At 60.3% G+C, this 114,110-nt stretch carries 100 protein-coding genes and 16 pseudogenes (1 of these 116 only partly in view); 59 read left to right on the top strand and 57 right to left on the bottom strand.

From position 1 onward, the window contains the following. From ACFXS9_RS19975 to ACFXS9_RS20000, 6 genes and pseudogenes are all read left to right on the top strand, one after another. A pseudogene (locus ACFXS9_RS19975) lies at window positions 1-426 on the top strand (LLM class flavin-dependent oxidoreductase) (it extends 503 nt beyond the left edge of the window). A 185-nt stretch (window positions 427-611) separates the two neighbouring features. Beyond that, entirely contained in the window at window positions 612-1,037 is a 426-nt protein-coding gene (locus tag ACFXS9_RS19980) for a hypothetical protein (RefSeq protein ID WP_392691396.1), read from the top strand. Window positions 1,038-1,692: 655 nt separating this feature from the next. Continuing rightward, a pseudogene (locus ACFXS9_RS19985) lies at window positions 1,693-1,824 on the top strand (methionine gamma-lyase); the annotation flags it as partial. A 118-nt stretch (window positions 1,825-1,942) separates the two neighbouring features. Continuing rightward, window positions 1,943-2,395 (top strand): annotated as a pseudogene (locus ACFXS9_RS19990) (PLP-dependent transferase). A 777-nt stretch (window positions 2,396-3,172) separates the two neighbouring features. Further along, window positions 3,173-3,433 carry a hypothetical protein gene (locus ACFXS9_RS19995; RefSeq protein WP_392691399.1) on the top strand — a complete coding sequence of 87 codons (261 nt, stop codon included), beginning with the start codon at window positions 3,173-3,175 and terminating at the stop codon, window positions 3,431-3,433. 419 nt (window positions 3,434-3,852) lie between these two features. After that, window positions 3,853-4,020 (top strand): hypothetical protein, encoded by a 168-nt coding sequence (locus ACFXS9_RS20000; RefSeq protein ID WP_156438685.1) that lies wholly within the window; start codon window positions 3,853-3,855, stop codon window positions 4,018-4,020. Between the two features lie 316 nt (window positions 4,021-4,336). On the opposite strand, the gene ACFXS9_RS20005 is transcribed toward ACFXS9_RS20000, so the two are convergent. From ACFXS9_RS20005 to ACFXS9_RS20015, 3 genes and pseudogenes are all read right to left on the bottom strand, one after another. Then, window positions 4,337-4,504 (bottom strand): hypothetical protein, encoded by a 168-nt coding sequence (locus ACFXS9_RS20005; RefSeq protein ID WP_156434167.1) that lies wholly within the window; start codon window positions 4,502-4,504, stop codon window positions 4,337-4,339. Window positions 4,505-5,080: 576 nt separating this feature from the next. Then, window positions 5,081-5,418, bottom strand: a pseudogene (locus ACFXS9_RS20010) (DNA -binding domain-containing protein). 316 nt (window positions 5,419-5,734) lie between these two features. Continuing rightward, window positions 5,735-5,911 (bottom strand): annotated as a pseudogene (locus ACFXS9_RS20015) (hypothetical protein); the annotation flags it as partial. Window positions 5,912-5,940: 29 nt separating this feature from the next. Between ACFXS9_RS20015 and ACFXS9_RS20020 the strand changes: the two are divergent. Further along, window positions 5,941-6,429 (top strand): hypothetical protein, encoded by a 489-nt coding sequence (locus ACFXS9_RS20020; RefSeq protein WP_392691402.1) that lies wholly within the window; start codon window positions 5,941-5,943, stop codon window positions 6,427-6,429. After that, on the top strand, window positions 6,423-8,525 hold the full coding sequence (locus ACFXS9_RS20025) for a recombinase family protein (protein WP_392691404.1): 2,103 nt from the start codon (window positions 6,423-6,425) through the stop codon (window positions 8,523-8,525). Before ACFXS9_RS20020 ends, ACFXS9_RS20025 begins: the two co-directional genes overlap by 7 nt. Here ACFXS9_RS20025 and ACFXS9_RS20030 read toward each other — a convergent pair. Together ACFXS9_RS20030 and ACFXS9_RS20035 are read right to left on the bottom strand one after the other, a co-directional pair. Next, window positions 8,520-8,624: a hypothetical protein gene (locus ACFXS9_RS20030; RefSeq protein WP_392691407.1), complete on the bottom strand. Its 105-nt coding sequence runs from the start codon at window positions 8,622-8,624 to the stop codon at window positions 8,520-8,522. The genes ACFXS9_RS20025 and ACFXS9_RS20030 overlap by 6 nt on opposite strands. A gap of 647 nt (window positions 8,625-9,271) precedes the next feature. Next, window positions 9,272-10,501: pseudogene (locus ACFXS9_RS20035) on the bottom strand (TM0106 family RecB-like putative nuclease); the annotation flags it as partial. Here ACFXS9_RS20035 and ACFXS9_RS20040 point away from each other — a divergent pair. Beyond that, entirely contained in the window at window positions 10,425-10,823 is a 399-nt protein-coding gene (locus tag ACFXS9_RS20040; protein WP_392700339.1) for a hypothetical protein, read from the top strand. The pseudogene ACFXS9_RS20035 and the gene ACFXS9_RS20040 sit on opposite strands and share 77 nt — an antisense overlap. Here the strand turns inward: ACFXS9_RS20040 and ACFXS9_RS20045 are convergent. From ACFXS9_RS20045 to ACFXS9_RS20080, 8 genes are all read right to left on the bottom strand, one after another. Then, window positions 10,761-12,992 (bottom strand): DEAD/DEAH box helicase, encoded by a 2,232-nt coding sequence (locus ACFXS9_RS20045; protein WP_057853248.1) that lies wholly within the window; start codon window positions 12,990-12,992, stop codon window positions 10,761-10,763. The genes ACFXS9_RS20040 and ACFXS9_RS20045 overlap by 63 nt on opposite strands. Further along, window positions 12,964-14,280: an ATP-binding protein gene (locus tag ACFXS9_RS20050; protein ID WP_392691410.1), complete on the bottom strand. Its 1,317-nt coding sequence runs from the start codon at window positions 14,278-14,280 to the stop codon at window positions 12,964-12,966. The genes ACFXS9_RS20045 and ACFXS9_RS20050 overlap by 29 nt, the downstream gene beginning before the upstream one ends. Then, window positions 14,277-16,661, bottom strand: a complete 2,385-nt coding sequence (locus ACFXS9_RS20055; RefSeq protein WP_392691412.1) for a TerB N-terminal domain-containing protein — start codon at window positions 16,659-16,661, stop codon at window positions 14,277-14,279. Before ACFXS9_RS20055 ends, ACFXS9_RS20050 begins: the two co-directional genes overlap by 4 nt. 266 nt (window positions 16,662-16,927) lie before the next feature. Further along, window positions 16,928-17,971 (bottom strand): SAVED domain-containing protein, encoded by a 1,044-nt coding sequence (locus ACFXS9_RS20060; protein WP_392691415.1) that lies wholly within the window; start codon window positions 17,969-17,971, stop codon window positions 16,928-16,930. After that, window positions 17,892-18,458: a hypothetical protein gene (locus ACFXS9_RS20065; RefSeq protein ID WP_392691418.1), complete on the bottom strand. Its 567-nt coding sequence runs from the start codon at window positions 18,456-18,458 to the stop codon at window positions 17,892-17,894. Before ACFXS9_RS20065 ends, ACFXS9_RS20060 begins: the two co-directional genes overlap by 80 nt. A 7-nt stretch (window positions 18,459-18,465) precedes the next feature. Beyond that, window positions 18,466-19,413 carry an AAA family ATPase gene (locus ACFXS9_RS20070; RefSeq protein WP_057847966.1) on the bottom strand — a complete coding sequence of 316 codons (948 nt, stop codon included), beginning with the start codon at window positions 19,411-19,413 and terminating at the stop codon, window positions 18,466-18,468. Continuing rightward, window positions 19,413-19,928, bottom strand: a complete 516-nt coding sequence (locus ACFXS9_RS20075) for a hypothetical protein (protein WP_057847965.1) — start codon at window positions 19,926-19,928, stop codon at window positions 19,413-19,415. The genes ACFXS9_RS20070 and ACFXS9_RS20075 overlap by 1 nt, the downstream gene beginning before the upstream one ends. Window positions 19,929-19,936: 8 nt before the next feature. Beyond that, a complete protein-coding gene (locus ACFXS9_RS20080; protein ID WP_057847964.1) occupies window positions 19,937-20,902 on the bottom strand; it encodes a CBASS oligonucleotide cyclase in 966 nt (321 codons plus the stop codon). Between the two features lie 157 nt (window positions 20,903-21,059). On the opposite strand from ACFXS9_RS20080, the gene ACFXS9_RS20085 reads away from it, so the two are divergent. From ACFXS9_RS20085 to ACFXS9_RS20095, 3 genes are read left to right on the top strand one after another with little or no spacing between them, the layout of a single operon-like run. After that, window positions 21,060-21,272 carry a ribbon-helix-helix protein, CopG family gene (locus tag ACFXS9_RS20085; RefSeq protein WP_009734077.1) on the top strand — a complete coding sequence of 71 codons (213 nt, stop codon included), beginning with the start codon at window positions 21,060-21,062 and terminating at the stop codon, window positions 21,270-21,272. Next, complete coding sequence (locus tag ACFXS9_RS20090; RefSeq protein WP_057847963.1) at window positions 21,269-21,898, top strand: GNAT family N-acetyltransferase; 630 nt, start codon at window positions 21,269-21,271, stop codon at window positions 21,896-21,898. Before ACFXS9_RS20085 ends, ACFXS9_RS20090 begins: the two co-directional genes overlap by 4 nt. Then, the gene (locus ACFXS9_RS20095; RefSeq protein ID WP_392691424.1) at window positions 21,895-22,398 is read left to right on the top strand and encodes a helix-turn-helix transcriptional regulator; all 504 of its coding nucleotides are present in this window, start codon (window positions 21,895-21,897) and stop codon (window positions 22,396-22,398) included. Before ACFXS9_RS20090 ends, ACFXS9_RS20095 begins: the two co-directional genes overlap by 4 nt. A gap of 59 nt (window positions 22,399-22,457) precedes the next feature. Here the strand turns inward: ACFXS9_RS20095 and ACFXS9_RS20100 are convergent, their stop codons facing one another. Continuing rightward, the gene (locus ACFXS9_RS20100) at window positions 22,458-22,955 is read right to left on the bottom strand and encodes a hypothetical protein (protein WP_392691426.1); all 498 of its coding nucleotides are present in this window, start codon (window positions 22,953-22,955) and stop codon (window positions 22,458-22,460) included. Here ACFXS9_RS20100 and ACFXS9_RS20105 point away from each other — a divergent pair. The 4 genes from ACFXS9_RS20105 (at window position 22,954) to ACFXS9_RS20120 (ending at window position 25,117) form a co-directional block, all read left to right on the top strand. Next, window positions 22,954-23,325, top strand: a complete 372-nt coding sequence (locus tag ACFXS9_RS20105; protein ID WP_392691428.1) for a hypothetical protein — start codon at window positions 22,954-22,956, stop codon at window positions 23,323-23,325. The two genes, ACFXS9_RS20100 and ACFXS9_RS20105, sit on opposite strands and share 2 nt — an antisense overlap. A gap of 372 nt (window positions 23,326-23,697) precedes the next feature. Next, the gene (locus ACFXS9_RS20110) at window positions 23,698-24,288 is read left to right on the top strand and encodes a transposase (protein ID WP_392691430.1); all 591 of its coding nucleotides are present in this window, start codon (window positions 23,698-23,700) and stop codon (window positions 24,286-24,288) included. Window positions 24,289-24,453: 165 nt separating this feature from the next. Further along, a complete protein-coding gene (locus ACFXS9_RS20115) occupies window positions 24,454-24,705 on the top strand; it encodes a type II toxin-antitoxin system Phd/YefM family antitoxin (RefSeq protein ID WP_057847960.1) in 252 nt (83 codons plus the stop codon). Continuing rightward, window positions 24,680-25,117 (top strand): hypothetical protein, encoded by a 438-nt coding sequence (locus ACFXS9_RS20120; RefSeq protein ID WP_392691433.1) that lies wholly within the window; start codon window positions 24,680-24,682, stop codon window positions 25,115-25,117. Before ACFXS9_RS20115 ends, ACFXS9_RS20120 begins: the two co-directional genes overlap by 26 nt. 30 nt (window positions 25,118-25,147) lie before the next feature. Here ACFXS9_RS20120 and ACFXS9_RS20125 read toward each other — a convergent pair whose 3' ends face one another. Both ACFXS9_RS20125 and ACFXS9_RS20130 read right to left on the bottom strand, forming a co-directional pair. Beyond that, window positions 25,148-25,423, bottom strand: a complete 276-nt coding sequence (locus ACFXS9_RS20125; protein ID WP_392691436.1) for a hypothetical protein — start codon at window positions 25,421-25,423, stop codon at window positions 25,148-25,150. Next, window positions 25,410-25,562, bottom strand: coding sequence for a hypothetical protein (locus ACFXS9_RS20130; RefSeq protein ID WP_213256440.1), 153 nt, complete (start codon window positions 25,560-25,562; stop codon window positions 25,410-25,412). Before ACFXS9_RS20130 ends, ACFXS9_RS20125 begins: the two co-directional genes overlap by 14 nt. Here ACFXS9_RS20130 and ACFXS9_RS20135 point away from each other — a divergent pair. Beyond that, complete coding sequence (locus ACFXS9_RS20135) at window positions 25,561-25,851, top strand: hypothetical protein (protein ID WP_392691439.1); 291 nt, start codon at window positions 25,561-25,563, stop codon at window positions 25,849-25,851. The genes ACFXS9_RS20130 and ACFXS9_RS20135 overlap by 2 nt on opposite strands. After that, window positions 25,820-25,963, top strand: a pseudogene (locus ACFXS9_RS20140) (IS3 family transposase); the annotation flags it as partial. The gene ACFXS9_RS20135 and the pseudogene ACFXS9_RS20140, both read left to right, overlap by 32 nt. Before the next feature lie 215 nt (window positions 25,964-26,178). Here the strand turns inward: ACFXS9_RS20140 and ACFXS9_RS20145 are convergent. Beyond that, window positions 26,179-26,448, bottom strand: coding sequence for a hypothetical protein (locus ACFXS9_RS20145; protein WP_392691442.1), 270 nt, complete (start codon window positions 26,446-26,448; stop codon window positions 26,179-26,181). A 71-nt stretch (window positions 26,449-26,519) separates the two neighbouring features. On the opposite strand from ACFXS9_RS20145, the gene ACFXS9_RS20150 reads away from it, so the two are divergent. From ACFXS9_RS20150 to ACFXS9_RS20165, 4 genes are all read left to right on the top strand, one after another. Then, window positions 26,520-26,867, top strand: coding sequence for a hypothetical protein (locus ACFXS9_RS20150; RefSeq protein ID WP_392691444.1), 348 nt, complete (start codon window positions 26,520-26,522; stop codon window positions 26,865-26,867). Window positions 26,868-27,269: 402 nt separating this feature from the next. After that, entirely contained in the window at window positions 27,270-27,815 is a 546-nt protein-coding gene (locus ACFXS9_RS20155) for a hypothetical protein (RefSeq protein WP_392699877.1), read from the top strand. Between the two features lie 213 nt (window positions 27,816-28,028). Next, window positions 28,029-28,409: a 3-oxoacyl-[acyl-carrier-protein] synthase III C-terminal domain-containing protein gene (locus ACFXS9_RS20160; RefSeq protein WP_392699879.1), complete on the top strand. Its 381-nt coding sequence runs from the start codon at window positions 28,029-28,031 to the stop codon at window positions 28,407-28,409. A gap of 24 nt (window positions 28,410-28,433) precedes the next feature. After that, the gene (locus ACFXS9_RS20165; RefSeq protein ID WP_057853236.1) at window positions 28,434-28,637 is read left to right on the top strand and encodes a hypothetical protein; all 204 of its coding nucleotides are present in this window, start codon (window positions 28,434-28,436) and stop codon (window positions 28,635-28,637) included. A gap of 76 nt (window positions 28,638-28,713) precedes the next feature. On the opposite strand, the gene ACFXS9_RS20170 is transcribed toward ACFXS9_RS20165, so the two are convergent. Continuing rightward, window positions 28,714-29,025: a hypothetical protein gene (locus tag ACFXS9_RS20170; RefSeq protein WP_392691447.1), complete on the bottom strand. Its 312-nt coding sequence runs from the start codon at window positions 29,023-29,025 to the stop codon at window positions 28,714-28,716. Window positions 29,026-29,062: 37 nt separating this feature from the next. After that, a complete protein-coding gene (locus ACFXS9_RS20175; protein ID WP_392699881.1) occupies window positions 29,063-30,427 on the bottom strand; it encodes a trehalose-6-phosphate synthase in 1,365 nt (454 codons plus the stop codon). 604 nt (window positions 30,428-31,031) lie between these two features. Here ACFXS9_RS20175 and ACFXS9_RS20180 point away from each other — a divergent pair. Together ACFXS9_RS20180 and ACFXS9_RS20185 are read left to right on the top strand one after the other, a co-directional pair. Beyond that, window positions 31,032-31,202: a hypothetical protein gene (locus tag ACFXS9_RS20180; protein ID WP_392689527.1), complete on the top strand. Its 171-nt coding sequence runs from the start codon at window positions 31,032-31,034 to the stop codon at window positions 31,200-31,202. Continuing rightward, a complete protein-coding gene (locus ACFXS9_RS20185; RefSeq protein ID WP_392691340.1) occupies window positions 31,192-33,261 on the top strand; it encodes a recombinase family protein in 2,070 nt (689 codons plus the stop codon). Before ACFXS9_RS20180 ends, ACFXS9_RS20185 begins: the two co-directional genes overlap by 11 nt. Here ACFXS9_RS20185 and ACFXS9_RS20190 read toward each other — a convergent pair. Next, window positions 33,231-34,333, bottom strand: a protein-coding gene (locus tag ACFXS9_RS20190) for an IS3 family transposase (protein ID WP_392691450.1) whose coding sequence is annotated in 2 segments (ribosomal slippage) — window positions 33,231-34,078 and window positions 34,078-34,333 — 1,104 coding nt in all. Because the reading frame shifts where the segments join, the coding sequence is not laid out codon by codon here. The two genes, ACFXS9_RS20185 and ACFXS9_RS20190, sit on opposite strands and share 31 nt — an antisense overlap. Window positions 34,334-35,305: 972 nt before the next feature. Here ACFXS9_RS20190 and ACFXS9_RS20195 point away from each other — a divergent pair. From ACFXS9_RS20195 to ACFXS9_RS20220, 6 genes are read left to right on the top strand one after another with little or no spacing between them, the layout of a single operon-like run. Continuing rightward, the gene (locus tag ACFXS9_RS20195; RefSeq protein ID WP_392691453.1) at window positions 35,306-38,311 is read left to right on the top strand and encodes a DUF2169 domain-containing protein; all 3,006 of its coding nucleotides are present in this window, start codon (window positions 35,306-35,308) and stop codon (window positions 38,309-38,311) included. Further along, window positions 38,301-39,377, top strand: coding sequence for a pentapeptide repeat-containing protein (locus ACFXS9_RS20200; protein ID WP_392691455.1), 1,077 nt, complete (start codon window positions 38,301-38,303; stop codon window positions 39,375-39,377). The genes ACFXS9_RS20195 and ACFXS9_RS20200 overlap by 11 nt, the downstream gene beginning before the upstream one ends. 4 nt (window positions 39,378-39,381) lie before the next feature. Beyond that, complete coding sequence (locus ACFXS9_RS20205) at window positions 39,382-39,789, top strand: DUF4150 domain-containing protein (RefSeq protein ID WP_082637818.1); 408 nt, start codon at window positions 39,382-39,384, stop codon at window positions 39,787-39,789. Window positions 39,790-39,823: 34 nt separating this feature from the next. Beyond that, window positions 39,824-40,780 carry a hypothetical protein gene (locus tag ACFXS9_RS20210; RefSeq protein ID WP_057847243.1) on the top strand — a complete coding sequence of 319 codons (957 nt, stop codon included), beginning with the start codon at window positions 39,824-39,826 and terminating at the stop codon, window positions 40,778-40,780. Window positions 40,781-40,797: 17 nt separating this feature from the next. Beyond that, window positions 40,798-41,454, top strand: a complete 657-nt coding sequence (locus tag ACFXS9_RS20215) for a DUF3540 domain-containing protein (protein WP_392691459.1) — start codon at window positions 40,798-40,800, stop codon at window positions 41,452-41,454. Window positions 41,455-41,474: 20 nt separating this feature from the next. Then, a complete protein-coding gene (locus ACFXS9_RS20220) occupies window positions 41,475-43,232 on the top strand; it encodes a tetratricopeptide repeat protein (RefSeq protein WP_392691462.1) in 1,758 nt (585 codons plus the stop codon). A gap of 571 nt (window positions 43,233-43,803) precedes the next feature. Here the strand turns inward: ACFXS9_RS20220 and xopAG are convergent. From xopAG to ACFXS9_RS20240, 4 genes are all read right to left on the bottom strand, one after another. Further along, window positions 43,804-45,192: a XopAG/AvrGf1 family type III secretion system effector gene (xopAG, locus tag ACFXS9_RS20225; RefSeq protein WP_392691464.1), complete on the bottom strand. Its 1,389-nt coding sequence runs from the start codon at window positions 45,190-45,192 to the stop codon at window positions 43,804-43,806. Between the two features lie 860 nt (window positions 45,193-46,052). Beyond that, entirely contained in the window at window positions 46,053-46,616 is a 564-nt protein-coding gene (locus ACFXS9_RS20230; RefSeq protein ID WP_392691467.1) for an Hcp family type VI secretion system effector, read from the bottom strand. A 143-nt stretch (window positions 46,617-46,759) separates the two neighbouring features. Next, window positions 46,760-47,119 (bottom strand): hypothetical protein, encoded by a 360-nt coding sequence (locus tag ACFXS9_RS20235; protein WP_392691470.1) that lies wholly within the window; start codon window positions 47,117-47,119, stop codon window positions 46,760-46,762. 22 nt (window positions 47,120-47,141) lie between these two features. Continuing rightward, the gene (locus tag ACFXS9_RS20240; protein ID WP_392691473.1) at window positions 47,142-48,623 is read right to left on the bottom strand and encodes a type VI secretion system Vgr family protein; all 1,482 of its coding nucleotides are present in this window, start codon (window positions 48,621-48,623) and stop codon (window positions 47,142-47,144) included. A gap of 1,358 nt (window positions 48,624-49,981) precedes the next feature. On the opposite strand from ACFXS9_RS20240, the gene ACFXS9_RS20245 reads away from it, so the two are divergent. Together ACFXS9_RS20245 and ACFXS9_RS20250 are read left to right on the top strand one after the other, a co-directional pair. Next, window positions 49,982-50,344 carry a hypothetical protein gene (locus ACFXS9_RS20245; protein ID WP_392691475.1) on the top strand — a complete coding sequence of 121 codons (363 nt, stop codon included), beginning with the start codon at window positions 49,982-49,984 and terminating at the stop codon, window positions 50,342-50,344. Beyond that, on the top strand, window positions 50,341-51,744 hold the full coding sequence (locus ACFXS9_RS20250; protein ID WP_392691478.1) for a hypothetical protein: 1,404 nt from the start codon (window positions 50,341-50,343) through the stop codon (window positions 51,742-51,744). Before ACFXS9_RS20245 ends, ACFXS9_RS20250 begins: the two co-directional genes overlap by 4 nt. Window positions 51,745-52,055: 311 nt before the next feature. Here the strand turns inward: ACFXS9_RS20250 and ACFXS9_RS20255 are convergent. Continuing rightward, window positions 52,056-52,740: pseudogene (locus tag ACFXS9_RS20255) on the bottom strand (IS630 family transposase); the annotation flags it as partial. Between the two features lie 723 nt (window positions 52,741-53,463). Here ACFXS9_RS20255 and ACFXS9_RS20260 point away from each other — a divergent pair. Continuing rightward, complete coding sequence (locus ACFXS9_RS20260) at window positions 53,464-53,640, top strand: hypothetical protein (RefSeq protein ID WP_392691481.1); 177 nt, start codon at window positions 53,464-53,466, stop codon at window positions 53,638-53,640. A 149-nt stretch (window positions 53,641-53,789) separates the two neighbouring features. On the opposite strand, the gene ACFXS9_RS20265 is transcribed toward ACFXS9_RS20260, so the two are convergent. The 8 genes and pseudogenes from ACFXS9_RS20265 to ACFXS9_RS20300 form a co-directional block, all read right to left on the bottom strand. After that, entirely contained in the window at window positions 53,790-54,845 is a 1,056-nt protein-coding gene (locus ACFXS9_RS20265) for a hypothetical protein (protein WP_392691484.1), read from the bottom strand. Between the two features lie 1,666 nt (window positions 54,846-56,511). After that, complete coding sequence (locus tag ACFXS9_RS20270) at window positions 56,512-57,375, bottom strand: serine/threonine-protein kinase (RefSeq protein WP_392699883.1); 864 nt, start codon at window positions 57,373-57,375, stop codon at window positions 56,512-56,514. Between the two features lie 331 nt (window positions 57,376-57,706). Beyond that, window positions 57,707-61,267, bottom strand: a complete 3,561-nt coding sequence (tssM, locus tag ACFXS9_RS20275) for a type VI secretion system membrane subunit TssM (RefSeq protein ID WP_392691486.1) — start codon at window positions 61,265-61,267, stop codon at window positions 57,707-57,709. A gap of 6 nt (window positions 61,268-61,273) precedes the next feature. After that, on the bottom strand, window positions 61,274-62,170 hold the full coding sequence (icmH, locus tag ACFXS9_RS20280) for a type IVB secretion system protein IcmH/DotU (protein WP_082637739.1): 897 nt from the start codon (window positions 62,168-62,170) through the stop codon (window positions 61,274-61,276). Further along, window positions 62,170-63,510, bottom strand: coding sequence for a type VI secretion system baseplate subunit TssK (tssK, locus tag ACFXS9_RS20285; protein WP_392691488.1), 1,341 nt, complete (start codon window positions 63,508-63,510; stop codon window positions 62,170-62,172). The genes icmH and tssK overlap by 1 nt, the downstream gene beginning before the upstream one ends. A 74-nt stretch (window positions 63,511-63,584) precedes the next feature. Then, complete coding sequence (gene tssJ / locus ACFXS9_RS20290) at window positions 63,585-64,094, bottom strand: type VI secretion system lipoprotein TssJ (RefSeq protein WP_392691490.1); 510 nt, start codon at window positions 64,092-64,094, stop codon at window positions 63,585-63,587. Beyond that, window positions 64,094-65,257: a type VI secretion system-associated FHA domain protein TagH gene (gene tagH / locus ACFXS9_RS20295; RefSeq protein WP_392691492.1), complete on the bottom strand. Its 1,164-nt coding sequence runs from the start codon at window positions 65,255-65,257 to the stop codon at window positions 64,094-64,096. The genes tssJ and tagH overlap by 1 nt, the downstream gene beginning before the upstream one ends. A gap of 308 nt (window positions 65,258-65,565) precedes the next feature. Then, a pseudogene (locus tag ACFXS9_RS20300) lies at window positions 65,566-65,838 on the bottom strand (FHA domain-containing protein); the annotation flags it as partial. A gap of 924 nt (window positions 65,839-66,762) precedes the next feature. On the opposite strand from ACFXS9_RS20300, the gene ACFXS9_RS20305 reads away from it, so the two are divergent. The 3 genes from ACFXS9_RS20305 to ACFXS9_RS20315 all read left to right on the top strand — a co-directional run bounded on the left by ACFXS9_RS20305 (window position 66,763) and on the right by ACFXS9_RS20315 (window position 70,103). After that, window positions 66,763-67,203 (top strand): hypothetical protein, encoded by a 441-nt coding sequence (locus tag ACFXS9_RS20305; protein WP_392691494.1) that lies wholly within the window; start codon window positions 66,763-66,765, stop codon window positions 67,201-67,203. 670 nt (window positions 67,204-67,873) lie between these two features. Continuing rightward, window positions 67,874-68,044, top strand: coding sequence for a hypothetical protein (locus tag ACFXS9_RS20310; RefSeq protein WP_392689527.1), 171 nt, complete (start codon window positions 67,874-67,876; stop codon window positions 68,042-68,044). After that, window positions 68,034-70,103, top strand: a complete 2,070-nt coding sequence (locus ACFXS9_RS20315) for a recombinase family protein (RefSeq protein WP_392691340.1) — start codon at window positions 68,034-68,036, stop codon at window positions 70,101-70,103. Before ACFXS9_RS20310 ends, ACFXS9_RS20315 begins: the two co-directional genes overlap by 11 nt. Here ACFXS9_RS20315 and ACFXS9_RS20320 read toward each other — a convergent pair. Next, a protein-coding gene (locus tag ACFXS9_RS20320; RefSeq protein WP_392691450.1) for an IS3 family transposase occupies window positions 70,073-71,175 on the bottom strand; the annotation gives its coding sequence in 2 pieces (ribosomal slippage) (window positions 70,073-70,920 and window positions 70,920-71,175; 1,104 coding nt in all). The genes ACFXS9_RS20315 and ACFXS9_RS20320 overlap by 31 nt on opposite strands. 62 nt (window positions 71,176-71,237) lie before the next feature. Between ACFXS9_RS20320 and ACFXS9_RS20325 the strand changes: the two are divergent. Beyond that, window positions 71,238-72,287 (top strand): annotated as a pseudogene (locus ACFXS9_RS20325) (IS110 family transposase). Between the two features lie 576 nt (window positions 72,288-72,863). Here ACFXS9_RS20325 and tssG read toward each other — a convergent pair. From tssG to tssA, 6 genes are read right to left on the bottom strand one after another with little or no spacing between them, the layout of a single operon-like run. After that, window positions 72,864-73,850 carry a type VI secretion system baseplate subunit TssG gene (gene tssG, locus ACFXS9_RS20330; protein WP_392691496.1) on the bottom strand — a complete coding sequence of 329 codons (987 nt, stop codon included), beginning with the start codon at window positions 73,848-73,850 and terminating at the stop codon, window positions 72,864-72,866. Continuing rightward, window positions 73,814-75,562: a type VI secretion system baseplate subunit TssF gene (gene tssF, locus ACFXS9_RS20335; protein ID WP_392691499.1), complete on the bottom strand. Its 1,749-nt coding sequence runs from the start codon at window positions 75,560-75,562 to the stop codon at window positions 73,814-73,816. The genes tssG and tssF overlap by 37 nt, the downstream gene beginning before the upstream one ends. A 4-nt stretch (window positions 75,563-75,566) precedes the next feature. Continuing rightward, window positions 75,567-75,962 carry a type VI secretion system baseplate subunit TssE gene (gene tssE, locus ACFXS9_RS20340; RefSeq protein WP_392691502.1) on the bottom strand — a complete coding sequence of 132 codons (396 nt, stop codon included), beginning with the start codon at window positions 75,960-75,962 and terminating at the stop codon, window positions 75,567-75,569. Between the two features lie 12 nt (window positions 75,963-75,974). Continuing rightward, complete coding sequence (tssC, locus tag ACFXS9_RS20345; protein WP_392691504.1) at window positions 75,975-77,459, bottom strand: type VI secretion system contractile sheath large subunit; 1,485 nt, start codon at window positions 77,457-77,459, stop codon at window positions 75,975-75,977. A 36-nt stretch (window positions 77,460-77,495) separates the two neighbouring features. Next, the gene (gene tssB / locus ACFXS9_RS20350) at window positions 77,496-77,987 is read right to left on the bottom strand and encodes a type VI secretion system contractile sheath small subunit (RefSeq protein ID WP_057846630.1); all 492 of its coding nucleotides are present in this window, start codon (window positions 77,985-77,987) and stop codon (window positions 77,496-77,498) included. A 38-nt stretch (window positions 77,988-78,025) separates the two neighbouring features. Further along, window positions 78,026-79,630, bottom strand: a complete 1,605-nt coding sequence (gene tssA / locus ACFXS9_RS20355) for a type VI secretion system protein TssA (protein WP_392691507.1) — start codon at window positions 79,628-79,630, stop codon at window positions 78,026-78,028. A gap of 483 nt (window positions 79,631-80,113) precedes the next feature. Between tssA and ACFXS9_RS20360 the strand changes: the two genes are divergently transcribed. Both ACFXS9_RS20360 and ACFXS9_RS20365 read left to right on the top strand, forming a co-directional pair. Next, window positions 80,114-80,764 (top strand): hypothetical protein, encoded by a 651-nt coding sequence (locus ACFXS9_RS20360; protein ID WP_392691509.1) that lies wholly within the window; start codon window positions 80,114-80,116, stop codon window positions 80,762-80,764. A gap of 45 nt (window positions 80,765-80,809) precedes the next feature. Beyond that, complete coding sequence (locus ACFXS9_RS20365) at window positions 80,810-81,514, top strand: hypothetical protein (protein ID WP_392691512.1); 705 nt, start codon at window positions 80,810-80,812, stop codon at window positions 81,512-81,514. 176 nt (window positions 81,515-81,690) lie between these two features. Here the strand turns inward: ACFXS9_RS20365 and ACFXS9_RS20370 are convergent, their stop codons facing one another. The 4 genes from ACFXS9_RS20370 to ACFXS9_RS20385 all read right to left on the bottom strand — a co-directional run bounded on the left by ACFXS9_RS20370 (window position 81,691) and on the right by ACFXS9_RS20385 (window position 84,332). Further along, a complete protein-coding gene (locus ACFXS9_RS20370; RefSeq protein WP_156434005.1) occupies window positions 81,691-82,242 on the bottom strand; it encodes a hypothetical protein in 552 nt (183 codons plus the stop codon). A 323-nt stretch (window positions 82,243-82,565) separates the two neighbouring features. After that, window positions 82,566-82,751 carry a hypothetical protein gene (locus ACFXS9_RS20375; RefSeq protein WP_057846625.1) on the bottom strand — a complete coding sequence of 62 codons (186 nt, stop codon included), beginning with the start codon at window positions 82,749-82,751 and terminating at the stop codon, window positions 82,566-82,568. Window positions 82,752-82,843: 92 nt separating this feature from the next. Further along, complete coding sequence (locus tag ACFXS9_RS20380; RefSeq protein ID WP_197427500.1) at window positions 82,844-83,989, bottom strand: Ulp1 family isopeptidase; 1,146 nt, start codon at window positions 83,987-83,989, stop codon at window positions 82,844-82,846. 40 nt (window positions 83,990-84,029) lie between these two features. Next, window positions 84,030-84,332, bottom strand: a complete 303-nt coding sequence (locus tag ACFXS9_RS20385; protein WP_057846623.1) for a hypothetical protein — start codon at window positions 84,330-84,332, stop codon at window positions 84,030-84,032. A 512-nt stretch (window positions 84,333-84,844) separates the two neighbouring features. Here ACFXS9_RS20385 and aepX point away from each other — a divergent pair. The 4 genes and pseudogenes from aepX (at window position 84,845) to ACFXS9_RS20405 (ending at window position 90,856) form a co-directional block, all read left to right on the top strand. Further along, window positions 84,845-85,704 (top strand): annotated as a pseudogene (aepX, locus tag ACFXS9_RS20390) (phosphoenolpyruvate mutase). 278 nt (window positions 85,705-85,982) lie between these two features. Continuing rightward, window positions 85,983-87,542: an ISL3 family transposase gene (locus ACFXS9_RS20395; protein WP_392691516.1), complete on the top strand. Its 1,560-nt coding sequence runs from the start codon at window positions 85,983-85,985 to the stop codon at window positions 87,540-87,542. Window positions 87,543-88,257: 715 nt separating this feature from the next. Then, window positions 88,258-89,514 (top strand): type III secretion system effector XopH, encoded by a 1,257-nt coding sequence (xopH, locus tag ACFXS9_RS20400; RefSeq protein WP_392691519.1) that lies wholly within the window; start codon window positions 88,258-88,260, stop codon window positions 89,512-89,514. A 209-nt stretch (window positions 89,515-89,723) separates the two neighbouring features. Further along, a protein-coding gene (locus ACFXS9_RS20405; protein ID WP_392685372.1) for an IS3 family transposase occupies window positions 89,724-90,856 on the top strand; the annotation gives its coding sequence in 2 pieces (ribosomal slippage) (window positions 89,724-89,979 and window positions 89,979-90,856; 1,134 coding nt in all). On the opposite strand, the gene ACFXS9_RS20410 is transcribed toward ACFXS9_RS20405, so the two are convergent. Further along, window positions 90,853-91,221: a hypothetical protein gene (locus tag ACFXS9_RS20410; RefSeq protein ID WP_392691521.1), complete on the bottom strand. Its 369-nt coding sequence runs from the start codon at window positions 91,219-91,221 to the stop codon at window positions 90,853-90,855. The genes ACFXS9_RS20405 and ACFXS9_RS20410 overlap by 4 nt on opposite strands. 125 nt (window positions 91,222-91,346) lie before the next feature. Here ACFXS9_RS20410 and ACFXS9_RS20415 point away from each other — a divergent pair, with 125 nt between their 5' ends. The 4 genes from ACFXS9_RS20415 to tnpC (ACFXS9_RS20430) are packed head-to-tail and all read left to right on the top strand — an operon-like array spanning window position 91,347 to window position 94,242. Continuing rightward, window positions 91,347-91,760, top strand: a complete 414-nt coding sequence (locus ACFXS9_RS20415) for a hypothetical protein (protein WP_392691524.1) — start codon at window positions 91,347-91,349, stop codon at window positions 91,758-91,760. 11 nt (window positions 91,761-91,771) lie between these two features. Continuing rightward, window positions 91,772-92,194, top strand: coding sequence for an IS66-like element accessory protein TnpA (tnpA, locus tag ACFXS9_RS20420; protein ID WP_392691527.1), 423 nt, complete (start codon window positions 91,772-91,774; stop codon window positions 92,192-92,194). Beyond that, window positions 92,191-92,538: an IS66 family insertion sequence element accessory protein TnpB gene (gene tnpB, locus ACFXS9_RS20425; RefSeq protein ID WP_392691530.1), complete on the top strand. Its 348-nt coding sequence runs from the start codon at window positions 92,191-92,193 to the stop codon at window positions 92,536-92,538. Before tnpA (ACFXS9_RS20420) ends, tnpB (ACFXS9_RS20425) begins: the two co-directional genes overlap by 4 nt. A 45-nt stretch (window positions 92,539-92,583) precedes the next feature. Next, on the top strand, window positions 92,584-94,242 hold the full coding sequence (gene tnpC / locus ACFXS9_RS20430) for an IS66 family transposase (RefSeq protein ID WP_392691533.1): 1,659 nt from the start codon (window positions 92,584-92,586) through the stop codon (window positions 94,240-94,242). A gap of 185 nt (window positions 94,243-94,427) precedes the next feature. Here the strand turns inward: tnpC (ACFXS9_RS20430) and tnpC (ACFXS9_RS20435) are convergent, their stop codons facing one another. The 4 genes from tnpC (ACFXS9_RS20435) to ACFXS9_RS20450 all read right to left on the bottom strand — a co-directional run bounded on the left by tnpC (ACFXS9_RS20435) (window position 94,428) and on the right by ACFXS9_RS20450 (window position 97,481). After that, window positions 94,428-96,011 (bottom strand): IS66 family transposase, encoded by a 1,584-nt coding sequence (tnpC, locus tag ACFXS9_RS20435; RefSeq protein WP_392699857.1) that lies wholly within the window; start codon window positions 96,009-96,011, stop codon window positions 94,428-94,430. Between the two features lie 99 nt (window positions 96,012-96,110). Beyond that, the gene (gene tnpB, locus ACFXS9_RS20440) at window positions 96,111-96,461 is read right to left on the bottom strand and encodes an IS66 family insertion sequence element accessory protein TnpB (RefSeq protein WP_038952245.1); all 351 of its coding nucleotides are present in this window, start codon (window positions 96,459-96,461) and stop codon (window positions 96,111-96,113) included. After that, window positions 96,458-96,907 (bottom strand): IS66-like element accessory protein TnpA, encoded by a 450-nt coding sequence (gene tnpA / locus ACFXS9_RS20445; protein ID WP_057841645.1) that lies wholly within the window; start codon window positions 96,905-96,907, stop codon window positions 96,458-96,460. Before tnpA (ACFXS9_RS20445) ends, tnpB (ACFXS9_RS20440) begins: the two co-directional genes overlap by 4 nt. A gap of 247 nt (window positions 96,908-97,154) precedes the next feature. Then, entirely contained in the window at window positions 97,155-97,481 is a 327-nt protein-coding gene (locus ACFXS9_RS20450) for a transposase (RefSeq protein WP_082637736.1), read from the bottom strand. 216 nt (window positions 97,482-97,697) lie between these two features. Here ACFXS9_RS20450 and tnpA (ACFXS9_RS20455) point away from each other — a divergent pair, with 216 nt between their 5' ends. From tnpA (ACFXS9_RS20455) to ACFXS9_RS20480, 6 genes and pseudogenes are all read left to right on the top strand, one after another. Then, on the top strand, window positions 97,698-98,129 hold the full coding sequence (gene tnpA / locus ACFXS9_RS20455) for an IS200/IS605 family transposase (protein WP_392691537.1): 432 nt from the start codon (window positions 97,698-97,700) through the stop codon (window positions 98,127-98,129). Window positions 98,130-98,571: 442 nt separating this feature from the next. After that, window positions 98,572-100,096: pseudogene (gene istA / locus ACFXS9_RS20460) on the top strand (IS21 family transposase). 9 nt (window positions 100,097-100,105) lie between these two features. Beyond that, window positions 100,106-100,846, top strand: coding sequence for an IS21-like element helper ATPase IstB (istB, locus tag ACFXS9_RS20465; RefSeq protein WP_108522827.1), 741 nt, complete (start codon window positions 100,106-100,108; stop codon window positions 100,844-100,846). Between the two features lie 348 nt (window positions 100,847-101,194). Next, a pseudogene (locus ACFXS9_RS20470) lies at window positions 101,195-101,368 on the top strand (transposase); the annotation flags it as partial. A 22-nt stretch (window positions 101,369-101,390) separates the two neighbouring features. Further along, on the top strand, window positions 101,391-102,044 hold the full coding sequence (locus ACFXS9_RS20475; protein WP_392691539.1) for a transposase: 654 nt from the start codon (window positions 101,391-101,393) through the stop codon (window positions 102,042-102,044). Further along, window positions 102,041-102,277 carry a hypothetical protein gene (locus ACFXS9_RS20480; protein WP_392691542.1) on the top strand — a complete coding sequence of 79 codons (237 nt, stop codon included), beginning with the start codon at window positions 102,041-102,043 and terminating at the stop codon, window positions 102,275-102,277. Before ACFXS9_RS20475 ends, ACFXS9_RS20480 begins: the two co-directional genes overlap by 4 nt. A 35-nt stretch (window positions 102,278-102,312) precedes the next feature. Here the strand turns inward: ACFXS9_RS20480 and tnpC (ACFXS9_RS20485) are convergent. Further along, window positions 102,313-102,996, bottom strand: a pseudogene (gene tnpC / locus ACFXS9_RS20485) (IS66 family transposase); the annotation flags it as partial. Window positions 102,997-103,136: 140 nt separating this feature from the next. Here tnpC (ACFXS9_RS20485) and ACFXS9_RS20490 point away from each other — a divergent pair. The 5 genes from ACFXS9_RS20490 to ACFXS9_RS20510 are packed head-to-tail and all read left to right on the top strand — an operon-like array spanning window position 103,137 to window position 106,729. After that, complete coding sequence (locus ACFXS9_RS20490) at window positions 103,137-103,280, top strand: hypothetical protein (RefSeq protein WP_392691545.1); 144 nt, start codon at window positions 103,137-103,139, stop codon at window positions 103,278-103,280. A gap of 49 nt (window positions 103,281-103,329) precedes the next feature. Further along, on the top strand, window positions 103,330-104,367 hold the full coding sequence (locus ACFXS9_RS20495; protein WP_392691548.1) for a site-specific integrase: 1,038 nt from the start codon (window positions 103,330-103,332) through the stop codon (window positions 104,365-104,367). Next, entirely contained in the window at window positions 104,364-105,506 is a 1,143-nt protein-coding gene (locus tag ACFXS9_RS20500; protein ID WP_392691551.1) for a tyrosine-type recombinase/integrase, read from the top strand. The genes ACFXS9_RS20495 and ACFXS9_RS20500 overlap by 4 nt, the downstream gene beginning before the upstream one ends. Window positions 105,507-105,525: 19 nt before the next feature. Next, window positions 105,526-105,729, top strand: coding sequence for a hypothetical protein (locus ACFXS9_RS20505; RefSeq protein ID WP_392691554.1), 204 nt, complete (start codon window positions 105,526-105,528; stop codon window positions 105,727-105,729). Window positions 105,730-105,754: 25 nt separating this feature from the next. Continuing rightward, window positions 105,755-106,729 carry a site-specific integrase gene (locus ACFXS9_RS20510; RefSeq protein WP_392691557.1) on the top strand — a complete coding sequence of 325 codons (975 nt, stop codon included), beginning with the start codon at window positions 105,755-105,757 and terminating at the stop codon, window positions 106,727-106,729. Between the two features lie 107 nt (window positions 106,730-106,836). On the opposite strand, the gene tnpC (ACFXS9_RS20515) is transcribed toward ACFXS9_RS20510, so the two are convergent. From tnpC (ACFXS9_RS20515) to tnpA (ACFXS9_RS20525), 3 genes and pseudogenes are all read right to left on the bottom strand, one after another. Continuing rightward, window positions 106,837-107,760, bottom strand: coding sequence for an IS66 family transposase (gene tnpC / locus ACFXS9_RS20515; RefSeq protein WP_392699886.1), 924 nt, complete (start codon window positions 107,758-107,760; stop codon window positions 106,837-106,839). Window positions 107,761-107,835: 75 nt separating this feature from the next. Continuing rightward, a pseudogene (gene tnpB / locus ACFXS9_RS20520) lies at window positions 107,836-108,107 on the bottom strand (IS66 family insertion sequence element accessory protein TnpB); the annotation flags it as partial. Continuing rightward, the gene (gene tnpA / locus ACFXS9_RS20525) at window positions 108,104-108,565 is read right to left on the bottom strand and encodes an IS66-like element accessory protein TnpA (protein ID WP_392691560.1); all 462 of its coding nucleotides are present in this window, start codon (window positions 108,563-108,565) and stop codon (window positions 108,104-108,106) included. The gene tnpA (ACFXS9_RS20525) and the pseudogene tnpB (ACFXS9_RS20520), both read right to left, overlap by 4 nt. An 84-nt stretch (window positions 108,566-108,649) precedes the next feature. Between tnpA (ACFXS9_RS20525) and ACFXS9_RS20530 the strand changes: the two are divergent. Then, window positions 108,650-109,027, top strand: a pseudogene (locus ACFXS9_RS20530) (transposase); the annotation flags it as partial. 486 nt (window positions 109,028-109,513) lie between these two features. Here the strand turns inward: ACFXS9_RS20530 and ACFXS9_RS20535 are convergent. From ACFXS9_RS20535 to ACFXS9_RS20550, 4 genes are all read right to left on the bottom strand, one after another. Beyond that, window positions 109,514-110,572, bottom strand: coding sequence for a DNA/RNA non-specific endonuclease (locus ACFXS9_RS20535; protein WP_392691563.1), 1,059 nt, complete (start codon window positions 110,570-110,572; stop codon window positions 109,514-109,516). After that, on the bottom strand, window positions 110,563-111,639 hold the full coding sequence (locus tag ACFXS9_RS20540; RefSeq protein ID WP_392691565.1) for a trypsin-like serine peptidase: 1,077 nt from the start codon (window positions 111,637-111,639) through the stop codon (window positions 110,563-110,565). Before ACFXS9_RS20540 ends, ACFXS9_RS20535 begins: the two co-directional genes overlap by 10 nt. A 78-nt stretch (window positions 111,640-111,717) precedes the next feature. After that, window positions 111,718-112,806, bottom strand: a complete 1,089-nt coding sequence (locus ACFXS9_RS20545; RefSeq protein ID WP_392691567.1) for a hypothetical protein — start codon at window positions 112,804-112,806, stop codon at window positions 111,718-111,720. Between the two features lie 642 nt (window positions 112,807-113,448). Continuing rightward, window positions 113,449-113,766: a DUF6894 family protein gene (locus ACFXS9_RS20550; protein WP_057841911.1), complete on the bottom strand. Its 318-nt coding sequence runs from the start codon at window positions 113,764-113,766 to the stop codon at window positions 113,449-113,451. Window positions 113,767-114,110 lie beyond the last annotated feature (344 nt).

The following is a 114,110-nucleotide window of genomic DNA, read 5'->3' on the forward strand; positions in this document are numbered from 1 at the left end:
TCTGCTGTACGCAAAGTTACTGATGCCTTCCGCGCTCATCGAGAGCCCAACGGCGAGGCTCACGATCAAATGCCATTTCTTGGATTGCTTCGCATGGTCGTGATTGCGCGTTCGGAGATAGATGCCTATTCGCTCGCGGCATCTGCTTACGCACAATGGCTCGAGCGCTTTAAGTTCCTTTACGAGCTCAATGCCATCCCTACACCACCTCACCTTCCGCTGACCTTCGATGCGGCAATCGAGAGCGAATTGTGCGTCGTCGGAACGCCAGCTTCTGTGCGACAAGTTCTCCTAAATCAGCTGGAAGAGGCAGGTGCGAATTACCTTCTTTGTCAACTCGCATTTGGCAATCTGCCATTAGATGCTTCCCTGTGCACCGCAACCGCAATCCAATCCGAAATCATGGCTGGACTTGGCCGACAATGATTTGCCCGTCCGGCTTTAGACATCAAACGTTTGGCAGCGCTCCTAGACCCTTCCCGTATAGTCGGCGGGCAGCATGCGCTCACGATCAGCAGCTCCTGTTTGCTCACCATGACATCCATGGGTCGACGAGGTGCGCTGTTGCCGCAGCTCACGCTTTTCTAATCACACCTACGGAGGACTGACTAATGACGAAAGGCCGATTCGCCATGGGCTTTGCCCTTGCATTGATTCTGATGGCGAGCTTTCCTGGAGCCGCCGGCGCGGAGGAGCCTGCGTACGCGGGGCTGAACGGGGGCGCGCCGATCAACACCGGCGACGTGTTGTCAGGCGAGCTCTACGCGTTTCGCATACGCGATGCCAAGCACGGCAAAAAGGTCGCCTACCATATCATCTCCGCGCCGCGCCGGCTGCCCGAGCCGCACGCGCTGTGCAAGCTAGAGACCGGACCGGTAATGTTTGAGCTGCTCACAACTGGCGAAGCGCACGCCCGTCAGCTGAAGCCACTAGTCGGCAAGAGGATCTCGGTGAAGGTCGATGAAATCGCCTGTGCCGACGCTGAGCAGATGAGCGAGGCGGTGATCAAGAAGTGGAGTCTGGTGAAACAGCGTTGACTTGTTAGAGCCTGCGCTGACAATGTTCCAGCATATCGCGCAACAAGTTGCGGAATTCGCCCCACTGCCGTGGAAGGCAACTAGCTGCAGGGCAAGGATTTGGATCTATAGAACGAAGCTTAGGTAGGCCATGATGAAGCATTTTTCGTTGAATACCCATATAGGCAATCACAAGCTGCGTCCGATACGCAGATGCTGAACTACGGCTACGATCCACAATTATCGCAAGGAGCGGCTAAACCGCCGGTCTTTCTGACCTCGACCTTCGTTTTCCGGACTGCCGAGAAGACGGGATGGACTTTCGATTTCGTCTCAGATCGGCGCGAGCCTCCCGAGGGAATGGGACGCAGGCCTGGTTTATTCGCGGTTCAATCACCCCAACAGCGAAATTGTCGAGGACGGGATTTCCGTCTACGAGCGCATAGAGAATTGCGCACCATCCGGCATGGCGGTGATTGCGACGACGATCCTCGCGTTCGGCAAGCCCTGGCGACGTGATTCTGCACTCTCAACCCACTCTACGGTGCACCGGAAGCGTTGCTTGTGAAGACGCTTGCGGGCCTTTCGATTCGGTGCCGTCGGCTTTGCCGACGGCCTCGACGAGACCGGAGTCATGCTGGCGACAGGGGACGCGATACACAAAGGCAGGGTTCCAATGATATTCATCGAAACTCTGGCAAACCCAACCGATGGGCTGGTCGATATTGCGATGGTCCGCCGCGTCGCAGAGATGCCCGGCCGCGCCCAGGGGCACACGCCAATCGTCGCGTGCGATAACACATTGCTAGGGCCAGTGTTCCTGCGACCGATCGAACATGGTGCGGATTTCACTTTGTATTCACTGACCATTATGTCGCGGTCATTCAGACCTGATCGCTGGCGCTGCGCTCGGGTCAAGAGCCCTCATGAAGGACGTCAAAGCGCCGCGAGGCGCCACCCGCACCCAACTGGACCCGCATTCCTGCTGGATGATCAGCCGCTCGCTCGAAACACTGAGCCTTCGCATGGAAAAGCCGATAGAAATGCGCATCTCGTAGCGCAATACCTGCGCGACTACGAAAAAGTGGCCTCGCTCACCACGAGGCAGACGGGCCGCGGGCCGGCTATTCGCGAAGCAATGCACTGGCACAGGTTCCACATTTTCGTTCGATACTGTCGACGGAGAAGCCGCCGCATACAAATTTCGGAACGCGCTGAAACTCTTCAAGCTGGCAGTGAGCCTGGGCGGTACCGAGTCGCTTGCCAGCCTACCCGCAAGCATGACGCACTCAGGTGTTACGACTCACATTCGGGAAAAATCGGCGTCCTCGACTCCACCATCCGGCTATCGATCGGCATCGAACATGCGTCGGACCTAATTGCATATATCGCGCACGCGTTGACCGAGGCATAGCTGCAGGCGTGCGGCTGCTGGGACCGGCCCGCCAGGCGCCCATAAATGCTGTCCCGCGGGGCTTGTTGCCAACTCGACACCTCGGTCCCGTAATCACTTTGACGACGTGCTTGTGACCTCCGAGCAACCCTGAGCTGCGCTGCGCAGAATGCGTGATGGGCAAGCTGCCAGCGCGACTGCTCTTTTCATCCACAGAGGTCTGATTGCCATATCGATGCCATTAACCGGGCTATCAGGAGCATAGATGCAGCAGCATCATCGCTAAAGGAGAACCGTAAGTGCGCGTTAGTCCGTATTTTGAGGAGATCAAGGCTCGCGCGCTGCAACTGCTAACTAGCTTTCGGCCCACCGCAACCACATTCCCTCGAATCAAAGGGGAACTCCGACATGCCGTGCGCGGCGCACTCGGCCAAGCACGCGACGAGATGTACAAGCGCGAGAGACCCCGCATCATGGGGTCGCGAGCGGAACGCGCTGCTGCGTATCGGCGCACTCACTTCAACATCGGCAACTTCGCGCGAGCAGAGCGGGAAATTCGCAAGCTCATGTGGACGCGGCTGCACCACTGACAGTGGCGCCTTTATTTTACCCAGCGCTCGGTATCGGCAACTCTTACATACATTGCAGCGTTTTGGCATAAGATCAAATCGCGCGCGAGCCTCGCGCCACCGCATCGTCTGAATGTTTTAGACGCGACACTCTTCGGCTGCATTTGCATCTCAACCAGGGACTCGAAACCTAAATGGACGTTACAAATAGCTCGTTTCGTCGGGAGACTCTGCGGGCATCGCAAGAGACAGCAAATCCGGGCTTAATAAAGCTCGTCACCGACCGCTACTTCAAACGCGAGCGGAATGGACGCTACCTGCTCGGCGAATCTGTTTCCGACCTGTTAAAGCGCGTCAAGGCGCAGAAGCGCGAAGAAGAGACGAGCCCCGCCTCACAGGATCTGCTCATCGCCCGATCCGAAGAGCGCTTAATGTCGGCGCCGACAAGCCACTAGATTAAGCAACACTGCGCAATCCTCAAGGAGATCTGCGGCGTGCTCAAGTAGACATCTTGCGATCCCATCGATAATTGCAACGGGATCCGGCGTTACGTCGAAGCGCGCCGCGATGATGTTCGAGCGCTGAACAAACGTTCACACGATCCCGTTCGGCTCGCCGAAGAACTCAGGAATGCCAATCCAACCACTACTGACGACGAGAAGGAGGATCAACGTGTCTGAGCAGCGAATGATCACGGCAGGCGATTCGATCGCGAGGATCGATCGTGTATTTCAGAACTTTCGGAAATGATCGATACTGACAATTCGATTTCCCCTTGCGTTCGAGGCGCGATGCACGCATTGCTCGATGAGGATCTTCTTTTGGCGAGAGCGAGAATTCTCGACTATATCGCGAAGCATGAGGCGCACTGGCGATGAGTATCCCTGCGGCCGTTTCAGGTGCTGAGGCCCTTGCCCTCGCCGAGGAGCGCTTCGCGTACGCTTGCGCGGTAATTGACGCTAATCCCGACGTGCTGCTCGAGATTCGCGACCTGACGCTGGAGTTCAGGATGCGGATCATCCCGCAAGCGGGGACGTCATGACGCGGTCCCCGCAGCACCAGCACTCGCCCAAGATCGAGGGCATCGCGCGAAAGCTCGAGATCGTGGTGGCGGAGCTAGCTTCGCTTTCGAATGCTGCTCGCAGCGAGCGGCATTAAGGCGCCGCCACCTCTCGATGAGGATTATAGCAGTATTCAGCGGGTCGCGGAGATCCGTCACGTTAGCCCCGAGGGGGTGCTCTCTCGCATTTCGCCGGGGCAAGCTACGTGCCGAGAAGCGCGGTGGCCGCTGACACGGTTGCGCGGTATAGCCGTACATCAACCTAAAAGACGACAATAGGCAAATCATGGACAAGGTTTCATAAATCGAGGCGGAGCTTCGACAGATGGCAGCAGTGTATGCCCGCAAATGCATTGCGCTTGCCAAGCTGCAGGAGGCGTACTGTAGTAAACTCAACGAGTTGCTCGAGGCCGAGCTGGCGCGCGACCGACACAGCACCGCTGGGACCCGCGAACGAGATGATCATCACCGACGCCTGTGCTGCGATCGACCAGGGTTTCCGAAACGATTGTAGAGACCCGATGAATGGGCACATTGACCATCCCGGCGTGTCTAGCGGGACCACGGCCGAGGTGAGAGAGTTGCGTCTCGGTCTGTTGTAGGTTGTTGCCATCGTTCAGGTCTTCACAACTTATCGAGTTGTCGTTGCCCTGCCAACATCAGCGACGGTCGCCAGCCACTCTGAATTCAAGCAAAGTGCGCTTGCGACTTCACGACAGTAAGGGCTCCTCGGTTAGCGGCCTCTTTCATTTACGTTACCGAGCCCGCTCATAAGCGAAAGCAGACGCCCAATTCGGAAACTTGCCCGCCCTTCGAGCGAGCGTCCCGGTAGGCATTTCGATGGTTGGGCCTTCGGCGGACCGCCTCCCAGGCGAAATCCGCCACCTCCCCTGACTTTATGGCGTGCTGATACGCGCCCGGCACGCCAGTCGAACTCCGACATTGCTCTGATCCCCTGCCGTAAGGCGATTGCGAAATGTCTATGAAGCCTTTGGTTGTTGGGGAAGCCACCAATTGTGCATTGCGTGATGCGTACAGGCGATCACGTTGTCAGTGGGAGAAATCCATTCTCAATTGCGAATTCTAATCGACAATTCTTGCTATTTGGTCGCGCCGCCGCGCGCAGCAAATCGCGGTAACCATGATCAGCCATCCATTTTGCTCGCGCCAAGTGACTATCAAACGCATTGCGAGCGCGCGCCGGCTCGCGATCTGGATCGATAGCAAGACCATCCGAGCCACCTCTTTCCAGTCGGCGCCATCGGTCTCGGCATCGAGAAGTCGCCAATACGTCACGAGATGCTGTTCATCGTAGCCCGTGAGCACCGGATCATCCGGAGCTGAATCGGCGACATCAGGATCGAGTGGCGGGGTCTTCATGGGTGTTACCAACAACTCCGTTGCTCGAATTTCGTCCCCTGTGTGTGGGCTTCTCTGCGTATTCCGACGATCGCGACCACCCGCTACGACGGATTGTGACCACCCATTCCGATCGATCGCGACCAGTGTGATGGTGCCGTCAGGTGCATTTTCTGATCTCAGTGTTTTGGCTCGACGTCAAGCGCGGTGGAGGCCGTCCCCGTAGTCGACAGGAGGGACCCGCGCGCGCTGCGGAGTGCTCCCACGGCTGACGCAGCAGCGCGCGCGGGAGATCCCTGTTGACCCACGGGGGCGGCCGGTGGGCTGGCGATGCGCTTCATATTTTTGCTCCCGTGGGCGGCTTGCCGTTGGCTGGCGGTGTGGCCGCGGCCGGCGCCAGCCGTTCCTCGTCGGCTTTGAGCTTGCGCATAGACGGGCCGTCGAGCTCGATCCGATAAGCGTTGTGGACAATACGATCCAGCACGGCGTCGCCGACGGTGGGCTCGCCGAACACGACAGAGTACCCCTATTTTGGAACGGGTCGTGTCTCACGTCACGATCACCGACCCGCATCATTTTCTGTTCGGGCACCGGCTTGAGGTGCTGAAGGAGCGGTCGGGACGCGGTCCCGCCTACGTTGTTGTCGCGCTGCCGGACGGACGGCGGCGGGGGGTTCGGATCGCGTCGACGGACCTTACCGAGACGTCGATCGCTTTCCGCCCGAACGCGGCCGACCTGCCGCGCATCAGTGTACGGACGCTGATCCCATTGATGCAACATTTGAGCGCGAGTCTGAGCCTTCTCGACGAGAAGGTGATTCGCGATGACCCACCGACCGCTCCCAGGTCGCGTTGCGTATCGACCCCTGCCAACGTTGGCAAAGCCATCCGGCCGTCCGACGGCCGACATTCCGCGCCTCTGGCCGAATCTGTCGACCGCGACGCAAACCCAGATTGCTCAAACGATCGCCGCGTTGATGCGGCGAATGCGAGCGATCCCCGGCACGCCCGGAAGGGGACTGGGTCGTGCTGATCAGCTCGACCGTCGCTGACGAGCGGCTCACGACCGCTCACCGAGCCAAGTTGGCCTATGTCTACGTGCGGCAGTCATCCGTGAACCAGGTGCGCCAGCATCAGGAGAGCACCGAGCTGCAGTACCGCCTTGTCGATCGCGCCATCGGTCTGGGCTGGCCGCCCGAGCGCGTCCAGGTGATTGACGAGGATCTGGGCAAATCCGGTGCTGGCGGCGTGGACCGTCATGGTTTCCAGAAGCTCATTGCCGAGATCGGCCTTGGCAACGCCGGTCTCGTGGTGAGTCTCGACGCTTCGCGCTTGGCCCGCAATAACCGGGACTGGCATCAGCTTCTCGAACTGTGCTCGGTATTTGGCGTGCTGATTGCGGATGGCGAGCGGCTTTACGATCCGCGCGCCTATCACGACCGCCTGCTGTTGGGCCTGTCCGGCATCATGAGCGAGGCGGAGCTGCATCAGCTTCGGATGCGCCTTCACCAAGGGGAACGCCAGAAGGCGGCGCGGGGCGAACTGCGGCTGCCGCTGCCGGCCGGGCTCGCCTACGATCGAGCGGGCACAATTGTTCTCAATCCGGATGAGGAGGTGCGGGCCCGTCTTCATCTCGTGTTTGCCAAATTCCGGGAACTGCAAAGCGCGCGTCGTGTGATGCGTTACTTGGACAGGAATGGATTGTCCTTGCCGGTTCGGCCGCTGCTTGGACCTTCTCCACACGAGATCGTCTGGCGTGCGCCAGATAGCACACGCGTCCTTAATATCCTTCAGAATCCGGCCTATGCTGGGGCGTATGTTTATGGCCGCCGGCAAAAGGATCCGAGCCGATGCCGGCCGGGATCGCTGACGGGAACGGTCAAGGTAGCGATCGCGGATTGGGCGGTTTGCCTCCACGCCGCTCACCCAGGCTATATCAGCTGGGAGGAGTTCATGGCCAACCAGGGGCGACTGGCAGATAACGTCTGCCGCTATGAGGCAGGACACTCTGGCGTACCGCGCAAGGGGGCAGCCCTGTTACAAGGAATTGCGGTCTGCGGTCGTTGTGGACGGCGCATGAGCATGCGCTACACGGGCCCGAATGCCGACTATCCGGTCTATTGCTGCCGCTCGGATCGGGACCAGCAAGGCAGTGCAATGTGCCAGGAAGTCCGGGCCTTGGCGGTTGACGCGCTGGTCGAGCGGATGGTCCTCGATGCCCTGGTGCCGGATCAGATTGAGATCGCACTCGCAGCCGCGGGCCAACTGGAGCAGGAGAGCCGTCAGCTCGAGCGCCAGTGGGCGCTTCGCGTGGAGCGCGCCCGCTACGAGGCCGAGCGCGCTCGGCGCCAGTATGACGCCGTAGAGCCCGAGAACCGTCTTGTGGCGCGCTCACTTGAGCGGGCTTGGGAAGAGAGGCTGCGTGTCGCAGAGGCGGTCGAGCAGGAGCATGCGCGTTGGCGCGGGCAAGAGCCGCTTCTGATTGGCCCGGCGGAATGCGCAGGGCTACAAGCGCTCGGCGAGAACCTACCGCGGATTTGGAACGCGGCCACCACGTCGGCAGCCGATCGCAAGCGCATTCTGCGATTTGTGATCCGCGAAGTCGTTCTTGATCAGAAGCGGACCCGAGGTCAGGTGTGGCTCAAGATCGTCTGGCAGACCGGTGCAACCAGCGAGCATCACGTGCAACGGCGCGTTCAGACCTACCGCGATTACATCGACATTGATCGGTTGCGGCAACGGATCGTCGAGTTGAATGCTGAACACAAAATGGATGCCGAGATCGCGGCAATACTCAATCAGGAAGGCTTCGTCGCGGCCCGAGGCTGCGCCTTCAAAGGCGAGAATGTCTGGCTGTTGCGTACCCGCTGGGGCATTCCCACCGTCAAAATCAACGGCGTGGACAAGAATCCGATGCGCTGGCCCGATGGAAGCTTCTCAATTCAGGGCGCTGCAGCCGAGCTCGGCGTCACCCCGCAAACGGTGTTCGATTATCTCGCGCGGGGATTGCTGGCAGGTCGTCAGTTAGCCAAAGGCCAGCCATGGCAGATCGAGCTCTCAGACGACCAAATCCGTCAGCTTCGCAATCGGGTACGACGCACCAAGCGTTCGAAGAAGGAGGCATCATGAAGTCATCGGCTCGCCAATAACCTCGTGCCAAGTTGCCACAGGGAGTTGGCTGGTGATGAGGATGGAGCCGCGGCCATGACGGTCCTCGACGATCTCCATGAGATCGCGCCGCTGACTGGCTGAGAGGCGGTCGGGTCGGCAAGCACCTTAGTCCCGACAAAGCTGTGAGCGAAGATTGCCTCCGGATGCAGGCCAACCGCATCGCCGTGCTTCTTGATGTCGATCATGCGCTGGTCCAGCGCAATATCCTCGACGCCCCCGAATTTCTCCCCGCCCAAGCTGTGAAGCGCATCGCCCGGACGAACGTCCGTGTCCTGTAAGGCGAACCTGTAGCGATGCACTGGTCTCTTGGCGGTGCCGCCAACGTGCTTGACAAATTCGAGGCCGGATAACCCGTCGCGCTCGTATAAGAGATCTTCGGCCGACAAGTCCCGCAGCCGGAAATACTCCCACCAGACCGCTTTGCCTTCTCGGCCGTGGTAATCCAGCATTGAAGCAAGTAGCCAGCGCGCCTGCTGCTCAGGGGTGCGCTCGCCAGCGTCATCAGGCACTCCGTGGGTCAGTCGCACAGCAAGGGTAGCGACTTTCTTTTGCCACGCGTCGAGTTCCGGGCTGACTTCCGCCTCTGGGATCGCTGGCCGATCAATCGACGCGCCGCTCTGGATAAGTTCGGCGCGCAGGGTCTCCAGCCAGTCGCGCAAGCCCTGCGTTGAAGCGCAATCGTCGCGGTTGTATCCGCAAATCGCAGCCTTGTCGGGCTCGGGAATGTTGCCGGCATCGGCGAGTTCAAGCCGCGCTTGCGTTCGTGCCATTACGACACGCACGTCCTCCAGGGATACCCCGCGCTCGAACCCATACAGGGGCTCAAGCTTCTTGATCGAATAGCTCTCTACGCTCGCGCGGATCGCATGCCGCACGACCGCATAAAGATCGACGAAGCGCTCGGCACGCAGAAGATTGTCGACGTCGTTCTCGCGTGTTGCGTAACGGCCCATTAAACGCTTAATGGCGGCCGGCTCGTAGGGGGCGAAGTGATAGATGTGAAGGTCAGGATGAGTTTGGAGCCGCTCAGCCACAAAGTCCATGAAGCGCTCGAAGGCCGCCCTCTCCTCCTGGCGCGTGGATGCCCAATCCCCAGTGTAGCGCGACGCACCCTGGTCGTCCGCGTAGAGGTACCCAAACAGGAATTCCAGGCCGCCCTCGCCAACGAAGGGATCACCCTCGAAATCAAAGAAGATGTCGCCTGCCGAGGGTTCCGGCAGTCGCGACAATCCAAATCCGGCAATCTGAGGCAGGGCCTCATAAATAACCGCTTCTTGTGCCCGACCATCGACCTGAATTCGTGCCTGTTCACGTATTTTTTCGTAACTTTGCACGGCGCCGCGATCGGGCCGCCACGGCAATGGCAGAGGAACGGTGGCCAACGCAGCCATAGTGTGAACGCCGCGCCTCTCAAGCTCGCCAGCTTGCGACTTGGTGATACCGGCGACGAGCGACAAGTGATCGTCGGCCCTGCGGCGCTCGTCGCAGTGGTTTCTCCATCGGCAAATGTCGCAATGCTCGATCGGCTCGGGATAGGCACCCTCTGTAGGTGACGCAATCGCGCGCTCGAGACTGCCTCTTACATGCCGGTAGTAGGCCGCGTAATCGGCTATCCGGTATGGTTCGGGCTGATATTGCGTTCCCGGCGTCACCACAAAGGCGGATGCGGGAGCGCTCCCTTGCATGAACGATACCAAGTCGGAGTAAAGTGAGATTTGGAGGACGGTACTGCCCTTTGTCTCGCGCGCGAGCTTGGTATCAGTAACCTCATAAGACCATGCGCCGAAGCGGCTTGGCATCTCGACTCGGCGCAGGACGTCGGCGCGCCCACTCCATTGTCCAGATTGGAAGGGCACCTTGGACAATGACAGTATCGCCACGCCGCATGGCCTCCGTGGTTGCCGCGACGACCCCTGCATCAATGCCAACACCATCGATCACTGTGACAGCGGCTCCGGCAGTCTTCAGATGTTCGATGAAACCTTGCTCATGCAGCGCGCCGCGCTCCGCAAGCGTTTCGAGGACAGGGTCCCAGATCTTTGGCTTCGCGAGCTCGCCATGCGCGACCTTGAGATCAAGCTCAGTCAGGTAATGGCAATTCAGGTGGCCGACCAGGTCGCCCGCGCTGAGTTGAAGTGTTTCGCCCATTCGCTGCATGTCTTAACCTCGATGCTCGCAAGCGAAGCCGGTGAGTTACAGGCTGCGTGCGATCTCGCCTATGGCATTGATTTCCGAGGTGTTCTGCCGAACCCATAAGGACCGCGCGAGCGGTCCAGGAACCTGATCCTTGAATTTGCCGGCTGCAATGTCCTTCACAAAGCCTGATAGTCGTACTGGATCGACCTCTTCTTCGGTCGCGAGAGCTTTCAATTTGGGCAAAGCCTCGGTCGCGTTGGTCTGGGCAAGTGTGAGCCCTAAGTCGTGTACTTGGCCCGGAAGGCCGGCCATTGCGGCGGCTGCGCCGAACACTGCCGTCGTCTGCGAACCGCGCCAAAGAAATACGTGAAGGTCCCGCTCTTCCTGCACAAAGGTCGTGGTCTCAAGCTTCAAGCTCTGAAACATCTCACGTCCCTCGGCCAGCAACTCTTGCCCCCTATCGTCGAGGTAGGGCGGCACGTCGGACGCCAGGTAGACCCGACGCATTTCCTCCGCGAGACGATTATGGAGACGTTCACCGTCGGCGCGTTCGAATCGCGGCACGACGCCGCCGGGATGTGGCGCCACGAACAGCGTGCTGGTCTTTTCGTCGATGTCTTGAACGATCCAACGACGACCGGCGAAAACCACAAGGCCATCCTTGTGAACCGGGTACGAGAGAGGAAGAGTTCCGAGTGTCTTGCCGCCCATGGTGAGGCGCCACTCCTCGGCCGATTCGAATACAGCGAAGAAGCTCCGCGACTGCACGGTGTGCTCGCCTTTTTCTGCCAGCATGATCAATCCGTCGCCGGACTGTTCGACGAACTGGATCGCGCCAGATGCAAGATGGCGTAGAAGTTCGGCGAACTCAGATACAGAGACGGCCGCAAAGGGGCCAGGACCGCACAATAGATCGTAGAGCGGTCGCGCCTTTATCCCGCCGCGCTCGGCAATGACGGAAAGTATTTGATGAATGAGAGTTGAGGCGACCTCCGGCACCTGGCCTGCCGGCTCCACAAATTTTTCCAGCAAGAGCCGAATGACGGCGACGGAGCGGATTGTGTTCGGCCGTAGCCGGTCGAGGATTCCAGACTCGTTATCAATATGCGGCTCGCGCACGTAGACCCGCAGGATCGAGGGCGTGCCGCGGCGACGTCCGGTCCGGCCGAGCCTTTGCCGCAGCGATGACAGCGAGCGCGGCGATCCGATTTGAGCCACGGACTTAACCGAGCCAATGTCCACACCGAGCTCAAGGGTCGATGTGCAGATCGCGGTTGTCGGGAGGTTACCGTCCTTGAGGCGATCCTCCAGCTCTTCCCGTAGCGTCTTGGAGAGGCTGCCATGGTGCGGAAAGAATTCATCGGGCACCTTGGCTTTTTCCGATCGCCGCCGCAACCGGTCGGCCGTCGACTCGACCGTACGTCGCGAGCTACCGAAAACCAGGTTGTTCGAGCCACGCAGAGTTCCAAAAAGGTGGTCGGCAATGGAATCGAGCGCGATCCTTCGCGGCACTTCTTCGGCGCCGGATCCGCCCTCGGCATGATCGGGATCGTCCAGTTCCGGTGGCTCGACATAGCCGCGTATCTGCAGGCGCAATTCGGGGGCGTCAGTTTTGGCTTCGAGGATTTCAACTGAGTCCTGATTGCTCGGCCGAAGCCACCTAGCGGCCTGTGGCAGGTCACCGATGGTGGCCGAGAGGCCCATACGCCGAGCTGGTTTTGACGCCATTGCATCGATACGGCGCAAGAGGCTGGCCAAATGGAGGCCACGCGGTCCTTGCAGAAACGAATGCAATTCGTCGATGACGATGAAGTCGGCCGTTGATAGCAGCCGCCGCGCATCGCCGGCGCGTCTCGTCAGCATGGCTTCGATTGATTCTGGCGTGATAAGTGCAACGCCTTGAGGGTTCGAAATAGCTCGCTTCTTGGCGGACTGTGGCGCATCGCCATGCCACTTGACGACGGGGATATCCATCTTGTCGCAAAGCTCGTCGAGGCGCTTGAACTGATCGTTGATGAGCGCTTTCAGCGGGCTGATATACAAGACGGAGAATCCCGCATCACTGCGGTCGGCGACCTGCGTGAGGATGGGCAGAAACGCGGCTTCCGTCTTTCCAGCAGCGGTGGTCGCAGCAATCAGGATATCGCGATGACCATCGATAACGGAGAGGATAGTGCGCGCCTGGATCTCACGAAGCTCATCCCAGCCCTGGTCGCGGATCCAGCGGCGGATGGTCGGATGGAGCTTATGGTAGGCCCCTTCAGGAGAGTCGGAGGCTGGTGAGCTCATCGCCCTCCCCGTCCGCGCCCGCCTCGGCTACATTGTCCGGCGTATCAGGGACGATCGAGACCGTTTCAAGAAGGCCTTGCCACGTCGTGCCGGGATTTTGCTCAAGTATGGACAGCATCTGGACGAACGCCTTGACCGTCGAGCGTGGCGTGCGGAAATAGGATTCGCCTATCTTGCGGTCGCAATACATCATGAAAGCTGTCAGCGCTTCGTCGGGAACCAGGTATTTCGCGGAATCGCCGCTGGCGAAGACCGCGCGGATATTGCCGAGCAGAACCAGCAGATCTTCTGGCGTGAGATTTTGCAGGCGGACCACGGGCCCCGAGAAATCGACACGCCCTTCACCGGCGAACACGTTCTCAGCGAGACGTGACTGCAACGCCTCGTAGCTGAAGACGCCGCGGCGGGTATCGAGCAGGAATTCCGGCGTGCCACACATCACGAAACCGATCCCTGACGTCGTGCCCTGCAGCGCATCATTTACGATGTTGAGAATCTGCTCATAGTTTTGCTTGCGCGCTTGCGCATTCTGCAGCTTGTAGATGTTGGCCATCTCGTCGAACATGACCAAGAGACCCGCATAGCCAGCAATCCGGACGAGACATGCGAGCGACTTCAATGACTCATAGACGGTCTCGTCGTCGATGATAGTCCTTACGCCGAGATCCTTCCTTGCATCCGTCTTGGTGGAATACTCACCACGTAGCCAGCGGATCGCGTTTTCCTTCAGCGAACCATTCGACTCCTCGCTGCCCCGCCAATAGGCCTTCAGCACCGTGGCAAAGTCGTAACCGCCCTGAAGACCGGAAATAGGCTCCAACTTCTGGTCAATCACAGTTTCAACCGCTACGCTTTTCTCGCCCGCTTCCTTCACGGCATCGGTGACCAGCCTCTCGATGACACTCTGCAGGGCGCTGCCCTCGGGCTTGTTTCGGGTCGCCATGTTGTTGACGGCCTCGGCATACAGTGCGCGACCTTGGCCTCCGCTGCCGTGAATGCGCCGGTTCGGTGACAAGTCAGCGTGCATGGTGACGCATTTCTTTTCGTGCGCAATCAAGCGGACCATGCCTGCGAAGAATGTCTTGCCGGCACCATAGGCTCCGATAACGAAGCGGACTGCCGACCCACCGTCGGCAACACGATCGATGTCGCGAAGCAACGCCGCTGTCTCCCCCACGCGACCCACCACGATATGCGGCAATCCAAGCCGCGGCACCACGCCTGCTGACAGAGCCTGGATAATCGTATCCCTCTCCTTCGAACGGATGGTCTTGGTAGCTTTCGTCATGCCGCACTCTCTCTTATCTCGGCGATGCGGTCGCGCAGATGCGGAGCGACCGCGACTTCATCCCCCTCCTCGATCAACGCTTCGTCAAAACGATCGAAGGACCAATCATTGATACGTTCAATAGCCCCGTCGGGGAGCAAGCGCATTTCTCGCGCATGGCGATCAAATTCCGACCGGCTCATCGCCCCGCGCAGTTCAAGCAATTCGAGCAGTTCGGTGTGGGGTCCGTCTAGCCCCTTCAGAGTGGCGGGCTGATCGGCCATGGCGGGCGGCGGTGGCGGCGCTTCCTCCTCGAATATCCCCGACAAGAGCGCGGAGACGGCATCGGTCTCCTGACGCGTGCGGGCGAGGCGAGCCGCGTCGAACCGAATTCTGCTGGCAGCAGGCGGGAGGGCTCGCGCGAGCGCCGACTCCTTCGGGATGGGGACGCCTGCGACGCGTTTTTCTTCACTGATTGCGATGGGTTCGTCAGAACGGGCGGCGGCGGCCTGATGAAGGCCCTCGTAAACGGCCTCTTTCGGCAACCCAAGCGACTTATGCAGCCGTTCCAGGAATTTTACTTCGGCGACGTCGGGGGTTGGATTGTCGCCGACAACCGCGAAGGCCGCGCCGGCGATCGCTCTGCGTTCCGCTTCGCCCATTTCCGCGAGCTTACGCATCACGCGGGCACGTTTGGGAGGACTATTGAAGGTGGTCACGGCGAAGGCAATCAGGCGCGCTTGTTCCACGCCAGACAAGTCTGAAGCGGCGCGGATACGGGCGATCGTCCGCTGCAACTCTTCGAAGGATGCATCGCCATCTGCCCCAGCGGCCAGAACGGCGACCTCGACCTGCGCCCGCATCGCCGTGAACGCAGTTCGCGCGGCATCGACCGGTCCGCCCGCTTGAGCCTTGAACACGAAAACCTGTTCGTCGGCGCGTGGCACGCTGCTGCCGTATCGCCGGTCGGGCTCGATCGCAACATCTATGGAATCCAGCGCGCGGCCGAGATCATCGGCGACCGCCGCGGAGATCTTTCCATCCGGGGGAACTTCGATCCCCGCCATTTCGAAGAGAATCTGGGCGGTCGTGCTGCCACGCCCTTGCTCGCCCATGACGGACACCAGCCGACGTCGGAAATCGCCGACAGCGACGAGCCCGGGCGTCCGTTGAAGATCGTCCGGCAGCATCGCCGCCGCCACCATTGAGTTTCGAAGGGCCGGCTTGCGGCCTACGAAACGGCTGAAAGTATCGAGCTCATCAGTGCACTCGGCGACCAGCCCCTGTAGCTTATCGAGAGGCTTGGAAATGCTAGACACATCCGGCCATTGTTGGTGCGGGCCAACGACCTCGACTTCAAATGCTGCGCTTGCCGCGCGATACCGCAGGGAAATGTTGCTCTTTGCGTTGACCGCAAGCCCTGCCGGAAAATGCTTTACAAAGCGGATGTTCCATAGCTGCACGAATTCCTCGAAGCAGCGGAGCGCGGGTGTCCTGAGATAGGTGTCGGGTGAAGCCAATGCCCATCGCAACGCATCCTCGGCGGAAAGTGACGGCGCGGCGGCGAGGCGCTCTCCTAGATGAAGACGGGTCGCAATATCCATCTCTGGACCACCCGCTCGCTCAGGTGACAGCGGCGGCAAGGGGAGCCGCGCGCCGTACCACACGCAGGCCGTGGTGACGAACGTAGTCGCGTAGCCACGAAAGGAGTTGTTGGTGCCATAAATCGTGAGCAGTCGCTCGACTTCGCGCACGAGCAGGGCCGCATCGTCGCCACGTTCAACGAAAAGACGATGTTCAAGCCCGTAGAAAAATACGAAGACATGGCCGATGCCGTAGGCAGGATTGCGCCGGCCGTCACGCATCCAATCCAGGAAGGCACGCCGTGCGGCGGGCGACATGTCCGAATAGGAGGGCCAATAGGGCATCGAATTGCCTTCGATGTCCGCACCAGCGGCCGCGACCGGCAGCGCGGGATTGATAGCATATTGCACAATCGCCCGCCCCGGCCCCGGAAGGTGTCCACCCAGGTAGAAGAGACCGCTCGCAATCTCAGCGTTACCTACGCGCGCCCGTTCACCGAGAGGAATCCACCTTGCCGGCGGCGCCTGTTGCCGCGTCGGACCGCTGCTTCGGACTGGCTGTCTAGCCGCGCGCGACGATTCTCCATGATCAAGTGCCGGTACGGCTTGAGATTTTCTGCGCGAGAGCAGATACGCCGAAAGGATAATGCCGCCGCATACGAGCACAAACGCGCTGATCGCCGCGGCGTTTTCGACCACGAATCGATAAACGGCCGAAACCGCGGCTGCCAGCAGGCCGAAAACGACCAGGAAAACTGTTCCGCCTGCGGAAGATGTACGCCGACGCCCCATGCTCGAAATACCGCGTACGTCCTTCAATAAGAACTCAAAAACTATCGCCGTAGGGTGAGTTTCGCATGCCATGCAACCAACAGCAAACCTTATCCCGCCAGGCTGGCGATTGTCGGCCCACATTCTGTCCCTGCTCTACTCCCCGCCGTTCGTCCGGCACGGTTGGAACTCCGCCCGATGGTCACCGCCGACACCGCGCCAACAATCTGCGATCCAATGCATTGCGGCTGGTCAGGTCCCGCTTTGCATACTGCGGGGGAGCTGCTCTATTCCACCGCCTTCACAGGCACGCTTCACGATTTCGCTTTGTCGAGCGGCAACGTCAAGGCGGCTGTATAGGAACGACCGCGACCGCCGTCGAAGTCGAACTCATAGAGCCGGACAGCGCCGAGCGCGGTCTGACGCTGGCCGAGAAAGAAGGTGAAAGCGTTGGGCGCAGCGACGAACAGGTGCGTGAAGCCGGCCCCGTCAGCCTTGGCAGTGCGGATCGCGCTGGTCGCCGCGTCGGCAAGCTCGAATGCGTGGCGGCCGCAAGTGACCGATTGCGCACCCGAACCGCAACTCGGCTTTAGGATCAGGATATTCCCGACATTCGGAAGAGCGGATTCGCAATATCGGCGCACATCGGCCGATACGTCATGCGTCAGGCCGACCGCGACTGCGAGGTCCGGTTGATCGGGCCGAAGTTCCACGGTTTCGGAGACGAGGGTCGGCCAGGTCGGATCGGGAATCACGTCATCGGCGGACCAGAGCCGCCGGCCCGTGCTTCGCTGTTCGAGCTCCACTTGGCGGCCGGACTTGATGTTTATGACCGAGCCCGCGGCGAAGGCAAGCGTAACGTGGGCGTCAAGCGCAAGTCGCAACCGCGGCTGGTCTTTGGCGGCCGCGAGGAGAAAGGTCCGCAGTGCGGGATAGAGTTTGGCGTCCCAGTCCGCGTCGCTGCGGATGTACCGTTCGTCGAAGGACGGAATCAGATCCAGGACCGCGTGACAGCGCTCCTCAAGCCGATCGAACGCGTGCTCAAAGGATTTCACGCCGTAGACGCGAGGGCCGCCCTGGGCCGCCCCGAGCATATCTTCTCGAGCGCATACGGCACGGAAGCTTTCGCGGTCGAACTCGACACGTCCCTGCGCCATCCACTGAAAGATGACGTCGTCGTAGGGGAACGCGCTCTGATTGGCCGGAATGCGGCGCAGTCCGACATAGGCGAACAACAGGTCTAGCTGATCGCGAAGCCCATCGAGCGTATCGGTCGCCTCACCGAAGGCGAGCGTGCGTGCGAGCAGCCGAAGCTCCGCCTCGTCGATGCCGAGATGCTCGCGCCAGGCTTTGCGCACGGCTCCTGCCCTGCTGTTGTCGGTCAGGAGAGCCATAGAGCCGCTCGAGCCGCATCGCGCCCGAGCGGGTGCCGACCATCTCGCGCAGCGGGTCATTGCGGTCGAGCCGCCAATTGGTCACCAGCTTGAAGCGCACGCCGCTGCCTTGCGGCGCATGGACAATCTGTGCTTCGCGCGCCCGCTGCAGCAATGAGCGGGCGTTGGCGTTGATGAACTCCGGATCGACCAGGTGTGAGTAACCGTAGCTGTCGGGTGTGACATGCCATTTGCACTGCATGTGCTTGCGCCGCAGCGGATCGCCATACTGGTCGACCGCACTGCGTGCCGGATCGTATTCGACCCAGATGTCGTCGAAACTCTTCGGGCCCGTCTCGAAACCCACGCGGACGATCGGGCTTTCGGGATCGAGCAGACGCGCCGCGTGATACCAGAACAGACGCGCCTGGAAGGTGTCCCCGTCACGCCGCACCGTTACCGCCTGGGTCATGGCTCCCTCACCTCGGCATCTCGACATCCCGGAAGGGAGGCGTCGGAATCATGGACCGGGCGATCTCGACCGCGCGCGCGCCGTCGACAGCCCTGGTCGGATAGGCGTCGAGGACGATGGTCGGCAGCAGCCGTTGCGTCAGGTCCGAAAAGGTGAAGCCGTGGTCGCGACCGCCGCGCTGCGGCCCGGTGGCCGAGACTAGGGCATCGATATGATGGTGACCGAGGCCGATGGTCTCCAGCCGGCTCGACAGCACGAAGCGGCGCTGCTCGTCGCCGGGACGCGCAAAACTCAGGACGTCAGCCGCTCTGCGCCGCACGGCCGGATCGAGCGCATTGAGGCGGTTGGTGCACATCAGGACGGCCGCCGGCAGTTTCGCATTGGCGATCCGATCGATGCCGCGGATGAAGGCGTTCACGCCGGCGCGGTCCTCGTGATGCATCTGAGCCGCCTCGCGCGACTGCGCCAGCGCGTCGGCCTCGTCGACCAGCAGGACCACAGCCCCACGCGCCCGGCCCGAAGCCGACTTGAGTTTGGTCGCCTCCGCCACGGTGTAGTCGAACGCTGCCGAGAGCAGCTGCGTCATTTCGCCGACCCGGCCCTGCCCGCGCGTCGACAGGCTGAGCGGAAAAAGCGTGATGTCGATCTTCTCCTGCCGCGCGACCGCATCGCCGATCGTCTCGGCGAGCTCGGTCTTTCCGGAGCCTACGTCGCCGGCGAGCACCACCAGTGGAGGCCGCCGCAGCACCGTGTCGAGCAAAGCCTGCGCACCCGGATGGTGCTTCTTCGCCCAATCGGCGAGGCCGCCGGGATTGACGAGCAGGCCGAGGATCTTCGCGAGGCGGTTCTTCTGCTCATCGAGCCCGACGAGCCGGGCGAGGCGCGCCTGTGGGTCGATGTCGGGATAGGTGATGCGGCGCTCGAAGAGCTCGTCGAGTGTCGGCTTGGTGTTCATCAGAAGCTCCTAACGGTAGCGCGGTCGAGGGCCCTGCCCCCGGACGAATAGGTGCGGTCGTTGGATAGGTAGCCCAAGACCCCGGGCTCGGCGGCACCGTTGCGCGCGAACGGCAAGGTCGCCTTGAAGGCTTCGCGCTCGGCCTGGCTGAGCCGGTCCCACGCCGCCGTGTAGGTCATATAGCTGTAAAAGGAGGCGCCGCTGATGTCGGCGCCTGGGCGGATGCGGCCGGGGTCGTCGTCGTCGGCCGACGCACCGGCGAGGTCACGGGCCGTATAACGAAGAGTCGGCTCGATCCACTTGCCATCCCTCTTGAAACCGTAAGTGACCGTGTCGAGATAACCGGCCCGCAGCATCTCGGTCGCCTCGGTCTCGTAGTCCGCGATGCTTTCGTCGGACGGCTTGCCGTAGAACCGCTGCATGCGCTTCAGGTCAGTTGCGACCTTGGCGGCCATGTGGCGGGCGTGGGTGACCGTGAAGGTTCTGCTTTCGGTATAGCTGTAGCTGTCGGACATGGTGGACCTCACGCCTGGAAGGAGGAGCCGAAGACCTTCTGCCAATAGGCGACGGTCAGTTGCTTGTTGGGAGCGGCAAGCGCCGCATCGATCGCGTCGCCGGCGTCGAGTGCGGCATCGACGATCGCGTCCGCGTTCGTTGTCGTGTAGAGGCGAGCGACGTTGTTCGTGGCGTTCACCGGATCAATGATCTGCACAGTGTCGGAGAACGTGCCGACCGACGAGGCCGGATAGTAGTCGCTGAACACGATCTGCTGCCGGAAGTCCGTGCGGGCGAGATAGGTAAAGAAGTGCTGAAGCGCCTCCGGATAGTCGGAGAGATCCAACCCGTCGTCGCAGAGCTTGGCGAGGATCATCTCGATCATGAAGGATTTGAAACGGAAGCCGTCCCGTTCCTGCTTCATGCGCCGGGCCCAGAACTTCACGAGCCGGACCACCTGCGCGAAATGCTTCTCCTGCGCGCGCTTGCGCTTGGCCGCGAATTCCAGATGCAGCGGAATGCTCGTCTTCAGGAACGAGCCGTCATCCTGGCTGACGAGGTTGCCATACCACTTCGGGTCACCATCATAGAGGATCGGCACCACGTCTACATCGAGCCCCGTCCCCCGGAAGGAGACGGTGACGGAATAGGTCTGCGGCTTGACCTGGTCGGGACTAAAATTGGGGAAGGCCTTGCGAAGCCGCTCGGCCAGATAGTCGAGCAAAGCCTGCACGTCCTTCGGCGCGTCGGCGCCGCTGATGTAGCAGGCGATGTCGATGTCATTGAGAGAACGAAGCGCCGTACCCTTCGCCAGGCTGCCCGAGAGCAGCATCTTCTTCAGTGTGAAGTCCGGATGCTCGGACAGATAGCCTTCCAGCTTCTCGCGAAGCCGCCGGGCCTGCGCCCGATACTCATCCGCCGTGTCCTTGGGCAGGTTCACTTTATCCTGCGCAAAGGTGGCGATTTCATCATGGCCGACGTGTTGCCGTCCCATATCCCGCTCCTGTTTGGCCGGCTCGCCCGAGGGGCGGCGGCGTTGAGACTAGGATATAATAGCCAAATTTTAGCTATTCAAGTGGCTAAATCTGGCTATTTGACCTTGACAAAATCCATTGATTCTCTATATCCTGCGGACAACGACGGAGGATGAGATGACGGCGAAGCGAACTATGACGCTGAACCTCACCGACGCCGAGATGCGGGTTCTGGACGAACTATCGGCCCGGAAGGACATCACCAAGACTGCCGTGCTCCGGCAGGCCTTGCGCCTCTATCAGACGATCGATGCTCGGGTCGAAAAGGGCGAAAAGCTCTTGTTCGAGAACGACGCGACGAAGGAGAAGGCGGAGTTGATGCTTCTATGACGGTCGACGTCTCGAAAATCTATCTTCTCGATGTTGCGACCGGTGCAAGCGTCGAAGCCGAGCTGCGCGATGCGATCGAGCAGGCGCAGCTCGACGACTGGCAGACGAAGTGGCGCCCTGCCCTGCTGACCGTACTTCAGGAGCTCGCGCGCAGAGGCGTGCCGATAGACCAGTGGCCGCAAAGCTGGCACTGGGATTGGACGCAGAAGACGACCCGCGTGCAAGGGCTCTTGGCCTTCCGCGGGTTCAGCGTCGTCGCTCTCGGCGAAACGCAAGGCCTGGCTCAGGTCGATCTGACCAAGACGGGCCGGGAAGCAAACCAGCGCGGCAAGCCGCTCGTGTATGTCGATTACCTCGAGGCTGCGCCATGGAACCGACCGGAGCTCGGGGCCGCCCCGCGCCTCCGCGGCGTGGGCTCGGCCCTCATCACGGCAGCCATCGCGCTCAGCGAAGACGAGGGTTTCAAGGGGCGCTTGGGGCTCCATTCCCTGCCCCAAGCCGATGATTACTACCGCAAGATCGGAATGACCGATCTGGGCCAGGACGTGGCGTACCAAAATTTAAGATACTTTGAGATGACCAGCGAGCAGGCTCGCGCGTTCTTCGAACAGGAGGGAGAACGATGAAAATTGAACGGAGTAAGGAGTGGTGGATGGCTCGAGCTCGTCGTGAAGGCGACGCCGCCGTCGGCGCCGGCTTGCTGGCGTTCGATCCGGTACCGGACGAGCGTCCGACCACGATTACGCAGACCGCTGCGGCCGAGGAAACCCAAATCGCTTTCGGCAAGTTCGTGAACCTGATGCGACGCCGTCGCGGTCTCTCCATGGAGAGACTGGCCGAGGTCGCCGAGCTCGACGCGAGCGAGTTGCTCGTGATCGAGAACGAAGTCCATTATGTTCCCGAGCCGCGAACGATCTTCAAACTGGCGCAGACCTTTGAGGTATCTCAGCGGCGCTTGATGCAGCTTGCCGGACTGACCGCGGCGAACGACGCCGGGTTGCGGCAGGAGGCTGTCCGATTCGCCGCCCGCTCCGAGGCTATGCAGAAGCTGACGCCGGAAGAAAATTCGGCTCTCGAGGCGTTCGTCGCCGTCTTGAGCGAACAGGACCCCAAGCGAGCCAAGTGAAGAACGTCAGCCTCGGACATCGAACGATCGCCGATATCGACGGACAGGTCGACAAGGTCCTACGGGGTCTTGGCAACCCGGAGCCGCCCATCGATCTGCGCGTTGTCCGGGACCTGCTGAAGCTCGACCGCGGCTACTATTCGACGACCGACGACAGCCTTTTGCGGGAGACTTTCTCGCGCATGAAGGTCGCAGGTCTTCAGGTTCTCCTCCGCCCGACGCTCCTGCGCGACGCGGTCCAAAATCTCAGCCTGAAGGCCCTGTATTTGCCCGACCAGAAGCGGATCCTGCTCGACCAGGATCTGCCTCTCCTCAAGCACCGCTGGAACGAGGCCCATGAGATCGGCCACGACATCATCCCTTGGCACACCGGGATGATGTTGGGCGATACGGAACAGACGCTCACGCCCGCCTGCCACCAAATCATGGAAGCCGAGGCGAACTACGCTGCCGGCCAGATGCTTTTTTCTCGCTGGTCGCTTCGTCTCCGAAGCGATCTCTTCGAGCCCGAGCCTTGCGTTCGTCAAAAGCTTGAGCAAGGGGTTCGGCAACACCATGACGTCCACGCTCTGGCGCTTCGTCGAACAGGGCCATGGTGGCCGGCCGATCGTCGCCCTGGTCACAGGCCATCCGCATCCGGCACGGCGCAAGACCGATTTCGATCCTGCGAACCCATGCCGCTATTGCGTGGAATCTCCCCCATTCCGCCAACGTTTTGGCTCGCTGCGCGAGACCGATCTGTTCGCGACGATCGTCGGCTATTGTGGCGCGCAACGAGGCGGCAGCCTCGGTCGGAGCGAGGTGCTCCTGGCGGACCTCAACGGAGACCGGCACGTTTTCGATTTCGAGACGTTCTTCAATCGCCACGAGGCCTTGACGCTGGGCTATTGGCTGCGTTCACATAGCTCGCCCGTGCCTGTGCAATGATGCTGCGGGGGCGAGCGAACCGCCACCAAAAAAGGGGAACGATGGCGTGTTTAGTACACGCACAAGCAGGCCACGTGCGAGATTGTATCGCAATTCGTCCCAACGTGGCTTCGTGTGGATTTCAAATCGAAAGGAAATCGTTCGAAAAGGCGACTCGCACAGCCCTCTGCACTGACGTGATTAGTGTCAACGGCGGAGCACGACAGCCTTCCAATGCTTGGCTGCGATGAAAAGTGCGAGCAGGGAGAGGCAAGCAAACAGCCCCGGCTCGACCCCAGGCAGGATCGTCGCACTTCCCGTGCATGGGTCGATGGCCCCTTCGGTAAACAGCTTTGGCGGGAGCTTTAGCAACAGGGTTATAGTGGAAGTCGGGTGACCGTCGCGCGATGGGCCGCTGACAGGCGTGCACATGCAGACTCGGGAGGAGCAGCACAACCGCACCTGACATGGAAAGCTCCCACGCGTCGTCGCTGTGCTTGGTACTTGAGCCAGGATCCGGATCAGATCGATGCTGAAGCCAGGCTGTTCCTCGGCCATCTATTTGCGCAAGCTCCGGAACTCGCGACGGTCGCCGATCTGGCGAAGCGGTTTGTGTCCCTTCTTAGTGGTAGCGACATCGCCGAGCTCGATGAATGGATCACACAAGCAGGCAACAGCGAGCTCAAGAGCTTCGCCAACGGCATCGCGCGCGACATCGATGCGGTCCGAGGGGCAATAACGACCTCCTGGACAACCAGTCCGGTCGAAGGCCAGATCAGCAGGATCAAAGCCATCAAACGACAAATGTATGGCCGGGCAAGCTACCCGTTATTTGACGCGTCCTCCTGGCTGCTTGAGAGCGACCGGGCAACCTATCCAACCCCGATCGCTCATGCTGCACCAAATATGCGGAAGAACCGAGGAATGTCATGGGCGACTGGTGGTTTCGAGCGTGGGATCGCGTGCTCGCCAAAGGCCTCGTAGGATTGAGCGCCAGCCCAAGCGATCAACCCTACGACGGATGGCAGAGACGGCTCGCTTCAGACGAAGTCTGCCGCTCCAAAGATCCCTCCCCGACAGCTGCCAAGCGAACACCATTGCAGGATATACGGCATTGCTGTATATTACAGCAATGCTGGAGACCGATCAATGACTCAATATTCAACCAGTGATCTTTCCAGGAAGTCGGGGGATATCATCGCCGAAGCCCTGCGCCGGCCCGTCACCATTACCCAACGGAACAAGCCGCGTCTGGTGCTGCTCAGCATCGAAGACTACCGCAAGCTTACGGCCAGAGCCGACGCCCGGAAGGCCGGTCGGCTCGAGACGATGCCTGACGACTTGTTTGAGGACGTCAAGCGGGCCGTCGACGCCTATGAGCGGGAGAGCGACGAGACGTGAGCCGGGACGACTTCGCACCGGATGCGTGATCCGATTTCCCTATTTATGGGTGCGCGAAGCTGAGCGCGGGGAAACGGAAGGCCGCAAGCCTCGCCCGGTGGCTGTGGGTGTACGGATTGCCAGGCCGAAAGGTGAGGACTTGTTGGTGCTGTTTCCGATCACCAGTCAGCCGCCCTACTCCGATCGTTTTGCCGTCGAAATTCCTGAGAGGGAAAAGCGTCGTGCCGGTCTCGACGCTTCGCTACGCCTCTGGATCATCCTTGACGAATACAATCAGGACGTCATCGGCCAGTCGTTCTACCTTGAGCCAGAGCCGCCACTTGGCCATTTTAGCAAGGCGTTTTTTCTGCCGTTGATGAAAGAATTCATTGCCCGCCGCGCCAGCACGCGCGGCGTTAACCGACAGCGTTAGATGGACGTGCCTGCCAAGAGACCAGACCTTTCACCGGAGCAGCAGAATACGGCGGCCCTGATCCGGCAATTGCTCGGAAGGAGCATGGCCGACCGCTATGTCGACTTCTGCCAGCTGTCGGCTGGCGCGCTTCCGCTCCGGGTATCCATTCCGCTCGCGGCCCACGCCTTGCGGGAGCTTGAATCGGTTCTGCGGCAGACCTTGGCGGGGCCGATGAAGATTGCCGCCGACGTCACACCGGACGATCTCGCAAAAGTCGAAGCCACCAGGAAACACTTGCACGCAGCCGGCTTCAACGACGATCAATCGCGCCGCCAAGGAACTGCAGCCGCGGTTGAGTCACAAGGCACAGATTCAAGCGATCGTCGCGCGTCTCGGATTGGCAGCCGATGGCGATATCGCGCGCGCCTGGATTGCGATTTCGCAAGCACACGGCAAGGCGCATGGTCGCGCTCTCTATCAGTCGCTGGCGGTCGATGCAGAATTTCGCGCCCGATGGCAGGAGCCTCACGATTCTGCACGGCCCTGTCGAGAGCCGCCTGCGCCTTTGCGACCGCCTTCTCGCGTCGCTCACGTTCCTGGCCGCCGCGGCCTCTTCGCGCCGGCGCTCGACATCACGCCGTTTCGGCTCTTTGTTTAGCTCCGCTACCGCTGTCCGGGCAGCTTTGTCACTGATCGTCGGCGCCGTACGCTTCTTCGGCCTATCGCCGCGTTCACGTCCTGCTTCGTCGTGAAGGATGGCGCCACGGCCAGAACAAGACCCGGCGCGTCTACCGCGAGTTGGGCCTGCAACTGCGCAACAAAACGCCTAAGCGGCGCGTCAAAGCCAAGCGGCGCGATGACCGCTGAACTGCACCCGGCAGCAAGGCTGAGAATGCCTTTTAGTGTGCGCCTTCGGGGCCGGCGCCGAGCGCCGCCGCGATGGCGTTGCGGATGACTTGCTCCTCGGAGGCCGCGAACTCGACGCCCTTGGGCGGGCCGCGACATGAAGGCGAAGAGCTGGTAGTGCAACTCGCAGTTCGGTGAGCGCGTCACCGACGGCAGTCACGGCCGCGCCGACCTCAGTCAGGTCGCGGCCGGGACACCGTCATGTGACGCTCATTCATCGCCTCGGAGGCGAGAAGCTCGTCGCGGACATCGCCGCGATGCTCGGCGACGACCGAGCCAGCTTCGTCCGACATGTCGACCTGCCGCGAGACCCAGTCGATGTGTCTGGCGGCGTCAGGCCTATCGACGATGGCAAAACGTCTGGGGCGCGACGAACTCGCGCGGCCCGCGTCGAAGAAGGCGAGCGATTCATTGGCAGAGGCGGACACGATCTTACCAGTCAACTACCAACCCTATCAATTGATGGAGAAGACAGGTACATGGCAACCGTGATCCATGGACACCGTCAAGAAAGTTGCATCGGAATTGGGTCAAGAAGGATGAAAAGATCCTGCTGGGCACGGTAGCCCTGGTGGTGCTGGCCGCCTCTGCCGCTGATCTGGCCGCGCGGCTCTCCGAGCGAAGCGGTTCCTACATCGGTATCAATAGCGGTGGCGGCCCCGCGCGTCGATGCTGGCATCTCGTCAACGCTGGCGTTGTAGTCCGCGCTCCGCCCCTTGCTATCAGGGGCCATAGTGCGACAGGAGGCCCGCTCGGCGGCGAAATCCGCTTCCGCTGGCAGATAGCCAACTCGGTGTTCGGCATCGGGCGAACGGCAACTGCGCTGATTTCAAGGACTCCAACGCTAACCTCACTTTCGTAGTCCTCCAGGATGAAACCAGGGTTGATGCATTCGGCCTGCTCACGGGCCTGCTTGGCTACGCCTGGACTGACGTGCTGCTGTATGTGAAAGGCGGCGCTGCGGTCGCCCGCGATAAATATCAACTCTCCGAATTTGCGACTGGGCTGCCCCTCACCGACGGTAGCGAAACCCGGCGGGGCGGTACAGTAGGGGCGGACCTTGAGCGCTTTTTTCAATAACCGTCGGCGCTGAGTACGATTGCCTGTTCATTGGCCCTCGGAACGTGGACTTCTTTTCAACCGGGATCACGGGCATTTCCAGCGAGCGGCCCCGCAGGAACTGCCCGCATTGGGCAGGACATCGGCATCGGTTTGGTCCACGTGAACTAACGCTGGGACGTCGCGGACGTCTTTGATCGTCGCTTTGGTTCGAGGCGAACAACAAGAGGAACTGATGTCCAGAATTTTGGCTGTTGGGACGGTTTTGCCACCATTCCGAATTTCGCAAACCGAGGCCAATGTACTAGCGGGTCGCCACTTCGGATCTAGAATGGAGAAGCTGAAGAGGTATCTTACAGTATTCGATAATGCGCTAGTCGATCAGCGTTTCTTTTGTGTAGCGCCCGAATGGCTTCTCAGCGAGCATCGCATAAGTGAGACAAACCAGATATACTTGGAATATGCAAAGGAGCTCGCATGCAAAGCGACCGTGCTCTGTCTCAACAGGGCCGGCGTGAAGCCCGAACACGTCGATCGGATTATATTTGTCTCGTCGAGCGGGATAGCTACCCCCAGTCTCGATGTGGATGTGATCTCGAAGGTCGGACTGCGAACAAATGTACGACGGACGCCCATATTCGGCCTCGGATGTGCCGGAGGAGCATCGGGAGTTAGCTTGGCAGGAGCGATTTGCCGCGCAACGAGCGAACGCGTTCTCCTCATTGCTGTGGAGCTGACATTAGCCGAATGATCTCACCCCGAAGAACGTTGTTGCTTCAAGCCTCTTTGGGGATGGCGCTGCCGCGCTCCTAATCGGCCCAGCTGAAAGCGGCTCTGGCAAACTGGATATCGTAACAAATACGAGTTTGCTTTACCCCGACTCGACTTATTTAATGGGCTGGCATTTTGGCGACTCCGGATTTGCAGTCGTAGTCTCTGAGCGCATTCCATCAATGATTAGCGAATTGATGCCACATGCACTGCGGTCGTTGTAGCGGAGGATGGCATCCATTCTAACCAAGCGAAGAGCTTAATCTTTCATCCCGGCGGGAGAAAAGTATTGGAGGTTTGTGAGCAGGGCCTTGGGAGATCGTCTGAAAACTTCTTTTCCAGCTATGAAACTCTTCGACGTCATGGAAATATGTCGAGCGCAACTGTACTATTCGTTTTGGATCACGTGCTTGAGCATGAGGAGCAGGCGCCAGGATCATACGGAATCCTAGCTGCGTTCGGACCAGGGTTCTCGGCCGAACTGTCGTTACTGAAATGGGTTGACAGCGAAGCGGCTCAGCGAGGGTCTGCACATCTTGAGTCAGTCGGTGACGGATTGGCGCGGATCGCGTAGTAGTGGCCGGCATCAACAAATTCGTTGCCGGTGCTGCTGAGCGCCAGCGTGCCCGAGATGCGCACTCTGCCGCCGGTCTGCTCGGCCACCGCGTTAATGCCGCCGCACTGGAGGTGCCGATTTATGAAGGATGGCGGCGCGATGCATTACAATGTTCTCAACGACGATGACGGCCTCGATCCGGTGACCGTCCTCAACTTGGACCTCGGCAGGCGGCGGCAAATATGACGACATCTATGACCGAAGGCCTTTGATAATCGACGGTTCGAGCAAGAGGTGCCGATTACAACCCGCGCGCGGTTGTTCAGCCGCCCTTAAGCCGAGGTATGAGAATAACGTTGACGCCCAGCGGATTGTTAGGGGTCACCTCCCTCAACCCTGCAGCCAACTGCGCCATGTAGGGATGACCATGGATGTAAAAATTTGTCGTCGGCTGGAACGGCCTCGGGAAGGCGTCTACTCTATTCAGCACGCCGAGCAGGACGTCCGGGGCCAGTTGGGGACCGTGGTTCCAGCCCGAGCCTACGATGTGCGTGAAATCATCATCTAATCTCCTAGCCCGTACATCGAACGCCGGGCGTGACAACCGCCGCGGCAGGTCCAAATGGCTTGCCACGCCGGCTAATTTCCCCTCGACTTTCCCTTTCGAGCCGCTAGGCTCCCCCACATTCCGCGGACTGAACTGTCCCGCGAGTTTCTCGGTCCGAATTTTTCTCCAACTCCGCAACGAAGTCCGCGGTCCATCGCTGGATGGGATACGCTCGAAGCGTCCCCACCATGTCTTGCCAGCGCGAGATGCGCTCGGCAAGCGACATCGAAATTGCGGCCGAAATCTTGTCTGCTATGTCATCAATGTTGTTTGGATCGACGAGCAGCGCCTCCTTCAGCTCTTTGGCCGCGCCGGCAAATTTAGACAATATCAGCACACCGGGATCGTTCGGATCTTGCGCAGCGACATATTCTTTCGCCACCAGATTCATGCCGTCACGCAACGGCGTTACCACGGCAACTTTCGCTGCGCGGTAAAGAATTGCGAGGTCGGCCTGACTGAAGCCCTCCTCGAAATGACTAATCGGGGTCCAGTCGCCCCTACGATGGCGGCTATTGATATCGCAGACAAGGCGGGCGACATCTTTCTGCAGATTGCTGTAGGCCTCAATGCCGCTGCGCGACGGGGTGGCGATCTGCAATAGCGAGATGCTGTGCGCGAGATGCGGCCGTTCGGTCCACAGGCGGTTTAAAGCGTGGAGGCGTTTGTCGATACCCTTGGAGTAATCGATCCGATCGACGCTGATAGCAATCTTCTCGCTATTAAGACCGCGCCGTATCCACGAGATCCAGGGCTCCGAGGCCGCGTCGGCGCTCAATTCCGCGAACTTGACCGGATCGATGCCGATCGGAAACACTTGGGATCGCGTTTGGCCATGACCCGAGGTTACAACACAGTCCTCGATGGTAAGCCTGAGATGCCTGAGATCGGTGCTGACATAGGCGATGAAATTCCTCCGGTCCTCCTCGGTCTGAAAGCCGATCAGGTCGTAAGCCAACATCGCCTCGATCAGTTCGCGATGACGCGGCACACTCCGCATCATGGCTGGCAGCGGCCATGGCGTGTGCAGGAAGAAACCGATCGGCTGCTTGATGCCGACCTTACGCAGCTCAGTGCCGAGCGGGAGGAAATGATAATCATGCACCCAGAACGCGGTCGGCTCATCGAACCGGAGCAGTCTTTTTGCCATCACCGTGTTGATCTCGCGATAGCTGAGATAGTCTAACGCCGAGGCGTCGATCAGGTCGGTGCGCGAATGCAAGGCCGGCCATAGTGCCGAGTTGGCAAAGCCCTCATAGTAACGCCGATAATGCACGGCAGGCAGATTCAGCGTCACAAGCTTGCCTGCGCCGAGCGTCTCGACAGGCGGCGCTTTACCACAACCATTGCCCAATTGGCCCGAGGATCCCACCCAGATTGCTCCGGATTGTTCGACCACAGGGAGTAGCGCAGCCGCAAGGCCGCCTATCTTGGGTTGTTTGGCGTCGCCGCTGTCAGAGCTGGTCCCGGTCGTCTGAACAGAGTTTCCGCGTCGATAGGTGGAGCCTCTGCCGGGGTTAGGCTGCCATGCGGAGTGGCAGCGGGGTGAAGTAGGCGTGATCCGGCGTGCTGCCGTCAAGACTCGAATGGGGACGCCTGCTGTTATACAACGAGGTTTGAGAACGCCCACAGGACCGTTCTTCGCGAGGTTCTTTATCGATATCATCCTTGGTTTGGTTGCCGAGTTTGCGTTCATGGGGCCGTCGACAAGGCTGGCGATGTCGCCTTCCGCTGCACGCTGGATGGATCGCAAGCAGATCGTTGGCTGGAGGTTCCAGCATGGATGTTCGACCGGACGGCATGCCCTGAGGCGGAGCTTTTGGCAGCTCGGCCATTTGTCAGCATAACCGCACTTGCAGCGCTTTCTGCGCTTCTCGATCTGGCGTTGATGGATCGAGCGCCATCAGCTGCCCTGCTTTCTAGCGCATCCAGAGCCTCTCACGACCAGAATCGGGGAGCGACTCATGTCACGCGAGACGGCAATGCCAGGGAGCGGATACCGACACAATCGACAACCGCGGTCGCAGCCGCAGATGGATCTGTTCGGGAGCGGCCTGTCGAACGGCGCCCTCGGCGCGCCAGCATGGTCGGAACTGCCGGCGGAAGCGCGGGCGGCGCTGACCAGTCTGATGACGCAGTTGATTCTCGGCCATGCTGCGACGACAGCGACGCCGCGCGCGAAGGAGGTCGGCCATGATCTCTGACAAGATCAGGCCTCATCATCTCGAGCGCAAGGCGATTCTTTACGTGCGTCAGTCCTCGGCGCATCAGGTGTTGCACAATCGCGAGAGCAGCGCGTTGCAATACGCCATGCGGGACCGGCTGACGGCGCTCGGGTGGTCAGAGATCGACGTGATTGATGATGATCTCGGTCGTTCGGCCGCCGGCGGGGTCCAACGCGCCGGCTTCGAGCGGATGGTAGCGGAGGTTTGCCTCGGTAAGGTTGGTGCGGTTTGCGCCCGCGAGGTCTCGCGCTTCGCTCGCAACAGCCGAGATTGGCAGCAACTCATCGAGATGTGCCGCGTGGTCGATACCGTTCTGGTCGATCAGGAGACCATCTATGCGCCAAGGCACGGCAACGATCGCCTGTTGCTCGGGCTCAAGGGCAGCCTCAACGAGTACGAACTGGATCTGTTGCGCCAGCGCTCGCTCTCGGCCCGCTACGAGAAGGCGCGCCGGGGCGAGTTGGTGGTGGCGGCGCCGGTCGGGTTCGTGAAGTCCGGCGACCATTATGAGAAAGATCCGGATCGGCGGGTCCAGGAAGCGATCAAGCTGGTGTTCGACAAGGTCGAGGAACTGGGCAGCGCGCGACAGGCGCTCTGCTGGCTCCACGAGTACAATCTCGATCTGCCGGTAAAGCAGACCAATGGCGACACGGCCTGGCGGCGACCAAGCTACTCCGCCATCCACCGGATCATTGAGAACCCGGTCTACGGCGGCGCCTATGCCTATGGTAAGACGGCTGTCGCGACGGGATACGGTGCCGAGGGCGTGAGCGTGAAGATCCGCCGCAAGGCGCGGAACGAATGGTTGGCGCTGAAGCCCAACACCCACGATGGGTACGTGAGCTGGGAGAGGTTCGAGGCAATCCGCACCATGGTCAGCAACAACGTTCCCACCAGTCGGTATCACGGCGCGCCCAAGCATGGTGACGCGCTGCTGGCCGGTCTGATCCGCTGCAGGCGCTGCGGTCGCAAGCTCACACTCCGGTACTCCGGCATGAAGCGCCATATTCCGCGCTACAGCTGCAGCCGCGCCTGGATGGACAATGGCGGCCCTCATTGCATCGGCTTCGGCGGACTGCGCGTTGATGATGCCATCGAGGAAGCACTGCTCGGCGTCGTCGGTCCGGGCGCTATCGCCGCGGCGACCGCTGCCGCCAAGGAAGCCAGGGAACGGCGCGATCAGGTGCGCGATGCTCTCAGTCGCGACCTCGAAGCGGCGCGCTATGCCGTCGACCGGGCCTTCCGGCAATACGATGCCGCTGATCCCGCGAACCGGCTGGTGGCGGGCGAGCTTGAAGCGCGCTGGAACAGGGCGCTCGCCCACGTGGCGGAGGTCGAGGGCAAGATCGCCATGCATGATGCGGCGATGCCCGCCCCCATTGCCGATCCAGCTTCGCTTGGCGTTCTGGCCTCGAACCTCAAAACGGTCTGGGATGCGCCGACGACGGATGCGCGCCTCAAGAAGCGGATTGCGCGCACCGTCATCCATGAGGTCGTGGCCGATATCGACGATGCGGCCTCCGAGATCGTCCTCATCGTCCACTGGGTCGGCGGCGTTCACAGCGAGATACGCCTGCCCAAGCGCCGGCGCGGGCAGCGCAACAGCACCTCCGCCAACATCGTCGAAGCTGTGCGCCAACTGGTGCTGATCGCCAGCGACGATCTGATCGCCGGCCTGCTCAACCGCAACAGCCTCAAGACCGGTAACGGCAATCGCTGGACGCGCGAGCGTGTCACCTCGATGCGCTCGAACTATCGCATCCCGGTGTTCAAGCCCGCCGAGGACGGGATCGAGCCCTGGCTAAACCTCAGCAACGCGGCAAAGCTCCTCAAGATTGCGCCCAAGACGCTCCGGCTCGCCGCCGAAGCCGGCGAAATCGCAGCCATCCATCCGCTATCGGACGGCCCGTGGATTTTTGCTCGCGCCTTGCTGATAACAGCTGCCGCTCAATCTATCGCCGAACGAGCGCGACAGAACCCAAGATACCCCACGGGATCACATCCCAATCAGCAAAGTCTCTTCTCTTCAACAACATAGACAGATGGGTGTTCTGATGCGCGGTTGTAGAAGTCGAGATATCGGCCGATCGAGCTGCGCGCCTCGCTGACGCTGTCATAGGCCCGCAGGTACACCTCCTCGTATTTGATGCTGCGCCAGAGCCGTTCGACAAACACGTTGTCCCGCCATGCGCCCTTGCCGTCCATGCTGATCGCGATGCCGTTGTCGGCGAGCACGCCGGTAAAAGCCTGTCCGGTGAACTGCGAGCCCTGATCGGTGTTGAAGATGTCCGGCTTGCCGTGACGAGCCAAGGCATCCTCCAGCGTCTCGACGCAGAAGGTCGCTTCCATGGTGATCGACAGCCGCCACGACAGAACACGACGTGTTGCCCAGTCCAGCACCACGGCGAGATAGACGAAGCCACTCGCCATCGGGATGTAGGTGATGTCCATCGCCCAGACCTGGTTCGGTCGCGTGATCTCCATGCCGCGCAGCAGGTATGGATGGATCTTGTGGCCGGGCTCGGGTCTGGTGGTGCGCGGACGGCGATAGAGCGCCTCTATCCCCATCCGCCGCATCAGCGTCTTGACATGCCGGCGGCCGATCTTGCACCCCTCGGCAGCCAGCAGGCCTCTCAGCATTCGCGAACCGGCGAAGGGAAACTCCAGATGCAGCCGGTCGAGACGCCGCATGATCGCGAGATCGGCGTCCGGCACCGGCCGCGGCAGGTAATAAACGCTGCCGCGGCTGATCTGCAAAACTTCCGCCTGCCTGGTGATCGACAGATCATGCTCGCGGTCGATCATCGCTTTGCGCTCAGCAATCCCGCCTTGGTGAGCGCTCCTTCTAAAAAATCGTTCTCCAGCGTCAACTCCCCGATCTTGGCATGCAGCGACTTCACATCGATCGCAGGCGTGGCCGGCGCAGCGCTGCCAGATCCAAAAACTCCGGAAGCGCCGCCCTCCAGCTGCGCCTTCCACGCCGTAATCTGATTGGGGTGGACGTCGAACTGCTCGGCAAGCTGAGCTATCGTCCGGTCGCCCTTGACGGCGGCAAGCGCCACCTTCGCCTTGAAGGCCGGTGTGTGGTTCCGGCGTGCTCGTCTGCTCATCGTCACTCCTGATTCGCAGGCACCAGCGTGCCCGCTGTCAGGCAGAAACTCCACTTATCGACCTGTTCAAATTTGCGGAGCCGGCTCTGTCAACCCGGTTCGACACGACGATGAGATTCACAAGTCATCCTTGCCCGTCTGATCTGCCGTCACCCGGCGTTCAATCAATATGGCTTGATTATCGCTTCAACCAAGTCGAACCCAAATCACGCGCGCAGGCATTCAGTCTTGTTACTGGAAACAAGAAATCTAATGCAAAGATAGTCTTGCACGCAGTTGCGCGGTGTAGAACCGCGGAGACACACTAAGGCTCTCGCGTGGTTCCCATTCGCACGGTCTATTTATCGACGATTCCATACGCGCTTCGTCGGCTGCCACCAATCACAGCAGGTCGGCTCGAATGACGGGCGGGCCACGCACATCCCCTCGCCGACCCGCAAGGCAAATGTGGTCATTCCGGAGCCATTGCACCAACAGCTCCGCCTCGCGAGAGCAGCTTTCCAAAGGACTGCGAAGCACGGGTTTTGTGCAGACGGAAGAGCTTGTACCGTTCGGCAATCGCCGCAAGCCCCCTTATGATGCTGTCTTCTATCTGGTCGCTCAAGCGGAATCCGAGCCGATGAAGGCGCCGCGCAAGCAAGTCGCGGTTCTCCACGACACGATCGACGACCAAAGTCTTGCGGTTCGGCCATGTACGCAACGCTGGCTGATCTTCTTGCCCACCTAATCTGGTATGTGACACATAGACGCGTCCGCATAGGCGGAACGCAAGTCCGTCACGCTCGAGAAATATAGCGAAGAAGCGACAATTGTCTCGGCGGGTCTCATGCCCATTCTTATAAAGCCACGCACACTGGGTCTGTTGACCAAATGCGAGCGCCGTCCTCCCGGGGCAAGCCTCGTCATTTCCGTTTTCGCGATGTTCGACCTCGCCAACCCGAGCGCGGACCGTCTGGAAGGCGAGCAGGAACTTTGGGTGATCGCCGCGAAGGAGCTTCCCCCGGCAACCCTCTCGACATCGGCATGCCCAAGCCGCAAGCGGAAGTGCTCATCGGCGGACATGCGGCGGCGCCTGAGGGACGGCCGACGGAGCGCATGATGTTGGGCTGGACGCTCGGACCGATGCAGAAGCACCTTCTCGTGACCGGCGACCGTTATTGGCAGATGACCGCCTCCGGCTGGCGACCGACAGCCGCGCAACCATTCCGGCAAATGCCGCTAACGCGGCAACGCGCGTTCGGCGGGCCCGGCTACGCCGCGAACCCCGTCGGCGCCGGCCACGGGGCTCTTCGCCGCAGCATGGCCGGCGAACTGGTGGCGCTGCCCAACGTGGAAAACCCCGAGCACGCGATTCAGTTCATCGAAACGATCGCACCGCCCGCAGCCTTTGGACCAATGGCGCTCGATGATAAGGAGCGCCTGCGATACGCGGGGACCTATGACGCCGCGTGGCTGAAATCGGTTGCTCCCGCTCTGGCGAGCGATGCCGATCCGCGCCTTTTCCTGTTTGCGCCGCCAGACCAGCGCATGGCCGGCTTCATCTCGGGCGGAGAATCCTACGCGCTGCAGAACTTCTCCGCGGAGCATCCGTTGATCGAAGGCCGCCTGCCGGCCTTTCGCGTGCGCTGCTTCATCGGCTGGAGCGATGCGACGCGTGGCGTCACGGAACTGCCGACGCGCATCGATACCCTGTGGCTGTTCGCGGGAGCCCGCCGCGGCGTCATGATCTACCGCACCGCGACCGCCGTGCAGGAACTGGACGGCAGTGACGTTGGCGACATTATGGTCGCTTACGAACAACAAGGCGAGCCCGCGCGGCCGTTCGATCATTATCTGAATGTCCGGCAGCTGCGGCTCGACCCGACGACCGCCGCACGGTATGCCTTTTCGGAACATCAACTTGCCCCTGAGATTTCGGCTGCCGAACGCGAACGCCGCGCGGCGCGGCGTCGCTATTTGGCCGAACAGCGCGCAGCGCGGCAGCTGGCCTCCATGCGCTGGGCGCTCGAGCAGGAGTTCGCGGGCATTGAGCTTCCGCCTTCGCTGCGCCCGACGATCGAGATACCGTCGATCGAACCGTCAAGCATTCCGGAATTGTTGCCGGAGGAACTCGAGAGTGGCGAGATCGAATTGGCCGAGATCCTCGACGCCTTGGAGACGGTACAGGCCAAGGCAGAATCCGATCTCGACAAGCTTGACGCTCAATATCAACCCGTGCGCGCGGCCTATGAAAAGATTGCCAGTCGAAACGCCGCATCAAGCGATATCGACGCCTTGCTTGCCGCGATCGGTTCCACGGACGCTGCGCAGTCGATGGACGCAAGCTTTGAGCAAGCTCCGCCATTCCCTGCGCTGCCGGACACTGATCCGGCCCTCATGGGCGATATCGAAGACAAGCTCGCGCGGGCGAAAAACTGGCGTCGCGAAATCCTTGGCGCAGCAACGCAACCGCTCGACGAGCAAAAACAATCCGAACTTGCACATGCTCGTTTCTTTAACTTGGCGGCTGGACGACCGCTCGAACCGATACGCAACGCCATATCGGACGGCGCCTTTTCGCTTCCCGATATTCCCGCGCTTGTACTTCCGGAAGAAACGCGGAGCCTCACGCCAGAGGCGCCGCCGCGCCTGACCATTGACGACATACTGGCGCAGATCGAGGCCTCCGGTACACCGCCTGACGCCGCCCAACGAGCGCATACGGCCCTCGCCGATGCTGAAGCGGCGCTCAGAAGGGCCCTTCCTGCGTTACCGTCCGATGACCGCCCGCCGTTCGAGGCCTTGAATGCGCCGCATCAAACGGCAAGCGCTGATGAGCCCGAAGGAAGGATCGCCGCGGCTAAAGCGGAATCTACGAAAGCATTGACCGTCCTGCGGACCGAGATCGATAAAGCCGAGGGCCAGTTGGCAGCCGGCATGGCCGCAGCAAGGCTCGCCTCACCCAAGCCGCTCAGGCCTGAAACGATGCTGGCACCAGCTGTCGCACGCGCGCTGGGGGATCTGGTGGAAGAGGAGTTCCGGCGCGGCGGCACGATTGCTGGTCGCGATCTAGCCGGCGCCGACCTCTCCGGGCGGCGATTCGCGAACGCGGACTTCTCCGGCGCCTTTCTTGAGCGCGCGAAGCTGAGCGGGACCAACCTGGCCGGCGCAAAACTGATGAAAGCCGCACTGTCCGGCGCAACGCTCATCAACGCTGATTTAAGCGCGACCGATCTCACCGAAGCCAATCTCGGTGAAGCCGACTGCCGCGGAACGCGTTTCGCAGGCAGCCAGCTTGTGCGCACCAATCTTCTCGGCGCGCGCATGATGGGCGCATCCTTCGACCAAGCACGGCTTGGCGAGCTCCAGGTTTTGCGGGTACCGATGATCGGGGCAACCTTCCGTTCTGCGCAAATACATCAATGCTCCTTCATCAAAGCCGACCTCGAGAACAGCGTTTGGGGGGACGCCGTCCTCGAGCGCGGACAATTCATGGATTTATCGCTGTCTGGAGCGAGCTTTGCTGGCGCGCGACTTAAGCAAACCTGCTTTCTCAAAGTGGCAGCGCCCCAACTCGATCTCAGCAGCTCGCAATTTGACCAAGTCAGCTTCATCGGCGACATCGATCTGCGCGACGCCCGCTTCGGCCGCAGCAGCGCCGAGGCGCTCTCTTTTCAGGCGGCCGACCTCAGCGGCACCGACTTCACCATGGCTCGACTGAACGGTGTTTATTTCGGCAAGTCGACGCTGGCGCGCGCCATCTTCCGAATGACATCGCTGAAACGCGCGGTCTTCACTGGCAACGATCTGCGCGGCACCGACTTCTATGCCGCTAACCTGCTCGAGGCACATCTCAATGAAGCCGACCTCACCGGCGCCAGTCTACGCCATGCAAATCTTTATGGCGCCGACCTGATGGATACTTCTTTGGTCGCGACCGATTTGAGCAACGCAAATATCGACCGCACCGTCCTGATGGTCACGCGCCATGTCAATTGATCTCTTATTGCAGTCGGTCGACCATAAGTTCCCCGTACGCGAAGCCAACCTCGATGGCCAGATGCTGTCTGGACTGAGCCTGAACGATGGCGTTGTGCTGAGTTCTTCTTTTCGCGGCAGCCAGTTCACGCGTGCCCGCCTGACCGGCATGACGTTTCAGGACTGCGATTTCAGCGGCGCTTCCTTCGCCGATGCTTACCTTCAAAAATGCATACTTGTCGGTTGCCGCGCTGGCGGATCCGACTGGCGGCGGGCGCGCTTCACCCAGTCGACGTTCATGACATCAGATTTCAGTCATAGCGACTTTAGCGAGACGCGGCTCAGCCAGACGACAGCGATGCGTTGCATGTTGGCCCAGACGATCCTGAGCAAGGCCACCCTATCTCAAAGCGCTCTCATGGATTGTGACCTCGCCAATGTCGTGCTCGACAACGCCACGCTGACGAACGCCGCCATAACGCAGGCCGATTTGCGCAGTGCACAGCTCACGGGATTACGTTGCGACACGATTCTTTTCTCGGAATGCGATCTGTCGGAGCGGGACCTCTCCGGGCTGATGCTTGCGCGAGCAAACTTGAGCGGCGCCAAGCTGAACCGCACAAACCTGTCCGGAGCAGACCTCTCCGGTGCGGTGTTGGCGGGCGCGAGCCTCGTTGGCGCCGACCTCTCCAGCGCGACCGCCCCGAACACGCTGTTTGTCAGGGCTGACCTGCGAGCCGCAACGCTGCGTGATGCCGATTTGACGCAATGCATCTTCGTAGAGGCGTGCCTCGACGGCTGCGATCTTTCTGGCACAACATTGGCGACGGCCGTTTTCACACGTGCATCGGCCAAGTTCGCCTTGTTTGCCGGCGCCGACATGTCCTATGCGCTGATGCACCACGCCAAGGTTGATGGCAGCGATTTTTCCGGCTCGCGCTTTCTGCGCACTGACTTTCACTGCGCGTCGACCGAAGGCAGTCTGTTCGTGACCCAGCGTGGGAGTGCCCTGCATACTGTGCCGGAACGCGCCGTCGCTGAACTCTACAATGCAAGCCGCGTCATCCCTCTCAACGGAGTGAGCTAAACAAATGACTTTTGTCAATTCAAGTGGCCCGATGTCGGCGGAGGATCAAGCGTTTCCCGACGTCTGCAACACGCCATCCGGTCCCGCCGTTGTGCCTACCCCCTATCCAAACGTCGCTATGAACACGACGGCTATTCCTACGCAGTCTCGGTTCCTGATCATGTGTATGCCTGCACACAACATGACGACCGAGCGCGCGACATCGATGGGTGATAGCGCAGGTGTGGCCCTCGGCGTCATCTCTGGCCTTGTCATGGGTCCGAGCCGCGCCAAAGCGGGATCGGACAATTTGTCAATCGGCGGGTCACCGGCAACCAAAATGGGGATGCCGACTAAGCAGAATGGTGCCAACCCGAACGCGTTCGGACTTTCGATATCGCCCTCTCAAACCCGCTTGATGGCGCACCGCTAAGGTACCCACAGCCACACGATTAGGGAAGCCTACTATGCCAAATGCCTATACCCGACTGGTCGTTCCAGAAACACCGTCTTCTCCCCTGACCAAGTCGAGTTATCTGCGCCTCGGTTCTTATTCGGACGAAGAAGAAAAACTTGTCACGGGTCTCACAACGACTATTGGCGAAAGTCCAGCTGCGATCAGCAAACATGAAAGCGACAATGCCGGCTTACTTGCCTTCACCAACAAGGACTTCCAGGCAAATATCGAAGGCGCTGCACTGCTCAAAATCGGTCGCGGTCAGACCACGGAGGTCACGAACGGCAACTCCCAACATCAGGTCTCGAAAGGCACTTATGAGATCTCCGCCGAGAATGGCGTGTCAATCAGTGCTGGCGCTAATGGGACGCCTGCGGACATCATCCTGACGGCCTCGAACCGCGTCAAGCTCATCAACAACGGCCACAAGCTGGAAACGACCGTTGGCAACTCGGAAAAGCAGACGATGGGCGACACCAAGGAATTCTTTCAAGGCACTAAATTCACCTGCATGAGAGGCGCAGCTACCACGCTGGCGATGGCCAATAACGTATGCATGTTCTTTGGAGAAGCGTTCACCTTCAAGATCTCAAGAGAATGTTCATTCAATCTGAGCGATATGAACTCTGTCACGATCGGCAACAAACTTGACATTGTCGAAGGAAACGACGTCAAGCAAGTGATCGGCAATTCGGCCAAGTGTGTTTTTGGACCCGACTTCAAGTCGGCCGATAGTGATACCAAGATTCTCAGGACAAGCAATTTCAAGCTCGCGCCCGTTGACGACTTGAAGGTGGTCGGCCGCGACGGCAAGGTCTGCAAGATGAGCGTGTCCGTAACGGAAGAAGAATTGCGTCAGGGAAAGTCAAGCACGGAACAGTACGAGCTTGTGACCCGAGCAGCTGAGATCATGTCCAGCACCGGCAATGAGGAAGTCATACAAAAGAAGTCGATAAATTTCATGTAGCCGGCTGGAGAGCAGGAATGACGATGACGATCCGTGCCACAAACACCGACATCTTGGCGATGGCCGAGCGCTTGCTTGAACCTGGACATCACACAGCCCGTGTAGTGTCAGTCAGCGATGATGGCACTGCGATGGAGGTCGAAGTCGCTGGCGCTCGTCACACGGCGACGGTGGCTGTTGGCTGCCTGGTCCGGCCTATACCACGGGACATGGTGCTGCTCTTCGCTAACGTGGAGCAAGCCTTCGTCGTGACCGTGCTCGAGCGGGCGGCTTCCAATGGTGGCATGGTCGGCCTACCCGGGGGGCGCAATATGTCGATTGAGGGCGAGACCATCACCATCGCCGCGCGCCAGCGCATATCCTTGCGCGCCGATAGTATCGATCTGCAGGCTAAGTTGTTTGCGGTGCTCGCGAACAAAGGCACCTGGATCGGCAAGCTCTACACGTTAGTCGCGGACCGTGTCCGATGCTCGGCGCGGATTAAGGAGGCGAGCGCCGAGTTGCTTACGGTGAAGGCGGTCGAGCGTGTCGCGGTGATCGAGCGTATTGACTCATTGCAGACCGAAACCCAGGCCATTAGGGTCACCGGCATTGCCTCCGAGATAGCCCACAGCAAAGTCATCGCGGTGAGCGAGGATCTCCGCCTCGACGGCAAACGCGTCACGGTTGCATAGCACAGATGCTGTCCACTGGCATGCCGGCTCCGACCCGGCAGGAGAGGGTTAGAACGGTCCAGGAGTTTATCGCGGCCGGCCGTCTCGAGGAGGCGGAGGCGCTACTGGAGGAGGTCGCCACCACAAGTGATCCCGATACGCTCAATGCGAGGGCCACACTGGCACTTGCGCGGCGGCGGATCGAGTTTGCCTTCGACATGCTGTCGGAAGCGGCGACCATCTACCCCGAACACGCCGGCCTCACCAACAATCTCGGCATCGCCCACGGATTGCTCGGCCGCGCTGAGGAGGCGGTGATTTGCCTCGAACGCGCGGCGGCTCTCGCTCCGCGCAACGAGGAGATTAAGCTAGCGCTCGCTCATGCCCTACTGAGCCGCGGCAACGTTGCGGAAGCCCGCGCGATGACGGAGACCGTTGTCCGACACGAGCCAGGGAATGCGCGTGCCCTCCTTCAACTCGGCGCCATCGAGTTCGCCTTGGGCCACAGCTCGTCGGCTGAGGCCGCCCTGCTTCGTGCGCTTGAGATTGCTCCGGACGATCCCGATGCGCTGGTCAATTTATCGGTGCTCATGCTCGAACGCAGCCGCTTCGACGAGGCGCTCAACCTTGCGGAACGCGCGCATCTGCGCGCCCCGCTCGATACAGCCGGGCTCTTTCATCTGGCTTATTGCCGCGCCGCAACCGGACTCTGGCCGCAGGCGGAGGCCACCTGCAAGAAACTGCTCGCCTATGCGCCGGCTCATGTTGGTGCGCGCGAAATCGTGGCCCGCGTTACGATTGCCAAGGGTGAGGTGGACCGAGGCATTGCGCAACTGACGGAATTCGTTCGCGCTCGCAAATTGGATCCTTCCGCCGCGCTTGCTCTGGCGCGTGTCCTGCATCTCGTTGGCCGGTTCGATGAATCCCTCAAGCTTGTCAGCCACGTCGTGAACACGCGACCAGAGAGCGAAGCAGCGAAGTCTCTACAGACGACGCTTAAACTGACGCTCGGTCACTTCCCGACACCTGATCCGGCCGCCTTGGCGCTTGTGCCGCAGATAGTTGTGCCGCCGACGACGGGCGCCCTCGAATTCGTAGCACTCGTTCGTCTCTTGCGTCGGCTGACGAGCCAGCAAAATGTGCATGTGGTCGCGGAGCCACGTTACCAGGCTCTTCTTGCCGGCCTCGCTGAGCAGGTCATTTCGGACGAGCCGAGGCCCGAGCTCTCAGCTATGCCGTTGCAATCGTTATTGCGCGTTCTGTCGACCGACGCCCGCAACATTGCCGATGGCATTCCCTACCTACGCCCCGAAGCCGAACTGTTCGCCAAATGGCGGGATGCTCTGGCCGCGTTCGCAAGGCCTTTGGTGGGCATCGTGTGGGAGGATGGCGCTCTCGGCCTCTCGATGGAGCAGGTCGCCGCCGTGATCTCTCACTCCGTCACCCCGGTCAGTTTGATGAGCGGGGCGCAACGGCATGACATGAAACGATGGAGTCGCCCGATCGATGCTGGTGTGCATATCGAGTGTCCTGCGGAATTGATCGCAGCGATCGCCAATCTCGACGCCGTGGTTGGGCCCGACAGCTTCGCCGTCCATATCGCCGGAGCGCTCGGCGTTCCCGGCGTGGTCTTCGTGCCGCGCGGTTATCCCTGGTATTGGGCTCAGGCCGACGGCAAGCCATTGTGGTATCCTTCATTCGAGGTTGTCGTGCAGGAACGGTTCGGCCATTGGTCCGGCGCGATCGACGAAGGTCGGCGCCGGCTCGAGACCCTGCTGCGCACACGAACGATTGACTGAGCGGCGCTCCCACAGCATCGCGGCAAGCCCAAGTCGCTGGTTGCTGAAGCTGCGATTGCCTGCTTCCTTTCTCCAGACGATTGCGATTGGCGGCTGGGCTGCGATAGCCAAAGGGGCGAACGCATCGCGCACGTGCTCGAGCGGCTTGAACGCAATGAAAGTGTCACGTTCGAGACAATCACGTTGTTCATCCGCTTTTGGATGACGGTAACATCCGAAGGGCGTTACGCGAGACTTGCCGCCCATGAGAACGTCTCTATCTAGGAGTCACAGGTCCTGCTTGATCTGGTCAGATTTGGAGGTGAATGTGATGAATCCCGTCAACAATATCAACAGAGTCGACGGCCGCAGATTTCGTGCAGACGTACTACGTCCAGCTGCAACTGTTCGGCCGGTCCTTGATCGCTGCTTCATCAATCGTCGGTGATCACCATCCGTGGTGACGGCTATCGGGCTTCGAGAAGAGCCGTTCCGGCGGGGAAGCATGCGTGCAATGAGATCGGACCTAACTCGTGTTCCAGCTCAGACCGCCTCGAGAGCGTCGCTCGCTAATACACCACTCCTTACGGCGTCAACGCTGCTTCGAGAGATATCTGCCGCCGTAATACTCTCGCGCGGCCTTCCGACACACCCCCATGTAGAACTCATCCGCGTCTTCGGTGGTGTAACCAGCGCCGACGAAGCAGCCGCGTGCCACCTCGTGGAGCGAGTGCCGTATTGACGACGTGTCGTCGTATACGGCGTTAAGGCACGCGACGATGACTATAACGTCCTCCTTTGAGAGGCGGGGCAGGCCACTCATCAAGCGCGCGTGATTGATGCAGGCGACGGCATTGGCGCACGTGAACGAATCGCCCAACCCTGAGCAATCCTCGAACCCATTGCCCTGCTCGTTCAACTTGAAGTGCGCGATGGGCAGATCTTTCATGATATCGATCTCCTTGTGGTTCAACTCCTCACCTATCACGGGATCATGACCCGATCGCCTCTCCTGAAGCCAGACGTCGAGTTGGTGTAGTCCCGGCCCAACCCAGCTTTTGTTGCGTTTGAGCGGGTTCTTATTTGGATCTTCGAACATAAGCGTCGCATCGAGCTTGTCGGTTTCCGCCCGTGATAGCCAACCGTGCTCGTACATGGCCTGCATCACGACGTTCTCAGCGTGTCCCCAATGCTCGTCCGCAGCGTAGACCTGCCTGAAGTTCAGGATGGCTTGGCCAGCCGCGAACTGGGCCTCCTCTCTGAGACCGCCGTCCTTGTCGAGCAGCGCCTCCAGCCTGTCGATGCATCGCTTGAAAGTTAGTCCCTTCTCGCTCTGGAAGGTGGCGTCCCGGAAGTGCTGAACGCCCTTGTTCACGAAAGGTTGGGTGATCGACCTCGAGGTGTAGCCATAAGCACCAGTTTCATCGTTGAGCACGCCCGTCAGTGCGTACTTGTTCTTTCTGTCGTATAGCGGGCTGTTCGTCAGGTCCGGATCCTTCGGCACTTTGGATGGCCTGTACTTGGCCACGCACTCGTCCTTCACGAGATGACCCTTCATGCAGCTCAGGTTCAGCACAAGAGAAGTGTGCGCCGCTATGGAATCCACCAGGCGACCAACGTGTACATAGGTCGCCGCCCGGTAATCGATCATCGTTACGAACAGGTTGTTACCGCAAGTACGGATTGGATTGAGGGGACGTTCATTGAGGCGCCGAGTGTCAGGGTCGGCAGCGTGATACGACGTGTAATACTCCCTCGCCTTCGCCTGAGCCAACCTAAGCCGTTCGTTACTGGTGAAGCCTTTCTTCCCGTCGTGCAGTGATGTGGTAGAAAGGAAAAAGTCGTTTGCGACCTCATTATAGGCGTAGCCCGCGCCCGCGAGATACAATCCGTATTTCACTGCGCGCGCAAAGTTTGGCCCGTCTCCCCTCCCGCCTTTCGCTCCGTCTCCATTATTCGTTCCCTTCCCGACCTGCCGCACTACAGAGCTCCTCCCAGTTGGAGTTGCCACACTCCGGGCACTGACCGCAGCAAGTGAATGCCCCTCTCCATTGAGCGCAGTCATCGCACTCGGGGTCTCGGCCTGTCCGCCGACGATTTGCCAAACCTGGGAGCGAAGCGCAGCAAGTGAATGACCCGCCTGGTGAAACGCACTGAGCATACTTGGGGCCTCAGCCTGGCCGCCAACGATCCGCCAAACCCGGGAACGTAGAGAAGCAAGCGAATTGCCCATTTCGTGGAACGCGGTCATGGCGCTAAGCTGTCAGGCAGTCCACAAACGATCCGCCGGTTGAGTCCCGAACGCCGTGAAGGCTGGTTGTTCCCAATTCGCATTCATGTTCGTCAATCACTACCCATGACGCAGGATCAACAGTACGATTCCGGCACCCTGTTCGGCTACACGCGCGATATTTCGGTCCGAACACGACCCACTTGATGCACCGCGAGGCCCTAAAGCCACCAAATGAACCGGCGTATCTTTGCCGCATGTCTACGTTGTGCGTCCGACAATTCGTCCGATCAGCAGGCATATGAGCCCGGCTTGCTCAATTGGCCAAGCCCAATGCACCAATCGGCAATGGCAGCCAATGCTCCCGGCCTATCCAACATTCTGTTGAGCAAGGCTGGACCGATCTACCTACTCTTAGCATTGTCTGCACACTGCCGTGAAGCAGACCCGGCATGGCCACTTCCAAGTCCTGCGACGCGTCGAATGTGCGCAATGTATCCACCATGTACCGGACGGTGCCTGGGACCAAGTACACCGTCCTTGGCTTGGCGGGGGTGCATAGCGCTTCGTAGACGCCGCAAAACGGCGACAGCGCAAACGTCGCGGCGTTGTCACCATTTATCCTCGCCGCTGGTGCTGCCGGGCACGTGCTCCCATTTCACTTCTTTGTAGGTGAACGACCAGTCTTCCATGTTCTGAAAGAAGTTGTTCTGCGGATTGATCGTCAGCGGCACATAAGCCTTGCCCTCGACTAACGTCGCGTTCTTCCAGCTTATTTTGAAGAAGTTCTGCGGCTGCGGCATGCCCCCTGGATCGGTGCGGTAGAACTCGCAGACCACCTCTTCGAGCACCTCGTTGGTGGCCAGCGCCTGCCATAGCAGCGGCGAGGCCCGATCGAAAAACTTGGTGAAGAGCACCGGCTGGTGGTTGCGAGCGCCCGTGGCGACACCGCTCGTCACATCGCGCGGAACGATGATGCCGCTGGTGAAGGCGACAACGGTGATCTTCCCTTGCTTACCCGCATCACCCTTGCCGACCTGCCCGATGCTGACCGTCTTGGAGGCATCCTTGGAGATGTCGCCCTGCTTCTTTCCCTTGATTGTCATGTAGGCTTCAAGTGACACGTTCGTCTCCCAATCTCTGGCATACGCCGGCACACACGGCACGATGGACATGGCAACATCCGTGCCAAGAGCCGTGTGCACCCGACACCTGAATTTTCGGGCCTTCCGGACGTGATGGTCAATAGGGCTGGGCAGATTTCCAGGCACCGGCACCCATCACGCAAAGACCTCGTCGCGATCGAGACAGCAGTCCGTCACGGCATGACAGGGCCGACCTGTTCCAATTGACACTCGACCTCGAGAAATGCACGTGTGGCAACGTCGAGGACAGCCTGCCCCGTCACACGGTAACCCATGCGGTTATCAACAACGGCATTGCCCTGCAGGGCGTAGACGAGCACCGTGCAAGGACCGCGTCGTTCCTGCTCGAGATAGTGCGCGGACAACTTGAGGCGCAATTCTCGTCCGTCACGAAGCCGTTGCGAGCAAATGCCATCGGCCGACGGCGGTGGTATGTTGATCGTTGCTGTTGGCAGGATGGTCGCGCGTGCCGTATTGGCGACCGCTTCCAATAGCGGGTCGATCTCGTGAGTCGCTGGGCGCCAGACGGCCATAAGGTTCCATGAGGTGAAGAAATCACGGAGATCCGTCGTACATCACGATCGAGGCGCCAGATTGCGACATAAGGCGATTGGACAAATGCGTGTCCGAGGTCACTCCTCCCTTCATATCTGGATTGTGGACCGCTCCGACCACTACCGGCCGGTCAATGTCGCCGTTGATGTAGCCGACCAGAACTTCCGTTCCGGGGACCAACGGACAATGCAAGCCGGTTTGATTCGGACCTGCATAAGGTTCGAGCTTGCGCACGTAGTCGCTGCCAGGGCCCTCGGCCGGTTCGTCGGCGAATGTAAGCTGCAGCTTGTAGCGGCCCTGGTCGTCGATCTCGGCCCGCCCGTTCCAAGCTTCTCCATCGACTGTGGCGGTGTGGAGGCCGACGCCAAGAGGCACAGGCGTCATCGCAACCGGTCGATAAGGCACGTCCGAGCGGATGCAATGGACCATGTTCTGGTAGGCTCGCCCATTTTGCCCGAATGCGCCGAATCCGGTTGGCGCCGGGCGATAGGCCGAGTGATCCGCGGCGATGACGAGATATTCACCATCGAAGCGGGGATGGCCCTCCAGTTCGAAAATGACGCCAGCGCGCAGCTCCGGTGCGTCGCTGTGCGCGATGTACATTGTCTGGCCGGCGCAGATCTGCTCGGCACGGATCCGGGCCAGCGTGGCCGCTTCTGCTTCGGTCGCAAAATGCCCGCCGAAGCGCGAGGCTTTGCCCAAGAAGCCGCTGCCTTGTCCGACCTGCTTATCGACGGACACGACGGAAGGCACCGTTTCGTTGTAATCGCGGAGCGCGATGGTCTTTGTCGAGAGAACCCGGCGCTGCCGGAATGACCGAACGGCGCTTTCGTCGACGCCTCGCGATGTCTTGCGCTCGTGCTGGCGCGCATAAAGAATCGCCGACTTAACGCCGAACCCGATCTTGGGGAAGGCCAGATTCTTGTCGCCGAAGACGACGGTTTCACCTTCGTCTTCTTGCTTGAAGAAGTAGAAAATTCCGTTCCGTTCGCAAAGGCGCGAAATGAACGTCAAATCACTTTCATTGTATTGCACAACATAATTTCGCTTGGGATAGCGATCAAGATTGTATTCGGTGGGAATGTTGATGCTCACCTTGTTCAACTGCTGTTTAATGATGTCATCGACGCCCATGGGTTGGCCAGGGCCATAAATGCGGCTCGCGATGGAGAGCTCGGCGACCGCAAAACGCGGCCGCAGGACGAACTGGAGCACCCGCAGGTCAGTCACCGTTGGATCGAGTTCCTCAACTTGGGCGCACAGGCCCGAGGCAAGCCATCGCCCGCATGCGGTTTTGACAGACAGCTTGGCGCGCTCGCCTATCAAAGAGCCGGTATCGACATTGCTCGATGTCGTGGCATAGATCACGTAGCTGAACGGCAGGGAAATGCACTCTGTGCCCTCGAACCCTTGCACGTCGAGTTCAATGTCGGGCTTGCTGCAAATGTGCAGGTCAATACTGAGATTGGAGTCGTTGGTCATCGGTGCACCAAGTCAAAATGTGGCAGTGTTAGGCATGCTCGTCACAGGTGCCGCGGAGCGCGGGTCGATTGGGAGCCCGAAGCACTCAATGCTAACGATATCTCACCTTCCTTACGCGTTTTACGACAGCAGCATGTCGCCGACAGCAGAACTTAGTAAAGCCAGGCACGGGACGGTCGAGACGCCGGACGAACTCACCGACAGGCTCGATACGGTCGCGGCGGTTTAGGGCCTGAAGCGAGCCCCCGCCATTCCGCTGGCGAGATGGTAGCTTCTCGTTGCCATGCATAGTGTATCGCGATCGGCTAGCGGCGCCGTGATGCACGTCCAAACGGCGCATCTGGCGACATTGGTTCTGAAGAGTTCATCGCTCTCTCCAACAGCTCCGAGCGCAAGCTGCATCTCACACGGTGAGCCTTGCCCATCAGCACGGATACGACACCCGGGTGTGCATTCGAACTGCCTGCGGCGCTAGCATTGGCCGCCTCTTTCGCGCCATTGTTGTGAAGCCGATCGACTGGCCCACGCGCCTGTTGTGTGCGCTCTCAGGTGCGGCGGTAGATACGCTGGGTTTCCTTCTCAAAACGATGCACACGGGTTCAAGGGAAAGAGAGCATCATTCGTCTTGCGCTTCGTGTACTCAGCCAATCGGTGTCGCTGCATCTCAATGGCAATAGCCGTGCCAATGACGTCTCCTCATTTGATCTCTGATTAGGTTTTGAAAAACTGAGGTTTGCCAAATAAGTGTTCTCAACCTGACAGAGGCGGCGCGACTGTCAGACACTGGACAAGAGTCAAGCTGGTCGAACCCTGACATGAGGCCGTTTCGCGGCATCCCATGGTTTGTCGCTCGACAAGGTTATATTTTTAAAACCGACATCCAGAGGGACGGTCCAAGATGATCAGCAAGTGACGTGCCGCGCGAGGCTGCCAAAGAGAGGCCTTCGACGGCTGATGGCGAGCCTGTTTGGTGGGCCACAACATTGAAGACGGTACTTCGATTCTAAGACTGCCCAGCAAACAGACATGTCGATCATTGAACAGAAAGTGTTTGTGACCGAACAGACAGTGCAGATTGGTCTGTTTCACTTTCTGGCATCGCGATCTCTTGTTCTAGCCTGAGCACCTCAGAAAAGCACGACGCGCCTTGCGCTCCTAAGAGGGGGCGCGTTATGACCGCTTCAGGCTAGACGCGGCACTGAAGATTGTGGCTCCTGTCTTCGAACCGCCTTGAATGCGAGGCCGAGATAACCCCGGAGCTATCGAGGGCGCCGACATTGCGACGCGACAGGACAACCATGGCTCCGGTCCGTGCGCAGACAAGGAAAGGGATCCGAGGAGCAGAGCGTGAGGCGCAGATGAGCCGGCGGTTCGAGCTTCTCGTCGCTCGGGATCATACGGCAGCCGATCGACTCGTTATTGCTCCGGTAGAATTGCCTTTTATGGGCGAACGCGAGAACGTGTCTCGAGAAGTTCAGATGGTCGACGTCGTCGGATTCCTCATGGTCATCGCAGCATATATGGCGCTACCGAACGACGGAGTGTGGGCTGTTGGAAGATTGATCGCAAACAAGCTGGAGCGGCGGCAGATCGTGCTGCTTTTCAATTCGAAAACATCGGGCAAGACGGCTCCCCAACCGAACTCACGCGACGTGCGCGCTTCGGATCGAGCGAGCATGCCTTACCGCTGCAGTTGCACCTTTTACCGGAGGTTCGCGTGAGTGACAGCAGTAGCGGCTCCAATCAGTGGCCCCGCCCCTATGCGGTGGATAGGCGGCTTTATGAGGACTTCTGGAACTGGCTTGCTGCGAAGCTCCCGGACCGTTGCTCCCGCGGCGCCGACATTGCCGCAGGCGATATGTACGATTTCCTCGAGTGGATCCGTGAGACCAACAGACCCCCAATGGCCGACCGCATTGCGCGGCCGTCGTTGGATACCGACATGCAAGCCTATGCAGCCGACTATATAGGGCGCGATGTACCGGCGATTGGCGGGTTTCGTAACCGCCTCCTGAACTTGCGAGATATGCTTCGGGACCTGCATTTCGAGAACTGGGCCCGTGAGAGGCATGTGATGTTTCAGGGCTTTGATGGAGCCGGGCCGTCGTCGGGCAGCCGCAGTAGCAGCGGTAGCAGCGGCAGCGGCAACAGTGACAGCAGCAGCAGCGGCAATAGCGGTAACAGCAGCGGCTCCAATCAGGGGCCCGGCCCGTATGACGTGGATTGGCCGCTCCATGAGGACTTTTGGAATTGGCTTACTGAGAAGCTCCCTAACCGCCGCTCCCGCGGCGCCGACCATGCCGCAGGCGATATGTACGATTTCCTCGAGTGGATCCGCGAGACCAACAGACCCCCAATAGTCGACCGGATTGCGCTGCCGTCGTTGGATACCGACGTGCAAGCCTATGCAGCCGCCTATATAGGGCGCGACGCACCCGCGGTTGGCGGGTTTCGTAACCGTCTCCTGAATTTGCGAGATATGCTTCGGGATTTCCACCAGGTTCAATTCGAGAACTGGGCCCGTACGCGCGGTGTGATGTTTCAGGGCTTCGAAGTCGCCGGGCCATCGTCATCACCGCTGGCGCCCACAATGCCGTCGGATCGCCCGACCATTGCAGCCGGCGCAGGGGCTAGGCAGGCAGAGCGTGACTTCGGAGCTTATGTCCTCCCCGGTTGGAGGGGCGGCCTTGCCCCGGACCCACTGATCGCGGAATTGCGAGAAAGCAGCCTCCTTCCGGCGCTGTTGCGGCCACAAAGTGTGCTTATCAACGGTATGCGCTATGCTGCGGTATTGTGGCCAGGGCGGGCGCCCGTGACCCCAAATAATCCGGAAGGCGAAAACTTTGTTCTGACCCCTGGATACAGGGAGTTAGGGCTGCAGTCCCACCCTCGAGTTGAGCAGATGAATAAAATCGGGCAATTCCCCGATATCGGAGAGAGACTGGACCCAGGCTGGATCCACGGCCCCCGAGAGGCCGACGACTCCCTGATCAGCGTACTGGGAGACTTCAGACTTCTGCCGACCCCGGAGGTCCCAATGACGCGTTTCTACATCCTGCGTGAGCGGTACACAGCCGAATCGGGACCAGACGGCCGCATCCTTGTCATCCATCGCCTCTAAGTTTGCTAAAGGAACGCGTTTGGGCTGCAAACCCACCTTCGAGTGGAGCAGATGAATGAAGCGGGGCCCCATCGTCTGCTAAGCGTGACGAGACCAGGTTGGATGGCCTGCATTTACGAACTGGTTGACCATACCTCGTGAACAACTCGCGCGGCCTTGCCGATTGTGGCGCGATACCGCAGCGGTGGTTTGCGCGGCAGCTCATGGCGCGAGGCCGCCAGGAAGATGATGGTGTCGAGTGGCCGTGGGAACTTGGTCCTGAGTCTGCGCCCCGAAGAGATCCTGGCCCCATCGATAAAACTAGTGGTTCATCACAGTAATTTTGACTCTTTGGCGATGGCTGGATATGCGCGGCCGAGTTTTGGCGCGGGCTTTGTCGGTTGTGAACATCCATTTGATGCGGTCTTGTGCTTTGTTTCGCTGCCGTTGCCATGCTGCGATCTCTTTTCGGAGCCGTTTGGGGTCGTCGATGCGGCGGCCGAGACACTGGCGCTGCAGCGCGCTGATCTCGCACTCGACCATGTTGAGCCAACTGGCGTGTTTCGGGGTGTAGTGGAATTCGAGGCGACGCAGGATGCGACGGACCTCGGCGGGCGCAAATGCTTGATACAGCGCGCCGGCGGTGTGGATCGACAGATTGTCCTGCACGACACGGATACAGGCGGCATCGGGATAATGGACGTCGACGAGTTCACGCATGCAGTGGGCGTAGTCCACGGCGGCGCGGCGGTCTGTTATCTTGACGTTGCGCCAGCCGCGATGCGGATCGAAGGTGACGAAGAGATTGACGGTGCCGTTGCGGCGGTACTCATAATCGTAGCGCTCGCGCTGTCCGGGCCTGGCCGGGATCGGCTGACGCACCTCGCCGATGAGCTGGACGGGGGTCTCGTCGAAGCAGACCAGCGGCCGCTCGCGATCCGGCGCCTCGGAATAGAGATCGAGCACGTCCTCCATGCGGGCGACGTATTCGCCGTCGACATGGGGAATGCACCACATGTCGCGGAATGAAGCGTGGTTCAATTGTAGAAACATGCGGTGAGGGCGAATATGTCGCGCGCCGCGGCGGCGCGATTTTGGTATGGGCGGTGACGGACATGGTCTGCCTTGAGGATGTGGAAGAGGCTCTCCGTCGGAGCCTTGTGGAAGCAGTCGGCATTACGGCCCGCCGACGCTTGATGCCGGCGGGCGAGAGAACTGCGCGATAATCGTTTCATGCATGCAGTACGCTTTCGATCGGAGTGATCCGGCAGTGGGGGTGTTCCCGCTGGCGCTTCATCGTCAATGCACAAGGAGGCAACTTCAGCCCGGAGATGATCTCGCACGACCGCCGACGAGGTCGGACGTACGGTCCGTCCGTTAGGGATGCCCTGATCGCGTTGTGGGACGCTTCCGACCAGCCTTGCAGCAAGCGGCTGGTTGTGATGATCCCATTGTTGCGCCCGGCGCTCGAACGGCATGTCAGATTGGAGCTCTCTGCGGGTGAGCGACCGCTAATCTTGACGGTAAGCGCGGCGACGATCGACCGCCTGTTAAGCGCCGCGAAGATCGGGGCAGTTGGCGAGCGAACACGACAGGCAGGTTTTTCCACTGCCGTGCGGCGGCAAGCCCTGGTGCGCGCGTTCAATGACTGGGGGTCACCTCCGCCGCGTTACTGCGAAGCGGATCTAGTTGTGCACGGCGGCATGCTCGTATGCCGGCGCCTTCATTGAGACGCTAACAATGGTGGACGTCGCAGCGGGGTGGACCGAAAGCTTTCCGCTCATCGTGCGTGAGGCGGCTGTTATCGTCGAGGCTCTCGAACGCGAGCAGAACCTATTTCCATGGCTCGTTCGTGGGCTCGACTTCAAGCCCGATCCAGAAAGAAACCACGATCCGCTTCGGAACATTGTCACCTGAGGCAATATGCCACCCACGTCCATGTCGCCCGACACCAGAGCGCCGATTTAGTCCGTCCTTTTTTCCCCAATGCGCGTCGGCGAATCGAATTGGAGCAGAGCACGCCCAGATCTTCGGCTACTCAGTTCCTAGATCTGCAAGGACGGTATTCAGCCTCCTTTAAGTCGAGGGATCAGAATAATATTCAAGCCTAGCGGATTGTTCGGGCTCACTTCCCTGTTCCCTCTCCCCAACTGCGCTGTATAGGGCTGACCGCGGATGTAAAAGTCTATCATCGGCTGGAGCGGTGTCGGCAAAATCCTCCTTCTGTTGAGTGCACCGATCAGGACGTCTGGGGCTGGTTGGGGCCCGTGACCCCAGCCAAGGTCGATGATATATCCGAAATCCTCTCGTGCCACAGCGTCGCGCGTTATGGGCGATATGGCCCCATTAAAATCCGAGCCGCCGCCGCGCAAGCCTGGAGACCACTGTGGTAATTCCGATGGCGGCGGAGATTCCCCGAACAGTTGCGTGAAGAGCAGTTGTAGCGCGCTGTGACGCTGAGCGTCGTCTCTCAAGTGCGAACCACCGGCTTCACCAGCGGACGGCGATTGCTCAGCGATGTCGGGCATCGGCGCATCGAAAGCATCGTCGCGCATCATGGGCGATATGGCCGCATTAAGATCCGAACCGCCGCCGCGCAACCCTGGAGACGACGGTGGTGATTCCGATGGCGGCGTTTCCCCGAATAGTTGGGTGAAGAGCGGCTGTAGCGAGCTGTACTGGTGAGCACCTTCTCCAGCCGCCGACGGTGCCTCATTTAGTTCAAGCTGCTGTTCCAGGTCCGCGGCGAACTCCTCCAGGTCCCTCGCGTGCTCCCGAAGCATCCTGACGCCAGAGTCCACGCTGTACTGATGCTTAGCGTTATAGAACGCCGTGATGTCTTCTTTCAGCGAGACGTCGTTGAGGCGGTCGGCTATAGCTCTTTTGCTCATCCTTTTGAGCCACTCGCTAAACCCCTTAAGACGCCGACCTGCTTGATTGACTCTTTTCCGAGTTCCGACGAAGGGCCAGGGCGTCCCGGCGTCAATGTTCGCCTTGGCCACCTCGGCCGCCGCGTTGATCAGCGCCGCGTCTTCTGGATAACCCGCCGGGTTCGCCGGCGCGGTGCTTGATCGCCGGGCCCGGGCTCGGCACGGTGCCTTTGAAGCATCATGAGCCGGCACTGAGGCAACTCCTCGAGTAGGCACGCGAGAACGAGATGGTATCTTCTTCCAGCGAGACCTCGCTGAGGCGGCCGGCTATCGCGGTTTTATACTCTCTTCGAAGCCAATCGCTAAACTTGCGAAGATTATAAGCAGCACAGGAGACTTGTGACAGACTCCCGAGCTGCTCCCAGGGACGCCGCGCCGCAATATCGGCTCTGGCCGCCTGGCCCGCCGCGCTGATCAGCGCCGCGTCTTCCGGATAAGGAACCAGCGCGGCTCGCCGGTGCAGTGCTTGATTGCTGGACCCGGGCTCGCCACCAGAGCCTGACACGTTGACTTCCCGACTTAGTGCGCCGCGCTCCATGCGAACGGCGGGAGCCACTAGGTCTGGCGATTCAGGACACATCTCGAGCGGAACAGAACTGGAGGTTCGGCTACTTTCGCCAGGAGCAAAACCCATTTCATCTCGAGACCTGGTCTTGCCCTCAGTGCTGTCAGTCCGAGATTGGGAAATGTGCGAACTCCCCCGGTGCCTGACATATCCATCTCCGATCTGAATGAGAATGACTAAGCATCTCATTAGCAAAGACTGTGCCGGCGCGCGTCCACCGATTAGGTTGTAAATGTCTGACTTACGAGCGGCGTCCGAAAGCGATCGTCCCACTTCGGAGGTACGATCGGCGATCGAATATCGAGGCCCCCGGATTTGCTTCCAGGTGATTGTTGCCGACATTGGCGAGGTTGGCCCGCACTGCCCGGCGCAACCTTCCTCTTGATTCACAATTTACGCTAGACCAGCGAGTGGGTCGTTAAACCCATTCCGTGCAAAACTCCGGCCCATAGAAGCTGTCCGCTGGCACGGGGCCGTCCCGATCCGCGGCATCGAAAAGCTTCTCCTGGTTGACGCTTTGCGCCGGCAAGTGGGTGCCTGGCCGCGAGGAAAACTTGGTCTCGATGTTGCCTTCCGCGCAAGCCAGAGAACCGCGGTCATAGCAACGTCTAAGGCCACCAATGAGTGGCGCTATTGGCGTGTCGAGCGACGTTGATCGCGATAGCAGGATTGCCGGCAGTGCCAAGTGCCAATTCGGTTCGCCGATGATCGCGGGCCTCGTGAAAACATAGCGAGCAATGTAGATGTCGCCTTCTTTGAACTGCTCGGGGTGGCGCGTTTTCTGGCGGCTCAGGCGGGTGGGAAATGGACTTGATCGGCGTAGAGGTGCCACACCCCAAAAAGAAGGAATGAAGGAACCGGCGTTGGCATTTTATAAAATATCCGCATGGCCGGGCTCGCGATTTTCCGGCGCGACGAGCGGTCGGGCGGCCTCCCTGGCGCCGGTCTCCAAATTCGGCCGAGACCGCTCGTCGTACAGGGGTGCGTTCTGGCAGCGGAGGTGTTCGCCTCGTCCAAGTCGGCCGTATGCAAAGATTGCTTGATCTGGCCGTCAATCCGAAACGGGTGAGCCGCGCCGTAATCCGGCGACGAAACCACCAAATCTCGTTCCGCGGATCTATCGATACAATTTGAATTGCGGCGCTTCGGGCGAATTCTGGCGGAGAGGAGAGATCCTCTCTCGCGTTGCCGATGAGCACTCAAAAAGAGAGCCTGTCCGCTCTCGATGACCTCGCATTCTGGCTTTTTTGCTTCCTACAGAGAAATGTAGCTTCGAGGGCGCCTGCTCTCGCTTTACGACAGCGGCGCGCGTTGACCGCACAATCGGTAGAACCAGGGCGGGCGGCCAAGGCGCTGGACAAACTCACCGACGGTTTCGATACGGTCGCGGCGGTTGAGGGCAAGGCCCGAAGCGAGCACCCGCCATTGCGCTGGCGAAATAGTCGGCGGCGGCGGCGGTGTGAGATTTGCGTTGAGCGCCTCGTTGGCTGGCCACTGCGCATACGGGTGGGTGCCGGTCAGGGTCAGGTAGGCGACCACCGCGAGAGAATAGACATCGTCGCTTTCTGCCCGTGGCTCACCCATCAGCATCTCCGGCGACGCATAAGCCGGTGTCAACAGTCCAATCTGATCGAGCAGAGCCGCAGCCCTTTCGTGGTGCCGCGGACCGTCCAGCATGAGGACTGTCCCAAAGTCCACAATTTTGATTTCGCCGGTCGAGGTCATGAAGATGTTTCTCGGCTTGAGGTCACCATGGACGATCCCTAGACGATGCATGTGGACGAGGCCCTGCCCGGCGGCGCGGACGATCTGAAAGGACACAGAGGGTGACAGCGGCCGTCCCTGACGATCGACCAAGATCTGCGCCAGCGAGCGGCCCTTTAAGAACTCCATGACTAGGTAATGGTACTTGCCGTCGTAGTCGGAATCGTAGATCCGCACCAAATTCCGGTGTACGCAATCACGCAAAAGACGCGCCTCGCGGTGCAACAACTCCACTAATTCCTGGCGGATCTTCGCATGTGGTTGGATGACCTTCACTGCGACTTCTGGACTTTGTTCGCGCGCCCACAGGCCGATGCGATCAATCGCACGATAGACGGTGCTGGTGCCGCCCTCGCTAATGACCTCCGCCAGGTCGAAACGGCCGCCGAGCACGTATCCCAAGGGGGCCGTACTCACAATGCAGCCTCGGCCAGGCATTCGACGATCGCACTCGTGTCGTTGATAGCCTGTTGCGCAAGAGCGCAAGGCAGGACCCTGCCCGTCGGAACGTCGACCGCCAATAATCCGTTGAGCTCGTGATACGGTGTTGCCGTTACGATCTGGTTGCGGCCTACCTGGCACGTGTCGCGTAGCTTACTCGTCGCCACCAGGGGACGGCGTACCAGCGTTGCGGCCGAACCAACCCCTCGGGCCAAGGTGCCGCCAGCGGCATGTGCCCGCCTCCTCCCGAAAAAAGCTAAAAAGAACTTTCACGGCGCGCCTATCATAGGTGATCCGGACATCGGAACGAACGAAGGACACTCAAGCTGAACGGATTGCTCACACTTTCCGCCCGCAGTTCATAGGTCACGTCGGGCCGGTCAGGTCGACCGATTGTGATGGTGAAACGGTCGGGAGCGCCACGCGAGGAGGGCCGCGAGGCGTCGACGAGACGAAACAGAGCCCAAGGGCCCGAGCGCTCAATCTTCTCCTCAGTTCCATCCACGGAGACAAGTGTGACGGAGGCCGTGCTTGCATCGGTTCGACTCGGCCATTCAAGGTCGTAGGCACGGGGCGCCTCGTGACGATAGACGATCTCCTTGCCATCCATGACAAAAGTCGCGCGCAGCAGTTTGGAGGCGAGATAGACCGGCTTGATGCTGAACTTCACGGCCGGTACAGAGCCCGAGCCGCTGAAAAAGGACCTGCAGATCTCTCGCGCGCGCTGAAATTGAGTCAGGGCATCAGCATGGATCGGCGCCGCCGCACCGTCGATGGTTGCCAGCCCAAGGCCGGTTCTGCCCTCGATGACGAATGGCGACAGGTATTTCTGAAAAAAGTCATCGAGGATTCCGCCGGGGCGAAAGAGATCGCTGAAGTCCTTTAAAGTTACGTCCTCGGTCGCGGCCGCAAACAATGGATAACGCTGGTAGACGCCAGCTTGGCAGATCGGCGCCACTTCCCGCGTCCACACAGCATTGACATGACCGTGTGCCTGTCGAAGCAAGACGCTCCATGTCGAGAGCGCGATGTCGTTCATGATGGTACGGACCAACTCGGGTCGTAGCGCCGAGTCAGCGCGCAAGGTGCCGAAGGCATCGTTGCTCGGATCCTTGACGCGCCGCTGAAAGAGCTGAAATGCGGCCTGGTCGGGATCGGGCGCGGTCGCGATACTGGCCGTCGTTGCATGCAGGCCGCCGAAAAGATCGCGGATGCGATCCATGCTGGCCGCCTGTCCCGAGGCTCCGCCTATGCCCAGTTGGACCAGAGGCCGGAAGGCTTCGGTGATCCGTGTTCCAGGCCAGGGGGCGTCGCCGAATGCCGCCGAGAAAACGGCGGCCGTTGTCTCACCCGCCTTGGCCGCGGTTTGCTCTCCGGGCGGCGGCAGGTTCGTATTGTCGCGGACGAGGGAAATGATCTGCTGCAGTGCGCTTTCCGGGCCGGCCAGCCCGCGCAGGATCGCCGAGGCGCGCTGTATATCGTCGAACTTGACGACGCGGACGCTGCTCAGCGCGTTTGTCCAAATGCGAATGTAATCGGCAACATAGCGATCGATGACCTTGCGCACGACTTGTTGTGTATCCGCCGCGTCGAAGGAGCTGCCGGCAAGGACCCAGTCGCCGCTTTGCTCGTCTTGGATGATGAGTGGAAGGTGCGGCAGCAGGAAATCGATCAAACCAGCCCGTGTGAAGATGCCCGGGATGATCGCAGTACCACCCGAAGAAGCTAGCTCCTGCTGGCCAATTGTGGGGAAAACAGCCTGGGACTTTATCTCCAGCTGGCCGGCTCCCAGCAGACTGACCAGGTCGATTGGCCGGAGCCGCGTGTTCTGAGCGCCTTCGCGCAAAAGCCGGGCGTAGACCTGCTCGACGAGGGGACGTTCCATAAGCCGCGAGCCGACCGCAATCACGAATTTCTGGTCATTCGTGATGGGCTTCGGCAGCAACTCGATGAGGCGCGAAAAATGCTTCTGCAGTTCGCCCGCTGATGTCGTCTCGAGCGCAAACGCAAGCGCCACTTCACTGCGCATAGCCTGCTCGACGTTGCCGCGATCGAAATGCCTCGGATCGCTCAGCATCAAATAGGTGCGGAACCTTTCCTTGGCTTGGTCCAGCAGAGTATCATTGCCAGACCGCAATAGCTCGTCGATGCGAACGGCGAGCCTTCCGGCAAAAACCGGCAGCAGGCGGTCGACCAGAATCTGATCATAAGCTTGTTGCGCGGCTGGCGCGAGCACCGGGTTCGCCGAAATCCCGAGGCCACCGAGCCATGCAACCCAAGTGTTCTCGCCAGCTGCCAGACGCAGCCGGCGCGCGGCATTGAGGGTCGGCAGGAGCTTTATCAGGTCCAGCGGCTCGCGCGCTTCCTCGAGGCGCGCTTGCGTCGTCTGTGCGGCCATTCTGGTTTCAGCGATGCGCGCTTCGCTGCGGGCGAAGGCGTCGTACCACTGAGTCAATGCGGCTACCGCCAGTATGACCGCCACGAGATAGCCACCCCAGTGCACCATCGCGAGCTTGCGTTCGAGTTTGAGATTGCGGCCGACCAGTCCCTGCTCCGCGAAGATCACATCGGTCAGCAACTGCTTGATGAAGAATGTCTTTCCCGGCCCGACTGACGACGTGGGCGGGCCCGCGTGCAGACCGAAATTCCTTCTGATTGCACCGCTCATCCTCTCAACCGGCATTCCCTCCTGGGCGGCGCTTGTCAGGTAGATCCCACGCAGCATTGGTCGCACTTCGAAGCGGCTCGGCCGGAAGACCTCGCTAACGAAGCCGGCGACCGCGGTCCGGATGCTCCACAATTCTTTCGGGAACAGATACATCATTGCACGACGGTTGGGATTGCGTTCGTCATGCATGCGAAACGCCAATTTGCTCTCGAGCCGCTCGGCAAGTTCCTGGATCTCAAGCGTTACGACATCGTCGATGTGATCGCCTGGCCCCTCGAGAGGAAAGGTCTTGCCCCAGACCTGGGCGCGGTCCTCATGGTCGAGATCGTCGAAATATTCAGCGAAGCCGGGCACGAGATCACACTTGGTCACCAGAACATAGACCGGAATGCGCATGCCAAACGTCTTCAGTAGCTCATGTATCCGCGAACGAATCGACTGGGCGAGCCTGCGCCCGTTACCCATTAAGAGATCGGACAGACTGATCGCAACCAAGATGCCGTTGATCGGCCGCCGGCGCCGATGCATCGTGAGAAGATTGAGAAAGCCGTGCCAGGCCGCGCGATCGACCTCGGCATCCGTATCCTGTGTCGTGTAACGGCTTGCCGTGTCGATAAAGACTGCTTCTTCGGTAAACCACCAGTCGCAGTTCCGCGTGCCGCCGAGGCCCGCCACCGGATCGACGCCGAGCCGCTCAGTCAGCGGAAACTCGAGGCCCGAGTTGCGCAGGATCGTTGTCTTGCCGGCGCCCGATGGCCCAATGATGATATACCAGGGCAACTCGAACAGATAGCTCGGCCCGCGCTTGCCGGCGAACACTGTATCGCGCAGGACCTTCAGCGCGTCCTCGAAGCGTCTACGGATCAGCTCGACCTCCTCCTGGCCACGATTTTTGGACGTCGTGCCGAGGCCCTCGCTCTCCATCAGCGACATGATAACACGCCGGTTAGCACGGCGCGCCAGCCAGTAACGGACAAGGATGATGACGACGACCGCTAGGAAGAGGCAGCCGATTGTAGCGGCACGAACAATCACCGAGCCGAACGGATGCTGACCGAACAGGTCAAGGTTGGGGCCGCCGAACCAGATCAACGCGTCGACCATCAACAAGGCGGTCAGCGTGATGATGCCTCGAACCGAAAAGAGTGCCGCCAATTGAGCGCCAAACACCTGCACCTCCCTTTAGCGTGGCCCAGACTGGCCGATCACGACGAGCAGCTGCTCGACGGGCGCGAGTTCGTCCGATAGGCGCCAATGGAAGACGCTGTAGCTGGTCAGCATAGTGACGACGCCGGCGACAAAGATGATCCATAACGGCACGTAGCGACGCACGCCCGTACGCACTTTGGCGCCGCGCCATCGGATCGATAGTTCGGCCGGTGGTTCGCTCGCATAATCCCGCAACAAACGCTGAACGTCGGAACGCAGGTCTTCAAGCCGCTCGCGGCCCCCTTCCACCACACGATATTTGCCCTCAAACCCCATCAACAAGCAGATGTTGATAAGCTTCAGCAACGCGAGGTATTTGGCCGGCTTTTCCTGCACGCGTTCGAGTATCTGGAAGACCTTCTCGCCACCCCACGTCTCGTTATGGAACTGGTTGAGCAGGCTGTTGTCACTCCAGGCGCTTTCACTGCCCCAATGCGTGGTCATCACTGCTTCGTCCAGCAACGCGCATATCACGTAACGGGCGGCTCTTATATCGCCGCCGCCCGCTTGATCTTTGGCGGCACGCTCCTCGAAGCGGCGGATTTGCTCGACCATCCCGCGACGCAGCGCGCCGATATCGGCATTGCTGACGACGCGAAGCTGCGCGACGACCAAAAGGAGCGGTGTCGCGGCCGCGACCAAGGCGTCCTCCACTGCCTTTGGCTCGAAGAGATTTTGCAGAACGATCTCGGTATGGTTGGCGGCCCATACGTCGTCGGATTCAGGTACAGGTGACCACGTGTGAGGACCGGTCGGGGCCTCGATCTTCGGCGGACCGCAAGCGGAAGGTTGCCCGCTTTGAGTGTTACGGGTCGGACCGACTGGCCTGCGTCCAATGACTGTCGGTTCATCCATGTGTTTCGGGCCCATCACGCACGTTGCCTACGGATGGCCCAGAACTCGAGATGGAGATCGGAGTAGTCACCGCTGACGTGGAAAGCAAAGGCCGCCGAGCGCGGCAGGATACGCCACAGCTCCACCGACTGGTCGAGCTCGAAATAGACGGCATTCTGGATGTAGGGCAACTCGCGCGGCGCCACCGCGAGCGCGTGAATCGGGACACCCGGGAGCTGAAGATTGACGAGATCGCGAATCTGCTCGACCGAGCCTACTTTCATCTGCGCCGGAAGCTGGTTGCGCAACGTCTCGGTCGGTACGCTTGCCACGGCGACGAGAACGAACCGAGAGTCCTGGAACAAGGTGCGGTCGGTGATCAGGCCGATCAGGATGCCGTAGCCCCGGTCCTGCAACGGGAGCGATATTGCGGCGCTCTCGATCACGACAGACAGCAGCCGACGCAGGATATCAGCCAACGGCGTGAAGCAGCTTTCGAGATCCTCATGCCGATAGGGAGGCATCCCTTGCAGTATGCGGCGGTCGCCAACGAAGCTCGACAGCTGCCCGGTAAGGCTCAGCAATGCGCGGAAGAGGGTTTCAGGATGATGCCCACGTGTTGCTGCGAAGTGGTCGAACACGGCTTCTGCGCCGTTCACGACCGACAAAGTGACAAGGTCAATCAGTCCGGCTCCGTCTGCCGTCGCGCGCGAGGGATCCGCGCGCGCAGCAAGCGCCTCTGCGCGTGTCCGCAGCAGCGATCTGACCTCGTTCAACAGCGCAATCAGCGGCTTGGCTGCGTGAATGTCGATGGCGGGCGGAACGTAGGTGTCGGATAAAGTAATCGCGCGAGCCGGATCGATATCACGGATGCGGCCAATAGGCAGCGAGATCAGATCATCCTGCTCCTCGCCGTCGAACATGAGATGTGTTGTTAGCGACGCAACCCTGATATCGACCGGAGCCTTTTCAGGCGCGCTCGCATTCCGGAACTGCAAGACCTCCTGATCGTGGCGGCGCGATAGTTCATCCCCGGAACAGACGTCGCTGCCGGCCTGTCGGCGCGTGCCCACTGCGATCTTGACCAGCAGGTTTTTCGCAGTCGGCGGAGGGATTCGTGCGATCGGAAGGCGGACATGCTCCGGCATGCGAAGGGCCGTGCCGTCGGGCATAATGGCTTCAAGTTCGGTCAGGGCGACTTGGCCAAGCGCCAGAAGATTACGATCAAAGGAAATTTTTCGAACGCCCCAGCCGTAGCCGACCAGACCAGCAACGCGGTTCTCGACCAGTTGCTCGATCCAGCGGTCGTATTGCTGAAAGTGCTGCGGCCGCACCAACATGCCTTCGGACCAGATCGGTTTGCTTGTCGCAGACACTGTTTCAGGCGCCTCTTCGCTGACTTTACAAAAGGTGCATCGGCCCGGCGGCCGTTGCGATCACGACGGACTGGTCAGAAGATTTTCCACCAGTTTCGGCTCGTCTCCTCCTCAATGCTGACAGCCTGCGCAGTCAGCTTTACCGAGATCCTGTTGTCGCGATCGGGCTTGATTTCAGCAGTTGAGCGCCATTGCGCATCATTGCCCGAGCGGAAGCCGGCGATCACGCCGACATTTCGAGTCTCGATCGGCGTGTTGCGCTCGAAATCGAATTTTTCGCCAGGCGTCAGCTCGATCTCGCGCTTAGCCACCAGATCCGGCCCGAGGCGTTTGGCGTCATCGTCGAATAGCTCGAAGAACTGCGCTTGCGTGAAACTGGCCGTCGACTTCAGCTCATAGATACGGACGACAACCGGCGACGGCTTGCCGTGCGCGTTTGGATTGACGAGTTCATCGGCCTCGACCACGAACTTGATCGGCGTCGTCTTAGCGGTCTTGTCAGTCGAACAACTAGTGGCTGCAGCGGCCACCAGCAACGCACCGCCAACGATGAACAACCGCTGAAGTTTCTTCGGCGGCGCCATTACGCCGTCTTCCCTTCATTCTGGCCAGGTGCTGAGAGTTGCGACTCGTAGCTTCGGGTAAACTCTTCTGCGATATAGGAGCGAGCAGTTCGATCAATGTCACTGACCATCGACGCGTGCAGTTCCACAAATCGATCCCACAACTTGGCCTTATTGATGCGGGCGCCGAAAAGCCCACTGTTAGCACCGTCGCTCTCGATACGCGGGGGACTCATACGCGTTAGCACATTGCTGACCGCCCCTCTCATCGCCGCTATGGCCGCGACCTCATGAGCCTTGATGTCGTCGAAGCCTGCGCGCACCGACCGCGAGAGCAACAGGAATCCGCGATCCTTTGCGAGTGCCTCGCGCAGGGCATGACTGCTGTTGGTGAACTGTACTGCGTTGTCGTTCCCAGCGCGTGTCTGCGTCGGCCCGATCTGGCATTCGTTCTTGACCATAGCCCACGCCGCCAGTATCGAATGTAGGCCGTTCGTCATCTCGGCGATTGCACGGCCGAGTTCGGCAAAGAACTCTCGGCGCTGTGCTGGTGGCACAAGGTCCGGATTGAACCCGAGCGCATTCCAGAACGCCTGCAGTTCGTCTGCGTCGGACGGAGAGGCCGCAAGCAACGGCGGAGCCCTGCTGGTTGTCGCCCTGCTCATTTCGGGAGCGCCGACAGCGCGCTGCGCAGCAGCTTCCTTCAGGCCCGCCAGCCGATCAAGCTCCCGCTCATCGGGCGGGGGCGACCTTGTGCCAGGATCCCGTAATTTCCCGAGATCATTCATCGGGGGAGGAGCGAGCGGCTTGCGCGCGATCTGCAGCGCTTCGTTCGGTATGTCGAGACGCGCATTTGTTCGCTGCGATGGCACCCATGGCGTCCGGCGCGAGGCCGCTCCCGGCAACAGATCGCTAAGGTCGAGATCCTCAGGAATGATTGACGCAGGTTGACCATTCGCCGGTGCACAACCTTCATCCGAGAGCGACGGCGGAGGCGGATTCGATGGCTCGACAAGCGGGGGGCCACCGACGATAACGGAACTGATGGAATTTTGCCCAACAGCGCACCCGAGGGATGCATGACCGCGATGGCCGAGCTGGACGGCCGCTGCGGAACGTCTGCCAGCAGATTCGGCTCGACAGAGCCTGTGTCGTTGCCGAGCGTCTCGTCTCCAGGCAAACACAACGGATGGGTCGTTTGTCGCGAAACGACGGCTTGCGGCTCCACTTTCGCAGCTGAATAGGAGGACAATTGGGTGTTGCCGGGCGCCATTAACGGGTCGAGTTGAACATTCGCAACGACGCCTAATAGTCCGGCAGTCGAATCATGTGCTGTCGCAAACTCTTGGGCGAGGAAAGGCGACGGCAACGTCCGTGTTGCACCGCCGAGACGCACAGCGTTCGAGCCCGTCAGCCCGAGCCGTTGACGTTCCTCGACAGGATCGTTCTCGATCACGACCGAGATGATGTAACTCGCCATGTAGAGTGTATCGCCATCGGCCAACGGTGCTGTATTGCCGCGTCCCAACGGCGCGTCAACGGTGTTGATGTAGACACCATTGGTGCTGGTGTCGGTGATTATGAAGCCGATGCCATTAAATGCGATCAATGCGTGGCGTGCTGACAGCGTATTGGTTCGATCTGGAAGCTGCCAGTTGCAGCCGAACCCGCGCCCCAGGGAGCCCCCTTTTGGTCCAAACGCCTGTCTAGCGTTACGACCTAGCGGCTCAGCCTTCTCTCCGACGACTTCGAGTATGAGATGCATCCCGCCCCCTCAGGCTTGCTCACCCAGCGCACGTCAATATACGAGCGTCGCTTTAGAATTGCGTGCGCACCAGCATTGCCGCGCCGCCTGTTCCGCACCATTGTTGTGGAGCCGATCGACTGGTTCACGCGCCCCTTTTGTGCAGGAAGAACGAAGATCTTTTCGTGCGTTCTCAGATCCACTGGAGGACGCGCCGGCATTTCCTCTCAGGATCGAGGCACACGGCCCTAAGGACAGGAGAGCATCGCTCGTCTTACGCATCTGCGTGTACTCAGCCAATCAGTGTTGCCAGATCTCAATAGCAACGGCCGTGCCAATGGCATCCCCTCATTTAAGCTACTGATTAGGTTGAAAAAACTTAGGTTCGGCGAAACGCGGCAGGTGTTCTCAACCTGACAGAGGCGTTGCGGCTGTCGGACACCGGACATGTCTCAACCTGATGCCCGATATGGCGTTTTCTTTGCTTCATCCCTGTGTCGTCCATCCGTGCTGAATCGGTAAGCGTCGCTTCCACGCCGGACGCCGACGGTCCAACACTGGAATCGTATCCTTCAATCGACGGAAAGACGAAGTCTGCCAGACCACGACGACTCGGCGGTCGGGCGATCCACGCCTTGATCTTGGCGATTTTCGTGGACGACCGCGTTATCCGTGACTTCAGGCACTTCGAAAGGTTTGTTGATGACTGATCCGAGACGCAAAGCACTGCTGGATGGAAGTTCGGAGGCAGGTCATAGTGATAAGTTGCCAGTAGCGACATATTGCCAGATTATATCAACCATAGCGACAACATGGTTATTCGGCCCCAGTTCCATTCCAAAATTGTGTTCTGCAGGTTTCGTCCCGTTAAGTTCTAAATTGCGACAAAATCTCCACATTAAGTTGTCTTTAGCGACAAGAATAAATCTTCAATGGCCTCCGGTCATGACAGACGGCCTTGAATTTACCGGCGGGGCGATCGATCGCGCGATCCAACGTCAGGCGGAGTCCGGGCAGCTCGTCCGGATCGCGGAGGGCGTCTACGGCAAACTGGACGGCCGTTCTCCGGAGGAGCTGGCCTACGCCCGTTGGGCGCCGATACTCGGGAAGCCGACACCCGGCGCCGTCCTCACCGGGCGAACGGCATTGATGGTCAATCCCTGGAGGGACCGCGGAAAGGACGGCCGCCCTAAATATCCGGACTGGATCTTCTGCAACCACGCCAACGGGAGCGCCCGCACGAAGTTCTCCATCCCGGGACTCGAAATCCGCTCCTTCCCCGGGCCGGGCCCGCTGGAAGGCGACGTCGCCTATCTCGGTACGTACATCCCGAGCGCTTCGCGCAAGCTACTTGAAGATCTGAAGCCCTCTCGTAAACGCGAATGATGTGGTGGACGACGCCCGCTACCGGTATCGAATGTGCCAAAGGGTGATCGTTGAGCAACGAATCACTGGAAGGGTCGTCCACATGCAGGTTAGAGAGCTGGTCCCGGTCGTCTGAACAGAGTTTCCGCGTCGATAGGTGGAGCCTCTGCCGGGGTTAGGCTGCCATGCGGAGTGGCAGCGGGGTGAAGTAGGCGTGATCCGGCGTGCTGCCGTCAAGACTCGAATGGGGACGCCTGCTGTTATACAACGAGGTTTGAGAACGCCCACAGGACCGTTCTTCGCGAGGTTCTTTATCGATATCATCCTTGGTTTGGTTGCCGAGTTTGCGTTCATGGGGCCGTCGACAAGGCTGGCGATGTCGCCTTCCGCTGCACGCTGGATGGATCGCAAGCAGATCGTTGGCTGGAGGTTCCAGCATGGATGTTCGACCGGACGGCATGCCCTGAGGCGGAGCTTTTGGCAGCTCGGCCATTTGTCAGCATAACCGCACTTGCAGCGCTTTCTGCGCTTCTCGATCTGGCGTTGATGGATCGAGCGCCATCAGCTGCCCTGCTTTCTAGCGCATCCAGAGCCTCTCACGACCAGAATCGGGGAGCGACTCATGTCACGCGAGACGGCAATGCCAGGGAGCGGATACCGACACAATCGACAACCGCGGTCGCAGCCGCAGATGGATCTGTTCGGGAGCGGCCTGTCGAACGGCGCCCTCGGCGCGCCAGCATGGTCGGAACTGCCGGCGGAAGCGCGGGCGGCGCTGACCAGTCTGATGACGCAGTTGATTCTCGGCCATGCTGCGACGACAGCGACGCCGCGCGCGAAGGAGGTCGGCCATGATCTCTGACAAGATCAGGCCTCATCATCTCGAGCGCAAGGCGATTCTTTACGTGCGTCAGTCCTCGGCGCATCAGGTGTTGCACAATCGCGAGAGCAGCGCGTTGCAATACGCCATGCGGGACCGGCTGACGGCGCTCGGGTGGTCAGAGATCGACGTGATTGATGATGATCTCGGTCGTTCGGCCGCCGGCGGGGTCCAACGCGCCGGCTTCGAGCGGATGGTAGCGGAGGTTTGCCTCGGTAAGGTTGGTGCGGTTTGCGCCCGCGAGGTCTCGCGCTTCGCTCGCAACAGCCGAGATTGGCAGCAACTCATCGAGATGTGCCGCGTGGTCGATACCGTTCTGGTCGATCAGGAGACCATCTATGCGCCAAGGCACGGCAACGATCGCCTGTTGCTCGGGCTCAAGGGCAGCCTCAACGAGTACGAACTGGATCTGTTGCGCCAGCGCTCGCTCTCGGCCCGCTACGAGAAGGCGCGCCGGGGCGAGTTGGTGGTGGCGGCGCCGGTCGGGTTCGTGAAGTCCGGCGACCATTATGAGAAAGATCCGGATCGGCGGGTCCAGGAAGCGATCAAGCTGGTGTTCGACAAGGTCGAGGAACTGGGCAGCGCGCGACAGGCGCTCTGCTGGCTCCACGAGTACAATCTCGATCTGCCGGTAAAGCAGACCAATGGCGACACGGCCTGGCGGCGACCAAGCTACTCCGCCATCCACCGGATCATTGAGAACCCGGTCTACGGCGGCGCCTATGCCTATGGTAAGACGGCTGTCGCGACGGGATACGGTGCCGAGGGCGTGAGCGTGAAGATCCGCCGCAAGGCGCGGAACGAATGGTTGGCGCTGAAGCCCAACACCCACGATGGGTACGTGAGCTGGGAGAGGTTCGAGGCAATCCGCACCATGGTCAGCAACAACGTTCCCACCAGTCGGTATCACGGCGCGCCCAAGCATGGTGACGCGCTGCTGGCCGGTCTGATCCGCTGCAGGCGCTGCGGTCGCAAGCTCACACTCCGGTACTCCGGCATGAAGCGCCATATTCCGCGCTACAGCTGCAGCCGCGCCTGGATGGACAATGGCGGCCCTCATTGCATCGGCTTCGGCGGACTGCGCGTTGATGATGCCATCGAGGAAGCACTGCTCGGCGTCGTCGGTCCGGGCGCTATCGCCGCGGCGACCGCTGCCGCCAAGGAAGCCAGGGAACGGCGCGATCAGGTGCGCGATGCTCTCAGTCGCGACCTCGAAGCGGCGCGCTATGCCGTCGACCGGGCCTTCCGGCAATACGATGCCGCTGATCCCGCGAACCGGCTGGTGGCGGGCGAGCTTGAAGCGCGCTGGAACAGGGCGCTCGCCCACGTGGCGGAGGTCGAGGGCAAGATCGCCATGCATGATGCGGCGATGCCCGCCCCCATTGCCGATCCAGCTTCGCTTGGCGTTCTGGCCTCGAACCTCAAAACGGTCTGGGATGCGCCGACGACGGATGCGCGCCTCAAGAAGCGGATTGCGCGCACCGTCATCCATGAGGTCGTGGCCGATATCGACGATGCGGCCTCCGAGATCGTCCTCATCGTCCACTGGGTCGGCGGCGTTCACAGCGAGATACGCCTGCCCAAGCGCCGGCGCGGGCAGCGCAACAGCACCTCCGCCAACATCGTCGAAGCTGTGCGCCAACTGGTGCTGATCGCCAGCGACGATCTGATCGCCGGCCTGCTCAACCGCAACAGCCTCAAGACCGGTAACGGCAATCGCTGGACGCGCGAGCGTGTCACCTCGATGCGCTCGAACTATCGCATCCCGGTGTTCAAGCCCGCCGAGGACGGGATCGAGCCCTGGCTAAACCTCAGCAACGCGGCAAAGCTCCTCAAGATTGCGCCCAAGACGCTCCGGCTCGCCGCCGAAGCCGGCGAAATCGCAGCCATCCATCCGCTATCGGACGGCCCGTGGATTTTTGCTCGCGCCTTGCTGATAACAGCTGCCGCTCAATCTATCGCCGAACGAGCGCGACAGAACCCAAGATACCCCACGGGATCACATCCCAATCAGCAAAGTCTCTTCTCTTCAACAACATAGACAGATGGGTGTTCTGATGCGCGGTTGTAGAAGTCGAGATATCGGCCGATCGAGCTGCGCGCCTCGCTGACGCTGTCATAGGCCCGCAGGTACACCTCCTCGTATTTGATGCTGCGCCAGAGCCGTTCGACAAACACGTTGTCCCGCCATGCGCCCTTGCCGTCCATGCTGATCGCGATGCCGTTGTCGGCGAGCACGCCGGTAAAAGCCTGTCCGGTGAACTGCGAGCCCTGATCGGTGTTGAAGATGTCCGGCTTGCCGTGACGAGCCAAGGCATCCTCCAGCGTCTCGACGCAGAAGGTCGCTTCCATGGTGATCGACAGCCGCCACGACAGAACACGACGTGTTGCCCAGTCCAGCACCACGGCGAGATAGACGAAGCCACTCGCCATCGGGATGTAGGTGATGTCCATCGCCCAGACCTGGTTCGGTCGCGTGATCTCCATGCCGCGCAGCAGGTATGGATGGATCTTGTGGCCGGGCTCGGGTCTGGTGGTGCGCGGACGGCGATAGAGCGCCTCTATCCCCATCCGCCGCATCAGCGTCTTGACATGCCGGCGGCCGATCTTGCACCCCTCGGCAGCCAGCAGGCCTCTCAGCATTCGCGAACCGGCGAAGGGAAACTCCAGATGCAGCCGGTCGAGACGCCGCATGATCGCGAGATCGGCGTCCGGCACCGGCCGCGGCAGGTAATAAACGCTGCCGCGGCTGATCTGCAAAACTTCCGCCTGCCTGGTGATCGACAGATCATGCTCGCGGTCGATCATCGCTTTGCGCTCAGCAATCCCGCCTTGGTGAGCGCTCCTTCTAAAAAATCGTTCTCCAGCGTCAACTCCCCGATCTTGGCATGCAGCGACTTCACATCGATCGCAGGCGTGGCCGGCGCAGCGCTGCCAGATCCAAAAACTCCGGAAGCGCCGCCCTCCAGCTGCGCCTTCCACGCCGTAATCTGATTGGGGTGGACGTCGAACTGCTCGGCAAGCTGAGCTATCGTCCGGTCGCCCTTGACGGCGGCAAGCGCCACCTTCGCCTTGAAGGCCGGTGTGTGGTTCCGGCGTGCTCGTCTGCTCATCGTCACTCCTGATTCGCAGGCACCAGCGTGCCCGCTGTCAGGCAGAAACTCCACTTATCGACCTGTTCAAATTTGCGGAGCCGGCTCTTAGTACCATCGGCGTTGATCTCGCCAAGTATGTATTCCAAGTGCACGGCGTGGATAGCGCGGGCAAGGTCGTCATCACCCGTCAGTTGCGTCGCAAGCGGGTCATTGACTTCTTTAGCAAGATTCCCCCTTGCCTGGTCGGCATGGAAGCCTGCGGAACCGCTCATCATTGGGCGCGTGAAGTCTCCAAGCTCGGTCACACCGTGCGCCTGATGCCGCCGAGCTACGTGAAGGGCTATGTCAAACGGTCGAAGAACGATGCTGCCGACGCAGCCGCCATTTGTGAGGCCGTGACACGCCCATCAATGCGGTTCGTGCCGATCAAGTCGGCCGATCAGCAAGCCTTGCTGATGTTGCATCGAACGCGAGATCTTTTAGCCGTCAGCGCACGCAGCTGATCAATGCGCTCCGAGCCCACCTTGCCGAGTTCGGCCTCGTTGCGGCAACAGGACGCGAAGGTCTCGCGCAGCTTGCCGCGATCATCACGGACGAGAGTAATCGCGAAGCTCTTCCCTTTGCGATGAAACAGGCGTTGCAGACCATTTATCGATCAACTCGCTGCTCTGGAATTGCAGATCGGGACTCTGGATCGCACCATTCACGCCCATCATCGTGCCAATGACATGAGCTGCCGCCTCGAGACCGTGCCCGGGATTGGCGTGATCGGGGCCACGGCCATTGCTTCTACTGTCACAGACCCGAGCGACTTCAAATCCGGTCGGGATTTTGCGGCATGGATCGGACTTGTGCCGCGGCAGCACTCGACGGGTGGCAAGGAGCGGCTCGGCGGCATCTCCAAGCAGGGAGATCGCTATCTCCGACGGTTGCTCGTTATCGGTGCAACAGCCGTTGTTCGACACGCCCGGCAGCAGCCGCAAAAGCATCCTTGGGTCATGAGGCTGCTGGGCAAGAAGCCGGCCAAGCTCGTCGCCGTTGCCGTTGCCAACAAGATGGCGCGCATCGCTTGGGCGATCATGGCCAAGGGAGGATACTATCGAACGCCGGAGCTTGCTGCAGCCGCCTGAAGAGGCTTGGCAATGGGAGCGTGAGGCGACGGCGGAGCAAGACAACCGAATTGCGAGGGTGATGATGGCGTGATGCGAAACGGTCGAGCCGTCGATTGGGACAACCCGCTTCTGGGTCATGGGCGGCAAAGCCCGTGCGAATGATTGGGACCCGATCCGCGGACTACATCAGGGCCAGCGGTCATGGTGCCGCGCAAACAGGCCGGACACATGACTTGCACCCGACCGCAAGCTGCACGTCAGATTCTTCTTGCGACGCTGGCGTCGTCCACACAGGACCCAATCCGGATCGAGCGCATTAGCATAGGCTGCTCGTACTGCCGTCGAGTAGACCCGGCGACAGCCGTCCAGTCCAACGTCCCGTAGTCGCGGGTGATCTTCACGAGAGGCAGCGCGGTTTCTGCCCAGGGCGCAAATTTCTCCTTGCTGGAATGAGAGGACGCAACCGGCCAAGGATAGAACGAGCCGTCAACTCACCAAAACAACATCATTTAGGTCGGCCACCGACGGGGCGCTCGACTTGATCGAGTTCCGCTCGCGTCAACTTCGGACCATGCGCAAGAAACTCGAAGACAATCACAATAGAACAAAGCTTCCGGTTCCCTTGGGCGGGTCGATCCATGTAGTCCAGCCCAATTCTCCTTCGCCCAGAATCCATTCCGGCGTCTGCCCGGGCGCTAATTCTAGCTGGAGATCCCATGCCAAAGGCTCGCGCAGAATGACGTTAATTAGACGGCAAAGGATGGCGTGGGTCTCGCAACTGGGCAGCAGCGACCGAAACTGCTGCTGGTTGACCGGGCCGAGGCAAAGCCGGAATTTGCCCACGACATCCGGCATGGTTTCGCCAGCAAGGGTGTCAACGCCGAGCTCAAGGCCAGGCCGGCCAAGGCGCCACTGCGCCTCCACTGGAATGTCGATCTCGCGCCAGATGAATTCCTCGACCCGGGCCGAAATATTCAGATGGCTAAAAATTGCGCCGGCCAGAAGCTTGGCCGACCGGCTGCACAATGCAAGCACACCGGCATGCGGCAGCAGCCGTGCCCGCCATTCCCGTTCGTTGGCTGTGTTTTCCCCGGGCATGAGGCCAAAGAGCGCACCAATCAGCACCGAGATCGCGTCGGTTGCGCCCTCCTCGAACCGCAAATGGTGGCGGTAGTACCGCCAGATCCGCAGCAGCAGGCTAATCAGACGGTGATTGAAAAAATCAAAAAAGTCGCCGAGCGATCCCATGCCGTCCGCGTGCATGACCCGTTCGGTGTAGAAGGCCGGCAGCGGCGAGGAGGGGCCGTGCAGCCCGAGGAAATTGACGGTTACCTCCACGCGCTCGCCGGCGGCCTTGATCTGTCTCACTTCCGCGATTTCTTCGGCAGGAAAGCCAAGCGTCGGCGCCGCGCGAAAGCGCACCGCCTCACGCCCGGGATCGTCGGTGGATCCGATCGGGGGAGCGTCGCTGAAGCGCCGCTCGAGAAGCGCGGCGAGCGAGAAGAACCCGCAAGCCGAAAGCTCATCGCGTTCATCGGGCGCGGTCAGAACGGGGTGATCGATCCGATTCTCGCTGGCCATAGGTAGTGTGCGTTGCTTTCCGTGCCGCGGACCGAAAACCGGTGCAGCATGTTGATGCCAGCAAACGTCGCGAAGAAGGCGTCAAGCACCGACCCCAACAGGAACAATTCGCCCTCACCACCGATCTTGCTGTCGATCACGGCCAATTCGATGTTTCGCATTCGGACCGGGGCGCCGCGCACCACGTGATCGGTGTCCGTGGTAACGAACTGGTCGAGGCCTTCGAGCAATAATTCCAGGCGGCGACGCGCCTGAACGTCGTAGACTGCACGGAACTCGTAGCTGGCAAGAACGGTCCGCAACGTACCTATGTTGGCCATGGCGCCGTAATTCCGCGCCAGATTGGCCGTCAACCGCCGCAACAAACCATCACTGACCGGTGGCGGCACTTCTGCAATGACTGCCGTGATATTGGAGAAGGTGACGGAGCGAGGCGTGTCGGAGGTCGGCAGATCCACGCTACCGATAGGCAACCGGTCGGCAATGGATCCGTTGGAGCAGGTCAATTGCAGGGATGCGACGTCGATCGGCGGGTGCTGGCCGATGTCGAGCCGGTCAACGAAACTCACATAGTGATCGACGCCCCGGCCGACCACCGCCGGCCGGATATGCTCGCGAAAGTAGGCGCGGTTGCGCTCGGCGCCGGGGAGGTCGTGGCGCAACAGATCGAATGGCTCGAACTCGATGCGTTCGGGACGGCCTTGCACATAGCCGGTCACACGATCGACGGACCGGATTGAGAAGTTCGGCCCTCCCGAGGCAAGCACGCGGTATTCGGTCTTGGTCCGATTCAGCCGAATTGGCGAGGCCTCATGGCTGAAGACATTGATTGCTGGCGTGCAGTTCAAGCAAATCTGGCCCTTGCCGACGCGCAACTGGGCGGGGAACGGGCGCCGAAACTCGAAAGTGAGCCTGCACTCAGTCTCCGTGTGGGCTGCGAGGGGCTCGAGACCGGACAATTCGACGTAGAGAAATTTCGACGGATAACCGAGATACTCCTGAATGATCCGGAATCCTGAGAAGGCGTTGCGCGGCCAGGGCAAGACCGCCTCGTCATCGCTGAAGCCGATTGGTGCGATCTGTGCCGAGCCGATTGCGGCGACCTGTCGATCCGCCACGGTGACGGTTGCCTGCGTGACGTGACGGCACAGCCACGTCAACAGATAGCGCCCCACTTGCGGCTCTCGCTCCGTCGAGAAGAAGAGGCGGAGCCGACCATTCTTAAGACATGACAGGTTTTGCTGGCCGGTCGCTTTGATACCCAAAATAAGGCGAGCCGAACTCGTCCGGTTCTCGAGCTGAACGTCGTTAATCTCCAGCGGCAGCACGTCAATTGGGTAGCAGGTGACGAACGTGCAGTTCGTTCCCTCAATTGGACGCGAGCGAACGCTCGTGCCGGCCGGTACGTTCAGGCTCGCGGCGCTCGCCGATGGCTTCACGGCAAAGGCCAGAGTCGTAATGGGCGGCAGAGGTTGAAGATATTGCGGCCATACCATCCGCAACAGGCCGTGGACGAATTCGGGAAACTCGTTGTCGAGCTTCTGGCGCAGCCGCGCGACAAGGAAGGCGAAGCCTTCCAATAGCCGCTCTACGTCGGGATCAGTGGCGTCACGCCCGAGAAATGGCGCAAGCTTCGGATTGGCTAAAGCGAAGTCAGTGCCGAGCTCGCGCAAATAGGACAGCTCATCCTCGTAATAGGGATTAAGGGCCACCGCTTCAGCCCCTCACCTGGATGTGCTTCTCGAAGATCGCATCGAAGGCAACCGGCTCCACCTGGTCGTTATAATCGAGCGTCGCGTTGACGTGGAAACTCAGCTGCAGCGGGTTGTCGGGATCGGCATGAAAGCGGATCAAAACATTCTTCAAGCGCGGCTCAAATGTCTCGATCTGCTGCTTGAGCGAACGTGCGAGCGCGCGCACCGCGTCGGCTCCCTGCCCGATCGCATCGTTGAGGTCGGGCATGCCGAAGTCCGGCCGTGTTTCGCAGCAGCCCTGGCGCGAGTTCAGAACCCGACGTAAGTTTTCCAGGACGCTTGCCCGGAAACGGTCGAACGAGGGCTGATTGGTCGCCGTCCCGTCCTCCAAGCGCTCCATAAGGCTGCGGTCGAACATCGCCTACCACCTCTACTGCTTGTCGAGCTTACCCTTGAGCGTCAAAGCAAAATCCGCGCCCATGTACTTCAAGTGTGGAACGACGGCGATGCCGACGCGATACCAGCCCGGTTCACCTTCGACGTCCTCGACGATGATCTCCGCCTTTCGCAAAGGCCGCCGCGAGCGCACCTCTGCCGACGGATTCTCCTGGTCGGCGACATACTGGCGGATCCAGTTGTTCAGCTCGCCTTGCAGCTCTTCCCTGCTCTTCCACGAGCCGATGTTCTCGCGCTGCAGCACCTTGATGTAGTGCGCGAACCGATTGATGATGAACATGTAAGGCAGCTGGCTGCCGAGCTTGTAGTTGAGCTCGGCCGTCTTGCCTTCCTGGGTGTTACCGAAATGTTTCGGCTTCTGCACGGAATTTGCTGAGAAGAAAGCGGCATTGTCAGCCCCCTTGCGCATGGTCAGTGCGATGAAGCCCTGCTCGGCAAGTTCGAACTCGCGCCGGTCCGAGATGAGGACCTCGGTCGGCACCTTGGTCTGCAATTGCCCCATCGCCTCATAGGCATGCAGATTGAGGTCCTCAACCGCCCCACCAGACTGGGGGCCGATGATGTTCGGGCACCAGCGATATTTGGCGAAGCTTTCGGTTAAGCGCGTCGCAAACGCAAAAGCAGCGTTGCCCCAGAGGTAGTTATCGGTTTCGCCATCTGAGGCCTCCTGGTAATTAAACGCCTTCACCGGAACGGTCTCTGGACCATAGGGCAAGCGCAGCAGGAAGCGCGGCAGCGTCAGGCCGAAATAGCGAGCGTCCTCGCTTTCGCGGAATGATGTCCACTTGGCGTATTTTGGTCCCTCGAACACCGATTGCAAGTCCTTCAGACCCGCGATCTCTTCATGACGTTCGACGCCGAACATGTCTGGCGCAGCGGAGGCAATGACTGGTGCATGCGACATGGCGGCCACCGCGCTCATGTACCGCATCAGCTTAACATCCTGGCTGCCACTGCCAAACTCGTAGGCCGATATCATGGCCGCGACAGGCTCGCCGCCGAACTGGCCGTACTCTGCGGTGTAGGCGTGCTTGTAAAGGCCGGACTTGACGATCTCCGGGCTGTCCTCGAAGTCGGTAAGCAGTTCATCCTTGCTGACGCTGAGGATTTCGACCTTGATGTTCTGACGGAAATCGGTGCGATCGACCATGAACTTAAGCCCGCGCCAGGCCGACTCGAGCCCCTGGAACTCGTCCGTGTGCAGCACGTCGTCGAGCTGAGCCGAGATCTTGCGATCGATCTCCGCGATCATCCGATCGACGAGCGCGTTGTTGACCTGCTCGTCGGCCCGGCTCGGGTTGATGAGCTCGGCGACGAAAGCTGCAACGCCCCGGCGGGCGAGGTCGTAACCTTCGTCGCGCGGGGTGATCCTGGTTTCGACGAGGATCTGATCCAACAGCGAAACGTCAGTGGTCGTGGTGGCGACTTCGGCCGGCTGCTGCGCGCTTGTATCGGTCATAGCGCCGTTGCTCCTCAAAACAGCTCGTTGATCCGCTCACTCGCTCTTGCTGGTGAGCTCGCTCAAGAGCCGCGGCCGCGCGCCGTGGTCTTCGAGCAGATTCTGGATGGCTTTGCGGAAACTCGGCACGTTGCCGAGGGGGCTCTTCAGGGCGATTAAGGCCGCGCGCAATTCGGTCAACGCATGCAGTTCGGGGATTTGCTGTGCGACACGCTCGGGTTCGAAGTCCTTCAGGCTCTCAAACTTCAGCGACACCGACAGCTTGCCGGCCTCGGGCTGGTCGTCGAGCCTATTCTCAGCGGAGATATGGAGAGTCAGTTCCTGGCTTTTGACAACCTCGTTGAAATTGTCCTTGTCGATATTGACGAGCTCTCGCTCCTCAATCGGGCTGTCATCGGCCCGTCCGGTGAAGTCGCCTAAAACCAACAACTTGAGCGGCAGCTCGACATCCTCCTTGAGGTTGCCGGTTGCCGGCTTGAAACGGATATTGATGCGCTCCTTCGGCGCGACCGAGCTTTCCTGTGCCATATCAGCTCCCTTTAAGACTTTGTCCCTGACAAGATCAGCTAGCGACCAAGTTGGCTCGCGCGTGCGATGTCGATGCCCGCGACCCGCGTTCGGATTTGCTCGAGCGCGGCGCGACGGCGAGGCTCGTCAATCATTTGCGGCGAGTCGGAATGGGTCATCGCGCGAAAGCGCAATTCGGCGACGGCGAGCGCAAGCGTGGGCTCCCAGCTTTCGAGGTTGCGCTCGGCGATCACCTCTTCCATGTGCTCCAGCAGCGGGATGGCGGTCGTGACGAATCCGGCTTCGATACAGAAACGTGCTTGCGCAAGCTGGCCCACGAACCGCGCTCGTTCTCCGGTCGCGCGGTCTAGCGCACGCGACAGCTTCTCGAGTGCGGCCTGCCGGTGCCCGCTGCCGATGAGCCTGTGTGCCTCGGCAACCGCTTCATCGATAGGATCACGGCCCGTCGACACGTCCGCTGCGCCCACCGCGGCCCAGGCACGCGTTTCCTCGTCCGCAAACGGCCGGCCGTCGTCGAATTGAAACGCCAAGGTCCGCGGATAGCGTGTCGCCAGCAGAGCTACTGCCGCGCGCACCGCCGCGGCCGCCGGCTCAAAGAGCGGCCCCATTTGCTCCAGCGCCTTGGCGGCATGCCGGTGAGCATCGAGCCAGAACGGCGCTGTCCAGACGATCTCTTCGGCTAAATTCACGACATCGGCGTGCTGACCGACCGCGAGCTTTGCTTCTAACGCAAAGATGTGATCGTCGGGCGGCGATATCATCGTGCGGCCCCCCGTATCAGGCGGCAGCGCATCAAAACGCAGCCATGAGCCAATGCGATTGAGCAGATAGACCTTCGGGTCTGAAGGCGAGGCGACGCGCCGGACAGCCGCAGCCTGCCGCAACATATCAGGCAAGCGGTCGATAAAGCAGGTCCCGTCGCCATCACCGCCAGCCGGTAGCGATGCCTCCGCTGCTGCCGGTTGAGCCTCCTCAACCGGCGCGGTGGATACGGCCGGTGCGGCAGCGGCCTCTTCGGCAGCTTGGGCGGCCTCGGTCGCACGTTCAGCCGCCGCGGAGATCGCTCGCTTGGCCTGTTCGTAATGCGGTTGCAGGGCCCTCAATAACTCGCCCAAAGCGGCTTGCTCATTGACCAGCTTTTCGCGCAATTGGCGATCGAGATCATCGAGCACCTCATAGGCGGCGAGCACTGCCGCATAGTCGGCGTCGGTCGGCGCATTCTCGGCCACCTCCGGTCCAACGCGACCAACGAGCCAATCGATCGCTCCGACGCGCGCCCGTTCCCGCCTGATCGGCGGAAAGAGGCCCTCCCAATGGGCGTCCACCATGCCGCGCAAAACGCCTAAACCGACGGCAAGACCCTGGTATCCTCCAGTCCGAAACAAACCATAGGTCGCCCAGCAGGCGACCAAAATGTCCTTTGACTGGTTCGACAGGATATGGAGCGACAGTGTACTGACTTTGCTCCAATCAACCGCAGCTGGTCCGTCGGCATCCATGCGCCGCACCTCGGCTTCGAGCCGTTCGAATTCGGCCGCATCACGGACATTAATGCCGGTGGGCACGGGGCCCGGCACAGGGGCAGCGCCGTGGCGCGCACGCGCATCGATGCTGTCTCGAACCACCACCCAAGAGTCGATCACGGTGACAAAACCATACGCGGACGCGCATTGCGACGGATCGCGACATTGGGACAGTCAACGTCGTAACCGCCGCATACAATAAGCTGAGAGTGGACATTCTTGTAAGCCACCACTGCCCCTCCTTGCACAGGCGCTGCTGGATGCCATTCCTCTTTCAAGCCTTATGCCAATTGCAATGGCTTGATTTGTAAAGCGATTCTCTCAATCGAAGACGTCATGGCCCCGACAGCTTGTTGCAAATCCGACATCAGAGGCGTCGGTGGTGGCTCATGGGTCGGCTCAGTCATTGGCCTCCTGGAGCCTGGGCGCAGGCAAACGCGCCACGCGCGCTCGCGCCTGCGAAACTTGGAAAGACAATGAGACGAGGATTTTTCAACACGGTACGTCGATGTTTCGTCGTTGGAACATCCCAGTTCGTACGCGACAGCGGCGACTCGCCGCAGGCCCCGATGCAGCCCCATCCTGACGATAGGGAGCGCCTCAATGAGGTCCTCAAATGACATCAAGAGGGCTGCGATTGCGGGCGAGCCTGCCGCGGGTCGACTCAAGCCGCAATCCGTTGCGAGTATTGCGGGCTCTATTCGCCGCTTCTCTTGCTGGCTCTCCGAGAAAAAACAGGGCATTGTTGTTCGGCCTCACGACGCGTCGCTGAACGAAGATGCCAAGCTTTACAAACTAAAGTGTGGTGACAGAAAAATCTTCGATGGGCTGACTCATCTCCGGAACTTCATGTTGGGGACCAGAGCGCTGGAAGTCTTGCGCCCGCAGCTCGCTCCCTATTCCGAAGACGCGGCTCTCATCCAAAAGGCAGCCGAGGCGGCCAGAGCGGGCATCGCGAGCGGAACTCCATGGCAGGGATCTGAAAAGCCGTACAGTGTCAGCAGGGCCGCTACCATGCTTCGCAAGTTCAGTAAGTGGCTCCAGACGCAGCACATGAGCGCGATAGCAGGCCGCCTCGACGACCATTCGCTGCAGGAAGATGGCAAGGAATTCAGGCGCGTCAGAAATAGCCACTCGCTGCGCATCGAATTGAAGCTGCTTTGGACGTACAACTCGCTACGGGGATCTCCCGCGGCAACCATCAGCGAAAACGACTTAGATCTGTTGGAGTCCTGGAGCAGGAGATGGAAGTAGACGGGCCACCGTCAGCCGCGCGGGGAAGTCGCCCCGCAGCTCGCCTTGCTGCAGGCGTCTGCCGCGGCAGCCATCAACGACAACGACTTAAATCTGCTGGAGCTGCTATCGCGGGAGACGGAAATAGACGGATCACGGTCGCCCCCGGGGAAAGGCACCTCGCAGCACACCTCGTTGCAGGCGTCTCCCGCCGCGGCGGCCATCAGCGGCAACTATTTTGAGCTGCTGGCGCTGCTGGAGCGGGAGATGGAAGTTGTCGGCAGCGGGGGAAGACGGTCCGCAGTTCAACTCATTCCAGGAGTCGCTCGAACAACTGCTCGTTGTGCCGGAGACGCCATTGGAATTAAATTACCACTTTCGCCTCTACCGGACTCCGATGGCAGTTTGAATTTTGATACGGCCTTACTTTACGAAATGCGAAACGATGCTCACGACAGCCGGGCTTCGTGCGAGTTGGTTCAGCCGCAACAGTCATCCTATCCGGCAGCCGCGATACCGGCTTGGGCGCCGACGGATGATTTCGGACACATTGTGCCCTTGGGCTGGAATCATGGGTTCCAACCGGCCCCCGACGTCCTGATCGGCGCACTGAACCGAACAGGCGTTCTCCCGGGGCCGTTCCAGGCGACAAATCTGTTTATTCGTGGTCAGCCCTACATGGCGCAGCTGGGGGCAGGGATACGGGAAGCGACCCCCAACAATCCGCTCGGCGCAAACATTAATCTGATCCCCGGAATTAAGGACGGCTAAAGTCCGCACTTCAAGCTGTGGGAACTGAGCAGCCAAGGTTCTGAATGTGCCGTCGCCAGTCGTCATCCCGCGTTGATCAAACCGCGATAATTTGCAGTCCCGCATCACGGATTGAACTTCAGCATCTTGACAAAATGCTCCGCGTCCAGCCCCGCCCAAGGCATCGTCGAGCAGGATCACTCCGAGCGAACCGTTTGTGGGATCGGGAGACGAAGCCTTCGAGGACACGGCGGCGGCCATGGCACGCCGAGATCTCGGGCCGAGCGAGCGGCGTTCAAAAGCCGCGCGAGCTGCGGCATGGGCACGTCGGGAAATGACGTGACGTCGGTTGCACAAGCCTCATGGTCGCGTTCTCGCGCCGCAAGGCTTTCATCCTCACGCGTCTTCGCGGTCTCGAGCCTCTGCTTGTGCTCGCGCCAGAAGTCCCGTGCATCGTTCAGGAAGCCGAGGACGCGCAAGCGCACCCCGTGCGCAACGTCATGCTCGGGCAGCGCCCTGGCATCCCGTTCGAGGAGCGCGGCGGCCAACACCTGCCGCGCGTCGGAAAGATCCCTCGCCGCGTCGGCCACTATCCTCTCGGCGTTGCGGGTCGCTTCGCGACATTGCGACGACTTCTGTTCCAGCTTCGTCCGCTCGGCCTCCAGTTCCAATATCTGCTGCGCTTTCGCGCAATCTCGCTGGCCGCAGAGATCTTTTAGCGTCTTACGCATGTCGGTTGCGCTCGCCATCGCTCGCTGCAGCTCGTCGACGACGGATCCGAGAGCGACTTGGAAGGGCCTGGCGCCTGGCCAACCAGCACCTTGTAGGCCTTCCAGGCGGCATCATAGACCTCGCGTTCCTTTGTCGCCTCACGCTCTTCGCCGAACAGTCGCTGCAATTCGACCTTGGCGGCCTCGACGGGCCTGCTCGCGTCCGCGCCGGCGGCCGAGCAGATGCCTCGGCGCCATCACCTTGAAGGACGCATAGCGGGTCGCGCGCATCAGATCCGATGGGACGGCGTTGGACTCCCCTTCAATCTCATTCGGTCCGGGACACGCTTCACCTTGCCGAGCTACGCATTCACGAAGGCGCGGGCGGTGGCATTCTCGGCTTCGATCACCCCGGCCAGGGAATGCTCCGGTGCGAGCGGGTTGTCGTCCAATACTTTCGGCTTGACGATCTGGATTCCCGTGCTCTGGGAGGAGTTCCGCCTCATGCGGACGGCGTCGAGGTAGCGGCAGCCCTCCATGAGGATCATCGCCTCGCACGTGTTGCCTCGTAGCCGGCCAAGGTTCTGGTGCCGGCATGAGACGCTCCAGCCAGCTCCATCAGCCCAAGCGTGTCACCGCGTCACAAATGCGGACGCCCCCTGAGTCGATCCCGAAGTGCCTGCCGATCGGCGACGAGGTTGTCGAGGTGAAGCGGCTCGTCGTCAGGCCGCTGTCCTTCCGCCAATCGTCCAACCAGCGTCCGTGTGGCGTCCAGGACAAAGACGCCGCAATCATATTTGTTCCCCTGTCGGGCCATGCGGGCTGGCTCAAGGCGAGTGCCCAGCCTTCCTGCGAGTTGTCTTGCCTCGGTGCTGTTAGATCTCCGGATGGAGTTGTAGTGATAGGCAACCCTCCCTTCCGGCTCGCGGCGATCAACGAGCAGCAGCGACCAATGCGTACCGCCGCCACCGACACCGCCATCGTTCACTGGCACGAACAGGAAGTTGGCGGTATCGTTACCATCCTCGTCGTTGACGATCCCCCGCAAGATTTCCTGCCGGGTGTCCTCGTCCTTGGTCAAGCGCAGCAAATGAGCTTGCGCGGGCCGCAGAAACCGCGTCCGGGCGGCCAGATCCGAATTGTCCCTCTGCAACTCCCGCTCAAGCAGTGTGTAATCCGCCGTGATATGCTCGTCACCCAACAATTCCGTGGGACCGAGCACCAGCGGAGGCTGCAGCGGGATGCCCGATCCTGAGGCCTGTCCATCCGATTGATCCAGATGGCCGGACAACTTTTCGCGACGGCTCCCTCGGAGGGCTTTGCCAACCCCTGACTTAAAACACGACCACAGCCCACAGCCTTTGGCATTCTTCGTCGACATCGCAGACGTCGCAGCCCTGGTTGATGACGATGTTTCTCCCATATATCCCGGGAAGCTTTCGATGCCCGCCCCTAACGGCTCGTGAGATTCGAGTCCATATCCAGGGATGAGCAGAACGCTAAGTCCTCCCAGATTGTTTGGGGTCGCCTCCCTTGTTCCTTGCCCCAACTTCGTCGTGTAAGGCCGACCATGGATGTAAAAATGTGCTCGCGACCGGAGCGGTGTCGTCGGCAGGAGGCCTTTTCTGTTCAGTGAACCGATCAGGGCATCGGGCGCTGATTGGCAACTATGGTCCCATCCCAAGCCGACGATATGTGTGAAGTCCTTCGCACGTGGGAAGTCCTCCGCCGGCACGATGGCCTGTATGTCAACCGCGGGGTGTGACAACTGGGCTGGCAGATCCAAGTGGCTCCCAGCGGCGCTAGACCCAGGAGGCGCCGGTCGCTCAAGATGGCCGAAGGTCGATGATGGCTCGGCCCTTGCAGACCGCGATGGCAACATTGGCTGCGTCCTCCCAAGGTCCCATCCCGGATTGGTTGGAATTGAAGGCGGCATAGTCTCCGCGGTAATCAACCTCGAACATCCGGCGCTGGAGCACTGGATCGGAGACCACGCCATGCGGAGCACTATCAGCGTCACTTACCGCGATCAAGTAACGGGCATCGTGGTCCGGCAGGTCCCTTGAATTCATCTCCACAAGAGGGACCAGGACTTCGCGTCCGTCCCGCGCAACCTTCCCCATGCTCATGATCAGCGAGCTGAACGGAGTTAGACACGTACGTGACACGATCGACTAGAGAGCGTACAATGCGACCGAGTCCGGATCGCGAGCCGCTCGGGCGTACTCCGAAACGCCAAACCCTTATGCGAGGGTCGCAGAACGCGAGCGAACTGAACCCTTATCGCGCGTCACGCAGTCTCAAAACCGCGCAAAATACAAGATCAACGATGCACGGGAAGGCAACTCGATTGGCGCATGGGATACACGTGCGTCTCTCAATTTCCGCTACCAACCATCGAGCATCTTGTGATCGTTTTGGCTTAACTACATTCCTGCTCGTCTGGCGCGAGACGCAACAATTTTGCGGCACGGTCAACTACCAACCCTCGTAATTGATCTCGATGACAGAAACATGTCACCTTCCACTGATGAACGTCGGCCGATCAAACGCACCGGCAAGGAATGGCATGCAAAACCAATCACAACAATCTGTTCCCGCCAGTGGCTCTGGTCCACGCGCTGATTCCTCACTCACTGAAATGCTGCGCGCTCAGGTCTGCTCCAGCAGCGAACTCTCATTCCTCATGGAAGCGCATGACGGCCTCTCCGCCGCGATCGCCGAGCGCGCAGGTTTCAAGGGTCTCTGGGCGTCGGGTCTGTCGATTGCCTGCTCCCTCGCGGATACCGCGATGCCAACGAAGCGTCCTGGAGCCAACTCGTCGGCGTAGTTGAGCGCATCGTGGACTCGACTGAGCTCCCTGTGCTTGTTGATGGGGACGGAGGCTTCGGGAACTTCAACAATGCTCGTCTGCTGGCACGCAAACTCCGTCAGCGTGGCGCTGCTGGCGTCGCACTGGAGGACAGTTGCTTCCCCAAGATGAACTCGCTTGTTGGCGATAGGCATCCCCTCGCCGATATCGATGAATTCTCCGGCCGCTTGCGTGCCGTGAAGGATACAGTCGCGGACGACTTGGGTCCTTGTGGCCCGGATCGAAGCGCTAATCGGCGGCCATGGAATGGACGAAGCAATCTTGCGCGCTCACGCTTACGCCGACGCGGGAGCCGATGCGATCCTCATTCACTCGCGCAAGAGCGCCGCAGACGAGATCCTTTCGTTCGCACGCGCCTGGCGGAACCGGTTGCCAGTCGTGATCGTTCCAACGAAATACTATCGAACGCCGGTCTCTGCGTATCGCAATGCGCGCATCTCCACAGTGATCTGGGCCAACCACTCCATGCGAGTTGCATAGCGGCAATACGGCAGGTCTGCGGTCGTATCATCGCTGAGGAGACCACGGCGAGCATTGAACCCAATATTGTGACGCTCGACGAGGCCTTCCAACTGTTGAGATACGACGAACTTGCCCGCGCGGACGCGCGATATCTCCCCTCACCCTGACCGACGGCAAATAGCGTCTCATCCGCGCTGCAACATACGCCGATGTCGCAATAGTTTCCGGCTCCTCCTGTGGCATCGATCTTGAATTACTCGGCAAAGCCCTGCGGCGTTCTGACCGTAAGCCTCCGGCGGGGCTTTCAATTACCCACATTTAGTCGAATGGGCTGAGGGAGTGTGTTTCGGCATGGAATAAGGGCTCTGACTCACTTTTGGTGCAGCGACCGGCGTGCTGCGGGTGGCAGAGTGGTTGATTCAACCTCTTGGGGGAATCATCGCAGATGTGCCGTAAGACCCATACCGCGACGCTGACACCAGCGGGCCTTGCTGTCGATGGCGTCGAGATCGGGGCCGCGAAGATCATCGTAATGGCAAGACCGAGCACAAAGATGGCGACCTGTCCTGAATGCGGCGCAGTTTCGGGTCGGATCCATAGCCGCTACAGGCGACGCCTGGTCGATTTGCCTGCCCACGGTCGAATCGTCGAGATCAATGTTGAGACACGCCGGTTTCGATGTGTCGGGACAGGCTGCAGGCGGCGCATTTTTGTCCAGCGCCTCGGTGACGCGGTCGCATTGCCGTCAGCCCGCCGAACGGCGCGGATGGATGGCATCGTGCATCGCCTCGGGCTCGCATTGGGCGGGCGTCCCGGACATAACTTGGCAAGCCGCCTGGCAATTCCGGTCAGTAAAGATACCTTGCTTAGAACGGTTCGACGGCGCACGGCACGCCCTCGCGACCCCTTGCGCGCAGTCGGCATTGACGACTGGGCCTGGCGCAAGGGATGCCAGTACGGCACCGTCATCTGCGATCTCAAGCGCCGCCGCATCGTTGCACTCCTGCCGGATCGCGCGAGTGGCACCAGTGCCGCCTGGCTGCGCGGCCACCCCAGCATCGAGTTCATTGCCCGGGATCGTGGCGCGAGCTACGGCGACGCCGCATCCAAGGGTGCGCCCCAGGCCCTACAAATCGCCGATCGTTGGCACCTCTTCGAAAACGCCAGCGCGAGCTTTCTTGATGTCGTGCGCCAGAACATGCACGCCATCCGTAAATCGTCGGCCACTGACAACATCGACCCCACATTACTCAGTTGTGCCGAACGCAAGCGGTGGGAGAATTTCCAACACCGCAAGAAGACGGTCGATGCGGTGTTGCGGCTGCTCGAACAGAGAACTCCACTCAAACAGATTACTCGCCGGCTCAGCCTTGCACGCCAGACGGTTCGACGTATTGCCCGAGGCGGCGGACTAGAGGTCTTCCGCAGCCGCGTGAGCATCCTCGAGCCGTATGCCGAGACGCTCGACGCGCTCTGGACGGGCGGCTGCCGAAATGGCGCCGAACTCTGGCGCCGGTTGCGGATACAGGGATTCCAAGGATCCCTTCGGGTCGTCGCCGAATGGGCCACCCGCCGCCGCCTCGATGAGTCATCGAATCTGGCCGGGCGGGTGAGGAAGACCCCGTCGGCACGCAAGATTGCGCGGCTTATGACAATCGAACGCGATCAAGTACCGAGGGATCAGGCATCGATGATGGCCAAGATCGCGCACGATGTTCCACAGTTGCTCGAGGCCCGCGACTTGGTCGATCGTTTCCACGAAATCATGCGCCAGCAAAAGGCCGCCGACCTCGATCCGTGGATCGCCGCAGCGATCGATAGTCCACTCAGCTCGTTTGCCAAGGGCATCATCGCGGATCGCGACGCCGTTCAAGCCGCGATCATCCAACTATGGTCGAACGGCCAGACCGAAGGTCAAATCACAAAGCTCAAGCTGGTGAAGCGTCAGATGTATGGGCGTGCAAAAATCGATCTGCTCGAGGCACGCCTCATCGGCGCCGCGTAAACAACTGCACCAAAAGTGAGTCAGAGCCCCTTCGCAACCCCAGTCACCCTCAATCCCGCTTGTTAACGGACGACTCGAAATTCCGGGCGGTTTTGCAGCGCGCGTCGGCTGCCATCCACCCGCGACGGGGGATGTCGTTTTAGGATTACCTGGGCAACCCATCTTCCCCTACCAAATTTGATAGTTGTTGTCGTTCGCGTTCGCCGTATTCTCCTGATTGTCAATTGTGCTCAGGAGAGATCTACGTGGCCGTTGAACACTCGCCGCGCTTCTTGATGTGTCCACGACATCATTCTTTGAGCTATAATGACGAGGCGGAAATCACGTCCTTCAAGTATAGCGCGACAATCTGGGTGGGGTGCGCCAGGCCAAGCTGGCGAGTTCTAGCCGGTGCAAGTCCGGCCTGGGTAAGGGGTAGCGCCCGCCCGGTAGCGAGTGTTGCGACGTGGGAGGTGACGACCACGGCGAAGCGTACACAGCAATCATGTGAGGTGTGGGAGTGAGCCACGATAGTGATAAGATCGCAGGGGCCGAGACGTTCTCATCCGTCGAAGGCAACACGTGCGGAGCCGACAAGCGAGGCACCGTCGCCCTGCCGGGGTCTAGGGCCACATCACGTATGAAAGGAACGCGTCGGAACCTGGGAGGTCTCTTGCACGGCCGGGTGGCGTCCAGCCACACCGGTCCGCATCGGGAAGGCGAGGAGCCGTAGCCGATGATGAACGGACAGGAGAAGTCTGACTCCGGCATAGTAGCTGGGAAGCCGACGAACAAATCCGGGCAACCGGCAGCGGAGTTGGTGGAGCCAAGGCCGGAGACCAAGGGGAACGCGGAACAGCAACACATGCATCCGATCGATCTGCTGATGGCATCACAGACAAATCATCAGCTGGGTCAACCGGGGTCAAGCGACAGCAACGAGATTTCGAACGTGCACGCCCCCATTGATTCGCAGCAGGATGCTACGCCGAATCGTGGCAAAAGCTCCGTTCCTGCAGAGGTAGATGGCTTACCAAAAACAATTAAGCGTACGCCGTTAATGGCCAAACGCCTTTCGCAACTCATTAAGAAATTCAAGGCCCCATTACTAGTGCCGGCGCGTCCTTTGGCAACACCAGTTCTGCAATATGACAGAAGCCCTGGATCAGAAGATAACTTTAGATCATCGGATGAGTTTGATCTTCCGGAAGGCTGCAATGCAACAGGCTGGAAGGACCTGCATGTGTCCGGCAGCGCCAGTATTGCTTCCATCGAACAGGTTAGTAGGTTGAACCCATCGCCGGAGAGCCCAGTAATTGTACTTGACGTCCGGGAGGAGTCCCATGCGATCGTTGGCGGTTTTCCGGGGACTTGGCGGGTGCCCAATAACTGGGCGAATGTTGGCAAATCGCGCGAAGAAGTCCTAGCGGATGAACGCGATAGGATACATGCGCTAAAAGGGGAAGAGACAGTGCAGATGCTTCACCGCAAAGACGTTAAGAATGAGGTTGATAATCCGCGCTCAGTGACCTTGAGTAGACCGCAAATCTTTAGCGAAGAAGAAGTCGTAAGAGCGGCGGGTGCAAAATATGTGCGTTTGATGGTGTCCGACCATCTCGGTCCGCGCGCAGAGGATGTTGATGCGTTTATTGAAATGGAGCGGGGCATGGCGGCTCACGAGAAGCTGCATGTGCACTGTGGTGTAGGTCAAGGCCGCACGGGCATCTTTATCGCAATGCACGACATGCTGCGTAATTCCTCAAGGGTGTCGTTTGAGGACATCATAAATAGGCAGCTCGCGTTTAACCCTGGCCGAGCCTTGGATTTCCACAAAAACATCGCCCACGAAGAGCGTTCAGACTTCCGCAATGATCGGCTGGAGTTCATTTCGCTCTTCTACGAATATTCCAAAGCAAATTCCAATGGACAACCCTTGTTATGGTCCGAATGGCTTGACCTCCATAGCCCCGAAGGGACCGATAACGAACGGTAACCGTTAGCATATTAGCAGCAGAAATCGGTCGTGCACCTGGTTGATGGGTCGGCGAGCTATGCCTGAATCGGGGTGACGGAGCCGATCAGGCGGCGTGGTTTTGGTAAGCGCTTAGCCGCACAGAGCCGGCTCCGCAAATTTGAACAGGTCGATAAGTGGAGTTTCTGCCTGACAGCGGGCACGCTGGTGCCTGCGAATCAGGAGTGACGATGAGCAGACGAGCACGCCGGAACCACACACCGGCCTTCAAGGCGAAGGTGGCGCTTGCCGCCGTCAAGGGCGACCGGACGATAGCTCAGCTTGCCGAGCAGTTCGACGTCCACCCCAATCAGATTACGGCGTGGAAGGCGCAGCTGGAGGGCGGCGCTTCCGGAGTTTTTGGATCTGGCAGCGCTGCGCCGGCCACGCCTGCGATCGATGTGAAGTCGCTGCATGCCAAGATCGGGGAGTTGACGCTGGAGAACGATTTTTTAGAAGGAGCGCTCACCAAGGCGGGATTGCTGAGCGCAAAGCGATGATCGACCGCGAGCATGATCTGTCGATCACCAGGCAGGCGGAAGTTTTGCAGATCAGCCGCGGCAGCGTTTATTACCTGCCGCGGCCGGTGCCGGACGCCGATCTCGCGATCATGCGGCGTCTCGACCGGCTGCATCTGGAGTTTCCCTTCGCCGGTTCGCGAATGCTGAGAGGCCTGCTGGCTGCCGAGGGGTGCAAGATCGGCCGCCGGCATGTCAAGACGCTGATGCGGCGGATGGGGATAGAGGCGCTCTATCGCCGTCCGCGCACCACCAGACCCGAGCCCGGCCACAAGATCCATCCATACCTGCTGCGCGGCATGGAGATCACGCGACCGAACCAGGTCTGGGCGATGGACATCACCTACATCCCGATGGCGAGTGGCTTCGTCTATCTCGCCGTGGTGCTGGACTGGGCAACACGTCGTGTTCTGTCGTGGCGGCTGTCGATCACCATGGAAGCGACCTTCTGCGTCGAGACGCTGGAGGATGCCTTGGCTCGTCACGGCAAGCCGGACATCTTCAACACCGATCAGGGCTCGCAGTTCACCGGACAGGCTTTTACCGGCGTGCTCGCCGACAACGGCATCGCGATCAGCATGGACGGCAAGGGCGCATGGCGGGACAACGTGTTTGTCGAACGGCTCTGGCGCAGCATCAAATACGAGGAGGTGTACCTGCGGGCCTATGACAGCGTCAGCGAGGCGCGCAGCTCGATCGGCCGATATCTCGACTTCTATAACAGCAGGCGTCCCCATTCGAGTCTTGACGGCAGCACGCCGGATCACGCCTACTTCACCCCGCTGCCACTCCGCATGGCAGCCTAACCCCGGCAGAGGCTCCACCTATCGACGCGGAAACTCTGTTCAGACGACCGGGACCAGCTCTCACTTTCAATTACCCATAATTTTAGCTCGATCGCAGCCCCCAATTCGAGGTCGGTGAGTCGCGATAGTCCGCGCCAGATCACGATATTTCCTGGAGGTGGGTCGTTGGCCCGTGCCAGGTATCCTCCGAGCCGCGCGATCTTGACGACGTAGTGGGAGATCGTGGTTCGCTGAGCGCGGTTTGCGCCCCGATCCTTCACCAAATGATCGAGAAGCTTTATTTCGGGATCTGTCAGCGCCGTTTGCGGCGGCGCATTCGGCGTGGAGCGATTGAGCATCGTCATCCAGAAGACGGTGAGCGTCACGATAGGATCACCGGTGCCCGGGCTTGACTTGCGCGGAATGCTCTGGATAGCGCGGTCGGGATGATTGACGCCGCCGGGGCGCGGTGATGGGGTGATCCCGGTTCGGAGCGGGCAATGGGATCAGAATGAACAGCGAGTCGCAGCTGCGCGAGAAGCTTCGGAAGATCGAGGCGTTGTTCGTGGGGGCCGGAACTGCTGGTGAGCGCCTTGCGGCGGAAGCCGCGCTGCAGCGGGTGCGGGCCCGGGTCGAGGAACTCGCTCGCCACGATCCACCGATCGAACAGCAATTCTCACTTCCCGACCAGTGGTCTCGGCACCTTTTTCTGGCGCTTTGCCGCCGATATGGGCTGCGGCCGTTTCGTTATCGCCGGCAGCGACGCAACACGGTGATGGTCCGTGCGTCACGGGGCTTCGTCGACAAAGTGCTGCTGCCGGAGTTCACCGAGCTGGAGGGTGCGCTGCAAGTGTATCTGCACGAGGTGACGCTGCGCGGTACGCATCCGAGGGCGGCCGCCTTGCAGAGGTTGGCTATTGCATGATTACAGGCAGTATGGACACCATATCTACTGCCAATAATGCGAAAGTTATGGAGGTTGTCGACACAGGACGGCGGCGGCGGTTCAGTATTGAAGCGAAGCAGCGGATTGTGGAGGAGAGTTATTGCTGTGGCGATCCTGTTTCTGTCGTTGCTCGCCGCCACGGACTTTTTCCTGGTCAACTGTTCGGATGGCGACGCCTGGCGCGACAGGGCGCTCTTGGAGCGCTTAGCGCCAAAGATGGCGAACACGGGTTTGTTGCGGCTCTGATTGAGCCGGATCCAACGAGAAGCGATGGGAGCCGTGACGACGCTCGCTGCGAGCAGGCTGTTGGACGGATGGAGATCGTGCTCGGCAGCGGTGTTCGTCTGATCGTTGGAGTGGATGTCGACATCGCCGCTCTATCGCGGGTCTTAAGAGTGCTGGAGGGCCGATGATCCCGATTCCGACGGGCGTTCGTGTGTGGCTTGCGACCGGCTACACCGACATGCGGTGCGGCTTTCCGAGTTTGGCTCTCCGCGTGCAGGAAGTGCTCAAGCAAAATCCTCTTGGCGGAAATCTTTTTTGCTTCAGGGGAAAACGCGGCGACCTTTTGAAGGTCATTTGGCATGATGGCCAGGGGGCATGCCTGTTTACAAAAAGACTTGAGAGAGGAAGGTTCATCTGGCCTTCGGTTGCAGGGGAAGCAGTGACGATCTCTCCGGCGCAATTGAGCTATCTCTTGTCTGGAATCGACTGGCGTAATCCTCAAGAAACGTGGCGTCCAACGCGAGTTGGATAAGCATTTTGCGATTGAACTTGCCAGCCAATCTGATTCACTGGCTTCATGAATTTGAAGCCGGATGATCTTCCTTCGGACCTCGCGAGCGCCCAGGCGGCGCTGCTGGTCGAGCGTGAAGCGCGGCAAAGGGTCGAGGCTGAGCGCGATGCGGCCGTGGCTGAAGCCGCCAGCGCGCAGGCAAAGCTGTCCGACACCGAAGCGCTGATCGCTCATCTGCAGCTCAGGATCGAAAAGCTGAAACGCGAGTTGCATGGGTCGCGCTCCGAACGCACGGCGCGGCTGATCGAGCAGTTGGAGTTGCAGCTGGAAGATCTGGTAATGTCGGCGACCGAGGATGAGCTTGCAGCTCGGGCCGCGGCGGCGAAAACCCAGACCGTGCGCGCGTTCACGCGCAAGCGGCCGGTACGCAAGCCCTGGCCGGATGACATCGAACGCGAGCGCGTCGTCATCGATCCCCCGACCACCTGCGCCTGCTGTGGCGGGGCGCGGTTGTCGAAGCTGGGCGAGGATGTGACCAGGACATTGGAGGCGATCCCGCGCCGCTACAAGCTGATCGAGACGGTGCGAGAGAAGTTCACCTGCCGGGATTGCGAAGCGATCACGCAGCCGCCGGCGCCGTTCCATGCCACGCCGCGCGGCTTCATCGGACCCAGCTTGCTGGCGATGATCCTCGTCGATAAGTTTAACCAGCACCAGCCTCTTAATCGTCAGAGCACGCGCTTCAGGTGCGAGGGGATAGACCTGTCGACGCAGACGCTGGCCGATCAGGTCGGCCACGGAACGTTCGCCGTCATGCCGCTCTTCGACCTTATCGAGAGCCATGTGTTCGCGGCTGAGCGGCTTCATGGTGACGACACCACCATCCGCATTCTGGCGAAAGGCAAGTGTACGACCGGGCGAATCTGGACCTACGTGCGTGACGATCGTCCCTTCGGCGGTCAGGCGTCGCCAGCGGCGGTCTATTACGCCTCCGGCGACCGACGAGGTGAGCACCCACAAAAACATATGGCCCGGTTCAGTGGAATCCTCCAGGCGGACTGCTACAACGGCTTCGAGCCGCTGTTCGATCCGAAGAAGAAAGCGCTGCCGATCACGCCGGCATTTTGCCTCGCGCATGCGAGGCGAAAGTTCTTCGAGCTGGCCGACATCGCAAAAAATGCCCGGGAGGGCAAGAAGGGTAAGCCGATCTCCCCGATAGCGCTGGAGGCGGTCAGGCGCCTCGATGCACTCTTCGTCATCGAGCGCGAGATCAACGGCTTGACCGCCGCCGAGCGGCTTAGCGTGCGACAGCAAAAGAGCAAGCCACTGTTCGATGCGATGCACGAATGGGTGACCACCGAACGCGCCACACTCTCGCGCTCCTCCGAGGTTCGCGAGCCGATCGACTACATGCTCAAGCGCTGGGCCGACTTCGCCCGCTTCCTTGATGATGGCAGAATCTGCCTGACCAACAACGCTGCGGAAAGAGCGCTGCGCGGTATCGCTCTCGGAAGACGCAATTGGACCTTTGCCGGTTCTCAGCGCGGGGCAGACCGCGCCGCTGTCATGCTGACGCTTCTCACCACCGCACGCCTCAACGATGTCGACCCGCAAGCCTGGCTCGCCGATGTTCTGGCCCGTATCGCCGATCTGCCTGCCTCGCGCCTGCACGAGCTGCTTCCTTGGGAATGGAAAAGGCTACGCGCGGTCGAAAAAAAACTCTGATCAGCGGTCCGTCGCAACCTGAACGTCTCAACCGGCTAGCGACCATCATAACCCAGACCGTCTATGCGCGCGCGTAATCGTTGCGCGGCCGTCGTCGGATGCGTACGCTGCGCGTGATCCGCGAAGAGATCTACGACGACGCCAGCGATGCGCAGGAAGTTCCCGACGCCTTGCCGTCGAACTGATCAAGCGGCGAGCATTGCCTCCGAACCGTCGCGCTCGGCTTTCCAATTCCACGGCAGCAGCGTGTTCAGCTGATTGATCTTGGTACGTCCGGAGACGATGCGCTCGAGAACATCGGTCAGATAGTGCCGCGGGTCGATGTCGTGAAGCTTTGCCGAGTTGATGAGCGATGCTAGAGTGGCCCAGGTTTCGGCGCCGCCCTCACTGCCTGCGAACAGATAGTTTTTCTTTCCTACCCCGATCGGCTTGATGCTGCGTTCGACCGTATTGCTGTCGATCTCGATGCGCCCATCATCGACGAAGCGCGTCAGGCCGTCCCAATGGTTGAGGGTGTAGCGGATGGCTTTGCCTAGACCGGACTTCTTCGAGACTTCTAGCAGTCGCGCCTCGAGCCAGGGCTTGAAGTCCTCGATCAACGGCCTGGTGTCGGTCTGCCGCACTGCAGCCCGATGCGCCGCCGGCAGACCGCGGATGCGATCCTCGATGGCGTAGAACATCGCGATCCGTTGCAGCGCTTCCGCGGCAATCGGCGACTTGGTCGCGACGTGAACGTCCCAGAACTTCCGCCGCGCATGCGCGAAGCAGAACGCCAACTGCACCAGATGGCCGCCGTTCTTGATCAGGCCCTTGTAGGCGGCATAGCCGTCGACCTGCAGGATGCCGTGGTAGTCCCCGAACAGCTGCTTGGCGCGGATCGCCTTGCGATCCTCGGCAAACATGTAGACCACCGCCGGCGGCGCCGGGCCGCCCCACGGGCGGTCGTCGGTGGCGATCGCCCAGAACTGGCAGACTTTGGTTCTGCCACGGCCGGGATCGAGAACTGGCAGCGGCGTCTCGTCGGCAAACAGCCGCGGGTAGGACATCACTGCGCGGCGCAACAGCGTGTGAAGCGGCTTCAGCCACCAGGCGGCGCGGCCCATCCACGAGGCCAGCGTCTGCCGATCGAGCGTGATGCCTTGCGCGGCGAACATCTGTTCCTGCCGATACAGCGGCAACTGGTAGCCGTATTTCATCACCGCGATGTGGGCCAGCAAGGCTTCCGTCACCATCCCGCCATCGATCGCCTGGGCCGGCGCAGGTGCCTGCATCACACCCTGGCGGCATCCCCGGCAGCCATACCGCGGACGCACAATGCGCTTGACCCGGTACTGCATCGGAATGACGTCGAAGGCTTCCTTGACGGTCTCCCCGATCTTGTGCAGCCGCTCGCCGCAGCAAGGGCAGATGTGGCTCTCGATATCGATTACGACATCGATGCGCGGCAAATGCTCCGGAAGCTTCCCCCGGTTGCGTCGCGCCGGTCGCTTTCCACGGCCCTCCGCTCCATCAGGCAGCCTGCCTCCGGTTACGTCGTCGTTGGCCGCGGCACGAGCCGCCTGTGCCGTGATGGTGAAGAGAGGCAGCTGTCCGGGATCCAGTGTCTCGGAGCGGGGACCGAAGATCGTGCGCTTGAACTGGGACAGGATCATCAGGAGCTTGTCGTTCTCCTGAACCGCAGCGTCGCGTTGGGCGATCGCCGCATCACGCTCGGCCGAAAGCGTGCTGCATTCCGCCGACAACGCCGCAAGCCTTGACGACAGCGCCATCACGGTTTGTCGGAGCAATGCTGGATCGGAAGGCAAATCACTCATGCAGAGTGATTTTACAACAACTCCGCATGAGTGACGAGCTACTCTTGATACGGATCAACCAGCTCGCGCTGGCTGATCCACAACCCGCATCGGCACACGCTTCCAGTCTGAGCCATCGAGCAGCACCGAGAGTTGAGCATGAGATAGCGGCATGACGCCTTCCTTGATCGGCGGCCAGGTGAACTGCCCCTCGATTCTTTTGTAGTAAAGGACAAGGCCGCTTCCGTCCCAGGTCAGGATCTTCACGCGATCTCGGCGCTTGGACCGGAAGACATAAAGTCCGCCGTCGTACGGATTGGCCCCAAACGCCTCGCTCACCAGCATCGCCAGCGAGTCCATCCCCCGACGGAAATCGATCGGCTGCGTCGCGATCCAGATCGACAACCCAGGTCGGAGCCCGATCATCGGCCAACCGTCCCGACTGCCGCCAGCACCTCGCACAGCGCCCGCCGGTCGACTGTTCCCCTGACATGGATGCGAACCGCGCCGACCTCGATCTCGATCGCCGCCTGCTCTTCACTCGGCAATTGGCCCCCGCAGCCGGTGATCGCGACCGGCACAAAGCCAGGTGGCATGCCTCTGTCCCCGCGCTCCGCGACCTGCGCCCGCGTGGCCTGGCGACGCCAGAGAAACAACAGACTTGGCCTGATGTCGTGTCGCCGTGCCACCGCGGACACGCTTGCACCCAGCGCAAAACTCTCCGCGACAATCGCCGCCTTCGCATCGGCCGACCAGCGCCGTCGCCGGCCGGCCCCAGTGATGATCTCGACACGCTGCAGCGTGTCAGAAGACTCCTTGAGGATAGGCGTATGCCTATCCGTATCGCTATCCTTACGACTATCCTTAAACATGGCGAGACCTCGTGATGATTCAGTCCACGAGATCTTCCTAACCCACCAAATCAGCCCTCAGCGCGTGGTCCCTGGATGACGCTCACAAGAAGACGCGCGCTTCCCGAAGATCATGTCCTTGAACGTCTGCATTGTAAGACCGTATGTCCGCCTCTGCCGATGAGGTGGCTCGCCCTACACTGCGCGTCCGAGGGTTGCTCGGGCGAACCGAGCCAATCCTCATCACAGGAGGACGAGCCGTGGCAGATTATAGGGAAGCATTCGTCGGAATCGATGTGTACCATGGCCCGCGTTCATCAGGCACGACGCCGTACGGAAGCCGGCGTGCGAGCCCGGTAATCACCACCGGTGCAAACGGCGGTGCGTCATTCCATATCCCGGGCGTAACCGATTGCCCACCTCCGCGACGACGCGACTGCGGTGCGTTCCCAGCTTCATGAAGCAAAGCTTGGGCCTCGCGACGCCACCCGAACAATTGCTTGGGGCTCAGCCCATGGCGCCGCACCACCTCCGACACACCGACTCGCTCGCGAGACTCGCCTCCACGAGGCGGGCCTTGTCCTCGCTCGACCATCGCCGGCGACCGCCAGCGCCCGTGATCAGCTCGACCCGCCGCATCTCCGTGACGCCGCCAGCAACCTGTCCGCCGTGCTTTCAAGCTTACGCTCTAGCATAACCGGGAGACCCCCGGCTCTGCCGGGGAGGCAGCATAAGTTTGACATTTACGGCGGTCGCCCATCGCCGAAACTTCTGATCGTGAGCCACCACGCACACGAAAGGAAGTTTGACGATGGACGAGTACGAGAGCGTAAGCCACAGCAAGTGGGAGTGCAAATATCATATTGTGTTCATTCCCAAGTGCCGCAGGAAGACGCTTTACGGAGAGTTGAGGCGGCACCTCGGGGATGTGTTTCCCAAGCTGGCACAACAAAAGGAAAGCCGGATCGAAGAAGGTCATCTGATGCCGGATCACGTTCACATGATGATTTCGATTCCGCCAAAATACGCAGTCTCGCAGGTGGTCGGGTTTATCAAGGGTAAAAGTGCGATCCATTTGGCCCGTGTATACGGAGAGAAGAAACGCAATTTTGTAGGCCAGCATTTTTGGGCGAGAGGGTACTTCGTCTCGACCGTAGGTCGGGACGAAGCGGTGATACGGGAGTACATCAGAAACCAGGAGCAAGAGGACAGCCGCTTGGAGCAAATGAATTTGTGGCGTTGATCGGCCACCTTCAGGTGGCCAACAAATGTAGGGTCGCGTTAGCGACCCAGACTGCCGCTTCGAGCGGCCCAATACCTAAAGCCCCCGGCTCTGCCGGGGGATACTTACTCTTACTGAGTCAGAGTGTCGCGGTCTTTGTCGACAGGAATCATATATTTGAGAAGACTCACTTTTCAGCATGGGGAGGCTGAGATGGGTCTGACAAAATCGGGAGACGTAGCGTCGCGGTTTTCGGCATGCGGATTCCGAGACGATGGTGCGCACCGTACCGATTTGATGGCGCGCAGGGTTCCGAAATGATCACGCGCAGCATTCCGAGCATTCTCCGCGCAGCATTCCGATTTGATCGCGCGCAGTTTCGGATGGTGTGAGGCCTGATCGTTGGGCCATTTCTCCGGCTGGAAACAGCTTGGAGAATTGGATGCCGACGAGGAGGGTTATCATGCGCCAGGTGCGCGAGATTGTGAGGTTGAGCCTTGAGGCTGGGCTCTCGACGCGCGTGGTTGGCGAGCGTGTCGGCGTCGGGCCGACGACGGTACGTGACACGCTGAAGCGGTTTGCGCGCGCGGGTCTGGCATGGCCAGTCCCGGAAGCGATAAGCGACGCCGAGCTGGAGCAGCTGCTGTACGGGGTTCCTGGCGTGAAGCCGGGCCGCCGCAAGGTGGCCGAGCCTGACTGGTCCGTTATTGCCCGCGAGCTCAAGCGCAAGCACGTGACCTTGCAGGTGCTGTGGGACGAGTACATTGCAGAGCATCCGGACGGCTATCGGTACAGCCGGTTCTGTGACTTGTTCCGCAACTGGGAAGGTCGGCTGCCGCTCGTGATGCGCCAGCACCACGGCGGGGGCGAGAAATTGTTTGTCGACTATGCCGGCGACACGGTGCCGGTGGTTGACCGTAAGACTGGCGAGGTGCGTGACGCGCACATCTTCGTCGCGGTCATGGGCGCATCCAGCTTGTCGTTCGCGCTGGCGACGTGGACCGAGCAACTCGGCGACTGGATCGCGGGACATAACGCGGCCTTCAGCTTTTTTGGCGGCGCGACGCAACTGCTGGTGCCCGACAACGCCAAGGTCGCGGTGATCAAGGCCTGCCTCTATGACCCTATGGTCAACCGCAGCTATAGCGATATGGCGCAGCGTTACGGCACGGCGATTTTGCCGGCACGGCCGCGTCGCCCGAGAGATAAGGCTAAGGTTGAGGCCTGCGTCGGAATCATCGAGCGTTGGCTGCTGGGGCGGCTGCGCAACCGAACTTTTTTACAGCCTGGCCGAACTCAACGGTGCGATCGCCGAGTGGCTGACCAAGCTCAATGACGGACGGGTGCTGCGCCAGTATGGCCGCACACGGCGCCAGTTGTTCGAGGAAATTGACGCGCCGAATCTTAAACCGCTTCCTGGCGAGCCGTGGGTCCATGCCGAATGGCGCCGATGCCGGGTCGGGCTCGACTATCACGTCGAGATCGAACGACACTACTACTCGGTGCCCTATCGCTTCGCCCGTCGCGAGGTAGAAGCGCGGATCTGTGCGCGAACGGTTGAAATCTTCCTGGGGGGCGAGCGTATCGCCGCGCACATGCGCGGCAGCGGCAACGGGCGGCACACGACGATCAGCGCCCACATGCCTTCCAGCCACCGGCGCTACGGCGAGTGGACGCCGGCAAAGATCCGCAGCGAGGCAAGCCGGATCGGCCCGATGCTGCGCCTGCTGATCGACCGGATCATCGAGGATCGGCCGCATCCCGAACAGGGCTATCGTTCGTGCCTGGGGATCATCCGTCTTGAGAAGCGCTTTGGCGCCGAGCGCCTCGAGGCGGCCGCGCTGCGCGCGATTGAGATCCAGGCTCGCAACTACCCAAGCGTCAAATCGATCCTCGAGAAGGGGCTCGATCGCGTTGCAACGCCCGCGTCCGCCGAGCGCGAGCCGATCATACACACCAACATCAGAGGCTCGGACTATTACCACTAAGGAGAGAAAATGCTGACACACCCCACACTCCACTTGCTTACCCGGCTCGGCCTTACTGGCATGGCCGAGGCCTTCACGAGCCTCGCCGAGAACGAGGAGGTCCGGGGTCTCGCTCACGCCGAATGGCTGGCGTTGCTGCTGGACCACGAAGCGACCTGGCGCAACAACCGGCGCCTGGCGCTTCGTCTTCGCAAGGCAAAGCTGCGTCATCATGCCGTGCCCGAGGATATCGACTATCGCGCCCCCCGTGGGCTCGACCGCCGCTTGTTCGACATGCTGCTCAAGGGAGACTGGATCAAAAACCATGAGAATTGCGCCATTGTCGGGCCAACCGGCGTCGGGAAAAGCTGGCTTGGCTGTGCGCTTGGTCACAAGGCCTGCCGGGACAACCACTCTGTACTTTACACTCGGCTGCCGCGGTTGTTCGAAGAACTGGACCTTGCCCGGGGCGACGGCCGACTCACTTCGCGGATGAAGAGCATCGCCGCCGTCGAGCTCCTGATTTTGGACGATTGGGGCCTCCAAGCCATCGACGCCAATGCCCGTCATTATCTGCTCGAAATCCTTGAAGACCGTTACGGCCGTCGATCAACACTCGTCACCAGCCAGCTTCCAATTGCCAAATGGCATGAGCTCATAAATGACCCAACTTACGCTGATGCCATACTTGATCGCCTGCTTCACAACGCTCACAGGCTCGAACTGAACGGTGACTCCATGCGTCGCCCGCCGGTTCTTCCTCGGCCTTGATTACATCGTCGGCCGATGAAGACCGAGACTGCAGCCCGCGAAGCTGACCGGCCGCTACGGCACTGTTGGGGGTGCGCGTCCAGTCAGCTTCGCTCCGTCGAGCGACACCATCAAATATGAGACGTGATCTCTTCGGCAGCCGCTTGACCACGGGCTGACGATAGTGCCAATTGCCTTTAACGATCGGGGGCTTCTACATGCGCGCGATCAGATTGAAACGCTGCGCGGCATCAGATTGGAATAACTGCGCGCGATCATTGAATCCGCACGGCATATATTGAGGGTCTTGCAAGCGTGATCGGACATGCGGGACGGGCCAAACCGCTTCGCGATTACTGCACTGGGCTAATGATGCCGTGCGATCGCAAGAGTGTCGAGCCGATGGCGGCGATGACGGCTCCTGAGCGGACAGCAGCGCAGCATCAGGCGTTGTTGCATTTTGTCGGTCAAGGCGACTGGTCGGATCAGCAAGTGTTGGCCAAGATCCGTGAGTTAGTGCTGCCGGGCATCGAACGCCACGGAGAGATCGAAGCTTGGATCATCGATGATACGGGCTTTCCTAAGAAGGGGCGGCATTCGGTCGGGGTTGCGCGGCAATATTTGCGGTCAGTTGGGCAAGCAAGACAATTGTCAGGTTGCCGTGACGCTTTCGCTTGCGAACCATCATGCGAGCTTGCCGGTGGCCTACCGGCTCTATCTACCAAGGGAGTGGGTGACGGATCGTGCACGCCGGCACAAAGCTGGAGTCCCCAAGGAAATCACCTTCAAGACCAAGCCGGCGATTGCACTTGATCATTTGCGATGGGCCTGTGCGGTGGGCTTGCCGCGCGGCGTGGTACTGATGGACGCCGGCTATGGCACCGACACCGCTCTGCGTGGGAGTATTACCGAACTGGGCCTGAGCTATGTGGCCGGCATCTTGCCACAAACCTCAGTATGGGCACTCGGAACTGGGCCGCGGCCGCCGAAGAAGTGGTCGGGAAACGGACGACCTCAAAACTGCTACGGCGTGATAGCAAACACCGACCGATTTCGGCCAAGAAGCTTGCGATCGGTCTGCCAGCGCATGCTTGGCACAAGATCACGTGGCGTGAGGGTACGGCAGAACGGTTGTCTTCGCGTTTTGCCCGTGTGCGCGTCCGTCCGGCACACCGAGATTACTGGCTTGCCGAAAGCCGGCCGGAGGAATGGCTGTTGATCGAGTGGCCAGAGGGCGAGGAAGCTCCGACCAAATATTGGTTTTCAACGCTTCCGGCGAACGTTGGATTCCGTCAGCTGGTCGATATCGCCAAGCTGCGCTGGCGCATTGAGCGCGACTACCACGACCTCAAACAGGAGGTCGGCCTTGGCCACTTTGAGGGTACGCATCCGACGACGGCCGCGCAACGATTACGCGCGCGCATAGACGGTCTGGGTTATGATGGTCGCTAGCCGGTTGAGACGTTCAGGTTGCGACGGACCGCTGATCAGAGGTTTTTTTCGACCGCGCGTAGCCTTTTCCATTCCCAAGGAAGCAGCTCGTGCAGGCGCGAGGCAGGCAGATCGGCGATACGGGCCAGAACATCGGCGAGCCAGGCTTGCGGGTCGACATCGTTGAGGCGTGCGGTGGTGAGAAGCGTCAGCATGACAGCGGCGCGGTCTGCCCCGCGCTGAGAACCGGCAAAGGTCCAATTGCGTCTTCCGAGAGCGATACCGCGCAGCGCTCTTTCCGCAGCGTTGTTGGTCAGGCAGATTCTGCCATCATCAAGGAAGCGGGCGAAGTCGGCCCAGCGCTTGAGCATGTAGTCGATCGGCTCGCGAACCTCGGAGGAGCGCGAGAGTGTGGCGCGTTCGGTGGTCACCCATTCGTGCATCGCATCGAACAGTGGCTTGCTCTTTTGCTGTCGCACGCTAAGCCGCTCGGCGGCGGTCAAGCCGTTGATCTCGCGCTCGATGACGAAGAGTGCATCGAGGCGCCTGACCGCCTCCAGCGCTATCGGGGAGATCGGCTTACCCTTCTTGCCCTCCCGGGCATTTTTTGCGATGTCGGCCAGCTCGAAGAACTTTCGCCTCGCATGCGCGAGGCAAAATGCCGGCGTGATCGGCAGCGCTTTCTTCTTCGGATCGAACAGCGGCTCGAAGCCGTTGTAGCAGTCCGCCTGGAGGATTCCACTTAATCGCAAGGTGGCGGTAATGTGAAGGAATGCCGGCTCGGCGCGTGAGTATCGCGAAAATCCTCAGATCCGGCACAGGCTTTGCTCCGCATTATTTTTCGGTGACCTCTGCAGTCGTTTGACCAGCAGAGGAGACGATGATGCTGAAATCCAGTGAAGACCTGATCGCCGAGCTCAAGGCCGTACTGGCCGGCCAGCGCTATCACCCGAGGACGATCAGTAACTACTGCGGGTGCGCGCGCAGATTCCTCGTATCTCGAACGGCGGGAAATCCAGGTTGAGAACGTGACCGAGGCGCTGGTGTCGACATACATAAGCCATGCGAGTGGGATGTTGCGCAAACGCCATGGTCGATCAGGGCCACACCAGCACCCGATCCCGCGCGCCGGAATCCATGCGCTGCTGCGGCTTGTGCAGGGCCAGTGGCCACCCCCTCCGAAAGCAGCCTGCGCCGCCGAGGCCGAGCGATTTGCGATCTGCGACGAATACGAGGTCTGGCTTCGTGAGGCGCGAGGCCTCGCCCCCGCCAGCATCGAGGCTTTGATCTGGGAGGCCCGGCACTTCCTGACCTGGCAGTTCAGGCGGAACGGTGACAATAGCCTGATGGGCCTGAGGGTCGACGACATCGACCGCTATATGGAAATGCGCGCGCCGAAGCTGGCACGCAAATCGTTGAGCGCCGTCGCGAACCGCTTGCGCTCTTTGTTGCGGCATCTGCACCGGGTCGGCCGTACCGCGATCGACCTGTCGCCGCACGTCATCGGCCCGCTGATCTACGCCTATGAGGGCGTGCCCTCGATTCTGGAGCGAGATCAAGTTGCCGCCGTCCTGAAGGCGGTGGGAAAGGACAGGACACCGAGGGGGTTGAGGGACCATGCGATCCTGCAATTGCTTGCGACCTATGGCCTGAGGTCGAGCGAAATCTGCAACCTGCGGCTTGAGGACATCAACTGGCGGGCGGAATCGATCCGCATCCGGCACACCAAGACCAGGGCCTGTTCCTTCCTGCCCCTGATGGAGCCGGTCGGCGAAGCAGTGCTTGCTTATTTGCGTGCGGGGCGGCCGGCGATCGACGCCCGGGAAATCTTCATCCGCATGCGCGCTCCCTATCGCAAGCTCAGGATGTTGGACAGCGTGGTACGACGCCGGCTGCGCCACGCCGGTGTCAAGCTGCCGGGCAAGAGCGGTGCCCATGTCTTCCGACATGCACGCGCGGTCGAGATGTTGCGCGCATCGGTCCCGCAGAAGGTCATCGGTGATTTGCTCGGGCACCGGTCGGCGGAATCCACGGTGCCCTATCTCAAGCTTGCCACCGAGGACCTCAGGGCCATCGCACTCGACGTGCCGGAAGCGGAGCTGCTGTCATGACAACATGGCCCGATCCCGAACGGCAGTTGATCGCGCGCTATCTGGCAGGCCTTGGCCTGCGCCACGCCGACAGCTGCGCCTCTTACAGGCAGGTGCTGAACAGCTTCCAGGACGTCGCTGAACGCCATGCCGAGCTCGGCAAGGATGTTCTGGTGGCCTGGCTGCAGACATTGTCCGACCATTGGATGGCGACGACGCTGCTGAACCGCACCCGCATCATCGATCGGTTCCTCGATCACCTTCTGAACATCGGAGCGATCGAGCGCAATCCCGTCACCGCCTTGTGCGAGGCATGCAATATCAAGCGATGTCGGCCGATCTGGCGCGCACTGGCGTCGCATGACCCCGAACAGACCCTTGCCGAACTCCGCCAGCCCAAGCCGTTCGGCAGCATGCTGGGCGGGATCATGGCCGAGCACGTCGCGCTGATGCGCAACAGAGGATACAAATACACCTCGCAGCCCGCATGGCTCTTGCGGTTCGATCGGTTCCTGCAGTTGAATCCTGCATTGCAGGATGAACCGATCGAGGTGATGCTGGAGCATTGGAAGAAGGCAAGAACGACACTCAATCACGCTGCGGAGTGTGAGAAACTGGAGCGGATCCTTGCGAGGGTCCTGCGCCATAAGAATCCGTCGCTCCCGCCGCGCCGCCCGGACCCGCGACCGCAGAAGGAATTAGCGAAGCAGTGGCGCAAGCCTTACATCTATACGCCGACCGACGTACGGCAGATGCTCGATATTGCCCGTTCCTATCCCTCGCAACGGGCCCCGCTGCGTGCGCCGAGCATCTATGCCATGTTTCTGCTGGCCTATTGCGCGGGGCTTCGGCGTGGCGAACTTGCCCGCCTTGATCTTGGTGACGTTGACTTCCGCGTCGGCACAATCACGATCCGGCAGACCAAGTTCTACAAGACGAGGATCCTGCCGTTGTCTGACAGCGTGATCGCCGAGCTTCGGGCTTATCTCGATGCGCGGCAGCAGGCCGGTGCACCGCAGGATCCGTACTCCGCCCTGTTCTGGCACGAGGGGCGCAACGCCCGCTATACAAAGCAGGTCATCGCCTTGTTGCTCGTCGACGTGATCCGCCGAGCCGGGCTGAAGCCGCCAGAAGGGCGAATGGGTCCCCCGTCTTCATGACCTGCGCCACTCGATGGTCGTGCACCGTATCCTCGAGTGGTACCGCTCGGGTATCAATCCGCAAGACCGGCTGCCGTTCCTCGCGACATATCTTGGCCATAAGGATATCCACTCCACCCTCATCTACATCACCGTTACACAAGATCTGCTGCATCTTGCGAACGAGCGGTTCAGGGCCGTAGGCGCACCATGCCTCGATCTGGGGCAGGAGGTGCGGCCATGAACAAGGCGAACGCGTTCCGGATTTGATGCGTGCGTTCTTCTACGAATGGCTCGTCGAGCAACGCAATGCATCGATCCACACCGTCCGGTCCTATCGTGACACTTGGCGGCTGTTCCTGCGGTTCGCCGCACAACGCGCGGAAAAGAAGGTGGCGGTGATCACACTGGCCGATCTGACTGCCGACGGGGTGGCTGCCTTCCTCGGTCACGCCGAGCACGACCGCGGCGGTACAATCGGCACGCGCAACTGCAGGCTTGCCGCGATCCGCAGCTTCTTCAACTTCGTCGCAACCAAGGACCCCGCATCGATCGCTCAGTGCGTGGAAATCCTTCACATCCCAGTCAAGCGGGCGCCGGTGTCGGAACCCTGTTATCTGGACCCTGCGGAGGTAGCAGCGATCCTTGCCCAGCCAAACCGCTCCACACTCGAAGGCATACGCGATCACGCACTGCTGTCGTTCCTCTACAACAGCGGGGCACGGATACAGGAGGCTCTCGATCTGTGTCCCGGGGCGATCCGCTTCGATAGCCCAAGTTGCGTTCGTCTTACCGGCAAGGGCCGCAAGGAACGCATCTGCCCACTCTGGCCGGAAACCGTGCTGTTGCTGAAAAAGCTGCTGGAGCGACAGCCGCGTGCACTGGACCAGCGGCTGTTCGTCAACCGCTATGGCGAGCCGCTCAGCGCATCCGGCGTTCGGTTCAAGCTTGCGGCCTATGTGAAGGCAGCAGCCGAAACCACGCCAACGTTGCGGACTAAGCATGTGACGCCGCACAGCTTCCGACATGCCACCGCCGTACACCTCGTCTCGGCGGGTGTCGACGTCACCGTTATCCGTAGCTGGCTTGGTCATGTGAGCCTCGGCACCACCAATCACTATGCCAGGGCCAATCTGGAAACGAAGCGAAAGGCGCTGGAACAGGTCAGTGCTCCGGAATCGGCACGACATCCTCCGTCATGGAAGCGGGATACGAGCCTGCTCGCCTGGCTCGACACGCTCTGAAATAATGCGAAGGAACGTCAATCAAAAACAGTATCAATCCCGCATCCGGCGGCGTTCCTTCACATTACCGCCACCTCGCGATTATCCGGCTAATGGAGAGGTGAGCATTAGCCGGAAAAGCCCGTCAATTGTGCGGCGATCTCCTCGGTGCCCCGGCCGTCGGCGAATACGTAGGCAACCGCCGGTGGCGCAGGCCCGCCCCAGGGGCGGTCATCCATGGCATGCGCCCAGAACTGGCAGATGCGGGGGCGATGTCGCCCGGGATCGAGCACCGGCATCGGCGTCTCGTCGCAGAACACGCGCGGCGCGGCCTGGATCGTCCGCAGCTGAAGTTCATAAAGGCTCTTGAGCCACCAGGCCGCACGCTTCACCCAGCCGGCAAGCGTCGACCGGCCAAGATGGACGCCCTGGCCGGCCAAAATCTGCACCTGCCGGTGCAGCGGCAAATACCAGGCGAACTTCGAGACCACCACGTGGCTCACCAGGGCCGTCAACACCATGCCACTCTCAATCAGGCGCGGCAGCACCTTCGCCTGGACCACACCGTCGGTGCAGCCGCGGCAGGCGTATTTGGGACGGATCGTCCGCAGCACCCGCAAGATCGCCGGGATGATGTCCAGTACCTCGCTGACGTCCTCGCCGATCTTGTGGAGCTTGCCCTGGCAGCACGGGCAGGCGGTCGCCTCCGGCTCCAGCACCTGTTCACAGCGCGGCAGGTGCTTGGGCAGCGCGCCGATGTTGCGGCGCGCCTTCTTGCGCGGCTTATCAGACGGCTTCGCCGCAGCCGCATCGTCGTTGGCAGCCGCAGGCGGGGTGGCGCCGGTCTCAAGATCGTCAAGCTCAAGCGCGAGTTGCTCGGCCACGAGCGTGGCAAGCCGCTCCGAGCGCTTCCCGAAGATCATCTCCTTGAGCGCCTGCATCGCCACGCGCAGCTTCTCGTTCTCGACGTCAAGCGCGAGCACCATCTCGGTCAGAGCCGCCGGATCGGTCGGGAGAGCATCGGGGCGAATCGCCATGATCAGACGATACATGCGCCCACTCCATGCTCCAGCGAAATCCTCACCTCTCAGCCAACAACGGCCGGCTGCTTCACAGGCTTGGGTGAGACGCGCACTTAGATGCACCACACCATCGCGGATCGGCGGCCAGGTGAAACGCCCCTGGTGCAACCACTTCGTCACCAGCACCATGCCGCTGCCGTCCCACGCCAAAAGCTTCACTCTGTCATGCGTTTGCTGCGGAACACGAAGACGTCGCCACAATACGGGTTCGCACGGAGCGCTTCGCTCACCAGCGCCGACAGCGTGTGGACCGACTTGCGAAAGTCGACTGGCTGCGCCGCAAGCACCACCTTGAGGTCGGAGCGTAGTGCAATCACCGGATGCCCCGAAGCGCTGACAGAACCGTCGAAAGTGTCGTCAGCTCCACGCCCGGCTCAATCCGGATGCGCGCCCCACTCAGCTCGATCTCGATCACCCCGCAGGGCTTGGCCGGCGGCGCGGCGATCTCCAAAGGCGTCGTTTGTGCCGCCGAAATACGTTCGGACTCGCCAGCTGTCCCGCCACCGCTTCCGGCGCCAATTTGGATCGGCACGAAGTTCGGCGCCTTGCCGGCCACTGCCGCCGCAACCTGGCGTCGCCACACCGTGAGCAGCCCGCGGGAAACGCCATTGCGCCGCGCCACCTCGGAGATGTTCGCACCTTCCTCAAAGCTCTCCGCCGCGATCCGGGCCTTCTCCTCGCCAGTCCACCGTCGCCGTCGGCGCTCCCCAGTGATCACCTCGACGCGACGATAAGAGTCACCTTCCTGCCTGACATCAAGCATGGCATTTGCCATCGCATCACCTCCACCGATCAGCTCTTGCCAGGCTGTATCGCAGGCGAACCTCGCGATGGCGAGGTGGGGGCCTCATGCCGGTTACTATTGATCCCGGCCATCGAAACCCACGAGGCAAAACTCGGACGCACGCCACGCCTGGTGGCGGCGGATGCTGGATTTTACTCCGCCAGGAACGAAGCTGCAGCAAAAGACAGAGGCGTCAAACGCGTCTGCATTCCCAATCGCTCGACCAAGAGCGCCGAGCGCAAGCGTGAGCAGAAAAATCGCTGGTTCCGTAACGGTCAGAAATGGCGAACCGGATGCGAGGGACGTATCAGCGTCGTCAAACGGCGACACGGGCTCGATCGCTGCCGCTACAAGGGCAGCATCGGAATGAAACGCTGGGTCGGCCTCGGCGTCGTCGCCGACAACCTCATCAATATCGGACGCGCGATGGAAAACCAGTCACGCCAACCGTAGTCCGTCCCAACTCAATCTGGCCTCTCAAGGCCCCGCCAGCCCTGGCGGGGCCTTGTCGTTGTCCGCGCGGTTGACCAGTCTGGTTAGAAGCGCGAATTTTGCGCCGGAAAGTAGTCTAGTGAATGTTTGAACGAGAGTATCGGCGATATCCGACATTTTAGGTCCCATTCATGATCGGGCGATCTCGACTTCATGATCGGGCGATCTCGACTTGTGGCGGTGCGCCTTTCTTCGCGCCATCAAAGAAGACCAAAACTTGCAGGCCAGCGGGATTCGCTTTCACCGGCCCACCAGTAGAACGAAGATTGACCAGCTTCGTTCCCAGAAGGTCCTGCCAGCACCCAAAAGACCAGCGTCGTACACGCATAGTTCGCGAACTCCCTGCCCTGATCCTTGCGATAGCTCAAGCAACGGGGCATGCCACTCGATCACACGTCTGTCATTCCAAGCACCGCGGCCATCGAGCATGAGCCTCCATTCCCGCAGTTATTTCTTCCCCATCCAGACATCTTCGAATGACGAGAGGGGCATAAGCTCCTCCTCCTGCACGAACCGGTCATTCATGACGCCGGCCGCTTTCAACGTCGCACTAAACCGGACAACAGTGCGTCTTTCGATTTCCGCCAATGTCGCTTGCTCGTCTTCGAAGCCTTCTGGCGAGAATTCCTCAAAAGGTGAATCGTCAGCTAGCTCCTGCTTTTGCGATGTGACGAAGCCGAACGCCCTGATGCTGCCGCTCCTGGTCGGTGCAACGACTACCTTCCAATAGGATAGCGGCACATAAACGTTGCCTGCCTCCTCGTCTTCAAGTTTCAGATCCCGCATCGTGAAAATTGGACCAGCAAAGATCGACAGGCGTGCCAGCGTCCTATCGGAGGATGCTTGCCTGCTAATGTGATTTTCGAGCCGCCCCCACAAGCCGTGGAAACCAAACTTATCGCGATTAAATGCTTCGTGCTGGGGCGTGCAGTTCGTCAGGTGAAACGTGTCTGAATTCGCGTACTCAATCTCTGTCTTTGAAGCACCCCAACAGTTATCATCTCGCCTCACGAGATGGCCAAAATCGAGCCTCTTCCACCGATCATAGAAGCCTTTCGGCAGCTGGTACTTTTCGTCCATGCGGCTATCGGTTATCCACTCGTCCTTTCCAAAGGTTTCGCGGCCCTTAATCTTCCTCTGGCCTTTGCTGTAATCGGTATTGCAGGCCGAAAGCACCGGCATTCTCCGTTGTGCATGCATCATGCACGAGTAGTGATGGTAGTGAAGCACCTTGCCGGCGCGGCCCCGCAAGGGAGCAATCAGCTTCGGGTCTTCGCTCTCTATGGTCGGGAATTCCGCAATACGGTCGCGGCCGAGGAAGTTTTCGTCGTAGCCTTGTCGATCGCTATAGTCGGTGTCGAAGTTAAGCTTCTCCAGCAACAACTCGTCAGGCTCAGCACTTGCGACAATGGCCGGAGCAGCCAATGGCTTTACTTCCGGGATCAACGAGCGGATAGAAGGAGGATTCGAAAGGCTTTCAACCTTGAGCGAGACGTTTAGTGGCAAGACGAGTGAGAATCCTCACTCGGCAGGCTTGCTGGAATGAGCTGCGGAGCGAAAGTAGGCCGTGCTGACGGCTCCACGTCGATTTCGAGTTCGGCTGCAGTTGGCTTGATCGTTCCTTGGATAGCCGCCTCAAGCACCGGCAGGAGATCATGACGAGCAGCCTGTTTCCTGATGTCAGCTACGAGCCGGCTGGTCCTGACGCCTTCGTTTGCTATCCATTTGATCTCGTGCTCCAGCGGCTTATGGTCGGTAATGGGCTGGCCGTCGTGGCCGATGTAGCGACCTTGGCTATCTTTCAGCGGCTTTCCCGAGTGGTGTAGGGCAACGACATCCCAAAGATCGTTGAACACTGGCGAGCCTGACGAGCCTCGGAAGGTATCGCTCTGGTAGGTGAGAAAGTCTTCAGTGTCATCGAAGGGCAATAGTTTATTTTCACGAATGGCTATCTGCTTGCTCTGGCCTCCGGGATGCTGAACGATGGAAAGAAACTGGCCGTAGTCCGCCTTGCCGAGTTGAGGATTCAGGCGAAGCCATCCGAAACTCGCCAGCTCTTCCGCCCCTTGCTTTGAAAGAGGATCGACCGCCACGACGCAGTAATCGAGATCCTTGTTGTTGAAGAAGAACTTGTCAGGAGCGAAGGAAAACCAGGTGGGGATTCGGTCATTTCCAAGGGGGTCCGACTCGTATGCGAACTGGACACGCGAGCGGCCTGCTACTTCCGGCATCTTAAAAACATGCCAATTAGTTAGCAGGAGTGTGGGGGCGATCATGAAGCCAGTAGCAGACCCTCCGCGATCACCCGGCGACGGTGGTATTTTGATGCAACCAACAGAACGGGCCGCACGAATGCCTGCCCAGAAGTAGTGTAGGCTCAATAGGTCATTCGTTCCCATCGCGCGCTCTAGGGCGGCGATGTCATCGGGCGTCCGGTTTTCATTGATGTACCGAGTGACGCGATCCGCCCGATCCTTCGGAAGATCAGGCTTTGCCGCAGGTGCCTTGAGTTCATCGCGCTTCGAGTCGACTCGCGCGGTCGTCGTGGCGACTACTTCAGTATCAATCTGCATACGTTCCCCGTAAAATTAGATCTTTAGAAACAACACAAACCGGCCCGTGGCTCGGCTTCAAACGGCACTTCGCGTCAATCATGGAAACTTAAGGTTCAGTTGAATCTGGCAATGATCACTGGGCCAACGGGAACGCGGCGTTTCCTCTTCAATGTCTTTGCCGTATCGCCATTTCCAGTATGATCCCGCGTCCGAAAGGGCAGCGGCCTTCTCATTCAAGACAAAGAAATCTATCGAAAAGCGTTGGCTGGCGGGCTCGGTAGGCCAGCACTTGAACTCCTTGTTCTTAGGGATATGGGTAAGTTTCACGTCATCGTCAGGGCTCGACGTGGACGCGCCAGACATCACATCCCACATATCAGTCGTCTTTATCTCAGGGCTTTCGCGGTCGAACCTGCGATTGAAGTCTCCGGCAACGATAACCGGCCCACCGCCCTGATGCGCTGCCCTTATCCAGGATTTAAGCGGTTGCAGCTGACGAAAGAGCGCTGGACAGTGGTCGTTATCTGAAGGTTCTTCGATGGGATCTTCGTTGCAGCGAGACTTCATGTGCACGACGAGTAGCCGCAAAAGAGCGCCATTTTTGTTCAAGGTAATGTCGAGCCCCCACCGGGTCTGGTGGTCAGTTGCCGGGTCTTTTGGCCCAAGATCCACGACGTCCCTCGTATCTGCGAGTGAAACGCCAGAAGATCGCTTGATTGCTAAAGCAACATACTGCCTGGCAGGATTGGTGAGTTCGCGCGGCAGAGTACTCACGGCTGAGGTCGGGTCGGTTACGCACTGCGGCTTGATATCCGAAAGCTGGTTGAAAGGATAATTGGGCGCCAGGCCACGCTGGTCCGCAACGGTCTGCCCGGAAATGCAGAGAATGTACTGGGATGGCGGGAAAACGCGCGCGAGCGCGCGAAGGCTCGCGATCTCCTGCATGGCGTAGACGTGGCCGTCGCTGCATTCACGATAGAGCCGCAAGTCCTTGAATTCATCTTCCGAACGGAGCGGACGATCATAGACCCTCACTGCCGTCGCTAATTCGGCGATATTCCACGAAATGAGCTTGATCTCACTCGGCTTCGGATCAGGCCCTTTTGCACCGCAATTGATGCCTTGCGCGAGGGAGGAAGCCGACAAGCCAAGAAGCCACAAAGCAATAAGCGCGATCGTCTTCATGGACGAGCCCCTCGAATCCAAAATCGCATTTTAAGGATACAACTATGACGAGAAGATTACAAGTTTCGCTACAGATGCTTTAACGCTGGTTCAGCGTCTACCGGACCAATCTGCGCTTGGCGACTGCATACTCAGCCAGTGCACAACATCGCTGTCAGAATGCGCGGCGACGGGATCGATCTATCTTGCCTCCTGAGCGGTGACGTGGACCGACGGTACAGGATATGCCGTGTCCCCGCTTGACGGCGTCAACGGAGTCCGCCGCAATCCGCTTGCGCGCATCGGCACCTCTAAAAATCATTACGGTGTCCCCCGACCCGTTACCACTATAAATTGTTCAACCCAACCAGGTTAAGCAAAATTCTTACTCCTTGATACAGGCCGCACACCGGAGTAGTGAGCCAGAAAAAGAGTGGATCGATGCTATTAACCTGTGGCGAATAGGCATTCGAACAGAAGCGTGACGAATGTCTGCTCGACGAAGGATTCGTCCTTGTCCGTGAAATCCAGCTTTGAAAGCGCCTGAAGCGTTTGTTGATTGATGTCTGCTGTAGGTCTTGGTTGTGTGAAAACGCCTGATGACCCGCGATTTCGGCTGTCAATCGGCGTCGAAAATTGCATTTCGATCCCAACCGATGGCTTTCACGTCGCGCACGGTTTCATCACAAAGCTAAAGCTCGCCTCCAAAATAGGGCCATGATCATCGCGAACTTCAACTGATATGCGGTGCTGCGGCCTGCCTCTGACCCATTCGCGGGCCATCTCCGAGAGTGCAGTGGTCGCCTCTTCCCGAGCAGAATCGATGTTCGGCAGCTCCGCACCTTCATCATCGCGGATGAAGTGGCTGCCGTCGCGGATATCAAAATAGTACCTCTTCATCGGCGATTCACGAGTCGTGCCGTCGAACAGATCTTGCAGCTCCAGATCGATCTTGCTGCCGCATTTGAGGTGCTGCTGCATGGCCCACCGCCTCAAATCGAAACAGCCAGCGGCGGTCTCGTTCCCGGCGTGCCTTGAAGCGGTCCAGGCACTTCTTGGAGCACAGCGTCGCCCGCCATGAGTAGTATCTGATCATGCCAAACTTTCCGTCACAGACGGCGCAGCTTGTCGCTGCTGGGCGATACTCAAAGCGTTCGTGGCAATCGCGCATCTTCTTTGGGCCCCACCCGGGTACTGGAACTCCGGAGTCGCTGACTCACTGTGCGTGCACAGGTGGAGTTCCGCTGCAAGATCATCGTGATCCGCCAATCTTGCGGCAGCTAAGGATGGGGCGCGAAGAGCTTGACTCTCACTGGCAGCATCCA

It is taken from the genome of Bradyrhizobium sp. RDI18 (assembly GCF_043203335.1).
GTDB lineage: Bacteria > Pseudomonadota > Alphaproteobacteria > Rhizobiales > Xanthobacteraceae > Bradyrhizobium > Bradyrhizobium retamae.

What these genes read in the sequence shown, in the direction of transcription:
- tnpB (WP_038952245.1), bottom strand. Translation starts at nt 96,461, where the DNA reads ATGATCGGGCTCCGACCTGGGTTGTCGATCTGGATCGCGACGCAGCCG.
- ACFXS9_RS20550 (WP_057841911.1), bottom strand. Translation starts at nt 113,766, where the DNA reads ATGCAGCAGCACCTCAAATGCGGCAGCAAGATCGATCTGGAGCTGCAA.
- ACFXS9_RS20115 (WP_057847960.1), top strand. Translation starts at nt 24,454, where the DNA reads ATGACTCAATATTCAACCAGTGATCTTTCCAGGAAGTCGGGGGATATC.
- istB (WP_108522827.1), top strand. Translation starts at nt 100,106, where the DNA reads ATGCTGACACACCCCACACTCCACTTGCTTACCCGGCTCGGCCTTACT.
- ACFXS9_RS20220 (WP_392691462.1), top strand. Translation starts at nt 41,475, where the DNA reads ATGCCGGCTCCGACCCGGCAGGAGAGGGTTAGAACGGTCCAGGAGTTT.
- ACFXS9_RS20100 (WP_392691426.1), bottom strand. Translation starts at nt 22,955, where the DNA reads ATGGTGTTGCCGAACCCCTTGCTCAAGCTTTTGACGAACGCAAGGCTC.
- ACFXS9_RS20235 (WP_392691470.1), bottom strand. Translation starts at nt 47,119, where the DNA reads ATGGCCGTCTGGCGCCCAGCGACTCACGAGATCGACCCGCTATTGGAA.
- ACFXS9_RS20130 (WP_213256440.1), bottom strand. Translation starts at nt 25,562, where the DNA reads ATGCGCCTTGCCGTGTGCTTGCGAAATCGCAATCCAGGCGCGCGCGAT.
- ACFXS9_RS20395 (WP_392691516.1), top strand. Translation starts at nt 85,983, where the DNA reads ATGTGCCGTAAGACCCATACCGCGACGCTGACACCAGCGGGCCTTGCT.
- ACFXS9_RS19995 (WP_392691399.1), top strand. Translation starts at nt 3,173, where the DNA reads ATGGACGTTACAAATAGCTCGTTTCGTCGGGAGACTCTGCGGGCATCG.
- ACFXS9_RS20540 (WP_392691565.1), bottom strand. Translation starts at nt 111,639, where the DNA reads ATGCAGATTGATACTGAAGTAGTCGCCACGACGACCGCGCGAGTCGAC.
- ACFXS9_RS20045 (WP_057853248.1), bottom strand. Translation starts at nt 12,992, where the DNA reads ATGAGCTCACCAGCCTCCGACTCTCCTGAAGGGGCCTACCATAAGCTC.
- xopH (WP_392691519.1), top strand. Translation starts at nt 88,258, where the DNA reads ATGATGAACGGACAGGAGAAGTCTGACTCCGGCATAGTAGCTGGGAAG.
- tnpC (WP_392699886.1), bottom strand. Translation starts at nt 107,760, where the DNA reads ATGTATCGTCTGATCATGGCGATTCGCCCCGATGCTCTCCCGACCGAT.
- ACFXS9_RS20085 (WP_009734077.1), top strand. Translation starts at nt 21,060, where the DNA reads ATGACGGCGAAGCGAACTATGACGCTGAACCTCACCGACGCCGAGATG.
- ACFXS9_RS20475 (WP_392691539.1), top strand. Translation starts at nt 101,391, where the DNA reads ATGATACGGGCTTTCCTAAGAAGGGGCGGCATTCGGTCGGGGTTGCGC.
- tssB (WP_057846630.1), bottom strand. Translation starts at nt 77,987, where the DNA reads ATGGCACAGGAAAGCTCGGTCGCGCCGAAGGAGCGCATCAATATCCGT.
- tssG (WP_392691496.1), bottom strand. Translation starts at nt 73,850, where the DNA reads ATGGCCAGCGAGAATCGGATCGATCACCCCGTTCTGACCGCGCCCGAT.
- ACFXS9_RS20385 (WP_057846623.1), bottom strand. Translation starts at nt 84,332, where the DNA reads ATGAGCATGGGGAAGGTTGCGCGGGACGGACGCGAAGTCCTGGTCCCT.
- ACFXS9_RS20415 (WP_392691524.1), top strand. Translation starts at nt 91,347, where the DNA reads ATGAACAGCGAGTCGCAGCTGCGCGAGAAGCTTCGGAAGATCGAGGCG.
- ACFXS9_RS20490 (WP_392691545.1), top strand. Translation starts at nt 103,137, where the DNA reads ATGATGCTGAAATCCAGTGAAGACCTGATCGCCGAGCTCAAGGCCGTA.
- ACFXS9_RS20305 (WP_392691494.1), top strand. Translation starts at nt 66,763, where the DNA reads ATGACAGACGGCCTTGAATTTACCGGCGGGGCGATCGATCGCGCGATC.
- ACFXS9_RS20050 (WP_392691410.1), bottom strand. Translation starts at nt 14,280, where the DNA reads ATGACGAAAGCTACCAAGACCATCCGTTCGAAGGAGAGGGATACGATT.
- tnpB (WP_392691530.1), top strand. Translation starts at nt 92,191, where the DNA reads ATGATCCCGATTCCGACGGGCGTTCGTGTGTGGCTTGCGACCGGCTAC.
- ACFXS9_RS20185 (WP_392691340.1), top strand. Translation starts at nt 31,192, where the DNA reads ATGATCTCTGACAAGATCAGGCCTCATCATCTCGAGCGCAAGGCGATT.
- ACFXS9_RS20260 (WP_392691481.1), top strand. Translation starts at nt 53,464, where the DNA reads ATGGTGGACGTCGCAGCGGGGTGGACCGAAAGCTTTCCGCTCATCGTG.
- ACFXS9_RS20180 (WP_392689527.1), top strand. Translation starts at nt 31,032, where the DNA reads ATGGATCTGTTCGGGAGCGGCCTGTCGAACGGCGCCCTCGGCGCGCCA.
- ACFXS9_RS20360 (WP_392691509.1), top strand. Translation starts at nt 80,114, where the DNA reads ATGAGGTCCTCAAATGACATCAAGAGGGCTGCGATTGCGGGCGAGCCT.
- tnpA (WP_392691527.1), top strand. Translation starts at nt 91,772, where the DNA reads ATGGACACCATATCTACTGCCAATAATGCGAAAGTTATGGAGGTTGTC.
- ACFXS9_RS20215 (WP_392691459.1), top strand. Translation starts at nt 40,798, where the DNA reads ATGACGATGACGATCCGTGCCACAAACACCGACATCTTGGCGATGGCC.
- ACFXS9_RS20450 (WP_082637736.1), bottom strand. Translation starts at nt 97,481, where the DNA reads ATGGTCGAGCGAGGACAAGGCCCGCCTCGTGGAGGCGAGTCTCGCGAG.
- ACFXS9_RS20105 (WP_392691428.1), top strand. Translation starts at nt 22,954, where the DNA reads ATGACGTCCACGCTCTGGCGCTTCGTCGAACAGGGCCATGGTGGCCGG.
- ACFXS9_RS20120 (WP_392691433.1), top strand. Translation starts at nt 24,680, where the DNA reads ATGAGCGGGAGAGCGACGAGACGTGAGCCGGGACGACTTCGCACCGGA.
- ACFXS9_RS20510 (WP_392691557.1), top strand. Translation starts at nt 105,755, where the DNA reads ATGCGTGCGTTCTTCTACGAATGGCTCGTCGAGCAACGCAATGCATCG.
- icmH (WP_082637739.1), bottom strand. Translation starts at nt 62,170, where the DNA reads ATGGGCCCGAAACACATGGATGAACCGACAGTCATTGGACGCAGGCCA.
- tnpA (WP_392691537.1), top strand. Translation starts at nt 97,698, where the DNA reads ATGGACGAGTACGAGAGCGTAAGCCACAGCAAGTGGGAGTGCAAATAT.
- ACFXS9_RS20070 (WP_057847966.1), bottom strand. Translation starts at nt 19,413, where the DNA reads ATGAACACCAAGCCGACACTCGACGAGCTCTTCGAGCGCCGCATCACC.
- tssJ (WP_392691490.1), bottom strand. Translation starts at nt 64,094, where the DNA reads ATGGCGCCGCCGAAGAAACTTCAGCGGTTGTTCATCGTTGGCGGTGCG.
- ACFXS9_RS20240 (WP_392691473.1), bottom strand. Translation starts at nt 48,623, where the DNA reads ATGACCAACGACTCCAATCTCAGTATTGACCTGCACATTTGCAGCAAG.
- ACFXS9_RS20370 (WP_156434005.1), bottom strand. Translation starts at nt 82,242, where the DNA reads ATGGCGAGCGCAACCGACATGCGTAAGACGCTAAAAGATCTCTGCGGC.
- ACFXS9_RS20095 (WP_392691424.1), top strand. Translation starts at nt 21,895, where the DNA reads ATGAAAATTGAACGGAGTAAGGAGTGGTGGATGGCTCGAGCTCGTCGT.
- ACFXS9_RS20315 (WP_392691340.1), top strand. Translation starts at nt 68,034, where the DNA reads ATGATCTCTGACAAGATCAGGCCTCATCATCTCGAGCGCAAGGCGATT.
- ACFXS9_RS20545 (WP_392691567.1), bottom strand. Translation starts at nt 112,806, where the DNA reads ATGAAGACGATCGCGCTTATTGCTTTGTGGCTTCTTGGCTTGTCGGCT.
- ACFXS9_RS20065 (WP_392691418.1), bottom strand. Translation starts at nt 18,458, where the DNA reads ATGACCCAGGCGGTAACGGTGCGGCGTGACGGGGACACCTTCCAGGCG.
- tnpA (WP_392691560.1), bottom strand. Translation starts at nt 108,565, where the DNA reads ATGGCAAATGCCATGCTTGATGTCAGGCAGGAAGGTGACTCTTATCGT.
- ACFXS9_RS20245 (WP_392691475.1), top strand. Translation starts at nt 49,982, where the DNA reads ATGAGCCGGCGGTTCGAGCTTCTCGTCGCTCGGGATCATACGGCAGCC.
- ACFXS9_RS20030 (WP_392691407.1), bottom strand. Translation starts at nt 8,624, where the DNA reads ATGGAGATCGTCGAGGACCGTCATGGCCGCGGCTCCATCCTCATCACC.
- ACFXS9_RS20310 (WP_392689527.1), top strand. Translation starts at nt 67,874, where the DNA reads ATGGATCTGTTCGGGAGCGGCCTGTCGAACGGCGCCCTCGGCGCGCCA.
- ACFXS9_RS20205 (WP_082637818.1), top strand. Translation starts at nt 39,382, where the DNA reads ATGACTTTTGTCAATTCAAGTGGCCCGATGTCGGCGGAGGATCAAGCG.
- tnpC (WP_392691533.1), top strand. Translation starts at nt 92,584, where the DNA reads ATGAATTTGAAGCCGGATGATCTTCCTTCGGACCTCGCGAGCGCCCAG.
- tnpA (WP_057841645.1), bottom strand. Translation starts at nt 96,907, where the DNA reads ATGTTTAAGGATAGTCGTAAGGATAGCGATACGGATAGGCATACGCCT.
- ACFXS9_RS20090 (WP_057847963.1), top strand. Translation starts at nt 21,269, where the DNA reads ATGACGGTCGACGTCTCGAAAATCTATCTTCTCGATGTTGCGACCGGT.
- ACFXS9_RS20210 (WP_057847243.1), top strand. Translation starts at nt 39,824, where the DNA reads ATGCCAAATGCCTATACCCGACTGGTCGTTCCAGAAACACCGTCTTCT.
- tssC (WP_392691504.1), bottom strand. Translation starts at nt 77,459, where the DNA reads ATGACCGATACAAGCGCGCAGCAGCCGGCCGAAGTCGCCACCACGACC.
- ACFXS9_RS20200 (WP_392691455.1), top strand. Translation starts at nt 38,301, where the DNA reads ATGTCAATTGATCTCTTATTGCAGTCGGTCGACCATAAGTTCCCCGTA.
- tssE (WP_392691502.1), bottom strand. Translation starts at nt 75,962, where the DNA reads ATGTTCGACCGCAGCCTTATGGAGCGCTTGGAGGACGGGACGGCGACC.
- ACFXS9_RS20375 (WP_057846625.1), bottom strand. Translation starts at nt 82,751, where the DNA reads ATGATCCTCATGGAGGGCTGCCGCTACCTCGACGCCGTCCGCATGAGG.
- tnpC (WP_392699857.1), bottom strand. Translation starts at nt 96,011, where the DNA reads ATGGCGCTGTCGTCAAGGCTTGCGGCGTTGTCGGCGGAATGCAGCACG.
- ACFXS9_RS20230 (WP_392691467.1), bottom strand. Translation starts at nt 46,616, where the DNA reads ATGTCCATCGTGCCGTGTGTGCCGGCGTATGCCAGAGATTGGGAGACG.
- ACFXS9_RS20500 (WP_392691551.1), top strand. Translation starts at nt 104,364, where the DNA reads ATGACAACATGGCCCGATCCCGAACGGCAGTTGATCGCGCGCTATCTG.
- ACFXS9_RS20005 (WP_156434167.1), bottom strand. Translation starts at nt 4,504, where the DNA reads ATGATCATCTCGTTCGCGGGTCCCAGCGGTGCTGTGTCGGTCGCGCGC.
- ACFXS9_RS20135 (WP_392691439.1), top strand. Translation starts at nt 25,561, where the DNA reads ATGGTCGCGCTCTCTATCAGTCGCTGGCGGTCGATGCAGAATTTCGCG.
- ACFXS9_RS19980 (WP_392691396.1), top strand. Translation starts at nt 612, where the DNA reads ATGACGAAAGGCCGATTCGCCATGGGCTTTGCCCTTGCATTGATTCTG.
- ACFXS9_RS20000 (WP_156438685.1), top strand. Translation starts at nt 3,853, where the DNA reads ATGAGTATCCCTGCGGCCGTTTCAGGTGCTGAGGCCCTTGCCCTCGCC.
- ACFXS9_RS20080 (WP_057847964.1), bottom strand. Translation starts at nt 20,902, where the DNA reads ATGGGACGGCAACACGTCGGCCATGATGAAATCGCCACCTTTGCGCAG.
- ACFXS9_RS20075 (WP_057847965.1), bottom strand. Translation starts at nt 19,928, where the DNA reads ATGTCCGACAGCTACAGCTATACCGAAAGCAGAACCTTCACGGTCACC.
- ACFXS9_RS20495 (WP_392691548.1), top strand. Translation starts at nt 103,330, where the DNA reads ATGTTGCGCAAACGCCATGGTCGATCAGGGCCACACCAGCACCCGATC.